The organism is Johnsonella ignava ATCC 51276 (assembly GCF_000235445.1).
Taxonomy (GTDB): Bacteria; Bacillota; Clostridia; order Lachnospirales; family Lachnospiraceae; genus Johnsonella; species Johnsonella ignava.
This window is the reverse complement of sequence record NZ_JH378834.1, coordinates 6,923-97,228: the sequence shown is the minus strand read 5'-3', so window position 1 is coordinate 97,228 and position 90,306 is coordinate 6,923. Positions and strand designations below refer to the sequence as shown.

Genomic DNA, 90,306 nt, shown 5'->3' with positions numbered 1-90,306 from the left:
ACAAACCGTTAACCCGGAGCAAAACAAACCGTCAAATCCGGAGCAGAACAAACCGTTAAACCCGGAGCAAAACAAACCGTTAAATCCGGAGCAGAACAAACCGTTAAACCCGGAGCAAAATAAACCGTCAAACCCGGAGCAAAACAAACCGTCAAACCCGGAGCAAAATAAACCGTCAAACCCGGAGCAAAACAAACCGTCAAACCCGGATAATGGAAAAGAAAATCCTTCAGTTCCGGATAATAAAGAAACACAGCTGCTTGACAAAAATGCGACAAAAGTTATTACAAGAGAGATTGGCTGGATAAGGTATGTGTCAATAGCTTTTACACAGGGGAAAGCTTCAGACTATAATATATATGTGGACGGTACCGATATAAGCTCGGCTGTTACAAATGTAGATACACAGGGTACTATAGTTAAGTGGCTTAGCACAGTAAAAGAACCCAAGAAAGTAAAAGTAGTCAGAAAATCTGACGGACTTGAAGATAATGCTGTTATAGGACAGGGTGAGGCAGCAGCTTTGCCTGAACCCGGAAATCCGAATAATGCACCTAAGTATGTATTTTCAAATGGTCCAATATCTACATTTGACTACAATCTTAACAATTATGATAAAAACGGAAAGATAAGGACTGCACCACTAAGGACAACATTTGAACTTGATACAAAAGAAGAAAAGGAAAATATGGGCGGTGAGGAGCTGCTGTACTATTCACCTGATATCAAAATTGACGCTCTTGGAAACGGTACAGGAGAGATAAAATTCTCGCTTAAGAATAATCAGCAGAAAGAATGGTTTAATAAGGTAAGCAATATAAAGGTACTTGATTATGAGTATAGACCATTAAATAATGAGCTGAATTTTTCAAAAACTATAACTTCAGATTATGGAACTACAGGGGTTATTAAAATAAGCTTACCTCAGAAAAATCTTGCTGTAAGGGGAAGGTTTTACCTCAACATAGAAGCTCAAGGTTTAGATACTACAGTAACTGTTCCTATGCATCTTGTAGACAGTGAAACCTATAATCTCCAGCTTTCGGGTTCTACATCAAGTCCAAGGACAGGTGAGGATATACTTTTTAATATAGTAAGCTCCAGCGGAAGGACTTTTGGAAATACTATAAAGAACCCTATAACAAGAGTTGTTCTTACAAAACCCTCAGGTGTAAAAAAAGACATTGAGAATATAAAGGAATGGTCTCTTATAGGAAATGTATTCCATATTTATGGTACTGACAAAAATACAAAAAAGGTTCTGCTTGATGAGGCTGGAAATTATAAGATAACAATATATGCAGACGGTTACAGTGTTATAGAAAAAGAAGTTGAGGTTACACAGGGAGATACTTCATCTGTTGGTTATAATGTAAATGATATCATAAAAAATGCAGGAGTTGATGCAGTTTCAGGTGCTACGGGGCGTGCAAGAACCAGAAAAAAAGGCAGCTCTGGAAATAGTCTGGATGCAGGTACTGAAGGTCTTGTAAATCCTGTAAACGGATACTATCTTTTTAACCATGATCTTCTTGTAAATGCACTTATTCTTAATGATATAAAACCGGGACTTCCGGATGCAACGGCTGTTGCAAGGAGATGGCTTATAAATCATAAACCTGCGGTACTTGCAGGTGAAAACCTTGATAAATTATATGATTTTGATAAGTATCTTAATTATGTACAGGATAACAGGCACCAAGGAGTTGAAGTTAAATTTTCAGATTATATTTCAGCTAATAACGGTTCAGACAGCAGCTATAATCCTGTAAGATATAAAACTGTACTTGAGGACGGACTGCTTGGTGAACTCAAAAACAGGGGAGATGCGATAGGTAAGGAAGCTCCTGCCCTTGAGGGAACTAATGTAAAAAAAGGTGAAAATTTTGTACTTAAATCAAGTGATCCTGATTATATAGCGGCAATAAAGTCTATAACAGTAGACGGAAACAGTGCTCCGCTCAGATCGGATGATTACCTTAAGCAGTACAGCATAAGTGATGATAAAAAGACCTTAACTATATATCCGGCAGCATTTAATTCATATAATACGCCGCTTATAGGCAAACATAAGGTGAGAATAGAGGCACAGGGTTATCAGGTAAATAATTTAGAGCTTACAATAACAAATGTTCTTGAGGATGTAAGATTTGAACTTAATCAAAATCCTAAAGCAAAGGCTTCTGATGATAAGTACAAATATTATATAGGACAGGATGTGTATATAAATGCTTCATCTGATACACAGGATGATAAAAAAGGTTCTTACTTAAAAGCTGTTTATGAAGTAACACTTGACGGTCCCGAATTTACTCAGAAAAGAGTACTTTCAGAAACTGAAGGTGCACTTGGCGGAAAAGATAATTATATTAAAAAGGACGGATCTCTTGTACTTCAGGGTGGATTGTTTAAAAAAGAAGGAAAATATACCGTTTATGTAAAAGCAGGTGAAGGCTATGCTCTTAAAACAGCAAGCTTTGATATAAGCAAGGACGGTGAAAAAGAGCCGCAAAAACCTGAGAATCCGCAAAATCCGGACCAGGAAACAAAGAAAGATGCTCCTGTATTTAAAAAAGCAACTAAGCGCTCAGATGTATTTGCAGCATATTACATTGCAGAATTTGAAGGCAGCGATGAGGATGTAGAAGCATATTTTAAAGCAAAAAATCTTAAAGTATTTGTAAATGATACTGAGTATATAAAAGGTAATTTCGGAAGTAATTTTTACAATATAGCTGAAGCAGAAGGTGGATATGCTATATACAGGAATCTTAAACTTGAAGCGGCTTCATTTACTAAGGCGGTAAATACCGTAAAAGTAACTGCTGACGGATATAAAGATCTTGTATTTAAAGTAGAAAATCCAAACGGAACTTCAGACAGTGAAACACCGGATACTCCTAAGCAGCCTGAGAAGAAAAAAGCTCCCGAGGTTAAACAGGTAAAACTGACAAGCAATATCTTAAGCCGTGAAAAGTATTATCTTGTAACATTTAACGGCGAAGATAATGAGGTAGTCAATTACTTTAAGACAAATAATAAAAAAGTATTTGTAAATGATACTGAGTATAAAGCGGGCTATTATGGAGATAATTATTATAAAATGGCTGAAGCACCCGGAGGCAGGGGAATAATGAGAGATCTTGTACTTGCGGATACTGCATTTACAAAACCTGTAAATACTGTAAAAATAGAGATTGAGGGTTATGAGGATCTTACATTCAGTATAGAAAATAAAAATGCACAGCCTGAGCAGCCTGCAAAGAAATCAGCTCCTGAGATAGAAAGTCTTAAGTTTTTAGCAAAGGATTATTATATGCCTGCTCCTGACAGATTTGAGGTTGCGTTTAAGGATGCTGCTTCTGATGATGTAGCAAATTATATAAAGGACGGAGATTTTACACTTAAAGTAAATGACGTAGAATATAATAAAGCAGAAAGATTTGGCAGAAATTCAACCAGGACCTATGTTATCGGTGAAGATAATAATATACAGAAACTTTATTTAAGTACGGACGGATTTAATCAGAGTGCAAATATTATATTAATAACAAAAGAAGGCTACGAGGACCTTAAATTTACATTTGAGAGAGGCTATGAGGTTAACAGCTTTAAAGTTGTAGGCTCCGGAAATAGTAAATATTTTGAGGTAGGTTTCGGCGATATTGAGAGAAAAGAGCTTGAGGCTTATTTGAAAGATAAGAGTAAGACAAAGATAACGGTAAACGGTGTATTATACAGTGCCGAGAGGTTTGATAGACTTGCTCCTATGAAAAATAAATTTAATTATATAACCGACAGCACTTACAACTCACCTAAAGCTATTAGAATATCAGCTGTGGATGTAGATCTTTCATCAGTTGAGATAACTATAAGTGTTGAAGGATACAAGGATATAATCTATCATTACAGTGGAAATGATACGGATTCCAACAATTCGGATACATTTGAAGATCTTACTATAGAGCCATAAACCTGACTATATAATTTTATAAAAATTTTACTAAAATCGCATGAAAATGATAAAAAGTGTATGCGATTTTAGCATGGAAACATTTAATCAGTGTTTCTTTAAATTAAATATCCCTGCAGGAGTAATGCTTTAAAGGGCATTATATCCTGCAGGGATATTTTTTTGTTTTTATTAATTTAAAGGCTGTATATCATGAGGGTTTTAACGTATTAAGTTTATCAATGTACAATATAGTTATATATACAATGTTTAGTTATAAGAAATATTAATATTAGACACTATAAAGTTTAATAATTGTAAAATTGAATGAATACAATTAAAAATATATTATATACATTGAAAATATAGTGATTTTCTAAAAACTATGTGGTATAATTAGTTTGCAATAACTTACAATATAGTAGAAAGGAGATATAACTATGAAAGGTTATGCTATGTTAAAGATTGGTCAGTCAGGATGGATTGAGAAGGAACGCCCTGTATGCGGACCTATGGATGCTATATGTAAACCACTTGCCATAGCTATATGTACATCAGATGTACATACTTTATGGGAAGGTGCTATAGGCGAGCGCCATAATATGATACTCGGTCATGAGGGTTGTGCTGAAGTAGTTGAAGTAGGTTCAATGGTAAAGGACTTTAAACCGGGAGATAGAGTTTTAGTGCCGGCAATCACACCTGACTGGAACTCACTTGAGGCTCAGGCAGGGTATTCCATGCATTCAGGCGGTATGCTTGCAGGCTGGAAATTTTCTAATTTTAAAGACGGAGTATTTTCAGAGTTTTTCCATGTAAATGATGCTGACGGAAATCTGGCACTTTTGCCTAAGAGTATAAATATAGTTGATGCATGTATGCTTTCCGATATGGTTCCGACAGGCTTCCATGGTGTTGAACTGGCTGATGTACAGTTCGGTGATACAGTTCTTGTAATAGGTATAGGTCCGGTAGGGCTTATGGCAGTGGCTGGCTGTGCACTTAGGGGAGCTTCAAGGATAATAGCGGTAGGTACAAGAAAAGTATGTGTTGATGCCGCAAAGAAGTACGGTGCAGGTGAATTTATAAGTTATAAGGACGGTCCTATTTACAAACAGGTACTTGATCTTACCGGTGGAAAGGGAGTTGATAAGATAGTTATAGCCGGAGGTGGAGTTGAAACCTTTGCCGAGGCTGTAAAATGCTTAAAGGCAGGCGGTAAGATAGGAAATGTAAATTATCTTGGTTCAGGTGAGATGGTTGAAATTCCTCGTGTTGAATGGGGAGTTGGAATGGGACATAAGATGATAAATGGCGGACTTATGCCGGGCGGCAGACTCCGCATGGAGAAGCTTTCATCACTTGTAACCGGCGGAAGGCTTGATCTTGCACCGTTAAGCACACATGTATTTGACGGCTGGGAGCATGTTGAAGAGGCTCTTTTCCTTATGAGAGATAAACCGGCTGACTTAATTAAACCTGTTGTAAAGATAGAAAAAGCATAATTTTAATATATAAAACTGTGAATTTTAAGCTTTATATACTGTCTGTCGATTATGTATGTGAAGGATTATCATGAAAATACTTATTATATCCGGCTTTCTTGGAGCAGGAAAAACTACTTTTATAAAAGAGATGGTAAAAAGATGCAAGGGGGAATTTGCAATCCTTGAAAATGAATACAGCAGTCTGGATATAGATTCTGCAAAACTTACTGATAATTCAGATAAGTCAAAAATTAATATATGGGAAATGACGGAAGGTTGTATATGCTGCTCAACAAAGGGAGATTTTGCTACTTCAGTACTCACCATAGCCAATGCACTGGATCCTGAATATCTTGTAGTAGAACCTAGCGGTGTAGGTATGCTTGGAAATGTGATTGATAATATAAAACAGATTGAATATGAGAGAATAGGACTGCTTGCTCCGATTACAATAGTTGACGGGTATAATTTCAGCAGCCGTTTTGATGAATTTAAGGATTTATATATAAATCAGATTAAATTTGCAAAGACCATAGTGGTTTCAAAGATGGAAAATACTGATTTATCTGAAAAATCAGATATAGAAACTTTCTTAAAAGGCATTAATGATAAAGCTGATATACTGGTACAACATTATAAAGATATGCCTGATTGCTGGTGGCAACAGCTGTTTTTAAAGGATTATGACGGAAATATTATACAATCAGTTAAAAAAAGTGAGGATTTTTTTGAAAATAGTGATTCTGCTGAAGATTTTGAAACCTTGTCAATAGAAAATATGGGTATGCTCAGTCCTGAAAAACTTATAATAATTCTTGAGATGATGCTCAGAGGAGAGTTTGGGGATATTGTAAGAGCAAAAGGCTTTTTACAGGCAGGTGGTCAAAATTTGCAGTTTGATCTTGCAGGAACAAAATACAGTGTACTTTTCCTTGAAAATGAGGTGAGCAGCAAGTCGGTTTTTATAGGGAAAAATATATTAAGGCAGAGGATAAGAAAGTATTTTTTTGAAAATTCGGAATATGTAAAGATTAGATCATACAGCAAATAATTTATGTTTAAACTAATGTATTAATGATAAGGTCTCATGTAGAGTCAAACTACAAGAGACCTTATTATTTTATGTAATATAGAAAATATATACAAAAAACAGTTAAAAACATAAGAATTTAATAAAAATACACAAAAGCAACAATTTATTACAGATGATATGAAATCAACAAAGTATGTGTTTATAAAGAATTTTTTAAGAATTTTAAGCTTTAATTTATTTAAACAGTTGAATAAAAGTCGATAAAATGTTATACTAATTACACGAATTTATCTAAAGGGGATATATTAAAATATGTAAATTTTACTAATGACTATTTGCCTGCGAATGATAAGCGATAGCTGTGTACATATTGACATATGGAGCCTTTGAAGATATTTTTGCCTGATGTAATGCAGTGGTGCAGGGATAAAGCTGTTTCTTGCAATGACGGCTGAGTATAAATTATATTTCAGAAGGAGGTAAATGCGATCAGAAAAGTAAAGCAGCCCGTTTTTTCCAAATATGGAGTTTTATATAATATTATATAAAACCGCTGTGTAAGGCAGGGTGTGTTTTATCAGCATACAGTCTGTTTTCAAGGGTAGGTTTTAAATTGCTTTGATGACATAAAAAGGCAAAATATTTTCCAAAAGGAGGAGTATACATTGAAGGGTTTAAATGATATTGTTTCACTGGTAAACAATTTTCTTACAAGTTATATATTAGTTGTTGCATTGGTTCTTGGAGGCATATGGTTCTCGTTTAATCTGAAATTTATACAGGTTAGAGGTTTTAAAGAGGGCATGAAAAGAACCTTTGGAGGACTTTTTAATAAAAAAGAAGCAGCGGGTGCTGACGGTATGTCTTCATTTCAGGCACTTGCCACTGCTATAGCGGCTCAGGTCGGTACAGGAAATATAGCAGGTGCGGCTACCGCTATAGCTACAGGCGGTGCCGGTGCGATATTCTGGATGTGGGTTGCAGCCTTTTTAGGTATGGGAACTATATATGCAGAGGCTATTATGGCACAAAAGTATAAACAAGTGGGTGTTGACGGTGAGGTTACAGGAGGACCTGTTTATTATATAAAAGCGGCATTTAAAGGAGAACTGGGAAAAGTTATGGCAGCTGTATTTGCCGTACTCATAGTATTTGCACTTGGTTTTATGGGAAACGGAGTGCAGTCGAATTCAATAGCGGATGCATTTTATACAGCTTTCGGTGTACCACAGTTTGTTATGGGTGCATTTGTTGCAGTTATTGCTTTATTTGTCTTTGTAGGTGGTATAAAGAGGATTGCGCAGGTGGCAGAGCTTGTAGTTCCGTTTATGGCAGCACTTTATATAGTAGGCTCACTTATAGTGATTATAGCACATGGAAATAGATTTCTTTATGCACTGCAGTCTATATTTGTAGGAGCATTTAACCCTCAGGCAGTAGTAGGAGGGGCAATAGGTGCGACAGTAAAACTGGCTGTTACAAAAGGTATTGCAAGAGGCTTGTTTTCAAATGAGGCAGGTATGGGTTCAACTCCGCATGCACATGCTGTTGCAAAAGTTAATCATCCGGTGGAACAGGGCTTTGTTGCTATGGTAGGTGTATTTATAGATACATTTGTCGTACTTAATATGACAGCATTTGTAATATTGACTTCATTGGATTTAAGCAAGGTTGTAGATGAAGCTACAGGACAAACGATCACAGGTGCAAAACTTACGCAGGCGGCTTATTCAACTGTGTTTGGAAAAGGAGGAGATATATTTATAGCGATATGTCTGTTTTTCTTTGCATTTTCAACAATTATAGGCTGGTATTTCTTTGGGCAGGCTAATATAAAATATTTGTTCGGTCCCAAGGCTGTTAAGATCTATGCAGGTATTGTTGCCGTATGTATCTTTTTAGGTTCACTTGCAAAGGTTGAAATAGTATGGAATCTTGCGGACTGCTTTAATTCTTTTATGGTAGTTCCAAACATAATTGCTCTGTTTGCACTTACGAATACAATTAAACAGGTGCACCGGGATTATTTTGATAATTTCAAGAAAAAGCAGAAGTAAAGGATATATCCGGATATAGAAAATTAACACCTGAAAACAAAGACTAAAAAAATAAAAGGTTCACAGAATATAAAAATTAATATATAATATATCTAGAATAAAATACAGGGATGAGGTTCTACGGGAGAGTTCCGGCAATGGACGCCGAAGAGGCAAGCTTTTATATGTCAGTGTGTATAAAAGTGAATCTTTCAGGCAAAAGAACTGTAGAGCGGACCGTATTCTGAATTATACAGTTATTTTGTAAAAGACAGAAAAGGACGAAAACACTCTTATATATGTGTTCGTCCTTTTTATTAACGGCTCAAGTGTTAATATAATAACGAAATGTTTGTGTTTTCAGTATTAGGGAACCGGATATGATATTAAACGCCTGCCATTTAAAGTAAGTAAGTTTTTGCTTATGCAGACGAAAGGAATTTATTTTTTATGAAAAGAGGATATGTAATTATTACAAACAACCCTATAGTAGGCGGGGCTTTAGGCGGTAAATGTGAGGTTATATATATCACATGCACATATGAAGATATACTTAAAAAGATAAGGGATAAGATACATTTAGGTTACAGGCTTATGTCGCATCCACTGTCAGGCAGCGTAAAACCCGGGGAAACGCCTTATAAATCGGTTATGCTCAGTGCTGATGCAAACAGGGTTGATATGAAATCTCTTTCAATGATAGAGTCGGCAATTCAAAGCTGTGCTAAATTTAATTTCAAACAAGACTGCTATGACGGCAAAATACTGGAGGATTTTCAACAGGTTGATTTATCATTAATCAAGAGCGGTATTGATTCTGCCGGGATTGGTTAATTATAATAAAATAACACAGTCGTAAGATATTCGGCTGCAGATAAAATTTATTTAAGGAGGTAAATGATAAGTGAGACTTGAGTTAGGAAGCATTTTTATCAAGGACATACAGTTTGCATCTGAATTAAAGATCGAATCAGGTACTCTGTATGTGTCAAAAGACGCACTTAGACAGGTAGTCCTTGAGGACGAAAAGATTAAAGGTGTTGAATTCGATATCGCAAAACCGGGCGAATCGGTAAGAATTACACCTGTAAAGGATGTTATAGAACCTAGAGTAAAGGTCGAAGGCAGGGGAGGCATCTTTCCGGGAGTTATAGCACCGGTTGATACAGTAGGAGAAGGCAAGACATATGCACTTAAGGGAATGGCTGTTGTAACAGCAGGAAAGATAGTGGGATTTCAGGAAGGTGTTATAGATATGACCGGAAAAGGTGCACAGTATACACCATTTTCACAGACCCTCAATCTTGTGATGGTATGCGAACCTGTTGATAATATAAAACAGCATGATTATGAGCAGGCGGTAAGACTTGCAGGCTTCAGAGTCGCAGTTAAACTTGGTGAACTTGCAAAGGATCTTACTCCTGATGAAACCAGGGTATATGAAACACCTACAATCAAAGAAGGCTTTACTATGTATCCGGGACTTCCCAGGGTTGCATATGTTCAAATGCTTCAGAGTCAGGGGCTCCTGCATGATACCTATGTATATGGAGTTGATGCTAAAAAGATAGTTCCTACAATACTTAATCCTACCGAGGTTATGGACGGTGCGATAATATCAGGCAACTGCGTATCAGCATGTGATAAGAATCCTACATATGTACATCTTAACAATCCTGTAGTACATGATTTATTTGATGAGCATGGAAAGACAATTAATTTTGTATGCCAGATAATTACAAATGAAAATGTATATCTTGCCGATAAACAGAGGTCTTCCGACTGGACGGCAAAGCTCTGCAAGATGCTTGATCTTGACGGTGTTATAGTATCACAGGAGGGCTTTGGAAATCCTGATACGGATCTTATAATGAACTGCAAAAAGATTGAGGCAGAGGGAGTTAAAACTGTTATAATAACAGATGAATATGCAGGAAGGGACGGAAAATCACAGTCTCTTGCCGATGCTGATGCAGCTGCTGATGCAGTGGTTACAGGCGGCAATGCTAATGAGGTAATTATACTGCCTAAACTTGATAAGGTTATAGGTACACTTGACTATATAACAAGGATTGCAGGTGCAAGTGATAAAACGGTGCTTGAAGACGGTTCATTAGAGGTTGAGCTTCAGGTAATCACAGGTGCGACTAATGAAACAGGCTTTACCAAGCTTAGTGCAAGATAGGAAAGGAGATTTGTAAAGTGATTAAAGTTGTTCATTATATAAACCAGTTCTTTGCACAAATAGGTGGAGAAGAAATGGCAAGCTATAAGGCTGAACTTAGAGTCGGTGAGGTTTTAGGTCCGGGTCTTGCACTGAAGGCCGGATTTAAAGGTGAAGCTGAGATTGTTGCAACCATAGTTTGCGGAGATTCATATTTTAACGAAAATCTTGAACAGGCAAAAGCTGATATACTTGAGATGGTTAAATCACAGAAACCGGATTTATTTATAGCCGGACCGGCATTTAATGCAGGACGCTATGGTGTTGCCTGTGGAACTATATGTGCCGAGGTACAGGAAAAACTCGGTATACCCGTAATAACAGGTATGTATGTTGAAAATCCGGGTGCTGACATGTTTAAAAAGGATGTTTATATGATATCCACAAAAAACAGTGCAGCAGGTATGAAGGCGGCAGTAGATAAAATGGTTCCGCTTGCACTTAAGCTTGTAAGAAAAGAACGTATAGGTACGGCTGCACAAGAAGGATATATACCTAACGGGGTACGTGTAAACTTCTTTGAAGAAGAAAGAGGATCAAAAAGAGCGGTTGATATGCTTCTTAAAAAGCTTGCAGGCAAGGAATTTGTAACTGAGTATCCTATGCCAAGCTTTGACAGGGTTGAACCGAATCCTCCTGTAAAGGATATTTCAAAGGCAAAGATAGCACTTGTAACATCAGGCGGTATATGCCCTAAAGGAAATCCTGATCATATTGAGAGTTCGAATGCAACACGTTATGGAGAATATGATATTACAGGTGTAACCGATCTTACAAGTGATACTTATGAAACTGCACACGGCGGTTATGATCCTGTGTATGCAAATGAGGATGCTGACAGAGTTCTTCCTGTTGACGTGCTTAGAGATATGGAAAAGGAAGGAAAGATAGGAAGTCTTTATCATTTCTTCTATACAACTACAGGAAACGGTACTGCAGTTGCATCTGCAAAGAAGTTTGCTGATGAATTTGCACCTAAACTTAAGGCTGACGGAGTTGATGCAGTTATACTTACATCAACATGAGGTACCTGTACACGTTGCGGTGCAACAATGGTAAAAGAAATCGAAAGAGCAGGCATACCGGTAGTACATGTATGTACTGTTACTCCAATTTCAATGACGGTAGGTGCAAACAGGATAGTTCCTGCGATTGCGATACCTCATCCGCTTGGAAATCCTGCACTTGACCATGATGAAGAAAAGGCTCTCCGCCGTAAGATAGTTGAAAAGGCTCTTAAGGCACTTTCTACTCCTGTTGACGGACAGACTATTTTCTAAAGGTCAGAATATATTTATTTGAGAAAGGCTTTTAAACAGCTTGTAATTTTTAGTTCTAATCGACTAAGTACTTAAAAAATATAAGCTTATTATTGTAATGTATATAGATCGCAGCAGTGAAAATATAATATATTTTTGCTGCTGCGGTATTTTTAATTAAGAGAAATATAATTTTTAAAACGGTTTTTTTATTGAAAGAAAAGCTTCTTTTTAGTATAATTAGGGCTTGTAATACAATGATTTTTTATAAATAACAGCCTTTACAACCGGACTGTATTATTATTTATAGTTATATTTTAAGGAGAAAAAGATGAAAAAAATATTAACAGGAGCTTTACTTGCAGGTGTAGTTATATCAAGTATATTTATAGCAGGGGCATGTTCAAGCCCTAAAGTAAAAACTGACAATGAGCGAAGCATTGAAGCAAGTGAAAGTGCAAAACGGGCATATGAGCTGTCATTAGGTGAAACAGGAAATAAGGATGATAAACAGCCTGATCCTACAACACCGCAGGTGGTGAAAGTGTCAATATATGTACCTGGAACTAACGGAATAACGCAAAATATGGATAATTCAATAGATATACTTGATCCCGACCTGCTTTTTGCAAAGCTTATAGAGTTAAATATAGTAGATAAAAATGCAAAGCTGAAATCATTTACAATTACAAATGACAAAGGAGTGTTATCACTGAGCGGTGTTGACATTAACAATAAGCAGCTTATGAAAGCAATTGCAAATACATATATAGACAATTTTGAGGAACTTCTTTATCTTACAATTGAAGTTGACGGAAAAAGCAGTGCAGATACAAAAGATATGAAGTTTGATAAAGACTTTAAAAAATCGGGAAATGTCAAGGTAAATAAAGTAAGTGCAGTAAATGAAAACAATACAGATAAAAACGGCAATTAATATAATTATAATGCCTAAAGTTCTGTAAATGTATGTTGCTTCATGCAGAATAAAAAACGGCAATTATTTATAGTGTTGAATTTGATAAATACAGATTAGATGTTTATATAAAAGAAAGGACCGGTAGAAGAATGGAAAAGAAAAAATTTTATATTACCACGGCAATAGCATATGCATCGGGGAAACCACATATAGGCAATACTTATGAGATTATACTTGCAGATGCCATAGCAAGATTTAAAAGATGTCAGGGGTATGATGTTTATTTTATGACCGGCTCTGACGAACATGGACAAAAGGTTGAATCAAAAGCCGTTGAGGCAGGAAAAACACCTAAGGAATATGTAGATGAAGCAGTTGGGCGTATAAAGACAATATGGGATCTTATGGATACGTCTTATGATAAGTTTATGAGAACAACCGACAGTGATCATGAGCTTCAGGTACAGAAGATATTTAAAAAACTTTATGAGCAGGGAGATATTTATAAGAGTAAATATGAGGGTATGTACTGTACCGCCTGTGAAAACTACTTTACAAAAAGTCAGCTTAAAGAGGGAAAATGCCCTGATTGCGGCAGTGAAGTACATAATGCTGAAGAAGAAGCATATTTCTTTAAGATGAGCAAGTATGCAGACAGACTTATAGAGCATATAAACAGCCATCCTGAGTTTATACAGCCTGTTTCAAGAAAAAATGAGATGATGAATAATTTTCTTCTTCCGGGACTTCAGGATCTATGTGTATCAAGGACAAGTTTTACATGGGGGATACCTGTAGTGTTTGATCCCGGGCATGTAACCTATGTATGGCTTGATGCACTTACAAATTATATAACAGGCATAGGTTATGACTGCGACGGCAATCATAGTGAATTATTTAAAAGGATGTGGCCTGCAGATCTGCACCTTATAGGTAAAGATATAGTACGCTTCCATACTATTTACTGGCCTATATTTTTGATGGCTCTTGATATAGAACTGCCAAAACAGGTTTTTGGTCATCCCTGGCTTTTGCAGGGTGAAAATAAGATGAGCAAGTCAAAGGGTAATGTACTTTATGCTGATACTCTTGTTGATTTCTTTGGAGTTGATGCAGTCAGATATTTTGTACTTCATGAGATGCCGTTTGACAATGATGGTACGATTGGTTGGGATCTGATGATAGAAAGGTATAATTCAGATCTGGCAAATGTACTTGGAAATCTTGTTTCACGCACGGTATCAATGACCAATAAATATTTAGGAGGTGTTCTTGTTGATACAAGGGATGACAGTGAACCCTCACATATTGAATATGACAGGGAATTAAAGGATGTTGTAATGCTTGCGGCTGAAAAAGCCAATGCAAAGATGGATGAACTCAGAGTTGCAGATGCATTAACTGAAATATGGGCTATATTTAAACGTTGTAATAAATATATAGATGAAACTACACCATGGATTTTAGCAAAGGATGAAAGTAAACATGCAAGACTTGAAAATATACTTTACAATATAGCTGAAGCTATAACCATAGGTGCATCACTGCTTGAAAGCTTTATGCCTGAAACTGCAAGGGATATACTATATGAACTTGGTGCTGAAAAAAGATGTTTTGAAGATATGGACAGATTTGGGCTTCTTCCCAACAAAACAAGGGTGGCACGTGAGGGAAGAATACTCTTTGCAAGGATGGATGCAAAAGAAGTAATGGCAAGAGTTGCGAAATTACAGGATTTAAGCATCACAGCATGCTCAGATGTGCCGGCTGAAGATGCGGTTAACAATAAAGATGAAAACCGGCAAAAAAGTGTAGATATAGAGCCTAAACCTATAATTGAATATGATGATTTTGTAAAGCTCCAGCTTCAGGTAGGAGAGATAATTAAATGTGAAGAAGTAAAGAAATCAAAAAAACTTCTGTGTTCTCAGATAAAAATAGGTTCAGCCACAAGACAAATAGTCAGCGGTATAAGGAAATGGTATAAGCCGGATGAGCTTGTAGGAAAAAAAGTGCTTGTGCTTGTAAATTTAAAGCCAAAAGAAATTGCGGGAATAATATCTGAAGGCATGATATTATGTGCTGAAGATGATGCCGGAGGTCTTTCCGTAATGAGCCCTTATAATGAAGTAAAATGCGGAGCTGAAGTTTTATAATATATATTTGTTTATATTTTTTACAGCAAGGATTTGCAGGATTATTATTTTGATATAAAGTGCTTATTGCAGTATATCATAAAATCTACACAATTTTTATTTAAAATAATGTACGGGGTATATAACTTGGATCATAAAGTATATAAAACATTAGATTCCGATAAGCTAAAAATAATAGCTGTTATAAGTATGCTTATAGATCATATAGGGGTTGTTATATTAAGAAGGCTAAAATTTATACATAGAAGCAGTGCATTTTTTTCAAACACATATATGCAGTGCAGAGTGGTAGGAAGGCTGGCTTTTCCAATATATTGTTTTATGCTGGTAGAAGGGAAGTTTTATACTAAAAATATAAAAAAATATATGCTAAGGCTTGGGATTTTTGCTTTAATCTCGGAAATTCCCTATGATCTTGCATTCAGCGGAAGATTTGTTGATACAAGCCGCCAGAATGTATTTTTTACTTTATTTATAGGGCTTGCAATGATAAGTCTTTTTGAACTTTATAAAAGCAGCTTATGGAAAATATCAGTATATGCGGTATGTGCAGGAATATCATATTTTATAAAATGTGATTATGATATATATGGAATTACACTTATACTTGTGTTTTATATATTAAGATCTGAAACTGTTTCAAAAAATATTATTGCCGGTGCTATGCTGCTAATTCAGCATCCGGCTGCACTGGCGGCACTTGTGCCTATAAATATGTATAATGGAGCCAAAGGCAAAAACAGTTTTAAATATCTATTTTATGCCTTTTATCCTGTACACTTGTTAATACTTTATTTTATAGCTAATATATTTATTCCTTTGAGGTAAAACATGATAATAGATACACATGTACATTATAATGATGAAGCTTTTGATAAGGATCGGGATGAAATTATAAAGGGACTTTATAATGCCGGCGTTGAAAAGGCTGTGAATATAGGTACAAATTTTAAAACGAGTATGGAATGTATTGAGCTTGCAAAAAAATATGATAATATCTATGCGGCTGTTGGAGTACATCCGTCGTATGTGGATCAAACTACAGAGCAGGTATTTGATGAAATTGAAAAAATGTGTATCTTTCCTAAGACGGTTGCAGTTGGAGAGATAGGGCTTGACTATCATTGGGACGATTCGCATCGTGAACTGCAAAAGGAGGTATTTAAAAGACAGCTTGAACTTGCAAAAAAAACGGGTTTGCCGGTAGTAATACATTCAAGAGATTCGGCAAAAGATACATTTGATATACTGAAGGAAAATAGAATTGATGAAATAGGCGGTGTGATGCATTGCTATTCATATGGAGTTGAACTTGCAAAGGAATATCTTAAGCTGGGGATGTTTTTTGGAATAGGCGGAGTTGCCACCTTTAAAAATGCAAAAAAATTAAAAGAGGTTATAGAGTTTCTGCCTTTAGAATCAATAGTGCTTGAAACAGATTGTCCATATCTTGCTCCTGAACCGTTTAGAGGAAAAAGAAATTCATCAATATACATTAAGTATGTTGCAGATGCGGTGGCGGATATAAAGGGGGTAAGCACAGAATATATCATAAAAAAAACGTCTGAAAATGCAAATCTCCTTTATAGGAAACTTATAAAATAAATTAATGAATATTTTAGGGAGGTTCAAATGCCGTGGATTTCAAATCCTAAAAATACGGTTGATATAATAAAAAAATATAATTTTACACTTTCAAAAAAATATGGGCAGAACTTTCTTATAGATTCAAATATACTTGATATGATAGTGGCTGCTGCGGATATAAAAGAGGATGATACAGTTCTTGAGATAGGGCCTGGATTGGGAAGCCTTACGCAGAGGCTTGCATCGAAAGCCAAAAAGGTTGTAGCAATTGAGATAGATAAGCTTTTAATTCCTATATTAAATGAAACTCTTTCAGAGTATAACAATATTGTTGTATTAAATGAAGATATATTAAAGACTGATATAGGTGAAATAATTGATAAGTATGCAGAAGCCGGAAGTATAAAGGTGGTGGCGAATCTTCCGTATTATATTACAACTCCTATAGTAATGAAATTGCTTGAGGGACATTATCCCGTGGAAAGTATAACAGTTATGGTACAAAAGGAGGTTGCCGAACGAATGCAGGCTGTTGCAGGCAGTAAAGATTATGGTGCACTCTCAATAGCAGTTGCATATTACTGTGCTGTATATATGGTAGGTGTTATATCGCCTAACTGTTTTATACCTAAGCCCAAGGTTGAATCTGCAGTTATAAAACTTGTATTAGGTGAAAAATGTCTTAAGGCAGTTGATGAAAAAATGCTCTTTAAGATTATAAGAGCTTCATTTAACCAGAGGAGGAAGACTCTTCAAAACGGTCTTCTTAATTCGCCTGAACTTAACCTTAATAAAGAGAGTATAGTACAGGTATTTAAAGAAATGGGGCTTGAGCGGAATATAAGAGGTGAAACCCTTGAACTTAGAGATTTTATAGAGCTTGCTGATAAGCTTTTAATTAAAGAATCAGGTGAGCTTTCTTTTGGAAAAAATAACAAAATTAATAAAAAAGAATAAAGTTTCTTCTCCGAATGCGAAAGGTTAAATACATTATGAAGAAAAGGAACAATAAAGAAAATAAAAAAGGCGATAAAAAAGGAATTGCTAAAAATATAGATGAGTTTTTTAGTTATATAAGACGGAATTTTATAAAAATAAAAAATTATCTTACAAACAGAGCAAACTTTAAAGTGGTAGCTGTACTTGCCACAGCAGCGGTTATAGTGTGTGTTTATGGTATAGTTGCCGTAAGCGGTGCCTTTTTAAATTCTCAGCATTATGCGACTCCTTCATCCGCACAGCTTGCAGATGAAGATACTGATAATAGTACAGCACAGATTATGGCACTTTCTCCCACCGGTGCACAGTTTCCTTCATTGGATATGGAGGTTCCGACTACGGCACCGGTACCTGAATTTATAAGAATAGGTGTACAACATCCTATAATAAAGGATTTGCAGGAGAGGCTTATGTATCTCGGCTTTATGGAAAATGATGAGCCGTCGGATTATTACGGTCCTGTAACTGAGGCTGCGGTAAAAATCTTTCAAAGACAAAATAATCTTTCTCAGGACGGTATAGTAGGAAAAAGTACCTATGAGATGATAATGTCAGATGATGCAAAGTTTTATGCTGCTAAAAGTGGAGATTCAGGCGATGATATTTATCGTATACAGTCAAGATTGTATGAGCTTGGTTATCTTGCTCAGGAAAGTCTTGTAAACGGTACATTTGGAGATAAAACCGAAGAGGCTGTAAAGAAACTTCAGGAAATTAATTCACTTGAACAGGACGGCAGAGTAGGCTTAAAAACTCTCAACCTTATATATTCAGATGAAGTGAAAGCTAATCTGCTTGCCTATGGAGAAAAAAGTGATGTAGTGCTTGCTCTCCAGAAAAGGCTGTTTGAACTTGGCTATATGACAAGTGTGCCTGACGGAAGTTATGGCAATGATACTATAATTGCGGTAAAGGCATTTCAGTCAAAAAATGATCAGGTGGTTGACGGGTATTTAGGACCTTCTACAAGAGCTTCAATCCTTTCAGGAAATGCGGTGCCAAATGGACTTTCACTTGGAGATCAGAGCGAACAGGTAAAAAATGTTCAGAAGATGTTGAATAAATGGGGCTATTTGGATGCCGACAACATAAGCGGCTATTTCGGTGAAGCGACTGAACAGGCGGTAAAGGCTTTCCAGTCGAGGAACAGTCTTTCATCAGACGGCTCAGTAGGTGCACTTACTATTGCTAAACTTATGTCGGATAATGCACGCAGACCGGCACCGGTAGTGCCTAAAACCACTGCTGCCGCAAGGGGAGGCGGAACCAAAAAAAGTAACGGGAAAAATAATAAAGGTGGAGGCGGAGGAGCACCTGCCTATACAGGAGGCGGAGGCGTTGGTACATTGCTGTCTGTTGCTTCCTCAAAGCTTGGAACACCCTATGTATGGGGAGCAAAAGGTCCGGGGGCATTTGACTGTTCAGGTTTTGTATATTGGTGTTTAAATAATTCAGGTGTAAAACAGAGTTATCTTACCAGTGCAGGTTGGCAAAGTGTAGGAAGGTATACCAGAATAAGTAACTTTTCCGACCTCAGGGCAGGTGATATAGTAGTAGTAAGCGGTCATGTAGGTATATGTGCCGGAGGAGGCACCGTAATAGATGCATCATCATCAAATGGAAGAGTGGTTACAAGATCACTTGGAGGGTGGTGGCAGAGAAACTTTATAGTTGGCTGGAGAATATTTTAAAATTGTAAAATAGAATTATAATATAATGTAGGTGGAGATAATAAATTCTCTGGTAAGCGAGCTTGCATCGAATTTTTATACTTTTGGCACTTGTATCATAATATAAAATGAGTTCCTGAAAAACATACCGGGGTTTTGTATGGTATATTTTTCAGGAACAATTTAATTCCGGATATATTGTAAGCTGATAACATTTTACAATTACCGAGTGTTTTACTTACTGTAAATACTGATAAAACTGTAATTCAGTATGGTTAATTTTATCCGGTAGGGTCAATTTTAAGATGCCGAATCAGATCTGTATAAGATTAAATTCTATATTGGAACTTTCAAGCAGCTCGGCTTCTCTGGTATGACAGGTGAATACAATTATTTGAGTATCATAAAACTCATTGAACCATTTGAGTGTTGAATATAGTCTATGTTCATCATAGTTCACAAAGCTGTCGTCGAATATAAGAGGAAGCGGACCTTGACCGCCCTGCAAAAGTTTTGCACTTGCAAGCCTCAGGGCAAGATAAATCTGATCCATGGTACCGCTGCTTACCTGCTCTATAGGAACCAGCTTATCTTTTGTATTCATAAATACATTAAGATTTTCGTCAACCGACATGGAATCGTATGCACCGTCAGTGATTTCCTTTATAAGCATTGATGCTTCCGTATTAAGGTGCATGCCGAAGGAATTTCTAATCGTATGTGAAAGATTCTGTATTGTATTATATGCCATATCTATTGCGGAAACTTCAGTTTGAAGCCTTTCATTTTCAGCTATAACACGTTTAAGAGCGGTATTTTCATCCTTTAAGTTGGAGAGGTGTTCAATCTGTTTTTCAAGTTCCCACTGATTTTTCTGTTGATTTTCAATCTCAATATTATATTTTTCTTCAATATCGTGTATTTGAGACAGTTCTTCATTTATATCATCAATCTTTTTTTCAAGATCACTTATTTTTAATGAAATATCTTTTAAATCATCAAGTTTTTTGTTGAGTATATTTATATCAGGAAGTGGTTCTTTAATGTCATCGGTTATTCCGTCAAAAAGTTCAAGAAGCTCGGAAGTGGCATTTTTTAAAATTCTCCTCTGTGATGAAAAGCTCTTTATCATAAATTCGGAAGCTATTAAAAAACCTAAGCACAGCAATGCACTTATCCCAAGAAAAATATTATGTTTTAAGATAGATGAACTGCTTGTCAGATTTTCAGGTCCCGACATAAAAAGATAAACTGTAACTGCTGCAAAAATGCCTGAAAGCAGTATACTTATAACTGCCGTAAATTTAAAATGCTGCTTTGAGACTTTATTCTTTGCAGAATCAAAATTTTTATAAACATAATCAAGGTCGCTTTTAAATTCCTCAATTTCATTTCTGTCATCAAAGCCGTTATCTTCAAGGATACGACGGTTTTGAGAAAGTTCTTCTATAAGCTCCTTCTTTGATTCAAGAAGTTTGGCTTCTTTTTGAGAGTTTGCCGCTCTGGCTTCTTTTAGCGCAGCGATTGTATTGGAATATATAGGGGAATTAATCTCCTTTTCAATATTTATAATCTCGGCAAGGTTTGATGAATAGGCGTTTGAGGCTTCAGGGCGTATCTGTGAGGCAAAGGTTTTTCTCTGTGATTTAAGAAATGTACTTGCTTTTGTAATATTTATTGAAAAATTACCTGTGCTGTTCATATTTGAAATATGGTGTTTTAATTCATTTACCATACCGCTGTCGGTTGCACTTTTAAGCTGACCTATACTTACAGTATTTATATAGGCAGTCTCAGTCAGACCGCACATAAGCTCGTTTAGAAATGCCTTTGGACTTTCAACGACCAATCCCCTGGTTTCGTTTACAACTGAAAGAGGTACAGAAGCATTTTTAGAAAAATTCCTTTCAATCCTGTAAACTTCACCGTCGTGCCATACTCTCATAACACCGGCATAAGGGATTTCAATATCCCATGGCTCATACCTTGACCATGTATCATGCCTGCCTGCACGTCCTCTTGCTCTTTCAAGACCGTAAAACATTGCTCTTATAAAGGTATGCATGGTTGATTTTCCGGTTTCATTATAGCCATATATTACATTAAGCTTATCATTAAACTCTATATGTCTGTCATGGAATTTACCGAAACCTTTTATATCAATTTCAAGAATTTTCATGCCTGTCCCCTTTCCTCTGTGGTATGTAAAAGTGCATTTACACCATAACACAGAGCTTTTTTGTCAATTATGCCTGATTCCGGTCTGTGGAGCTGTTGTATAAAAAAGCCTATCATATCGGAGGGGTGATCCGCACATAATCTGGCAAAATTATACTGAGGCTCCGAATCGTCTATAATTTGTGCTATTTTAAGCTTGCTTTGAAGCACACTCAGGTCAAATTCAATATCAGGATCACGCATTCCACGTATTTTTATCCTGTATATATTATTAACCCCTCTTCTGTTAATTTCCTCAGATACACTCATAAGAAGTTCCGAGTTGGTAGAAACGGTGCTTACATTTATTACAAGTGATATATACTGAACACTTGCAGAGGGTATAAAATCAAGATTTATGACATTGGCACTTATATCATCAATCTCAACATAATAAAAGCCATGTTTGCCGGTTTCAGTTACATCAAGCGGTTCGGGCGAGCCGCAGTATACAACATTATTATCAACAAGCACCTGAGGTTTATGTATATGTCCGAGTGCGACATAGGAAAATCCTGCATTGCCAAGTTCATTTTTGTCAAAAGGTACATGACTTAAATCTCCCCCGTGTGCAAGAAGGATATTTATACGTCCATTGTCGGGAGCTTTAATTCCGGCAAGTTTATTTTCACGGATTTCATAATTCTCATATGAAAAGCCGTAAACTTCAGTATTAATATCAGGTAGGAAAATACTGCTTATATCAGATGTTTTTATATAATGCACGTTGTTTGCCCAGGGAAATGAATGTATTGAAGAATTTTCGCTGATTCTGTCATGGTTTCCTGCTACTATAACTACATTTACATCAGGAATCGTTGAAAAAAGATAATTTACTTCCTTTATATCCCTCATTATAGGCTGCCTGTGGAATAAATCTCCTGATACGAGCAAGAGGTCAACCTCTCTTTTTCTGCATTCACTTACTATAACTGAAATTGAATTTTTTACATCGGCAGCTCTTTCTTTGCCCCAGGGCTTGTCAGCATCAGGGTTCATTCCGTAATGTATATCGCCTGTATGTATTAGTTTCATAATCTCACCCATATAATTTAAATTTATAGTATTGTTTATCTAAAAATCGTTTGCAGGCGGTTGCAAAAGCTTCTGTGCTTATATGCTACTGCATTTATTGAAGTATGTAAAAGCTGCCTGCAGGCAGCTTTGCTATATATCGCAGCTGCCTACTGTACGTGGGAATGGAAGAACATCCCTTATGTTTGAAATACCCGTAAGGTACATAACACATCTTTCAAATCCCAAGCCGAAGCCTGCGTGTCTTGCAGAACCGTATTTTCTCAGGTCAAGATAAAATTCATATAAAGAGGTATCCATACCGAGTTCTTCAATACGTTTTAAAAGTTTGTTATAATCATCCTCACGCTGGCTGCCTCCTATTATTTCGCCTATGCCGGGGACGAGGCAGTCCATAGCTGCAACTGTTTTATTATCAGGATTTAGTTTCATATAAAATGCCTTTATATCCTTAGGATAATCAGTTACAAATACAGGTTTTTTAAAAATCTTTTCAGTCAGATATCTTTCATGCTCAGTTTGAAGATCGCAGCCCCAACTCACCTTATATTCAAATGAGTCATTATGCTTTTCAAGCAGTTCTACTGCTTCAGTATAACTGATGCGACCGAAATCTGAATCAAGTACATTTTTAAGTCTGTCAAGCAAGCCTTTATCTATAAATTCATTAAAGAATTTCATTTCCTGAGGAGCATTTTCAAGAACATATTTTATAATATACTTAAGCATATCCTCAGCTATATCCATATTATCCGTGAGATCGGCAAAAGCCATCTCGGGTTCAATCATCCAAAACTCAGCTGCATGTCTTGCAGTATTTGAATTTTCAGCTCTAAAGGTAGGACCGAAAGTATATATATTTTTAAATGCCATTGCAAAGGTCTCACCGTTTAACTGACCGCTTACAGTAAGAGAGGTTTCTTTATTAAAAAAGTCCTGTAAAAAATCTACATTACCATCTTCTGTTTTAGGTATATTTTGAAGATCAAGAGCGGTAACTTTAAACATTTCACCTGCACCCTCCGCATCACTTCCTGTTATTATAGGTGTATGTACATATATAAAACCTCTTTCATTAAAGAAGCTGTGTATTGCAAAAGCTATAAGTGAACGCACTCTGAATACTGCCTGAAATGTATTGGTTCTTGGTCTAAGGTGTGATATACTGCGTAAAAATTCGAGAGAATGGCGTTTTTTCTGCAAAGGATAGTCCGGTGCCGATACACCTTCTATGCAGATCTCCGAAGCCTGTATTTCAAATGGCTGTTTAGCTTCAGGTGTTTCTATTAACTTACCTTTTATTATAAGTGCGGCACCGACATTAATCTTTTTTACAGCTTCAAAATTATCAAGAACATCATGATATACGATTTGAAGCTGGTCAAAATATGTACCGTCATTGAGCATTATAAATCCAAATGACTTAGAATCCCGGTTTGAGCGAACCCAGCCTCCAAGTTTGATTTCTTTATCTATATATTTTTTGGGATCCTTATAAATGTCCCTTATGCTTACTAAATTCATTTACCTACCTCTTTGTATTTATTTACAGTTTTAAACTCGATGCTGTATATTTATGTAAAAATACATACATATACAGCGAAAGTATAAACATATGTTATTATAACATAGATACAGTCAGGCAGCATAGTAGAAGGTAAGATGTTTTCTTATTTATTCTGGGAAGTAAGTTGTGCGGCATGATGTTTTGCCCTTTTTTTTCTCAGCTCCTCTTTTCTTCTTCTTATATCTTCCACACCTGCTTTATCTATCGGCTTTATAGTTTTTATTACAAAATATTGTCCGTCTAATGATGGCTTGATACGTATTTTTCCTTTTACATAACCGTGTTCAGGGCATGATGCAAGACAGTAGTAATGTCTCTGGTTTGAACTGAACCACTTAATCCTTTTAGGAAGCATGCGTCTGCATTTACTGCACACTATGTCGGTAACTGTTTTGTCTGTCATAGCTTCTTCTTTTGAAATAAAAGTTCTTGAAATATATTTTGAATAATCGGGAAAAATCATATAAACTTCATCTTCTTTGCATGTAGGAACATTAAAATAATCAATTGATATATATTCTTTCACGCAGTTAAAGTCCATAGCCTGCATAACCTTTACTGTATAGCGTGCATCATCAAGTGCACGGTGAAAAGGAAGCGTACTTTTGATCTGAAGCTCATAAACCGCTCTTTCAAGCGGAGGTCTGTCGGTTGTACCTTTACAGTAAAGTCGGTAATAAAGCTTTTGTATATCATAAAATAGAAGTGGAAATTTAAATTTAAAATCCATATTATGATACTTTATATTTTTTTGAAGTTCAGTAAGATCCATATCGCCCCAGGTGCACAGGGTATATTCTGAAACTGTTTTTGCTCCATGTTTATCTGTGCTGCACCAGTCAATGAACTTTGTAAAAGCCTCTTGAAACGGTTTGCCCTTTGAACGGAGTTCCTGTATGGATTTATTCGTTATTTCATAAACCTTTGAATGTAGTTTTTTATATACAACAGGCTTTATAATACAGGAAAATTCATCAATTAAATTTAATTTATGATCAAGCTTTACAGCACCTATTTCTATAATTTCAAACGGGAAACCTTCAATGGCATTTTCTCTGCCGTCAGGGTTTTGATTCCATTCTAAATCAAGAACTATATATGTATCTGTATCCGTTATATATTCATTACTGTTTGTCTGTATCATGTTTAGAAGCAAAACTGTTACCGGTATTTTTTTTGTTTTCAGGTAAAAGACTGTCCTTATGCGGTTCAGCCTTTTTATCAAGCTTTGCCCTCCTGTTTCTTAATATTTCTCGGCGTTTTCGCCTCATATCCTTTAGTTTTTCAAACTCCTGGCGATCTTTTATATTAAAATATAATGCAGTTAAGAAATAAGCAAGAGTCATAACTAAAATCACAACAATAATAATTAATATATTGCTTAAATGTTTTCCTATCCAGTTTTCCATACCTCCTTTTGCAGGAGATGAGGCATTATTGCTGCTATTGTAAGATGAAGCATTTGAATCTGTGGCAGAGGATTTTTCAGGAAGAGTGTTGCCTAGTGCGTCATGATCTTGTACAACTACGGCTCTTATAAAAGTATATCCAACCTGACGGCTGTCATAAGTATAGATTATTTTTGCAAGAGCTTCTTCTTTTTCCGATTCATTAAGATCATAACTTATCTCATAGCTTACATCTGAAATATCGGCACTTTTAGGAAGCGTTATAAAACTTCTTTTATCGGCGGCTATGTAGGAAAGTGTGGGATTACTGCCCAACAGATCTATATTGTCATATATATCTAAGTCAATCAGTCCACTTTTTAAAACATTTATATTTTTAAAATATTTAAATCCAAAGTCCATAAGTCTTTTTGTATCAGTATAATGTGTCTGATGACCGTTCAGTATTACAGTTATAAGTGCCTGATTACCACGTTTTGCATAGGTTACAAGTGTATTGCCGGCAAGGCTTGTATATCCGGTTTTGCCGCCTATTGCATTTTCATAGTAGTTTTCATGCTTTTTTTTAAGCATAGCGTGATGTGTGGTTATGTCCTGTCCGTCAGGATATTTTTTTGACGGAGGGAGATGGTAGCTTGAAGCCGAGTCAATTTCAAGAAGTATAGGATTTGAAAGTGCCGCTTTTGATATAAGTGCAAAATCATAGGCGGTAGTATAGTGATTTTCATCATTAAGACCGCTTGGATTTGCAAAATGTGAATCAAGGCATCCAAGAGCTTCGGCTTTACTGTTCATAAGAACACAGAAATCCTCTATACTTCCTGAACAGTGTTCGGCAAGTGCATTTGCTGCCTCGTTGGCGGATTTTAAAAGCATCGCATATAAAAGATCTCTTACAGTTGCCTTATCACCTACGTCATAACCGGCATTTGATGAACCTGATTCAACATTATATACTGCATTATGTGAGAATGTAACCTCATCATCCAGATCACATTCTTCTATAACTATAAGTGCAGTAAGGAGTTTTGTTATACTTGCAGGATAATATCGTTCATGTATATTTTTTCCATAAAGCACGGCACCGGAATCAGCATCAATAACTATACCACCATCAGATTCTATGGATACCGAGTCAGGCCATGAGTTTTCTGCCAAGGCTATAAACCTGAACGGCAGGGCAATGGAAACTGCCAATAATATGACCGATATTAAATATATTATTTTCTTCATTAATTATTCCTTTTATTTATGATATAAATACTTATTAACTTTCTTTAAATCATAGTTTATTTGGCACTGTGCCGGATTAAAACAGTTGAAAATACTATTATGCCAACAACAAAAATCAAATATATTGCTGCGATATTCCTTGCGGTATCAAGGAAAAAGCCTTCAGGTACTATATTTATAAGGTTGTCAGTTGCAGGGTCGAGAATCCATAAATCATTATTAAAAAATATATGATGAAATACAACAAAATATTTTGAAAAATTGCTTGCAATTATACCACCTACACATAGAAGCAGAGTTAAAAATATACATGAACCTGCCAGAAGGTTTTTCGGCATCACTTTTCTCAGGCTGCCTCTGGAAAATTTTATAATTGCAGGAATAAGTATACAAATAGCTAGTAATATTCGTCTAATGAAAATTGCGGCTATAAAAAGTTCTCTTACGTCTTTCATATGAGCTGCTTCTTTTTCATTAAAAAACAATACATCGGGCTGATTTTTTATTTTGGCTGAAATATCTGAAAGGCTTTCTCTTTTTCCTTTAAGATAAGCCATCATCTCACCGCTTACTCTTAAAAGCTCATCCATGTCCATCCCTACTCTGTCATGTGAAGAATATTTTGTATATTCATATCTGTAATAGCCCGGAATATGGTAGGCAACTATATCAACTGAACTTATTAAAAGTATAATCATAAGTGAAAAAGTAAAAATTATAGCCAGAATATTTCGTACAATACTCATATTTTCCTCTTGACGACAGTGAATTTTAAAGTTATATCACTTTCCAGGCTGCCGTCTTCGTTATCTCTAAAATGAAGAATATGCCCAAAAACCGGGATATCTTATAGATATTCGCAGTTTGAGCATATTTCAAGCCGTTTAAGCTTCTGCAAATCCATATACGGATATAGATTTGTGTAACTAACAGCCTTATTGAGCAGTAAGGTATCTGCTGGCGACATAAACCTGCCTGTTATTATAATTTATAACAGCCCACTCATTGTCGTGTGCCCTTACATATTCCACAGTAGTGCCGGCAGGAAGTACCGTAATTACTTCTCCGGTAGTGCTTGGAGTAGCACGAACACGCAGAGAGCTGTTTGTTTTATATACTCTTGTTGAAGGCGCACTTGAAGAAGCTGCAGGAGTTTGCGGTACTGTAGAAGGAGCAAGCGGTTCTGATACCGATGATTGGGCTGCATTGCTTGAAGTTGCAACGGTTACCGGAGTTGTTGAAGTTTCCTTGTGTTCTCCGCCTCCTCTTGTACAGGCTCTGACTATAAGTATAAGTATTATAAGCACAAGTACTGGAGCGGCTATTTTAATTATTTTATCCGTTGAGATACCTATACTTTCCGCTTTTTTAGAAAGGCTTGCAGCTGAAGAGGACTTGGAGGAATCCTGTGAGCCGGTTTTTAAAGCAGCGGAGCTTTTGGTATTTGCATTTCCTCTTGATATACTGCGCCCGGTTCTTCTTTTTGGGGTCTGGTCATTTGAAAAAGCAAATACTTCCTGACTTAATAATGTATGTGCGATATGTGCATTGTAAGCATTGTTATCATTATCACGTATCGCTTTATCTCCTATTATTCTTATTTTTTGATAATTATCGCAAGTATTTTTTGATATAACTTTTTGATGGTAGAGCTCATTAATTATTTCATTTAAATCGCTTGTTTCAAGGTTTTGGTTCGGTACAAGACACTGTAGCATAAAATCAAGTGTTTCGCGCGATTTTATCATTGACTGATTGTACTGTTTCTGTCCCATCAGGCGTTCAGCCTCTCGAACACCTGCCTGTATTTGAGTCCAGACATTCTTTGAATCCGAGTTTGACATATAAGCTTTCCTCCTAAAATAATAATAAAATTACTGCTATTATACTAAAGAATTAGTAATTTTGCACGTTTTTTTTATCTATGCCGTATAGGCAGCCTTCAATAAAATCGAAAACACAAGAAATACGGGTTTTGCAGGTGTTACAGGCTTTTTTTATATTGTGCGGACATCAGATTGATATATTTATATTTGTATTTTTATATTTAATATATCTATATTTGTTTTTGTAGCGGAACAGCTGTAAGCCTGCAAATCTTTTTTCCTGCTTTGCTGAATTTTTCTTCATATTCACTCATTACGTTATCTGTACACTGCTCTGAATTATGGAGATCGTAGGTTTTTGATATTATTTCCCACCCGTTTAAAACGGTCAAATTCAGCGAATAATCAAAAAGCATGCGGTTATCAGTTTTAAATTCAAGGCTGCCGGTATGTGCCAATATGCTGCTGTATATATTTAAAAAACAGGGTGATGTAAGCCTTCTGTCGGCATGTCTTGATTTTGGCCATGGGTCTGAAAAATTGAGATATATTTTTTCGACTTCATTTTCAGAAAATATTTCATTTAAAATATGCGCATCTGCACATATAAAAAGCAGATTTTTAAGTGATATATCATGTTCATTTTCATATTTTCTTTTTCTTTGTACAGCTTTCATGAGTACACTCATATATCTTTCAATACCTATAAAGCTGGTATCGGAATATTTTTGAGACATATTTATTGCAAATTGTCCCTTTCCGCAGCCTATTTCTATATGTACGGGTGCTTTAGTGGCAAATTTTTCATGCCAAAGTCCTTTGATTTCTTTTGCTTTATTCTCCGTTATACATTCAGGAGCCTGTTCTATAAAAGCTTCACATCCTTTAATATGTCTTAAACGCATAATATACCTCATATATAGTCTTTCAGGAAAAATTAATTAAGTGTTTCCTATGCGAAAATCACAGGCTTGTATAGTACTCCTATGTGATTTTCTTTATATCCATTGCAAAGTCATCTAAGCAAATGATGATTAAATCCCTGTTTGCTCAGATATTGCAGATTATATAACAATATGCCGGAGCATGCAATAAATAAAAGATTATGGATTTTTACTAAAATAAATTTTATAAGCTGTAAAATAAATTTTGCTGAAAACATGAAATAAATTTTGCTGAAAATTCTTGACATATCGTCAGTTTTAAGCTATTATACTTGACGTGCCTAATCAGGTGCGATTGCGGTATTATAGTTATATAAATGTAATGGGCATCTTTAGCTCAGTTGGTAGAGCAGTAGACTCTTAATCTATTTGTCCAGGGTTCGAGTCCCTGAAGATGCATTATAGCTTCTTTTTGCACAACAGTTGGTGCATGAAGGGCTTTTTTTATTTATAAATAATTTATATGACTATATTAAATTTATATTTAGACTGTTTTTATTATTTTTTAACAATTTTTATCATATTTTAACTCGGAATATCTTGACATTTATATATTGTCAGGCTATTATATTAACAGTTCTACATACACATATATACATATCAGCAATATTTCATTTTTTATTTTTCATTTGGTCTTGTTCAGACCGGTATACCATTTAGGTTTTATTTTAAATAATTAATAAGGAGGATAGTTTGGAAAAATACGGATGCTGTTTAAAAATGACCGACTTAAGAATATCTATTTTTATCACGAATTATTTATCTGTTAGGGAAGAGGCAGGGAGGAAAGTACTATGAGGCATATTTTAGCTGTTATAGATACAGATACGAGATATGCCGAAAAGCTTGCGGACTATATAAATAAAACAGGCAGATTACCTTTTAAAGCGGTAGTATATAGCGGGGTTGAGACATATGAAACGGAAGCTTCTTCGTTTATATGTGAAATATGTCTTATATCCGAAGAGCTTTATAAGGATTTTAACCCCGGGAAAAAACCGGGAAGTATTATTATATTAAGCGGAGAGGGACTTGTAAAAAAGTCTGATATCTTTGAAGACAGTAATCCGCCTCGTGCCATATTAAAATATATTGATGCTGATGAAATAATAAGTGAAATCCTCAGAATGTACACTCCGTCAAATGAAGCTCTTTTTCTAAGGCTTGCAGGCAGACAGAGCAAAATAATAGGTGTTTATTCACCTGTAAACAGGTGTGGAAAAACTGAACATGCCGCCGCTATAAGTATGATAAGTGAGGAAAGAAAAAAAACACTTTTTATAAGTTTTGATGAGTATAAAGGTATATTTTTAATGGAGGAAAAGAACTTTAATACTGATCTTTCGGATGTTCTTTATTGTTTTAAAAAAGGTAATTACTCATGGGATAAGCTCAGTAAGGCGGCATATACTCTGCAAGGACTTAATTTTATACCTCCTGCACGTTATATAGAGGATGTTGCAGAATTATCCGTAAATGAGCTTTCGGAAATTATAATTAAAATTGCAAAAGACAGTAATTATGAATTTTTGGTTATTGATTTCGGGATGCTTGGAAAAAGGGCACTTGAGCTTTTAGAACTCTGCGACAAAATATATATGCCTCTTATAGCCGACAAAGCTTCGGAAAGGAAAGTGGAAGAATTTTACAGTTATCTTTCAGTTACAGGAAGAGAATCTGTCAGAGAGAAGATAGAGAGTTTTTATTATCCTTATGAGGTTCATAAAAATATAGAAAGAGTACAGGATATACCTTATACACCGCTTGGCGAATATTGGAGGAATAAGCTTTCAGGAGGCTTGTCATGAGTATATTTGCACAGCTTTTTACGGCAATTATGCTGGGCGGTGCTGCATATACGGATGTAAGATATAAAAAAGTATATAATTTATGGCTTTTATTCTGGATGGCAGCGGGTATATATATATGCGGCATAAAATTTCTGCCGCCTATGGCAGTTACACTTGCAGTTTTATTTATATTTCATGTATTGGGAATGATAGGTGCAGGTGATATAAAACTGATTTCACTTGTATTTGCATATCTCGGTTTTAAAGACGGTTTCATTGTGGCAGCGGCAGGCATGATATTTGCTGCAGTATATGCATTTTATAAACTTTATACTTCAGGTATATTGTTTGACAGACTTATGTATTTCAAAAATTATCTCATATATACATTTAAAAATAATTCAATAAATAAATACTATGATATTAATAAAGATAATAAAAATCTTGCATTACCGTTATCGCCTTTTATTCTTACAGGATTTTTGATATGGAGGTTGTACAGCTTATGCAGTATGGGAATATAAAAAATAAAAAAAGTGATTTATTTGAAGAACTTAGGGAAAAACTTTCAGGGAATTTAAGTGATTTAAGAAATATATCCGATGAGGAATTATTTGAACTTATAGATGAAGTTATAGATAAGGAGGATGTAAAGCACTATTTGCCGCTTAAGGCAAAAATATCACTTAGAAATTCATTATTTGATTCATTTAGAAGGCTTGACATACTTCAAGAGCTTGTTGACTCCAAAGAAATTACGGAAATTATGGTAAATGGAAGAAATTGTATATTTGTTGAAAAAAACGGAAAGACTATAAAATGGGATAAGGTCTTTAAAAGCGATGAACAGCTTGAAGATATGATACAGCAGATAGTAAGCCGTGTAAACAGGATGGTTAATATATCATGTCCTATAGCCGATGCACGCCTTAAAGACGGCTCAAGAGTACATATAGTTCTGCCGCCTGTATCGCTTACAGGACCTGTGGTAACAATAAGAAAATTTCCTGAAATCATAAGTATGGATAAACTGGTTTCATTTGGTGCTGTAAGTCATGAAGCTGCGGTTTTTTTAAAAAAACTGGTAAGATCGGGCTATAATATTTTTATATCAGGAGGTACAAATTCAGGGAAAACTACATTTTTAAATGCACTTTCCGCTTTTATACCTGAAGATGAAAGAGTTATTACAATAGAGGATTCTGCGGAACTTCAACTTGGTCATATAAAAAATCTTGTCAGACTTGAAGCAAGGATGGCAAATTCACAGGGGGAGGGCATGGTAAGTATAGCTGATCTTATAAAGGCATCACTTAGAATGAATCCATCAAGGATAGTTGTGGGTGAAGTGCGTTCTGCTGAGGCACTTGATATGCTTCAGGCGATGAATACCGGTCATGACGGTTCATTAAGTACAGGTCATGGAAACAGCTCTAAAGACATGCTTTCCCGAATTGAAACCATGGTTTTAAGCGGTGCGGATCTTCCGTTAAATGCTATAAGAAATCAAATGGCAAGTGCGATTGATATAATGATACATCTTGCAAGGCTTCGGGATCGCTCAAGAAAGGTAATTTCAATAATGGAAGTAGGTGAATGTATAAATGGCAATATCGAACTTAATCCGCTTTTTGAATTTGAAGAAATACCGGGAAACACCGAAAAGGTCAGCGGAATCCTCAAAAAAACAGGAGAACTTAAAAACAAAGAAAAACTCAGTGCAGCAGGTGAAAGATTATAACATTTATAAATTTTCACTGTCTGAAAGATTTAAATATATATTGACGGCGGTTTTTGCATCAGCTGTAATATCATATATATTTTATAGAAGTATTGTGTTTTTTGTGGTTTTACTGCCATTTTCGTTTTTTTATCCTAAATTTATAACAGAAAAACTTATAAAAAAAAGAAAACAGAGACTTGAGGGTGAATTTAAAGAAGCACTTCTTATAATGACTTCACTTTTAAGTGCAGGTTATTCGCTTGAAAATACAGTAAAAGAAAGTATAAATGAGCTTAAACTTTTATATGTAAAACCCACCTATATAATACCGGAATTTGAATATATGAATCATTTGATTTTTATGAATATACCGGTTGAAAAGGTATTTGAAGATTTTGGAGAAAGAAGTGGAGTTGATGATATAAAAAATTTTGCTCGTGTGCTTAAAGCCGGAAAAAGAAGCGGCGGAGGACTTGTACCTATAATCAGTCATACAGCTTCTGTAATAAGCGATAAGATAAGGATAAAAGAGGAGATATATACTATGACAAGTGCAAAAAGATATGAACAGAAAATTATGAATTTATTCCCGATATTTATAGTATTATATATAGATTCAACATCTCCGGGTTTTTTTAATCTTATGTATTCTACACTAATTGGCAGAGCTGTAATGACTGTGTGTCTTATTATATATTTATTTGCATATTATCTTTCAGGAAAACTGCTTGATATAGAGCTTTAAAAGTATATTTATATCTTAAACGGTAAAATTTCAATATTATAAAATATACAGGAGGATTGTATTGAGATTTGAAAAATAAATTTTTTAAAAATATAGGTTCCTTTATAAACTTGTGGAAAGTACAGATAATATGTATAGCCGGAGGTTTTATACTTGCCGCATTTGCCAGGAGTGTTATGCAGGATGGAGATAATCTTGTAAATGGAAATTTTATAAAGAGGGAGAGCTACGGAGAATATGACAGGGAATACAGTCTATATGTAAAAGGTCTTGATGATGAAGGTGAGGTTGAGATAAGTGTACCGGTATCAAAAAGAGAATATAGCGATGAAGAAATAGAAAGTGTATTTGAAAAAAATATACAATATATTTCTATAAATATACTGGGAGATAATCCTTCATTGCAGGAGGTATCAAAGGATCTTAAGCTGGTAAATACTATAAGGGATGAGGGTATAAAAGTAAATTATATCTCGGAGAATCCTGACATAATTGATTCTTTAGGCAGTGTATATAACCAGGATTTAGATAGTCCTGTGGATGTGGCTATGAGAGTGGGTTTGAGTGATGGCATACATAGAGGTGAATATATACTTGATATAAGAGTAGTGCCAAAATCCTATACACAAAAGGAATTTATGATAAAACGTTTTGTTGATTCATTAAAGGATATAGACAGGGAAGGTGTCAGTGATGAAGGCTATTCACTTCCAAAGCAGTGGGAAGGAAAAAATCTTTCTTACAGAAGCAAAGACAGTCAGGATTATAATATTATATGGATGCTGGGTATAGTATCCGCCATACTTTTATATATAAAAAATATAACTGATGAAAAGGATAAAAAAGAGCTTAGAAAAAAGCAGATGGTTCTGGATTATCCGGAGATAGTATCAAAGCTTATGGTGTTTATAGGAGCAGGGCTTTCAATCAGAACTGCGTGGGAGAATATAGTTAATGACTATGAGAGTGAGGGTATTAAAAGATATGCCTATGAAGAAATGGCAGCAGCCCTTGCAGGGATGAAAACCGGGGTTCATGAAGCGAAGGTTTACAAGGATTTCGGCAGAAGATGCGGTATAAAACAGTATATGAAACTAGCAAGTCTTTTAGAACAAAACAGAAAAACAGGTATGGCAAATCTTAAAGGTCTTCTTGGAGTTGAAACGGCTACTGCATGGGATGAAAGAGTGAATATGGCAAGGCGTATGGGAGAGGAAGCGAGCACAAAGCTGCTTATGCCTTTGTTTTTAATGCTTGGAGTGGTTATGGCTATGGTAATGGTGCCGGCAATAATGGCATTTAAATAAAAAAGGGCATAATGTCTGCTAATTTTAGACTTAGTATAAAAGTTAATTTAATATATTTCGTAAATATGATTTAACAGAGGATTTTTAAAAATTGTCGCAATAATAATATAATAAAACAGGAGGAATTTTATGTTAAATGAATTAAAATCATTTTTAATTGATGAATCTGGAATAGGTGTTATAGAGATAGTACTTATACTTGTAGTATTAATAGGACTTGTAATTATATTTAAAAATCAGATAAGAAAATTGCTTGAGAATATTTTTAAAGAGATAAATAAACAGTCAAAAGAGGTATATTAAAAATATGAGAAAGTGCTGCTCAACTACTATATTTTTAAGTATTATATTTGTTCTGGTGAGTGCACTGATCTTTGGACTTTTGGAATCCGCACGGACTGCAGGTGTAAGATTTTACCTGCAGACTGCGGCGGATTCATCAATAGATTCATTATTTAGTGAATATCACCGTGATGTATGGGAAGATTACAGGCTTATTCTTTTAGAGTGTCGTAAAGAACAAAAGGCGGTAAAAAGTCTTGAGGCTTATCTAAAAACTTATGTTGAAAACTCAGGTATATATAGACTTAAAGAACCCTCTGTAAATATATCTGATATACAGTATATAACTGATAACGGAGGAAAGTGGTTTGAAAATGAGGTTCTGGATTATATGAAATACAATCTTATTGATTTTGAGCATACTCCTGAAACTACGCAGCAGCTTGCAAAAGACATAGAAGAGGCAGGTACTATGAAGGAGATTACTACCGCATATGGAGAACATTCAAAGGAGGCTGCCGGACTGGAAAAGTCGCTCTCAAAGATAAGCAGTAATTTTAATACGCAAAAAGAGCTTTATAATCAGGCTTTAGAGGATATAAAAAATAAAAACCGTGCCGGTTTTGAAGACAAAGTAGTACGTATAAAAGCAGAGATTGGAAAACTTGATAATTTGCTTTCCGACTATCAAAGAAAAGCTGATAAACTGTCGGAAAATCTTAGTGAGACCGAAGCGAAATATTCTGAAAAATGGGAAAGTCTTTCAGAAAATAATAAAGAACTGCTTTCAGGAAATATAAGTTCGTATCGCACTTATACTGATAATGACGGTGTAAGAAGAATGGAAATATTAAATAAAGTAGATGCAGCAAAGGAAAATACCCGTTATATAGACTGTACCGATGATATTTTAAGCCGTATAGAGGATAGAGAGGATGAGGAGGACTATGATGAAGATGAAGCTGATGAATTATGGGATGAATTAAAAAGTCAGTGGGAAACATTTAATATACCTGTTATAGAGAGCCGTCATGGGATCGCCGATGAAAAAAAAGAGGAGCTTATAGAGAATGCAGGCAAAAAATTTGGCGGTGAGATACTTGAACTCGTAATTCCACCTGACAGGACACTTTCACATACTTCAATAGATACCATTGCATTTCCTTCAAAAACTTCAGTTTCGGAAAGATTGGGAGAAAATACAGGTTTAATTGATGCGGTTATAATGGATGAATATGCTGTAAGATTTTTTACCGACTTTACAGATAAATCTGAAAAGGAAGTTCAATATGAGCTTGAATACATAATTGCAGGTCTTGATAATGATACATCAAATCTTCGAAGTGTACTGCTTAAAATACTTGCTATAAGGGAAGGGCTTAATTATATACATATTGTTACCGATAAAAACAAGATGGATCAGGTAAATACTCTTGCAAATATAATTTCAGGAGTATTCGGTGTACCGGCACTCTCTGTACTTATATCCTGTCTCATAATAGGAGTATGGGCACTTGCGGAGTCTATAATTGATATAAGGGCACTTCTTGCAGGCAAGAAAGTTCCTATTTATAAAACTGCATCAGATTGGAAATTAAGCCTTGATTCTCTTTTAGCATCAGGAGGTTCCGGAGGCAGCAGTGAGCCGCCTTTATTAAAAAAGCCTGAAAAAGGAGAAGAAGCTGAGGATGAAAGTGATGGGAAAGGCATTGATTATGAGGCGTATTTACGACTTATGCTTTTAGTTGAGGATGGAGTAGTACAGGATTACAGAATGATGGATATGATACAGCATAATATCGGTTATAAAAAGAAGGATTTTTTAATGAACAAGATGATATATGGAATGAATATCTCGGTACAGTGTACTTCTGAAAGAGCTTTTTGCAGGTTTGGACTTGTACGGGATGAACTGGCATCTATGGAAAGTTCTTATAAACTTGGAGTTAATACACTTAAGGTATATTAAAAAATTATGAAGGGAGGCTTTATATATGCCCTTTTACAAGAAAAAAGGATATGTTTTTAGTCATAGCGGCAATACATATAAATTTACTGAAGAAAATTTTAATAATAAATATTGTAATAATAAAAATAAGCCGGGCGAGGCTTATAAAATAATATATATCATAAAAAATAAAATCATAGCAGCTCTCCAAGTACGCTCAGATAATAAAAGATATAAGAAGAATTTAAACAGTAAGCTTAAATCCTGTAAAAGGGTATATATAAAAGCCTCCTTAACCATAGAAACTGCACTTTCGCTTTCGATTTTTATATTTGCAGCAGCTCTTATGATGCTTCCGTTCAGAATGATGGAGACATCAAGAAAGATGCAGGCATTATGTGAGGCGGTTAATGAAGATGCTGCAAAATATGCATATGCGGTTTACATTGCAGAAAATAAAGGAATATTAAAAGATGAACCGGAAATTATAAGGAGTGCACAGGATGAACAGGCTGATAATTCGGGGGACTTTAAGTCTTTGCTCAGTTCATCGGCATTGGGAGAATATACTAAAAGTAAAGCTGCCGCACAAATAAAGGACAGTCATATACAGAATATATCATGGACAGGTACTGAATGTATGGCAGAGAACGGCATTATAACTATAAGAATTACATATAATTATAAGCTGCCATTTGCCTTATTCGGACTTGGAGATATAAAACAGCAGGTACTAAGCAGCAGAAGAGCATGGATAGGCAGTGAAGGTGATAGCGAATATACTGAGGGAGAAACGGATAAAGAAGATGATGAGACGGTGTATGTAGGCAAGACATCAACAAGATATCACAGAGATAGGAGATGCCATTATCTTTATAATGACATAAAGGCGGTTCCCAAGACTGTAATTTCCGATCATAGAAATACTTCAGGAGGTAAATACAGTCCCTGTGCAAGATGCGGTGCAGCTGTATCAGATACAGTATATATAATGCCGTCAGGAAACAGCTATCACAGTACAAGAAATTGCAGTGCAATTAATGCCTATGTCAGAGCGGTAAAAAAATCCGAGGTTGAATATCTGGGAGAATGTTCATACTGTGGAAGAAGACATTGAGATTTTTATAAAGAGGATATTTATGATATGTAATTATACAATAGGAAAAATTATAATTATTATATTTATGGCATTGTGTGCTTTTGAAGATTACAAGCATAAAAGTGTAGATTTAAAAATATTTATTATTATGGGATTTATTGAATTTATATATTATATATACATGCTGGTTTTAGGAATAAATATAATGTGGAATGAAATACTTGCAGGAGCGGCAATAGGTATAGCAATATATCTTACAGCATTGTTTTCTAAATCAATAGGTGAGGGAGACGGACTGTTTTTTATCATTTCAGGTGCTGCACTCGGATTAAATAAAAATGTAAGTCTTTTTATAATAAGCAGTATTTTAATATCATGTGCGGGATTATATATTGCGGTAAAAAATTTTATAAATAATAAAAACAGTGCAAAAAAAGAAATTGCATTGCTTGTATTTACATTTCCGGCAGGACTTTTGATTTTAATTTAAAAGGGAAATATACAATCCTTACAAAAATACAGTAAAAAACAATTAAAAAACAATCAGAAATACAATAATTATGAAACGATATATATACAGAAAAACATATTTAAAAAAAACATATAGAGTAAATGCCTATATCACTATAGAGGCTTCATATGTGATAGCAATACTGCTGTTTTGTGTAGCAACACTTATAGTTAGGGCATATAAAGAAAGTGCAAGAATAAAAGCCGGATATGTAACACATACAGCGGCACTTGAAGCTTCACGGATTGAGGAGATTTATAAGAAAGATAATTTTGATATAGAGGCGGTGAAAAATTATGCCTGCTCAAGAGTAGGAAGTATAGGCGGACTTGATACGGGGAGCTTTGATATACATAACGGGAAAAATAATGCTGACGCCGTATTTAAGGCAGGCGCTATAGAATATTATATAGAGGACAGTATAAATGATCCTGAGAGATTTATGAGAAAAATAACAGTATTGGAGGGTGTTTATGAAAAATATAAAGACACAGTACAAGAGAGAACTGAAGAATAATTATTTAATAATAAGCTGTGCAAATGAACTTGAAAGCATAATTACAGAACATGATTACGAGTACAGAATGCTTGAAGGAAACTGTATAGAAGGACTTATGAGACTTTATATAAATAAAACGGACAATGTGGCAAAGCTGTATTATGACATAACTTCATTACAGCCGTTAAGCAGGATACTTGAAGCAAGGTATATAAGTTCAGAAGATATAAGAAATATAGCATTAAATATAGTAAAAATAATATTAAATATAAAAAGATATCTTTTGAATGAAGAAAGCTTATATATACAACCTGACTATATATATGCGGATCCTGAAACTCTAAGCCTCACTTTTTGTTGTATGCCAGGATTTGAATCGGATTTTTGCACGAATCTTTCACAACTTTTTTCCAATATACTCTCAAGAATGGATCATAATGACCATGACGGAGTGGTGCTTGCTTACAGTCTCTATCAGGAAAGTCTTAAAGAGGGTTATGCAGCAAAGGATCTGCTTATGCTTTTAAGCAGATATGGAAAGACGGTACCGGCGGAATATAAGGAAATATATGAAGAAAACAGTACTGATTATAATGAAACTAAAGTTTGTAATTCACCTGTTTTATTAAGTTCTGAGAATAAAGACTACACAGCAAAAAAACAGGTAAAAAAAGAATTATTTAATTTTAAGAAACTTTTTTCAAAAAAATTAAAAATAGCTGAAGATACAAAATCTTCGGAATATAAGACAGATACGGAAATTCCTGTACTTCGGGAAATAAAACAACCCGAATATTCTCATGACGATAACACTAAAAGCATGTATAAGGATAATACGGAACCGGAATTTAATAATATAGAGGATTCAGTAGAAGCGGCTGAAAAAGAAACATGGATGAACTGTTTCAGGCAAAAGGATAATATGAAGAATCCTGCAGGTGATATAGAGGAAATAAGCACTCGCACAATACTTTTATCAAAGCATGTATCCGACCGGACAGCCGGAGAAAAATTTAAACTTCGGTGCACTGATAAAACAGGTGATGATATAAATATCAATTATTTTCCATTTATTATAGGCAGTCAGGAAAGAGTATGTGATTACACACTTAATTCGGAAAAAATAAGCAGTCTGCATCTTAAACTGGATAAAACGAAGGAGAAGAAATACACCATTACTGATCTTAATTCACTTTATGGAACAAAATTAAACGGGAGAGTGCTTGAAAGTGATGAATGCAGCGACTTAAATATAGGCGACGAGATTGAATTTGCGGAAATTAAATATACTTTCGATATCTAAGGAAATTAAAAAATATAAGAGTGTATTGCTGAATTTAAATAAAAAAATAGTATTTTAACAATTACATCGGTTTCCGGCTTTGGGCTTAATCTAGTCAAAAGCGGCAAATAATGATATACTATCAGTGCCTGAGGGTTGCGGCATTATAGTATTTAATAAAAAAGCCAAAAACCTTCGGCAGATATGATAAGAAAGTGAAAAACTTTACAATTTAAAAGGAGGTAAAGCTGTCATATCGGCAGCAGGCTTAAATATGAAAGATAATAATTGTATTTTTTGTAAAATTGCAAATGGTGAAATACCTTCATCCACTCTTTATGAAGATGATGATTTCAGGGTAATACTTGATATAAGCCCCGCCTCAAAAGGGCACGCACTGATATTGCCGAAGGAACATTATAATAACATAGGTGTAGTACCAAATACTCTCTCATGCCGTATACCTGAACTTGCAGCAAAGATCGGCATAGCTTCCCAAAAAGCTCTGGGTGCTTCAGGATACAATATACTTGTAAATACAGGAGAAAGTGCAGGTCAGACAGTGTTTCACTGTCATATACATATAATACCCAGGTATGACAATGAAAAGGGAATACTGACATGGAGCCTCTCAGAAAAAGCAAAGGAAAATTTGGAAAATACATTAAACTCCATGAAAGAAGCACTGGTTAATGAATAAAAGAACCTCGGTAGTAAATTGGTGTTTAATTGCATTAAATATAGTATTTTTTTTATTTTTGGAAACTGTGGGCTCCAGTGAAGATGCGGATACCATGCTTAGATACGGTGCGGAGTTTACTCCGTATGTAATTGAGGGTAAGGAATACTGGAGACTGCTGACATCTATGTTTATGCACTTTGGTATAGATCATATAGCAAATAATATGATAGTATTATTTATGATAGGTGATAACCTTGAAAGAGCACTTGGTCATGTAAAATATTTAATTTTCTATCTTATATGCGGTATAGGTGCAAATATAGTATCATTATTTTTTGAAATGCTTACAGGCAATTATAGCGTAAGTGCAGGAGCAAGCGGTGCAGTATTTGGAGTAATGGGAGGACTTTTATGGGCAGTTATTGCAAACCGGGGCAGACTTGAGGAACTGACATCACAGAGGATGGCTATATTTATAGTATTAAGCCTTTATTACGGCTTTATCTCAACAGGTGTTGATAATGCTGCTCATGTAGGCGGTGCTGTAATAGGCTTTTGCCTGTCAATGCTTATATACAAAAAGAAAAACCGAAATAATTATTACAGACCATATAATAATGACATATATTGATGTAGGTGTCAAAAGTATTTGACACCTATTAATATAAAATCCCCCTGATTTGGATTAAAAACCGGCTCAGGGGGATTTTCTTGACAAAACATCAGGGTTCGCATAAACTAACTAAGTATTTTATTGTATATTTGGAGGTATTTATAATGAGAAAAAAACAAAAATCTATTCAAAAAGTATTGGCAGTTACAGTCCTGTCCCTAGGTATTTTACAGCTTGGTGCCTGTGGCAATGCACAGCATAAAGAGGCTTCCGGAACAACGGAAAACACTAATCACCAGAGTGAAGCGGCTTTGAACAACAAGGCTGAAGGTTCTTCCGATACAAAAGCCGATTCTATGAAATCCGGGTCTGTTACGCTAAATGTAATGGGGAAGGACATAGTTTATAACAAAGTGCCTGAAAAAGCTATTGCAGTCGGATATGACAATGCTGAAATAATGGCGGCACTGGATCTTCAGGATCATATTATCGGACTGACCGGCTGTATGAACCAACCTGAACATTGCTATCCCGATTTATACGAAAAATTAAAAAATATAGAAGTCTTGCCTGACGGTAAAGGTAAGGGAGTTCCTAGTTTTGAAACAGTGCTGTCATCGGGTTCGGATTTTGTATACTGTTTATCATATCATCTGACTTCCGATTATATAGCGCCTGAAAAAGACTTTGATGACAACAATATAAAATATTATATTACAAGCGGAACTTATGGCGATAAACATGATATAAATGCGGTATATGATGATATACGTAATATAGGTAAAATTTTTCATGTAGAAGATAAGTCTGAAAAATTAGTATCAGAATATAAAGCCAAGGTTGACGGTATAACTGAAAAGGTAAAAGATAAAAAGCCTGTAGATGTATTTATATTTGATTTTCAGGATAAAGCCGGCATTATGACTCCGGGTGGCAATGTATTTCAAAATGAGCTTTTAAAACTGGCAGGTGCAAGAAATGTATTTGAAGATTTTAAATCTGATTTTGATGTTGCTACAATTGAGCAGATAATTCAGAGAAATCCTGAGTATATAGTACTGGTTGAATATTGGGAGAAAGACGAGGCTCAGAAAAAAATTGAGTATCTTGAGTCGCTTCCGGAACTTGCCGAGGTTACAGCCATTAAAAATAAAAACTATATAGGAATAACAGGAATTGAATATTTTCCAAGTCTCCATAATATAGACAGCATAGAAAGGATTGCAAAAGCAATACACCCTGAAGCATTTAAGTAAAAATGAAAATATATAATGCAAAAATAAACTCAAGGCTGATAACGTCAGCCATATTTGTATTAATAGTAATCTTTGCCGTAATAACTGTGCTTATAGGTGTAAGCTGCGGTTCAAAGAATATAAATATGGCGGATTGCTTTCATATAATACTCAGTAAAATTTTTAATTTTGATTTGGATGAAAGTTTAAGCAGAGATGTTACAATTTTATGGAATATGAGAATGCCGAGGATGCTGCTTGCCCTTGCGGCAGGCGGAGGACTTGCCCTTGGCGGCTGCGCAATGCAGGCACTTACCCAGAATGTACTGGCAGACCCCTATGTTTTAGGAGTTTCAAGCGGAGCTTCCGCTATGGTAAGCCTATCATTTCTGATTTTTGGCGGAACCGCAGTTATATCCTATATTACCCCCGTGTTTGCCTTTACAGGGGCACTGCTTGCCATGTTTCTTGTCTACGGTATAGGTATGATAAGCGGCAACAGTTCAACCAATAATCTCATTCTTACCGGAATGGCAATCTCCGTCATATTAAATGCGGCAAGTAATTTTATAATTACCATGCTTCCAAATGCATTTATAATGGAAAGTGCCGCCATGTGGCTTTGGGGCTCACTCTCCGGTGCAAGATGGTATAATATTGGCTTCCCTATATTTGTATCACTTATCAGTCTTATTGCCTTAAGTGTTGCGGGAGACAGGTTCGATTTATTGTCTCTCGGTGAGGAAACAGCCATTACACTTGGAGTATCTACAAAGAAAATCCGCAGATTTACAATAATAACGGTTTCATTATTGATAGGTGCAATTATTTCCGCAAGCGGTTTGATCGGATTTGTAGGTTTTATAATTCCTCATACCTGCAGAATTATTTTCGGCTCAAAAAATAGGAAACTTATGATTTTTTCATATATTATAGGCGGTATTTTTCTTGCATGGATGGATATACTTTCAAGAACTCTGCTTGCACCTAAAGAAATTGCCGTAGGTATATTTTCGGCTTTTTGCGGCGGTCCGTTTTTTATATATCTGTTATACCGAAAGAATAAGACGGGAAGGATATAGCGTAAAATGTCTGATAAAATTGTAGTAAATAATCTTAATTATAGGGTACATGATAAAAATATCCTGCAATCGGTGAGTATAAAAGTTAAAGACGGACAATTTGTAGGAATTCTAGGACCTAACGGATCCGGTAAAACAACACTGCTTAAGCATATTTACAGAGTCTTGCCTGTAAATTCAAATGTCATATTTGTAAATGGAATTGATATAACCAAAACAAGCATAAGACAAAGCTCAAAATTTATGACAGTTATGAGGCAGGAAAACACTTCCGTATTTGATTATACTAATCTGGAAATGGTTCTTATGGGGCGTTCTCCGCATAAAAAAATATATGAAACTGCTAACTGTAAGGATTTGGATATTGCTCTTAGCTCTCTTAAGTATGTCGGTATGTTTGACTATAAAGACCGTCTGTTTAATACATTGTCAGGCGGTGAAAAACAAAGGGTTCTTATGGCAAGATCACTTGCCCAGGAAACTGATATTTTTATTTTAGATGAGCCTACAAACCACCTTGATGTATATTATCAGTGGAATCTTATGAAACTTATAAAAAGGCTTAATAAAACAGTGCTTGCCGTTTTTCATGATTTAAGTATAGCCCTTGAATACTGTGACTATATTTATGTTTTAAATGACGGTAAAAATATAATTGAAGGTGAAGCCGTTGAGGTATTGAGTAAGGAGATTTTAAGAGATGTATTCAGAGTTGACGGCGAAATAATAACTACTTCAAACAGCAATAAGCGTGTAGTTATATATAGCTCCGTTTAATATAGGAGGTCGGAAAGTGTTAATTAACGGTGCATTATTAAAATTAGCGAAAAATTTAAAAAAGCACATTATATCTGTCAGCCTGTTAAGCTGCTTTATCGGTGCAGTTACCGTATTTCAGGCTTTTTATTTGTCTAAGGTAATAAATGCGATTTTTGAACGACCGGATAAAATCATGTATTATTTTATCTGCTTTCTGTTTGCCGTATTTTTACAGATGGTACTGCGGTATCCTGCAAATATGCTGAGTATAAGCTCTGAAGCCTCAATCAAACTTGATATTAGAAATACTTTGTTGGATAGAATATATGGGCTTGGATTGGCTAAACTTACAGATGAACGGAGCGGAAAACTATGTACTCTGCTTTTAGATCGTATAGAGGCACTTGCCCCTTATTATTCGATCTACCTTCCCAATCTGATAACCGTGCTCTTTGTATCCATGGGCTGTATCATCTATATAGGAAGCATTAATTTAAATGTATGCCTAACTGCATTAATCGGTATACTGGGAATGCTTATCACTCCTGCATTTACCTATAAATATCTCTGGGGCAGCGGTACTGAAGTATGGAAAGAATATGATAAATTCGGTTCTGATTTTCTGGATAACATACAGGGTATGAAAACCCTTAAAAATCTGAAAGCCTGTAAAATCAGAAGACAGGAAATGCTTAGAATTTCAAAGGAAATTCATAAAAAAACTATGAATCATATGAAGATTACTACCATAGAGAATTTTCTATTTGAACTGTCTGCAAATATCGGGTCTGTACTTTCGGTAGTTTATGCTGTATATCTCTCTGCTTCGGGACATATAAATGCAGGAAGCGTAGTCTTTGTATTATTTATGATAAGGAATTGCTTTATCCCGGTATATTCTCTTATGTTAGCATGGCATGTGGGTTATAACGGTATTACAGCCTCCAGTGAAATTGAAAATATACTTAAAGAAGAAATTCCCGTATGGAAAGAAAACTTTGACTTTGCGGATACAAATACTCTTTCGACAAGACGGCTTTCTTTCAGTTATAATAACCATGATGTAATTTTAAATAATATTGATTTAGATCTGAAACCGGGCAAAACTTATGCTTTTGTAGGTAAATCCGGTGAGGGTAAGTCTACTTTGGTTTCTCTCCTTGCAGGATTGTATCCGTATACTTCCGGTGAAATCTGGTTTAAAAATCTTCCGCTTACATTAGATACGGTATCCAGATGGCGTGAGAATATAAGTGCGGTATGGCAGAATCCTTATGTGTTTAACGGCACTCTTAAGGATAATCTTCTCTTTGCAAAGCCTGATGCTACAGATACGGAGATTAATGCGGCAATAAAGGAAGCAAATTTGGAAGATATTCTGGCTAAACTTCCGTACGGCATAGATACTGAACTTGGAGAAAATGGAAGTATTTTATCGGGTGGAGAAAAACAAAGGCTTGCAGCGGCAAGATGCTTTTTAAAAAATACCGAAATACTTATTTTTGATGAGGCTACTTCAAGTCTTGATGAGAAAAATCAAGGTTTTATACAGGAAAGTATAGAGTTGTTAAAAAAAGGCAAGACCGCAATTATCATAGCTCACCGTTTGAGTACGGTCAAAAATGCCGACATCATATATATGATTGACGGCGGACGGATTATTGCCTCCGGTACACATGAGGAATTATACAATAATTGTCAAACTTACCATAATCTCGTTAAAAGTCAGGAGGATGGCAATGAAAAATAAAAGAATAAATATTATTTTTGAATTGCTTAAACATTCAAAAGGAATGAGGCTTTATATGCTTGCAAACTGTATTATATGCCTTGTTTATGAGCTTTTGCCTCTTGTAAATATGTTCCTTGTGTCCTATATGACAGGTGCGTTACTGAGCGGTATAGATATAAAATATGGATTTATTGCGGCTATGCTAATTATATCCGTACTTATACACAGTGTTTTCGGTTACCTTAATATGTGGACCGAACATGATATAGCGTACAGACTGCTTTATAAAATGCGTTATGAAACTTATCAGCGTCTTGAACAGGCAATACCGTCATTTTCAAATCAGATGATGAGCTCGGAAATGGTTTCGATAGCTTCGAGTGATATGAATCTGATAGAATGGTTTTATGCCCATACGATAAATATTTTTGTGGTTTCAGTATTTATTTGTACGGTGCTGATTGGAGTTTTTGCTTTCTTACATCCGTTTTTTGCTTTAAATGCATTTGTTTGGATTGTTTTATATCTATGTTCTCCACTGATTTTTAATAAAAAATCAAAGGAACAGGGAAAAGTTATCCGGGAGAGATATGGCAAAGTTGCCAATGCAGTTCTTGATGCAATTCAAGGCATGCGTGAAATTCTCAGCTTTAACATGTGGGAGAGTTACAAAAGGAAAATAAATGCAAGTATAGCGAATTATGAAAAAAGCAGAAAGGCGGATGCAGGAAGAAAGGCTTATGAAGTTGTTTATGCTATTTTTATAAGTACTATGATGACGGTTTCCACTTTATTTATATCATATTATTTATACAAAAGCGGCAGTCTTGAAAAACAATGGATTTTGGCAGTTATTATTACAGGTGGAAGCATATTTGCCATTCTTGCTAAATTTGTCAATATATCCACACAGTTTTCAAGCGTATTTGCAGCCTCTGAGCGTGTGCTTAAGCTGCTTAATCTGCCTATAACCGTCCGTGATTCAGGAACCGAAGAGTTTAATGAAATTGTAGATACTATAGAGTTTGAAAATGTATCTTTTAAATATCCGAACTCAAAAGAGTTTCAGATAAAAAATATGAGTTTTAAAATACACTCAGGAAAGATAATCGCCTTATCAGGCGAGTCGGGCTCAGGAAAGTCAACCATAGTGAATCTCCTGCAAAGGTATGCGGATCCTACCGAGGGTAAAATTCTTATAAATGGTAAAGACATCAGGAGTTTTACTTTGGAGTCATGGAGAGGTGCCATTTCCGTTGTAACTCAGGATACCTATCTGTTTAAGGGAACGGTCATTGAAAATATTAAAATGGGACAGCCGGAAGCCTCTGATAAAGAAGTAAGAAATGTTGCCGCTGCCGCCCAGGCTCACGATTTCATAATACAGCTTCCAAACGGCTATGAGTCTGAAATAGGAGAGAGGGCTTTAAAAATATCCGAAGGGCAGAAACAGCGTTTATCTATTGCAAGAGCACTCTTAAAAAACAGCTCAATTATGATATTTGATGAGGCACAGTCAAGTCTTGATTCCGAAAATGAAGTTAATCTGAATAAGGCTATTAAAAATTTATCAAATAATAAATTCATTATATCAATAGCTCATAGGATATCTTCTGTCAGGGCTGCTGACAAAGTGTTGTTTATAGATAATGGAAATTTTATCGCTTTTGACAGTTTTGACAATCTGAGTAAGAATTGTGATTTATTTATAAAAAAAGTGCTTGGAAAGGAAGAAGGGCGGGCTTCATAAGTAATGGTAAAGCGGCAAAAGCCTTCCGAATGCAATTATAATCAGGAAGGCTTTTTTACTTTAATACTGAGCGGCTCACAGAGATAATTCAAGGATAAGCTTTATAATATTTTCACTTCCGTTTACAGCAGGGGCATTAAGCATATTATTTATATAATTCTTTCTGTTGTTGTATACCTCAGATACGGCGGCTTTGAGGCTTTTGCCGCTAAGTGCATCTTCACTGAGTACATATGAAAATCCACGCTTTTCATATGAAGCTGCATTCAATATCTGATCCCCCCGGCTTGCGGCTGCAGAAAGAGGTATGAGTATATTCGGTTTTTTAAGTGCAAGCAGCTCGCATATTGTATTTGCACCTGCACGGCTTATAACTATATCAGCAAGTGCAAAAAGATCCTTCAATTCAGCTCCTGCATATTCGTACTGTATATAGCCGCAGATTTTTAAAAGGTCATTGTCAATATTGCCTTTGCCACATATATGTATTATATTATACAGTTTAATAAGATCATCCAATTCAGATCTTACAGCGGTATTTATCTTTACCGAACCCAGGCTTCCGCCTATGATAAGCAATACCGGTTTTATATTGTCAAACTGAGTTATCCTTAATGCATTACTACGACTGCCTGAGGTAAGGTCGCTCCGTATAGGTGAACCTGTAAAAACAGCCTTATGCTTAGGAAGGTAGTCAAGCGTTTCAGGGAAACTGCAGCATATTTTATCGGCAAAACGCATACATATTTTGTTGGCAAGTCCCGGGCTTATATCTGATTCATGTATTATAACAGGTATTTTATGTCTGCGTGCAGCTGCAACAACAGGAACTGACACAAAACCTCCTTTTGAAAACACTATGTCGGGTTTAAAATCTCTAATTATACTGCAGGCTTCAAAGTATCCCTTTATTACACGAAACGGATCGGTAAAATTCTTCAAATCAAAATAACGTCTGAGTTTGCCTGAGGATATTCCTTTGTATGTAATATTTTCAGCGGTAATAAGTTTTTTTTCTATACCGTTGTATGAGCCTATATAGAGTATATCGTATCTATGTGCTGTAAGCATTGGAAGGAGTGCAATATTAGGTGTTACATGCCCTGCTGTTCCGCCACCTGTAAGTATGATTTTTTTTGTCATATATAATCCTCCGTATCTATGTATAAAACTATAACAAATACTAAATATAAAATCAAGACTGTTGAAATTAACGTTTACTTGACGGTAACGTATGGGATTTGGTGGTATAAAAATGTCTTTAAAACAGTCTTATTTTATTAAATATTTAATGAGATAAATTTGAAGTCGGAGGTAAAATTACATTCTTTATTTTTATGGTAATAACTATAATGTTTATTGGCAGTTTACTTCCTAATCAAGGTTAGTAAAATGACAAAAAAAGGACTAAGTGTTATAAATTATTGATTTTCACTATAACTATGTGCTTGTATTAAAGGACTGCTACAACTTCCTCTCTGACTTTCTTCATATCGACAGTGGGCTCAAAGCGTGAGATGACATTGCCTTCACGATTAATTAGAAATTTAGAAAAATTCCATTTGATATTAAAAAATGAAAGGACCACCAAATCTTACATTTGTTAGATTCAGTGATCCTTAATTAATGACTTATTTTACAGTCCTTTTTAATATAATTTATAAGCAGTGATTACATTACTGTATCCATGCACCGTTTCCGTCAACTCTGTATCCGTCAGGAGTTGTTGTATTTGTAAGCATTGCACCGCTTGATCTATCACAGTAGTACCATTTTCCCTTAGTCTGAACCCATCCGGTTACCATGTATCCGCTTCCGTTGAAGTAATACCATTTATTATTTATGAATTCCCACTGTGATTTTGGCCATGACCTGTCTGAACGGCTGTACCACCATCCATTATTATCTTTAAGCCATGCTCCTCTTCCTGAAGAATTTCCGCCGGGATTTCCGCCGCCTCCGCCGAATCTTGGAAGCTCGTCATCGCCTACATACAGATCATCGGAAACATTCCATTCACCATGAGCACCCCACGCTGAAGCTCTTACTTTAAATGTATAATTTCCTTTTCCACGATTTCCTATCTCTGAAGAGAAATTGTAGCTTGTAGCTGAGGTTTCAACCTGTGTTACTAAAGAAGAACCACGATAAAGTTTTACAGTATATTTTTCAGCCGTATCTGCAGGAGACCAGCTTGCTTTTCCGCTGTATTCGTCCCAGTTGAGGTCATCAACTCCGAGATTTTCAGCATTACCCTTAAGTTTAGGCATCTTTACTGTAAGAGTGATTGAATTTGAGCCTCCTCTTGCCCTTACAAAGCTTACATTACCGCCGTTAAGTGTATAGTAATTGCTGTTTTTAAGTGCATTTGTGTCAAATTTAAAGCCCTCTTCAGCTTTTATTGTAATATTGAATTTCGGTGTAATACCGCTTTTCCATCTTTCACCGTCCATATTGGTAGCAGCTGCCTGTTCATTTGAAACAGTATAGGCATTGTCATTTCCTGAAGTTACCTCAATACGTTTTTCACTTGACCCTATTTCAATATTGCCTGTGTCAAATGATAATGTAATGTGGTCTATATTAGTTTTGTTTGAACCTGCATACGTAGGGAATGCGAAAGCTGCAAGTAAAAACGCCGAAAGGCCAAGTGCAGCTGTTTTCTGTAAAAATCCTAAGTTTTTCATAGTTTAAGTAATCTCCTTATATAATATTTTAATTATTTTTGTATTTTAGTTACACTTGATTTATCAGTTGTATCTATGTGCATATTCTAATATACAATAAAAAAAAAATCTAGGTGCTAAGGCATTACAGATTTTTTACAAAAAAAAACACCGTCTTAATAAAATCTTGAAGATTGTAAGTATAAATTATATTATTAATTTATTTCAAAAAAACGGCTTTGAATAAGCAATAAGCTTATCAAAAGCCGTTTTTTTTGTTTCTTTTTTAGGGCACCCATACCCCATCAGCATTTACATTGAAGCCGTCGGGAGTGGAAGCATTTGTAAGCATATCACCGTTCTGACTTAAATAATACCATAATTCCTTGTATTTAAGCCATCCTGTATGCATGAGACCGTCGGCATTAAAATAATACCACTTGTCATTAAGCAAAAGCCATGTGCCTTTTGCATAGTTACCGTCATCAAATTTCCACCACCACTGCTGTGTACCTGTTTGATTCCATCCTCTGTTTCCCAGAGCCGGATTAAAAGTGGTTTCAGGAGAGATAGGCTGTACACCGGGTCCTGAACGGGTATTGTCAGTATTACCGCCGCCGTTTTTATATTTTTCTTTTAACTTATTCAGGTAGTCCGATTCTACAAGCAGAGATTCTGATTTTACCATTAAGTTTCTGCCTCCTTTTGTGGGGTAGATAGTAAAATAATATGTTCCGGAACCATTATCCGCAATCTGTCTTGAAAAATTATACTTATCTGAACTTACAGTGTGGAGCGCACCTATCTTTTTATTACCTTTATAAAGCTGTATACGGTAGGATGTTTTATCAGCTGCTTCATCCCACATTGCTATAACATTGTCAAGGCTTTCATCCCAGTATGCGGAAGTAATTACATAGTCCTTTTCCTCAGCATAAACTGTGAATTTGCATAAACCTAAAACAAGTGCAAAAAGCATGAAAAATACAGCTGATTTCTTAAATCTGCTCAATTCCCCAAATCCTCCTTTAATTAAATTGATTTTTTGTGCAGTTGTCCAATTATCATGTAATTACAGATATATGACATAATGTCTGGACTACTTAAATAATAAGCCTTATAATAACATTTGTCAATAAAACCCGCCTAGTCGTTTAGCTTAAGAAGTGTTTACAAAAATATTACATATCATTCCTGAGGTTTTGCAGCAGCCGGAAGTGAAAAGATAAACTCAGTGCCGACATCTTTTGTACTGATTGTATCTATATTTTCACCATGTGCCTGTATTATATCTTTTACTATGGAAAGCCCAAGTCCTGTACCTTTTTTATCCTTTCCACGTGAAGAATCGGATTTATAAAATCTTTCAAATATTTTTACAACTTCTTTTTTATCAATGCCTATACCGGAATCATTTACAGATATAAAAATTTTTTCCTTTTTAGGATAGGTGCTTATATATATTTTTGAATTATTATGTGAGAATTTAACTGCATTATCAATCAGATTATAGAGCACCTGCTGTATTTTTCCCAGATCGGCATAGACCATGGCGGTTTCATCAGAAAAAATCAGCTCTAAGATGATATCTTTTTCATCACATTGAACTTCAAAGCTGGCAGCGGTATTTTTAATGACACGATTTATATCAAAGTTGCTTCGTATAAGCATTCCCTTTGCATCAATATCATTTAATGTAAGTATGCTGCCTGTAAGCTTTGTAAGTCTGTCAGCCTCATCAATGACTCGCTTTATGTATTTATCCTGTATATTTACGGATATAGTGCCGTCAAGTATCGCCTCAAGATAGCCTTTTATTGATGTAAGAGGGGAGCGGAAATCATGAGATATATTGGTTATAAAATTACGCTGATAGTCCTCAACTTTACCCATCTCATCCGACATAAAATTAAGGGTATCGGCAAGATAGCCCATCTCGTCATTTGTATCAATCTGAACTTTATAGTTGAGATTACCTGAAGCGTATTGTTTTGCAGCTTCAGTAATTTTTTTCAGAGGTGCATAAACTATCTTATGAAATACTATAAGTATGAGTGTTGAAAGTATAAAAACTATAAGTGAGGTTATATACACTATATTAAGTATTTCATTCTGATCAGAGATTACTGTTGATATAGGCATGTGGATTACAACATAGCCGTATATTTTGTAATTGCCGTTAATCGGTGCGGATACACTCAGCACATTATAATCAAAAGTGTTGAAGTAGTTTCCTATGGTATAAAATGTACTGCCGTCTACAAGTGTAGGATCAAAATCTTTGATTACATTTTTTTTTGAATTTATTTTCAGTGTCAACTATTATAGTGCCGTCTCTGCCTATTACCCAAATCTGTGAATGAAGAAATGATGCTGCCATTTGAATCTGGGGGTATGCATCTTCAAGTTCTATATCCTGACCTGAATATACTGATGAGTAGGTAGTTGCTATAAGTCCGGCTTCGTCTTTAAGTGTGCTGCTTTTTGCACGGATAAGGTAGTTATAGGTAAGACCTGATGAAAGGGTAGCTATGGTTATAAAACCGGCAGCTCCGAATATTATGTATGCCATCAGGAATTTAATATATAGTGGTATTTTCATAATTTGTTACAGTATATCCTTTAAATATAAAATAATTATTTTTTTAAATTTATAGAGCAAATGGAAGTCTTTATTTGTTTTTTTTCCTGAAATATAAAAAATAATTATTTTGTTTCAAATTTATAACCTATACCCCATACGGTTCCCAGAGACCATGAGCCGTGATCATGTATTTTGCTGCGGAGCCTTTTTATATGTACATCAACTGTACGGGTATCTCCGGCATATTCATATCCCCATATATGTTCAAGAAGCTGCTCTCTTGTAAAAACCTGATTAGGATGTGATGCAAGGAAATATAAAAGTTCAATTTCCTTAGGAGGCATATCTACGACAGCTTCCTTGTAAATTACCGAATAATTTACAAGGCTGATTTTTAAATCAGGATATTCAACATAATTTTCCGATTTTACGGGTTCTTTAAGTGCCGTTTTGTCCCGGTAACGCCTCATAACCGCTTTAATCCTTGCTACAAGTTCTTTTGTATCAAACGGTTTTGTCATATAGTCGTCAGCACCCAGCTCAAGCCCTAAAACTCTGTCAAAAATCTCCGCTTTTGCTGATACCATTATTATAGGAACCGATGATTTTGAGCGTATCTCACGACATACCTGATAGCCGTCCATACCCGGAAGCATAAGGTCAAGCACTACAATATCAGGTTTGAATTCATAAAATGTCTTTATGGCGGACTCTCCGTCAGCTGCCGTTCTAGTCTCATAAAGCTCATTATTATTAAGATAAATGGTTATAAGTTCTGATATATTTTGGTCGTCATCAACTACCAGAACCTTATGTCTTTCATTCATAGTTTAAACCTCGTATAGTATAAATTTGTAATATAAATCAATATATAATGATGTAGGTGGCAAAAGATAATAAATTCTCTTACAAGCAAGCTTGCATCGAATTTTTATACTTATTACACTTGTATAATATAATAAATATCTATAAATAATATAGGGTGGAAATCGCAGTTAAATTAAAAATTTACTATTGTTACCGCATTGCCGCCGTCATCGTATTCGGCAAGATGGTATGATTTTATATAAGGCTGTTTTTTTAAATATGCATGTATGCCCTTTTGGAGTGCACCTGTACCTCTGCCGTGGATTATACGCACATATTTAAGATGTGATAGTAGTGCATCATCAAGATATTTGTCAAGGGCAGAGCACGCCTCGTCTACATTCATGCCTATTACATTGATTTCAGGCGAGATATGGCTGGCTTTCATGAGAGAAGCTCCTTTACTGCCTGCATATACCTTTACATTATCTGCTGGTGTATCATCAATCAGTTCTATATCATCAAGACTTACCTGTGAACGAAGTATACCCATCTGCACATACAGTTTTCCTTTATCATTAGGCAGGCTGCTTACAGTACCTTTCAGATTCATGCTGTGCACATATACACTGTCTCCGCATCTTAGATGTTTCGGCTTTTTTGCTGAATTTTTTTTACTGATTTTAAGTGCAGGTTTTTTTTCAAGTTTTTTTAATGATTCTCTTAATTTTTCTCTCTCTTTTTCAAGTTCGGAGCCTATGCCCTTAGCCGAAGTCAGTTTATTTATATTATTTATAGTGGTATCAGCGGTTTCTTTAGCAAGGCTTAGTATGTTTTCCGCTTCAAGCCTTGCTTTTTCAAGTATATTTTCACGGATTTCCTGAATGCGTGAATTCTTTTTTTCATAGGTTTGCTTAAGTTTTTCAATCTCCGCTTTATAATTATTAATTTCTTTTTTTTCATTTTCTATTACAAATCTGTCATGTTCAATTTTAGTAAGAATTTCTTCAAATGACATATTTTCATCTTCTATATTTTTCTTGGCTTCATCAATTATATATTCAGGAAGTCCAAGCTTTCTTGAGATTGCAAAAGCATTTGATTTTCCGGGTATACCTATAATTATCCTGTATGTAGGTCTTAATGTTTCAACATTAAATTCACAGCATGCATTTTCTATCCCGGGTGTATTTAATGCAAATATCTTAAGTTCGCTGTAATGGCTTGTTGCAAGTACTGTTGCACCTTTTTTATGAAGGTGTGAAAGTAGTGCTATAGCAAGTGCCGCTCCCTCTGCCGGGTCTGTACCCGCTCCAAGCTCATCAAATAAACAAAGTGAGCTGCGATCGGCTTTTTTAATTATATCAACTATATTTTTCATATGCCCTGAAAATGTGGAAAGGCTTTGTTCAATGCTTTGTTCATCACCTATATCGGCATATACATTTTTAAAAACCGGCAGAGAACTTCCCTCAAAAGCAGGTATATGAAGCCCTGATTGCCCCATAAGAGTAAAAAGTCCGACAGTTTTAAGTGAAACGGTTTTTCCGCCGGTATTCGGACCTGTAATTACTAGAAGGCTGTAATCATCACCTATTGATATGTTGATCGGAACCACAATATTATCAGGGATTAAAGGGTGTCTGCCTTCTTTTATGTTTATGTAAAATCTGTCGTTGAATACAGGCATTGACGCTGACATGGCATCTGAAAGATGTGCCTTGGCATATACGAAATCAAGATGTGCCATATTTTTGATATTTTCATTAATATCATCAATATAAGGTCTTATAAGACTGCTTAAATCTTCAAGTATATTATCAATTTCCTGTTGTTTTTCAATTTCAATTTCACGCAGTTCATTATTAAAGCGTATAACTGCCATAGGTTCTATAAATATAGTAGAACCTGAAGCGGAATGGTCATGAACTATTCCGCTTACTTTATTTTTAAAATCCGCTCTTATAGGCAGACAGTATGCACCGTCTTTCATTGTTATAATTGAATCCATAAGATATTCTTTATGTGATTCAAGCAGACTCTGAAGTACCGTATGCATTTTTGACTGTACATTTTTGTGCTGTTTTACAAGCTCAAAAAGTCTGGGTGAAGCATTATCGGAAATTTCCGTTTCAGATAAAATGCATCTTGCAATTTCATTTTTAATCTGAGTCAGCGGTTTGAGTGAAGAAAAGTATATATCAATAGCATCAAATTCTTCAATATCATCTGTATTATCGGTATTATTAGTTTTATAATATCCTTTATCAGCTGTATCGCTGTTATAGTTATTACTTTTATTTGTTTTTTTCTCTTTTGTTTTAGAGATAGTTACATAGGTATCTTTTATAGTATCGTATGCATTTTTGTCATGACAGCCAGCCGGATGATTATCATTGTGCTTACCGTAATTATATGCTCGAGAGGTATTTTCAAGAAAAAGCCTTATATGCATAAGCTCAGGAATATTTAAAGGAGAACCCAGTGCAAGTCTTTTAAAGCTTTCACCAAAGTATCTTACATTACCAAAATTTAAACTGCCTTTTATGCGTATACGATCCAGTGCGGCATATGTTTCTTTCTGTGATTTTACAACCTCTCTAAAATCAGATGAGGGTTTAAGCTTTTCGCATAAGGTTTTTCCCGGCTCACAGGTTGCATATTTTTTTAAAAGTTCAAGTATTTTATTATATTCAAGTGCCTGTATAGTCTTATTATCCATTTTATTATCCATATCTATTGTGATGTATATTTTTATCTGCTGCTAACTGATATATGTATTTAAAGTCTTTAGTACTAAAGTCTTATCAGTTGCTGTTAATTTTAAGAAATTATACCACAAGTGTCTGGTAAATGCACATTACTGTAAAATGGAAAATGAAAGACTCTTTTAACTTTATAGAGTATATAGTATAATAAACATCGGTTGAGTCCAAGGTACTTGTTTACCACGACAGTGCTATTTGTATATATTATATAATAAAAGGACTTTGTTTTAAGCATAAAAACTTACATATAAGAGATCGAGGTTTCAGTATGTCTGAAAGTAATAATACAAAAAAAGACAGAAAAAAAGAATTTATACATGAAAACATAGTAAATAGGGGTGGTAAAAAAGGAAAAGGGAATGTTTTAAGGCATTTTGCGCTGATTGCATGCAGCGCTGTGGTATTTGGACTTATAGCTGCGGCAACATTTGTATTTTCAGAACCAATTGTACGGAATCATTTTAAACAAAAAGACTCAAGACAATATCAAAGTATAAGCATACCGAAAGATGATCCTGAAAATAACAGTACTTCAGAAAATGATGTCGCATCTGACTCTTCAGCACTTGACACTTTGCCGGAAAGCGGATCTGTAAAAGAAACTGAAGTTTCAAAAGAGGGAAAACCGGTAGAGGAGCTTGTTGAATCAGCGTTTGCCAGTCATGAATATACTTCAGATGATGTTAAAAGGATTTATTCAAGACTTGATGAGGTATGCAGAAAACTTGACAATTCTCTTGTAGCGGTTGATTCCGTTAAAAATACAAGGGATTGGTTTAATAACCCGGTAGAAAAGGAAGGGCATTATTCAGGAATAGTGTTTACAAAGACACAGACTGAAATAGGTATACTCTGTCCTGCAGAAGCTCTGGGAGAGGCGGATTTAATCAAAGTGTCATTTAATGATGCGGGTGAGAATAATGCAAGACTTAGAGCAGTTGATAAAATCAGCGGACTTGCAGTTATATATGTACCTGTTGAAGATATTGACAGTAAGGTACTTGAAACAATAGAGCCGGCAACTTTAGGCAATTCATATCTTACTGCAAGGGGAAATGTAGTTATGGCTATAGGAAGTCCGCTTGGGATATCACGTTCTACAAGCTATGGTTATATATCGCATATAGCAAAGGATATAAGTGTAACTGACGGTAATGCAAGGCTTTTTTACAGTGATTTAAAAACTGATGCCCAGGCAGGAAGCTTTCTGATAAATCTCGATGCCGAGGTAATAGCATGGGTTACGGATAAATATAAAGATCTTAACAGCGATAATATCTCGACAGCATATGCCATATCTGATTATAAGGAACTTATAGAAAAGATGGTAAATGGTAATCCTGTACAGTATATAGGTATAGAAGCCGTTAATGTAAGCAAAAAAATGAAGGATACGGGTATGCCTGAAGGTATATATGTAGGAGCCGTAACCCCCGGAAGTCCTGTATATGATTCAGGTATCCAACCCGGGGATATAATAAAGGCATTAAATGAGCAGGAAATTTCAAATATAAATACCTATCAGAAAATTCTGGGACAGCTTCAGATAGGCTCTGATGCCGTTATTACAGTAATGAGGAATAATGGAAAGGATGAATATAAGGAATTGAAATTTAATATTAAGGTTGGTGAGAGGCTGCTTAGAAAGGAAAATTGATGAAATTTTTGTCAACATTAAAAGAGGGTATGAGAATATCTGAGATATATCTGTGTAAAAGCCGTCAGATACTGCTTACAAAAGCAGGAAAGGAGTATGCAAGTCTTATACTTCAGGATAAAAGCGGTACTGTGGATGCGAAGATATGGGATTTAAAATCTCCGGGAATAAATGATATAAGTGCTATGGATTATATTGTGGTTGAAGCTGATGTAAATATGTTCAACAGCAGCCTTCAGCTTAATATAAGACGTGTAAGAAAAGCCGATGCCGGTGAATATATGATAGAAAACTATATACCGGTTTCAAAATACAGTATTGAGAGTATGTATAATGAACTTAAGGAAAAGGTATCTTCAATAAAAAATATACACCTAAACAGATTATTAAATGCTATATTTATAGAGGATACAGCATTTGCCTCTAAATTTAAATCTTCATCAGCAGCAAAAAATGTACACCACAGTTTTATGGGCGGACTGATGGAACACAGCCTGAGTGTTGTAAGGCTGTGTGAATTTTATTGTAAAAGCTATCCTATACTTAACCGTGATCTTTTGATTTCAGCAGCCTTATGTCATGATATAGGTAAAATTGAAGAACTTTCGCCATTTCCGGAAAATGATTACACTGATGAGGGACAGCTGCTTGGACATATAATTATAGGCTGTGAGATAATTTCAAAAAAAGCACAGAAGATAGAAGGCTTTCCTGAAAAACTCCTAAATGAGCTTAAGCATTGTATACTTTCGCATCACGGAGAGCTTGAGTACGGTTCACCTAAAAAGCCTGCTATTATCGAAGCACTTGCCCTTAATCTTGCAGATAATACCGATGCAAAGCTTGAGACTATGAAGGAAATTCTTGAATCTGCCGATGAAAATGTGCTATGGCTTGGGTACAATAGAATGTTTGAAAGCAATATAAAAAGGACAGGATTATGATGAAAAAAACAAATGATTCTATCTATAAAAAAGGGGATATAATTGAGTTTGATATAATAGATTTAAGTAATGATACGGAAGGCATCGGAAAAACCGATGCCTTTACTTGGTTTGTAAAGGATACTGTGATAGGCGACAGAATAAGGGCAGTAGTTATGAAATGTATGAAAAACTACGGTTATGCAAAGCTTGATAAAGTTATAATTCCTTCACCTGAGAGGAGAAAACCGAGATGCCCGGTATCAGGACCATGCGGCGGCTGCACTATGCAGGAAATGTCGTATAGTTTTCAACTCAAATATAAAGAAAACAAGGTTCTTAATAATCTTATAAGGATAGGCGGGTTTAAAAGAGAAGACTTTATCTGTATCGCTGAAAATGAAACTGCGAATAAAGATATTATGGATTCTGATTGTATGGCATCTGAAAATAGATGTATATTTTATCCTGTAATTGGTATGGAATATCCCTGGAGATATAGAAATAAAGCGGTAATTCCGGTAGGTGAAAGAGGACAAAAAATTGCAGCAGGTTTTTATGCAGGACGTACACATAGCATAGTTGAAGTAGATGACTGCCTTATAGGTATAGAAGAAAACTGCAAGATAAAAGATACCGTTCTGTCTTTTATGAAGCGATGTAATATAAAGCCATATAATGAGAAAAACGGTGATGGGGTTATAAGGCATATTCTTATAAGAAAAGGGTTTGCTACCGGCGAAATAATGGTATGCATAGTTATAAACACACAAAAGCTTCCGTATAAAGAGCAGCTGTGCACTGCCTTAAGTGCCATAAAAGGCGTAGAAAGTATTATGTTAAATATAAACCGCAGTAAAACCAATGTTATAATGGGACAAAAAACTGTGAATATATACGGGAAAAATTTTATAAGTGATTATATAGGCAATATCAGATTTAATATATCGGCTGAGTCATTCTATCAGGTAAATCCTGTACAGACCAATATACTTTATAATAAAGTGCTTGAATTTGCAGACCTTAAGGGTGATGAAACTGTATGGGACCTTTATTGCGGCATAGGTACCATATCTTTATTTCTTGCACAAAAGGCAGGGAGGGTATATGGTATAGAAACTGTACAAAAGGCGGTTGAGGATGCTGGAAACAATGCATTTATAAATAATATAAACAATGCATTTTTTATCACCGGGAATGCAGAGGATATACTGGAATTATGGAAAATGGAGATGATAAATAAAGGCGGTGAGATAGATAAAAATGATAAGATGGATAAAAATGATAAGAAAGATAAAAGATGCGGGAAAGATAATAAAAGCCCGGTAAATATAACAGATATAAGAGATATGAGAGATATAAAAAATATACTTGACTTTCCTGATATAGTCGTAGTAGATCCACCAAGGAAAGGCTGTGATATAAAATGCCTTGAAGCAGCGGCGGCAGCATCTCCCCGTAAGATAGTTTATGTAAGTTGCGACAGTGCTACTCTTGCAAGAGATTTAAAGTATCTGGCAGGGAAAGGGTATAAACCGGTGAAGGTGCAGGCTGTTGACATGTTTCCATGGAGCGGGCATGTGGAGACGGTAGCGTTATTGTCCAAACTTGATGTCGACAAACATATAGATGTTGAAATTAAGCTTGATGAGCTTGATTTGACAAGTGCTGAAAGTAAAGCGACTTATGCACAAATCAAGGAATATATATTGGAAAAATTTGATTTAAAGGTTTCGACACTCTATATTGCACAGATTAAAAAGAAATGTGGAATTGTACTGAGGGAGCATTATAATAAATCAAAAAAAGAGAAACAGGCTATTCCACAATGCACACTGGAAAAAGAGGAAGCTATTATGGATGCGTTAAAGCATTTTAAAATGATTTAGTAGAAATGGAGGGTATTTATGAGATGGATAATAAAAATAATCTTATTTCCAATCAGCTTGCTGCTGAGTATCCTTACTGCCTTTCTGACATTTATACTTGGCATAGGAACAACTATTCTGTATTTCTTAATGCTGATGTGTATAGTTGCTGCAATAGGATCATTTATGCAAAAAGATATATCACTTGGCATTGAGGCATTGGTATTAGGATTTTTGTTAAGTCCTTATGGAATACCGATGGTCGGAGCAGCTGTTATAGCATTCCTTCAGGGAATCAATGAAGCAATAAAATCAATCTAAAAAAATTCATACAAATGGTTACCAAAGGCGATAGAAGAAAAACTATCGTCTTTTTCTTTGCCAATTTTTTGGGGAGGAGGTGAAGCGATGGACTTTGACTATTTCTATAACAGAGAAGCAGAAAGATTTAACTTTCTAAAAGTACCTGAAATATTGGTAGACGGAGAAGAATTTAAGGGACTGTCTGCTGAAGCAATTATCCTTTATTCTATGCTTTTGAAACGAACAGGAATGTCCTTTAAGAATAATTGGGTGGACAAGGAAGGCAGAGTATTTATCTATTTCACAGTCGAAGAAATTATGAGAAGAAGAAATATCTCAAAGCCGACAGCTATAAAAACATTAGATGAACTCGATATGAAAAAAGGAATCGGACTGATTGAAAGAGTAAGGCTTGGGCTTGGTAAGCCGAATGTCATATATGTTAAAGACTTTATGAGCATATTAGCGGTAAAAGAAAATGACTTTCAGAAGTCAAAAAACTTAACTTCAGAAGTAAAAGATTTTAACCTCAGAAGTAAAGAAAATGAACTTCAGGAAGTTCAAAATCTTGACTCTAACTATATAGAGAATAATAAGAGTAAGTATAGTAAGAGAGAATATAGTTTTGGTGTAAACGGACTTGGAACATTTCAAAATGTATTTTTAGCTGCTGAAGATATATCCGATTTACAAATCATAATGAACTCACAGCTTGATAATTACATTGAAAGGCTATCTGCATATATCAAAAGCACCGGAAAGACATATAAAGACCATAAAGCAACAATCCTTTCTTGGTTCTATAAAGATCAGGGGAGAGGAAAAGAAGTGAAAACATCAAATATACCGACATGGGAAGAATATGATAAAGGAGAACACCTATGATGAAAGAATTGGAAAAAGTAATGATAGAGGATGTAGAGTACTCTTATGATCCTGAAAAAGAGTATATCAAAGATGGACACGCCTATTGCAAAGTCTGCCATGAAAGAAAAGACGGAAAAGTGATGGAGTTCTTTGATAACAAGATGATATTTAAGATTTCTTGTAAATGCGATAGAAATAGAGAAGCAAAAGAAAAAGAAAGACAAAAGCAGATGGAGATTGAACGATTAAAGAGTAGCTGCTTTAACTCGATTATTCAGTGGTCATACACATTTGAAAATTATCAGGGAGAAGAAAATCAAAGCCTTATCATTGCAAAGAACTTTGTAAAAAAATATGAGGAAATGAAAAAAGAAAACATCGGACTCCTTTTTTATGGCTCAGTAGGTAGCGGAAAGACCTATCTTGCCTGCTCCATTGCAAATAGCCTTATTGAACAGTATCGAATAAGCGTTAAAATAAGAAATTTTTCACAGATTATCAATGAACTGCAAAAGGGAGGATTTGATTTTGACAAGAACGCATATATAGAATCGCTTGTGAATACGTCTGTTCTTATCTTGGATGATTTAGGAATTGAAAGAGATACAAGCTATGCTAAAGAGCAGGTATATAACATTGTGAATAACAGGTATTTAAAACAGAAACCGACTATTTTCACCACAAACCTTTCTTACGACACAATTGTAAATTGTACAGAAAGTGTGGAGTATCAGAGGATTTATTCACGAATTATAGAGATGTGTATTCCTGTTATGGTTGTAGGAGAAGATTTTAGAAAGGCTATTCAAAAGGATAAGCTGGCTCGTAATAAAGAGAGGTTACTGAACGGAGGTGAGAGAACTTGATCAATGAAGAAATAGCAAGAAAAACGCTGAATATGGAAGTAAGAGCTGCTAAAGTAACAGGAAAGCTAATTCTGAACTTATTAAAGAAACTGATGAAAGAAGCAGAAAAGCTTGGAGGATTTGAAAAACTTGTAAATAGCAACGGAAATGAAGTAAAGCTAAAAGATATGGTTAAAAAGGGACAGCTTGAAGAAATTCCGGTTGAAGAAGCAGAGCTTAAGGAACTGAAAAAAGAACTTAATCGGTATGGCGTAAAGTTTTCAGTCATGAAAGATAAGGAGAGTGGGAAATATTCAGTATTCTTTCAAGCTAAAGATATGAAGGTTATGGAGAAAGCCTTTAAGCATGCCCTGTCAGAATCGGAAAAGAAAACGGAAAGAAAAGAATCTATTCATAAGAATATTGAAAAGTTCAAGGAAATGGCTAAAAACTCTGTTTCCAAAGATAAAATCAAGAATAAACAAAAGGAGCAGAGCCTATGATAGATAAGATATTAAAGGACATCAAAGGCTTATTTAAGGTGCAGGATAAGGTAAAGTTTCTAAAGCAGAATATTCCCTATCTTGCATTTTTCTATTTAGGAAACATCTTTTCAAATCATGTAAGAAGCTATGTTGGAGGAGATGTGATAGATAAAATATTTCAGGGGATATTGGAGCTTAACACAATGAGCTTTCTTCCGAGTATTCATCCGGCGGATATTTTAATAGGTATAGGAGTGGCTGCTTTAATCAAATTCATTGTCTATACAAAAGGGAAAAACGCTAAAAAGTTTAGGCAGGGAAAAGAGTATGGATCGGCAAGATGGGGAACTAAAAAAGATATAGAGCCATATATGGATGAAAAGTTTCAAAATAATATTTTGCTTACACAAACTGAGCGATTAACAATGAATGGTAGACCGGCTAATCCAAAGTATGCGAGAAATAAAAATGTGCTTGTTATCGGTGGTTCAGGAAGTGGAAAAACCCGATTTTATGTAAAACCAAACCTTATGCAAATGCACAGTAGTTATTGCGTAACCGATCCGAAAGGAACGATAGTCCTTGAGTGCGGCAAGATGCTTGAGAATAATGGCTATGAGATTAAAATCTTAAATACCATTAACTTCAAAAAGTCCATGAAATACAATCCCTTTGCCTATATCCGTTCTGAGAAAGACATTCTGAAATTGGTGCAGACAATCATAGCAAATACGAAAGGAGAGGGCGAAAAAGCAGGTGAAGATTTTTGGGTCAAAGCTGAAAAGCTCTACTATACAGCCCTTATCGGCTACATCTTCTATGAAGCTCCAAGAGAAGAAAAGAACTTTGCAACACTTCTCGATATGATAGACGCTTCAGAAGTTAGAGAAGATGATGAAACCTATATGAATCCGATAGACAGACTCTTTGAAGCACTGGAAAAGAAAGAGCCTACACACTTTGCAGTGAAGCAATATAAAAAGTACAAATTGGCTGCCGGAAAAACAGCAAAGTCTATTCTTATTTCATGTGGTGCAAGACTTGCTCCCTTTGATATTAGGGAACTTAGGGACTTGATGAAAGAAGATGAACTTGAGCTTGATACCCTCGGAGATAGAAAGTCAGCACTATTTGTTATCATCTCTGATACAGACGATACTTTTAACTTTGTAGTTTCCATTATGTACTCACAACTTTTTAATCTCTTATGTGATAAGGCAGATGATGTATATGGCGGACGATTACCTGTCCATGTGAGATGCTTGCTTGATGAATTTGCAAACATCGGCTTAATTCCAAAGTTTGAGAAACTTATAGCAACAATCCGTTCCAGAGAAATATCAGCAAGTATCATACTTCAAGCACAATCTCAGTTAAAGGCAATCTATAAGGATAATGCCGATACAATCGTAGGTAACTGTGATAGTACCTTGTTTCTTGGTGGCAAGGAGAAAACGACACTAAAAGAATTGTCTGAAACACTGGGAAAAGAAACGATAGATTTATATAACACATCGGAAACAAGGTCAAATCAAAAGAGCTTTGGTTTAAATTATCAAAAGACAGGTAAGGAACTGATGAGCCAAGATGAGATTACTGTAATGGACGGTAGTAAATGTATTTTTCAGCTTAGAGGTGTAAGACCTTTTCTTTCAGATAAATTCGACATCACAAAGCATAAGAACTATAAGTTCTTAGAAGATTATGACAAGAAGAATGTGTTTGATATTGAAGAATATATAAAGAGAAAAGGCAAGGTTAAGCTTAATAGAAATACGGTAATTACAAGATTGTAAGATTTACTGTTATAACTATATGGTCGAGGGTATATTTGATATAATAAAGCTAGATAAATTTGAATTTGTGGAGGTTTTCTATGAAGTATGAAGAAATTAAATTAAATATTTCAAATGATAAAATTAGCAATTACAAAGTATTTAAAGGGATGAAGCTGTATTCTGAAATATTTAAATCCGAAGATGAAAAGAAGTTAATAAATAAAAGAGTATTTGTAACTCCAAAGGGAAACTATGTTTATTATGAAAGGACAGATATAAATTGGAACTATTGGTCAGATAAAACAAGATATGATTCGAGTTTTGAATTAAGTGATATAAAACATAATATAGTATTTGAAGTATCAACAGAATTGACTAAGTTTACAAAATATTTAGGAGAAGAAGTGGTCAAAAAAATTATGTTTAAAGAAAAAAATGGAGAAATAGTAGAAGTACTGGATATTTAGTACATCTTGAACTCCCTATTTATTAGATTAAGTAAATTTGGAATTTTGGAGGTATCCGTTTATGAAATGGTATAATTATACGGCTAAACAAGAAAAAAGAAATTTTCAAAAAGTAATTGCTGTATGAGTAGTAGGTGCAATTTTAATTCTACTTATTCGTATAGTTTTTCATACTATTTTGTAAGTAAAATATAAATCCTAGTTTATTGAACTGAAAAATTGAATACTAAATGCGTAAGACGATAGAAAAGAAAAAAATCTATCGTCTTTTTTCATACCTATTTTCAATTTATATTGCGATCAATAAATAGGGGAAACTCGCTAATTAGCGGACTAGTTTTTCAAGTACCTTTCACTAATATATACACGACAAAATGCTAATTCCCTTAAATATGTTAAAGACAATAAAGGAGATAAGATGATAAGGATCAGAAGTCCCACTAAGAAAAAACTAAATAGTAAGAGTATCAGCGATTGGAAAAGTAATACTTCTGGTCGCTTTTTTTATTGAATTGAAAAGGAGAAATTTAAAAAGATGAAACAAGAAATGATTAACATCAACGCCAACTTAGTGGCGGAACCTACTTTCTCAAACTTTGAAAAAGACGGAGAAACGGTAGAAGTTGCAAATTTTACGCTTGTAAAAAAGTACGGAAAGGGAAAGGAGTACATCAACTGTGCAGCCTATGGAGAAAAAGCTGAGAAAGCAAAGGACTTTGAAAAAGGTGATTTAATCCACATCTTTGGTTACTTTAAGAAGCGTGAAAAAGAGGGAAAGACTTACAAAAACTTTGTAGTGAAGTCATATAACAAGATTGAAAAGAAAGAAGAAAACGAGGAGGAATAACTTATGGCATTTTTTACACAGGCAGTTAATGTATTAAAGATTTTGGTTATGGCAGTAGGTGCAGGACTTGGAGCATGGGGCGTTATCAACTTGATGGAAGGATATGGTAATGACAATCCCGGTGCTAATGCTCATGTACGGTAAGGAAGCAAGCAACCGAAAACAAGAGATAGACCGCCAGCACTACACTATTCCGAACCAAAGACCAAAAGATAAGCATTGTGGGAAAATCTAAACTTTTGGATTTTCCTACAATGCCAACTACGGCGGAATCCCTCCCACTCCTTATATCTTTCTGTATACATTGAATTTGTATTTAGTAAAATGCAGACAACACCACGGATCGGCTTTTGGTTGGACAATTCCAACCAAACACCACAGCAGACAGCAGAAAACATTCTGAACGCTAGGAAGCCGGTATGATTGTTACATATAAGGGGAAGAAAAATTTCTTTTAGGTACTTGCTTTCCTAAAACTGATGTGATACAATGATTTAATCCAGAAAAGGAGTAAAAAATATGCGGCAAGGTATTCTTAAATAAAACTATAATCAAATAGTGGGAACAAAGGATTATGATAGCTCCTTTTGTAGGGGCTTAGTTTTTTGTACCCAATTTAAGAATACTTTTGCCTTATCAATTTTGACATATCCCCAAAAACAGCAATCACAAACAGGTGTATGCTGTATATGTGTATGTCCGCAACTTATAATCCCCAGTGGTAAAAGTATTTTACTGCTGGGGATTTTTATGCCCTTTGGGGCTGTAAAGGGAGGACAATCACATGAAAATAATCAATATTGGAATTCTTGCCCATGTAGACGCTGGAAAGACGACCTTGACGGAGAGCCTGCTATATGCCAGCGGAGCCATTTCAGAACCGGGGAGCGTCGAAAAAGGGACAACGAGGACGGACACCATGTTTTTGGAGCGGCAGCGTGGGATTACCATTCAAGCGGCAGTCACTTCCTTCCAGTGGCACAGATGTAAAGTTAACATTGTGGATACGCCCGGCCACATGGATTTTTTGGCGGAGGTGTACCGCTCTTTGGCTGTTTTAGATGGGGCCATCTTGGTGATCTCCGCTAAAGATGGCGTGCAGGCCCAGACCCGTATTCTGTTCCATGCCCTGCGGAAAATGAACATTCCCACCGTTATCTTTATCAACAAGATCGACCAGGCTGGCGTTGATTTGCAGAGCGTGGTTCAGTCTGTTCGGGATAAGCTCTCCGCCGATATTATCATCAAGCAGACGGTGTCGCTGTCCCCGGAAATAGTCCTGGAGGAAAATACCGACATAGAAGCATGGGATGCGGTCATCGAAAATAACGATGAATTATTGGAAAAGTATATCGCAGGAGAACCAATCAGCCGGGAAAAACTTGCGCGGGAGGAACAGCAGCGGGTTCAAGACGCCTCCCTGTTCCCAGTCTATCATGGCAGCGCCAAAAATGGCCTTGGCATTCAACCGTTGATGGATGCGGTGACAGGGCTGTTCCAACCGATTGGGGAACAGGGGGGCGCCGCCCTATGCGGCAGCGTTTTCAAGGTTGAGTACACCGATTGCGGCCAGCGGCGTGTCTATCTACGGTTATACAGCGGAACGCTGCGCCTGCGGGATACGGTGGCCCTGGCCGGGAGAGAAAAGCTGAAAATCACAGAGATGCGTATTCCATCCAAAGGGGAAATTGTTCGGACAGACACCGCTTATCAGGGTGAAATTGTTATCCTTCCCAGCGACAGCGTGAGGTTAAACGATGTATTAGGGGACCAAACCCGGCTCCCTCGTAAAAGGTGGCGCGAGGACCCCCTCCCCATGCTGCGGACGACGATTGCGCCGAAAACGGCAGCGCAAAGAGAACGGCTGCTGGACGCTCTTACGCAACTTGCGGATACTGACCCGCTTTTGCGTTGCGAAGTGGATTCCATCACCCATGAGATCATTCTTTCTTTTTTGGGCCGGGTGCAGTTGGAGGTTGTTTCCGCTTTGCTGTCGGAAAAATACAAGCTTGAAACAGTGGTAAAGGAACCCTCCGTCATTTATATGGAGCGGCCGCTCAAAGCAGCCAGCCACACCATCCATATCGAGGTGCCGCCCAACCCGTTTTGGGCATCCATAGGACTGTCTGTTACACCACTCTCGCTTGGCTCCGGTGTACAATACGAGAGCCGGGTTTCGCTGGGATACTTGAACCAGAGTTTTCAAAACGCTGTCAGGGATGGTATCCGTTACGGGCTGGAGCAGGGCTTGTTCGGCTGGAACGTAACGGACTGTAAGATTTGCTTTGAATACGGGCTTTATTACAGTCCGGTCAGCACGCCGGCGGACTTCCGCTCATTGGCCCCGATTGTATTGGAACAGGCATTGAAGGAATCGGGGACGCAGCTGCTGGAACCTTATCTCTCCTTCATCCTCTATGCGCCCCAGGAATACCTTTCCAGGGCTTATCATGATGCACCGAAATACTGTGCCACCATCGAAACGGCCCAGGTAAAAAAGGATGAAGTTGTCTTTACTGGCGAGATTCCCGCCCGCTGTATACAGGCATACCGTACTGATCTGGCCTTTTACACCAACGGGCGGAGCGTATGCCTTACAGAGCTGAAAGGATATCAGGCCGCTGTCGGTCAGCCGGTCATCCAGCCCCGCCGTCCAAACAGCCGCCTGGACAAGGTGCGCCATATGTTTCAGAAGGTAATGTAAAGATACATAATCGTCAAGACGGCAACAATCAGAAGTTATGGAGGGTAACAATGGAATATAGTAAGGAAGATTTAATGGAAGCAAAAAAGCAAATTTGGGGAGTGGGAGAGAACATGGGAACAGAGGAAAGTAAAAAAATCTGGGAGGAGAACGCACAATTTTGGGATAATGCAATGGGTGACGAATCTAATGAATTTCACAGAGAGGTAGTGCGTCCCAAAGTAACGGAACTTCTATCTCCTAATCCTGCGGATTACATTTTGGATATTGCGTGTGGCAATGGAAATTATTCTTCGTATCTTGCACAAAGAGGCGCTTCGGTTGTCGCTTTTGATTACAGCAAAAAAATGATAGAATTGGCTAAAAGACGGCAATCACAATATGCAAAACAAATTGAATTTTGTGTGGCGGATGCGACCGATAGAAAAAGTATATTAGAATTAAAAAGAAATCGAGCCTTTACGAAAGCAGTTTCTAATATGGCAATTATGGATATTACGGATATTGAACCACTTCTTATGGCTGTTTATGAACTGTTGCAGGAAAGCGGAATTTTTGTCTTTGCAACGCAACACCCTTGTTTTGTCACGTTGACTGAAAAATATATGACACCGCACAGTTACTATGATATAGCGATTGAAGGGCAACCGAAAGAGCAGATTTATTATCATCGTTCCATACAAGATATTTTTAACCTTTGTTTTAGAGCTGGATTTGTCATTGATGGATTTTATGAAGAATGTTTTAAAACCAACAAAGAAATTCCTATGGTAATGATAGTAAGGCTTAAGAAGGTAAAACGTGATAGCTTAAAATAAATTCAAGTTTGTCGGGTAAATAGCAAACCCAGCCGAGCCAGTCAACGGTCAAGATGAACGGCGCATATGCGCAGCCGTTGACAGCCCCGCCCGCCTTTGCTGGTAGGCAATCAAGGGGCGACAGCAAGAAGTGCCACCGCCCCGCACTATTATTCAGAAAGGGGAATTTCCATGACCGACCAGATAGCCTATCAAGAATATATCCAGCGCAGGTACAACGCCTTTTGCAAGACTGTTATCCGCTGTGCCGCCTTGGACAAGATTTTGAAGCTTAAACGGCAATGGGAACGGCAAGTTTCCCTTGACTATCTGATGAACGAGAAGTTTGTCCAGTTTGCCGCGTCGGAGCCGGACGAGGAATACCCATTTACCGTCTGCGGTCAGACCGTCCTGCTCTGCAACGCCGCCCTTGCCGACGCGATCTCTGTTTTGCCGGAGCAGACGCGGGAAGAAATCCTGCGCTATTACTTTCTGCGCCAGCCGCAGCGCGTGATCGGCGCGTGTATTGGCCGGTCACGCAGCACAGCGGGGCGGCATATCCAGCTTGCCTTGCAGCGGCTACGCGAAGAAATGGGGGTGAGCCGGTATGAGTAGACTTCTCCCCTATGAAACAATCCTCAAAGCCCGTGAGGGCGACCCAGAAGCCGTGAACGCTGTCCTGCTCCACTACGCCGGATATATCCGCTATTTCTCAAAAGTGAACGGGCAGGTCAACGCCGAGGTGGAGGACTATGTAAAGCAGCGGTTAATTGACTGTCAATTCAAGTTCCGGCTTGACGAACCACCGGACAAGTCATAAAAACTGAATACCAGCCGCCACCGACGCGGCCAGCGAAAGCAGTAAGTCTTGAAAAAGATTTACTGCTTTTTTTGTTGTCCGGCTCCGCTCCCGGCCATTTTGCCCCCTGCCGGTTGTAGTAGTAAGCGAGGAGGGAATTTTTCTGCCCTGGTGTTTGGCATTTGGAGCATTTACCCGTAGTAGAGGGCAAAGAGAAAGGATTTCTCCAACACCGGGTAGAAACCACTGCGTCCGGTGTCATTTTAGCGAAAGCGGGCAGGAATGCCCTTTACAGGATTAGTAGTAGCAGAAAAAGAGAAACAAACTTTTGTGGTTGCAGTTTTCCAAAAAAGTGGCGGACGGAAGTGAGAGAAAGTTTGCAGTCACGGAGAGCAAGTTTCTACCACGGTGCCAAAATCCGCAATTCTGCGGTTTTGCCCCTCGCGGGAAACTTGTTGGGGAGTGCCTTCCCCAAACCCTGCTTTGCGGCTTGCGCCGCTTATCCCCGCCGCGCTCATGCGGCAAGAAAGGAGGTCACGACCATGCGAAAGAAATACAACACACCCCACCGCAGCCGCGTTGTGAAAACCCGGCTGTCCGAAGATGAATACGCCGACTTCACAGCGCGGCTTGCACCCTATGGTATCAGCCAGTCGGAATTTCTCCGGCAGGCGATACGGCGTACCACCATACGCCCCGTTATCCATGTGTCGGCAGTTAATGATGAACTGCTCTCCGCTGTCGGGAAGTTAGCCGCCGAATACGGCAGGATCGGCGGCAACCTCAATCAGATTGCCCGGTATCTGAACGAGTACGGCGCACCCTACAATGCGCTGTCCGGCGAGGTACGCGCCGCCATAGTCGACCTTGCCGCCCTCAAGTATGAAGTCTTACAGAAAGTAGGTGACGCGGTTGGCAACACTCAAGCATATCAACTCTAAAAATGCCGACTACGGAGCCGCCGAACAATACCTGCTTTTTGAGCATGACGAGTTTACCATGAAGCCCGTCCTTGATGAAACCGGCAGGCTTATCCCCCGCGAGGACTACCGGCTGTCCACGCTGAACTGCGGCGGGGAGGATTTTGCCGTTGCGTGTATGCGGGCAAATCTCCGCTATGGGAAGAACCAGCGGCGGGAAGATGTGAAAAGCCACCACTATATCATCAGCTTTGACCCACGGGACGGGCCGGACAACGGCTTGACCGTAGACCGGGCGCAGGAATTGGGCGAGAAGTTTTGCGCCGAGCATTTCCCCGGCCACCAAGCCCTTGTATGCACCCACCCGGACGGGCATAACCACAGCGGCAACATCCATGTGCATATCGTTATCAATTCGCTGCGGATAGAGGAAGTGCCGTTCCTGCCCTACATGGACAGGCCAGCCGATACGAAAGCCGGTTGCAAGCACCGCTGTACCGACGCTGCCATGCGCTACTTCAAGTCCGAAGTCATGGAGATGTGCCACCGGGAGGGGCTTTACCAAATCGACCTCTTGAACGGCAGCAAGAACCGCGTGACCGACCGGGAGTATTGGGCGCAGAAAAAGGGACAGGCCGCGCTGGACAAGCAGAACGCCCCCATGATTGCAGGCGGTATCACACCCCGGCAGACCAAGTTTGAAACGAACAAGGAGAAACTGCGGCAGACCATACGCGCCGCGCTGTCTGCGGCGGCCTCATTCGAGGACTTTTCCTCTCTGCTGCTGCGGGAGGGTGTGACCGTCAAGGAGAGCCGGGGGAGGCTTAGTTACCTCACGCCGGACAGGACGAAGCCCATTACCGCCCGGAAGCTGGGCGACGATTTTGACCGCGCCGCCGTCCTTGCCGTTTTGGAGCAGAGCGCCGCCAGAGCCGCAGAAAAGGCCGCAGCCATACCCGAATATCCCCGGCATGGGGAAACCGGCATACAGCCCACAAAAGCCCCACAAACCACCACGAAACAGGACGGTGTGCAGCGGCTTGTGGACATTGAGCAGAAAATGGCCGAGGGCAAAGGCCGGGGCTATGAACGCTGGGCGACCATGTACAATCTCAAACAAATGGCCGCGACGCTGAATGTGTATCAGGAATACGGCTTCACTTCCCCGGAGCAGTTAGAAGCCGCCGTTGATACCGCCTATCAGGAAATGCGCCAGACCAGCGGCAAGCTGAAAACGCTGGAAACAGAGCTACAAGGGAAAAAGGAGTTGCAGCAACAGGTACTTGCCTATGCCAAGACCAAGCCCGCTCGCGACGGACTGCGGGCGCAGAAATCTGAGAAAGCTCGCGCCGCATACCGGCAGGCAAACGAGAGCGATTTTATCATAGCCGAAGCCGCCGCCCGGTATTTCAAGGCGCATGGCATTACCAAGCTGCCCGCCCGGAAAGCTTTGCAGGTCGAGATCGAGCAGCTTATCTCCGAGAAAGACGGCCTGTATAACACCTATCACGAACAGAAACAGCGGTTCAAGGAATTGCAGACCGTCAAGCGGAACATCGACCAGATTTTGCGCCGGGAGGAACCCCACCGCAGAAAGGAGCAGAGCCATGAACGATAACCTGCCCCGCATGGACTACCGCCAGCACCGGCGGGCGCGGCGGTTGGTACATGAGTGCTGTAACTATGACGGGGGGAACTGCCTGCTGTTAGACGACGGGGAGCCTTGCGTGTGCGTCCAGAGCATTTCCCTTTCCCTCATGTGCCGCTGGTTCCGTGTGGCTGTCCTGCCCCTTGACGGGGAGCTGGCCGCAGCCCTCTTGTACCGGGGGAGCCGGAAACGGTGTGCGGTCTGCGGCGCGGCATTTGTCCCCAAATCCAACCGGGGGAAATACTGCCCCGACTGCGCCGGCCGCATGAAGAAACTCAAAGCCGCCAAGAGAAAGCGGAAACAAAGGCAGAGATGTCACGCTTTAGAGCCTTTCAAACCCGCATAAATCAAGGCTTTTTTCGTGGGTGTCAAAGGGTGTGCGATACATTTATCCTTTTCCCCCGGAAACGGCGTTCTAAATGCGTACAAACGCCCCAAATCCACCCAAAGGAGGAACCATGTCAGACAACCGAAAATACTACTACCTCAAGCTGAAAGAGAATTACTTTGACGAGGACGCTATCGTGCTGCTGGAAAGTATGCAGGACGGTATCCTCTATTCCAACATTCTCTTGAAACTGTACCTGAAATCGCTGAAAAACGGCGGGAAGTTGCAGCTTGATGAAAATATCCCCTACACCGCGCAGATGATTGCCACCATTACCCGCCAGCAAGTCGGCACCGTAGAGCGAGCCTTGCAGATTTTTATGAAGCTGGGGCTTGTGGAGCCGCTGCCAAGCGGCGCGCTGTATATGAGCAACATTGAACTGCTGATCGGCCAATCCTCTACCGAGGGGGAGCGAAAACGGCGGGCAAGGCTGGCTTTGCAGGAGCAAAAAGCCTTGCCAAAGGCCGGGGTGGACAAATGTCCACCATATCAAGCGGACATTTGTCCACCAGAGATAGAGATAGAGAAAGAGATAGAGATAGAAAAAGAGAGAGAGCGAGAGTTAGATACGGGACAGCCCACCCGCGCCGCCTATGGCCGGTATGAAAATGTCTTTCTTTCGCAATCAGAACTGGACGGGCTGAAAGCAGACCTGCCCGACAAATGGAACTACTACATTGACCGGCTATCCTGCCATATCGCGTCCAGCGGCAAGCGATACCGCAGCCATGCCGCCACAATCTACAAATGGGCGCAGGAGGACGCAGCCAAGAAAGCCCCGAAAAAGGGCATACCAGACTACTCATGCAAGGAGGGCGAGAGTTTATGAAGAACGAAATCAACGCTGTTTTGGAGAATATGACGACCACTACCCCGGAGCCGGAGGACTACACCGGCGAGGACGGTTTACTGTACTGCGGCAAGTGCCGCAAGCCGAAAGAAGCCTATTTTGCGCCGGATAAGGCCGCTATCTTCGGGCGCGACCGCCATCCGGCAGAGTGCGACTGCCAGAGAGCCGCCCGCGAGGAACGGGAGGCCGCCGAGAAGCGGCGCAGGCACCTTGACACCGTGGAAGAACTGAAGCGCCGGGGCTTTACCGACCCCACCATGCGGGACTGGACTTTTGAGAACGACAACGGCAGGAACCCGCAGGCCGGGATTGCCCGCCGGTATGTGGAGCATTGGGAGGATATGCGAGCCGACAATATCGGCTGCCTGTTCTGGGGCGGCGTAGGAACCGGGAAAAGCTACCTTGCGGGCTGTATCGCAAACGCCCTCATGGAGAAAGAAATCCCCGTCCACATGACGAATTTTGCCCTTATCCTCAACGACCTTGCCGCCAGCTTTGAGAACCGCAACGAGTACATTTCCCGCCTTTGCCGCTATCCGCTGCTTATCATTGACGACTTCGGCATGGAGCGCGGGACGGAATACGGGCTGGAACAGGTTTTCAATGTGATTGACAGCCGCTACCGCAGCGGCAAGCCGCTGATCGTCACGACCAACCTCACGCTGGACGACCTGCGGAACCCGGAGGACACCGCCCATTCCCGGATTTATGACCGGCTGCTTTCCATGTGCGTCCCGGTACGCTTTACCGGCGACAACTTCCGGCAGGAAGCCGCGCAGCGGAAAATGGAGAACATGAAGAAACTGATTACCGACTGAAAGGAGTATTGCCTATGACAGATAACAAGCAGCACGACACCCGCACCACCCGCCGCCCCGACTGCGTGACGGAAATCCGCATGGGCAATTCCGTCCTTGTCGTGTCCGGCTATTTCAAGAAAGATACCACGACCACCGCCGCCGACAAAATGGCGCGGGTACTGGAAGCGGAAGCCGCTGCTACACAAAAACCGGCAATTTGACAAATCATAAAGAAGCAGATTTTACACTTTTGCCGCTATACAGCCCCCGCTATTCCGTGGTACAATAAAGCTACGGAATAGTGGGGCTGGCTGTCGGAAACGGAGGATTTTATGTTAAGACAAGCCACCCAAAACCTCATTACCGCCCTTTATCCGAGATTGTCCCATGAGGACGAGTTGCAAGGCGAGAGCAATTCCATTTCCAACCAAAAGCGGATTTTGGAAACCTACGCCAAGCAGAACGGCTTTACCAATCTGCGCTGGTACACCGACGACGGCTTCTCCGGCGCAAACTTCCAGCGCCCCGGTTTTCAAGCCATGCTTGCAGACATTGAAGCCGGGAAAGTGGGTACGGTCATCGTCAAGGACATGAGCCGGTTAGGGAGAAACTACTTGCAGGTGGGATTTTACACGGAAATGCTGTTCCCTCAAAAGGGAGTGCGGTTTATCGCTGTCAACGACAATGTGGACAGCGCAAACGGCGGCATGGACAACGATTTTACCCCTCTGCGAAATCTGTTCAACGAATGGCTGGTGAGAGATACGAGCAAGAAAATCAAGGCAGTAAAACGAGCAAAAGGCATGAGTGGCAAACCTGTTACCAGCAAGCCGGTATATGGCTACCTCATGGACGAGGACGAGAACTATCTCGTTGACGAGGAAACCTCGCCGGTTGTCCAGCAGATATACCAGCTTTGCCTTGCCGGGAATGGCCCGACCAAGATTGCCCGTATGCTTACGGAGCAGCAAATCCCCACGCCGGGGACGCTGGAATACCGCAGGACGGGCAGCACACGCCGCTACCACCCCGGCTATGAGTGCAAGTGGGCGACGAACACCGTCGTTCATATCCTCGAAAACCGGGAGTACACCGGCTGTCTGGTAAACTTTAAGACGGAGAAGCCCTCTTACAAGGTCAAGCACAGTGTAGAGAACCCCGTGGAGAAGCAGGCCATTTTCCCCGACCACCATGAGCCGATTATCGACACGGAAACATGGGAGCGCGTGCAGGAGTTACGCAAGCAGCGCAAACGCCCGAACCGCTATGATGAAGTGGGGCTGTTCTCCGGTATGCTGTTCTGCGCCGACTGCGGCCATGTGATGTACCAGCAGCGGTATCAGAACAAAACCCGCAAGCAGGACTGTTACATCTGCGGCAGCTACAAGAAGCGCACCCGCGACTGTACGGCACACTTTATCCGCACAGACCTGTTGACCGCTGGCGTCCTCTCCAATCTCCGACAAGTGACGGAATACGCCGCCAAGCATGAGAGCCGCTTTGTGAAGCTGCTTATCCAGCAGAACGAGATCGGCGGCAAGAGAAAGACCGCCGCAGCCACCAAGCAGCTTGAACAGGCGCAGGAGCGTATTGCCGAAGTGAGCCGCATTATCAAGCGGCTGTATGAGGACAATGTGAACGGCAAAATCAGCGACGAGCGTTTCATGGAACTGTCGGCAGACTATGAGCAGGAACAGCGGGAACTGAAAGACCGCGCCGCCGCTTTACAGGAGGAACTTTCCAAGTCGCAGGCCGCCACCGTCAACGCGGAAAAGTTTATGGGGATTGTCCGAAAGCACCTTGCCTTTGAGGAACTTACCCCCACCCTCTTGCGGGAAATGATTGAGAAAATCGTCGTGCATGAGTGCAGCTATGACGAGAACGGCACCCGCAGGCAGGACATTGAGATTTATTACAGCTTTGTCGGCAAGATTGACTTGCCCGAAGCCTAACGCCCGACCTATCCGACACAATGGCCAAGTGCCGGATAGGAACGGCAAAATTTTTTACACTTCTATTACTTCTTTATCGCACATAAGCAAAGAGCCAAGGTATTAAGCAATTTATGGCAAAGTAAAGACGGAATGACACAACAAAATCTCTAAAACAAAAATGTATATCAAGTAAATATTGAACGCAACCAATATTAGTGGTATAATAATGGCAACTGTATTTACGAAGAAAAGAGGGTTAATATGGCACTAAACTATAAACCATTATGGATACAACTTGCAAAAAAAGGCTTAAAGAAAATTGTTGTTATAGCAATGGCGGATTTAACAACCAATGTTATGGCACAGATGGGGAAGAATAAGCCGATAACACTTAAAAATTTAGAGAGAATATGTAAAGCACTTGACTGTACACCTAATGATGTATTCTCTTTTGATGATGAATATGTTGAACGAAAAATAGATTAAATAAAGTATTTTTGTGAGGAGGAGAGGCAACTTGAAAGAATATATTGCGAGTTTAGAAAAAGAATTTTCTTTGATAGAAAATGGTTTCAAAGAGGAAGAGAAAAGAGCCTTAACTGATTATAAATCCAATGATAAAGAATATGCTAAGAATTTGGCATTTTTAGCATATAAATCTGGTACCTATCAAGTAAGAATGTACGGTGTATTTCTTTTCGGATATTTATCAGAACAAGATGATATTTTAGCATTTATGAGAGATGAAGTTTCCAAAGATGACAATTGGAGAGTTCAGGAAGTATTGGCAAAGGCATTTGATGAATTTTGCAAGAAAACAGGATATGAAAAAGCAATTCCAATAATTGATGAATGGTTAAAAAACAATAATCCTAATACAAGGAGAGCTGTTACGGAGGGACTAAGAATATGGACAAGTAGACCATATTTCAAGGAAAATCCGAATGAAGCTATTGAAAGGATTGCCAACTTAAAAGAAGATGCAAGCGAATATGTGAGAAAATCGGTTGGAAATGCTTTAAGGGATATTAGTAAGAAATTTCCAGAGCTGATTAAAATTGAGCTTGATAGCTGGAAATTAGAAAGTAAAGAGATACAACAGGTTTACAAGTTGGCAAGTAAATTGATTGTATGACAATTAGAATTCATAGGAGGTAACAATGAACAAGATTACTTGTATTTGTTTAGGTGTGAAAGATATGGAAAGGTCAATAAAGTTTTATAGAGATGGTTTAGGATATAAGACTGATTGCAGAGAAAATAATCCGTCAGTATGCTTTTTTGATACTCCGGGAACAAAGTTCGAACTATTTCCTTTGGAACAATTAGCAAAAGATATTGATGAAAATAATCCACCAAAAGGGAATGGATTTTCAGGAATTACATTAGCCTACAATGTTGAACATAAAGAAGATGTAGAGACTGTAATTGCATTAGTAAGAAAAGCAGGTGGAAAAATTGTAAAAGAGCCACAGGAAGTTTTCTGGGGTGGATATCATGCGTATTTTTCGGATTTAGATGGATACTACTGGGAAGTTTCATGGGGACCGAATTTTCAATTTGATGAAAATGGATTGCTGAAATTTTGAGGATAAATAGGGGAAGAGTATGGCTTCAAGTAAAGAATATTTAGATTTTATTTTAGAACAACTATCCGATTTGGAAGAAATATCATATAGGTCAATGATGGGTGAATATATAATTTATTATCGTGGAAAAATTGTTGGTGGAATTTATGATGATAGATTTTTAGTTAAGCCTGTTAAATCTGCAATAGCATATATGCCAAATGCAAAGTATGAGTTACCCTATGATGGAGCAAAGGAAATGCTGTTGGTAGATGATGTTGACAATAAAGATTTTTTAACTGGTTTATTCAATTCAATGTATGATGAATTACCTGTACCCAAACCAAAGAAAAAGAAATAATAAAATTTGAAGTTGGTGGTGTGATTGATGGAAGTAATCGAGGTTATTGAAAATAAAAAAGCTTATATTGAGTTACTGTTATTGGCAGATGAACAGGAAGATATGATAGATCGTTATCTTGATAAAGGTAAAATGTATGTGCTTGATGATAATGGTATCAAATGTGAGTGTATCGTAACTAATGAGGGAAATGGTGTACTTGAAATTAAAAACATTGCAACATTTTCGGAATATCAAGGCAAAGGTTATGCGAAATTTTTGATTGACTTTATTGCTAAGAAATACAAAGGAAAATACAACATTTTGCAAGTTGGGACAGGTGATGTTCCGATGTCAATTTCATTTTATGAAAAATGTGGTTTTGTTCGTTCTCATATCATACCAAATTTTTTTACTGACAATTATGCTAACCCAATATATGAGAATGGAGTACAATTAGTGGATATGGTGTATTTGAAAAGAGCGTTATAAATCAATTTTAAAGTTGTGGAGAAAAATAATAATGTTGAGATTAAAACCTTATAATATAAGCGAAGCAGATATAATTCTCTCCTGGAGTAAAGATGAAATAGATTTTTATAAATGGTCAGCGGGTATTTTGGGCGAATATCCGATAACAAAAGAGAAGTTTGATTTTGTGAATAATCTAATGGCTTTTACATCTATTGAAGATGATGAGACAGTAGGTTTTTTCACAATGAGAAGACCTTCAGAAAGCTTTGATGAGTTAAGGTTTGGCTTTGTAGTTGTTGATCCTTCAAAGCGTGGCAAAGGATACGGCAAGAGAATGCTTCAGTTAGGTTTAAAGTTTGCATTTGAAATTTATGGTGCAAAAAAAGTTTCGTTAAGTGTTTTTGAAAATAATGAATCTGCATATTTCTGTTACAAATCAATAGGCTTTGATGATGTCATTCTTGATAAGACAGAAATATATTATGTTTTGGGAGAAGAATGGAAATGTAAAGAATTGATGATTGAAAATCGATAGTTCCCAGTTTGTCGAGTTGAATAAAACTAAATATTGAAGATACAAGGCGATTAAGAAATAGAAATCTTAGTCGCTTTTTCTATGCTCAAAATTTGAAAGGAGATGAAATTTATGGACAATAAAACAGAATTGGAAAAGATGAAAGCAGAGATTGAAAGTAAACAAGAGGAGAAAGAAAAATACGAAAAGAAATTAGTCCAACTTCAAAACAGGGAAAAAGAATTAAGGAAAATGGCAAGTCTTAAAGAGAGAAAAAAGCGAAATCATAGATTGATAGAACGAGGGGCAATCCTTGAAAGTTTTATCGAGGGAGCAAGTGGAAAAAGCAATGAAGAAATTAAAGGAATATTGCGAAAAGCATTTCAAAAAGCTCACTGAACAAAGCGTTCTGTTAGGTAATAAAGATTAAAAAAAGCAAGGACAATAGTATAATCGCAAATCCCTTAGATTTTCTAAGGGCGCAATTATACACCCTGAAGAGTGTCCTTGCGACCTGCGGTGCTAATACCCTTGCAGGGAGCAAAGAAAAAAGCTAAAGCATTTTAACAATTGGTAGATAGATAAGTTGCACATCTATCTGTTTTTTTATGCCAACAAGAAAAAGGAGATGATACAAATGGCAGACAGTTTTCACTTTAGTATATCAATGATAAGCAGAGGAAAAAGTAAATCGGCAGTTGCAAGTGCAGCATATATATCCTGTGAGAAATTAACAAATGAATGGGACGGAGTAACTCACGACTACCATAATAAAAAAGGACTTTTACATTCACAAATTTACTTGCCGGAGAATATACCAAAAGAATTTCAAGACAGAAGTTTTTTATGGAACAGCGTGGAGCTAAATGAAAAAGCAAGCAATGCTCAGCTTGCAAGAAACTTCATTATAGCACTACCAAAAGAATTATCTTTTGAAGAAAACAAGAACCTCATTACAGACTTTATACAGAAAAATTTTGTATCAAAAGGAATGATAGCAGACCTTGCCATTCATCAAGGAAACGATGAGGGAAACGGAAATATTCACGCTCATATAATGACAACTGTTCGCCCCTTAAATCAAGATGGCACTTGGGGAGCAAAGAGCAAAAAAGAATATCTTCTTGATGAACAGGGGAACAAGATTTTAGGGAAAAACGGAAAACCTAAGACAAGGAAGATAGAACTTACTGACTGGAACAATAAGGGTAATGCAGAGAAATGGCGAGAAAGTTTTGCCGCTCTTTGTAATCAATATTTAGAGAAAAATAACTTTGAAAAAAGAGTAGACCATCGCTCTTTTGAAAGACAAGGTAAAGAGGAAATTCCAACAATTCATATGGGAGCAAGTGCCAGTGCCTTAGAAAGAAAAGGGATAGAAACCGATAAGGGTAACATCAATAGAGAAATCAAAAAACATAACTCTTTAGTCAAAGCCATCAGAGAAAAAATTGCAGAGCTAACATCTTGGATAAATGATTTTTCAAAAGCCTTATTTGAAAAATACGAGCAGTATAAGCAGACAAGGCAAGATGAAATATATAATAAAGCGGAGTTATTTAACCTCTATGAATATATCTCAATTTACAACGATATACAGGGAGAAAAAACAAAAAATCTATCCTATTACGGACAGATAAAAAAGGGAAATACAGACCTTAAAAGGTTTGTAAAAGCAATCTATTATCTGAAAGATAATAACCTTAAAACCATAGCTGACCTACAAGAGAAAATAAGTACCTTACAATCCAAGAATAAGAAAATCAGTCAAGACATTAAGACTAAAACCGCAAGGGTAGAAAGCTTAAATAAATGTTTTACCTATGCGGACATCATCAAAGATAACAAACAAGTCTTTGAAGAATGGAACAGTAAATCCCTATTCAAAGACAGCTTTTACAATTCTCATAAAGATGAGATAGATAAATACAAAAGAGCAAGGGCAATTCTTGAAAAAATAACAGGCTCATCGGCTATTAAGTCTAAGGATTGGCAAAAGGAAATACAAAAATTTGAAGGCGAAGTAGAACTATTAAACAATCAATCTCAATCTATCAAAGAAGAATACGAAAGTATCAATCATATCAAGTATGCCGTAAAAACAGTCAATGAGGATTATGGCATAGACCTATCCATTGAGATAGATAAGGCAATCAAGAGAGGAGAAAAAACAAGTGTCATTGCTCAGATTAAGAAGTATCAAGAGCAACAGGAAGCTTATGAAAAACGAAAGGAGAAAACAAAGGACTATTACAAGAACGAGGAAAGATGAAGCCCCGAAATGGGATAACATCGTAAATAGGATAAGCATACGCACTGTTTCGGTGCATAAGGTTTGCGTACCCATTTTGGGAACGCAGATATAAAGATGAGTCCCTGTTTCGGGGACGCATATAGCTGGTGTCGTGTTTCACGACTTCAGTTTTATAAGGACTTCTTATTTCAGTACGTGCTAACTATAAAGGGTGTCGTAAAGTACGACTTCCTTAAAATCTGAGAGGGGGTAACGATTTGTTATCCCCTTTTGACATGTAAATATAAGGAATATAATATTGAATACACTCAATATTTATGGTATAATAATTAAAATCGTAGCAGATAAAGAGGTGGTAGCTATATGAATAATGAAATAGATAAAATTCATAAAGATGTTTATAGCAGTATTAAAGAATTGATGGATAATGCAAGAAATAGTGTTGCAAGAGAAGTTAATAATATCCTCATTCAAACTTATTGGGAGATTGGGCGAATTATCGTAGAAGATGAACAGGGAAATTCTGATAGAGCCGAGTATGGAAAACAGTTAGTAACAGACTTATCAAAGAGGCTCACCAAAGAATATGGTAAGGGATTTTCAAGGTCTAATTTGCAAAATATGAGGAATTTTTATCTGTCATATCCAATTTGCCAGACACTGTCTGGCAAATTAAGTTGGTCGCACTATTGCGAATTGCTTTCCATAAGCGATGAGCAGAAAAGGAGCTTTTATGAAAAAGAAACTATTAATGCAAATTGGTCTGTAAGAGAGTTAAAAAGACAAATAAAAACCTCACTTTTTGAAAGACTTTTACTTTCATCAGGAGATGAAAATAAAGAAAAGGTATTGGAGTTAGCCTTAAAGGGAAATGAAATAAATAAGGCAAGTGATGTTGTAAAAGATCCTTATGTATTTGAATTTTTAGGAATACCAGAAGAAAAGCCAATTATGGAAAGTGATTTAGAAAAAGCCTTAATAGCTCATATTGAAAAATTCTTGCTTGAACTTGGCAAGGGTTTTATGTATGTAGGCTCACAACAAAGAGTAACACTTGGAAATACCCATTATTATGTTGATATGGTATTTTATAACAAGATACTTAAGAGCTATGTTTTGATTGAGCTAAAAACAGGAAAGCTAATGCCGGAAGCAGTCGGACAAATCAATATGTATCTTAACTACTACAAGACGGAAGTTAATGACGATACGGATAATGAACCGATTGGAATTATCCTTTGTACCGATAAGGACAGTATACAGGCAGAATATGCACTTGGCAGTTTGTCCAATAAGATATTTGCTTCTAAATACACTTTATATATTCCTGATAGAGAGCAATTAGAAGAACAGGTAGAAAGAGTTTTAAGAAATTACAAGAAAAAATAAAGTTAATTGAAAATTGTGCAACGCCCGTTGCACAATTATAGAAAACAAAATAATTTATGAATAATTAGAGAAGTGGAGAACTAATCTGCTTCTTTTTTTATTGCAAGGAGAAGAACATGAGTGATAACAAAAAATACTATTATCTCAAGCTAAAGGAAGATTTCTTTACAAGTGAAACCATAACCTTGCTTGAGAGTATGAAAGACGGAGTATTGTATTCCAACATTTTACTAAAACTGTATCTGATGAGCCTTAAAAATAATGGCAAGCTGATATTTAGAGATAACATTCCGTATACAACAGAAATGATTGCCACCATAACACGCCATCAAGTAGGTACTGTAGAGAGGGCAATAAAAATATTTTTAGAATTGGAACTGATAGACCAATTGCCGGATAACATTTTGTATATGGTAGATATAGAGCTTTTCATTGGAAAATCATCAACAGAGGGCGAAAGAAAGCGAAAAGCAAGGCTTGAAAATCAAGAAAAAATACGACTATTAGAGGACACTTGTCTAAATAATGGTGGACAAATGTCCGCCACTTGTCCACCAGAGAATAGAGATAAGAGATTAGATATTATAGATAAGAGAATAGAGGGGAAAGAAGAAACCCAAATGTCCACCCAAATCCTTTACGGAGAATATAAAAATATCCGCTTAACTGATGAAGAATGCCATAAGCTAAAGGATAAGCTGCAAGGTCATACCGATACAATGATTGAAAAATTATCAAGGTATATCAAAAGTTCTGGGAAAGACTATAAAGACCACTATGTAACAATCCTTAATTGGTATGAACAGGACAAAGAAAAACTAACACAGAAAAATATTCAAAATGGAAGTACTAAAACCTATTCAACCAACTATGAGGATAGCGACAGCCTGTAAATATCATATAACAAGGTGGAAAGGTGTTTTTAGAGCGTTAAAACTAAAAGAGATATCAGAATATACCTAAGCCAAAAACAAGCCTTAAAACGCATTCCACCATTTAAGACGAGAAAAGGAGAATTAAAGTTATGAATAACAAAGATAATCAAAATATGATAACTATAAAAATTCAAGGTACAGATTTTACCTATAATGGAGAAACTCATTATGAAAAAGATGGACACATCTATTGCAAGACTTGTAATGAGAGAATAGACGGGAAGGCTATTCCAATGTTAAATAAGCCGATGATTTTTAGAATATCTTGTAAGTGTGATAGAAATAGAGCAGAACAGGAAAAATTAAGAGAAAAACTTATGGCACAAGACAGGCTAAGAGATAATTGCTTTATATCAAGAAACCAAAAAGTATATACCTTTGAAAATGCTGATGAGTATACTGATAAGGATATCATTAGAAAAGCTAAGAACTATGTAAAACACTTTGAAGAAATGAGAAAAGATAATGTAGGCTTATTGCTATATGGCAGTGTGGGAAGTGGCAAGACTTATCTTGCTTGTGCTATTGTTAATTCAATCATCACAGAGTATTCCTATGCAGTCAAAATGAGAAACTTTGCCCAGATACTAAATGATTTACAAAAAGGTGGCTTTAACCTTGACAGAAATGAATATATTGAGCAAATAACAAATCCAATCCTACTAATACTTGATGATTTTGGAATAGAGAGAAACACAGAGTATGCCTTAGAGCAAATTTACAATGTGATAAATGCAAGGTATTTAAAGGCAAGACCGACCATTATAACCACAAACTTAAACTTTAAGGACATAGAAAAAGAGCAGGAAGATATAATGCTTGGCAGGATTTATTCAAGAATTATAGAGATGTGTTTACCTCTTAGGGTAATAGGACTTGATAGAAGAAAGATACAAAGCAAAGAAAAGCTGAAGAAAGCACAAAATTTAATAGATGAGTAAAGGCGGTTAGAAAGTAAAAAATTCTAATCGCTTTTTTATTGCAAGGAAAGGAGCAACCGATGAAAAAAGAACAGACAAGATATATTGTAAAGCGTAATTATAATGCCTCAAGAACAGGAGCGGACGCATTTATAAAACTGATAAAGAAAGATAAAAGCAAATATGAAAACATAGATATTGAATATACACAATATAATATTGAAAATTATAATAAAGTATGCTATACTAAAGATAGTTTTAGAGAGGATTGTGTCATTCCTACAAATCCAAAGGAGGAATAGGGAATGATACAAACAAATTCAAATCACTTTTCATATCGGACTGCAATTTATTGCAGACTGTCTAAAGATGATGAGCAGAAAGGAGAGAGTGCCAGCATACAAAACCAAAGGGATATGCTTGAACATTATGTCAAGGCAAGAGGTTGGAATATAGCTGATGTATATGTCGATGACGGATACACAGGCTTAAATACCAACCGCCCCTCATTTCAAAGACTGATAAAAGATGTTGAGGAAAGAAAAATTGATATAGTCATTACCAAAGACTTATCAAGACTTGGAAGAAACTATCTTCAGACAGGATATTATACCGAGAATTTCTTTCCGAAAAACGGAGTGAGATATATCGCAGTCAATGACGGAGTGGATACCTTACAGGACAATAATGAGATAGTACCCTTTAAGAATGTACTAAATGAGTTTTATTCAAGAGATGTTTCAAAGAAGATGAAATCGGCATATCTTACAAGAGCAAGACAAGGTAAATTTACAGGCTGCCTTGCACCATTCGGATATATGAAAAATCCTGATGATACTTACTCTCTTATGGTAGATGAAGAAACTTCGTGGATAGTGGAAAAGATTTATAACCTTGCTATCAGTGGATATGGAGTACAGGCAATAAGGCGAATACTCTTTGATGAAAAAATTCCTACACCTACTTGGTGGAACAGGAAAAAGGGAGTTAGAAATGTCTTTACCAAATTAGAAAAAACTGTAAAAGACGGTGAGTATTGGTGGGACTGTACCACAATTAAGGAGATAATTGAAAATCCTGTTTATCTTGGACACACAGCAAGTCAGAAAGCAAACTATCAATTCAAAATCGGTTGGATATCAGACAAACCAAAAGAGGACTGGATAGTTGTAGAAAATACCCACGAACCTATCGTTTCAGAAGATACCTACAAAATGGCAAATGAAAAGATAGAAAGTAGGAAGCGACCTTTTAAAACAGGGGAAGAAAGTATCTTCGCAGGGCTTGTTAAATGCCCTGATTGTGGTAAAGCCTTAAATCTTGGAAGAAACAACTCAAAGAAAAAAGAGAAAATACTTACTTGTAACACTTATCGCAGATACGGAAAAAACTTATGTACTCAGCATAGGATATACTTTGATACTCTTTATGAAATCGTACTTGCAGATATTAGAAAGAACGCAGACTTTGCTTTAAAAGATGAAAAGGAAGTCTTAAAGGCTCTTGAAAAATCAAGAGATACCGAAAATGAAGAAGAACAAATCTATATAGCAAGGAAGATTGAGGAAGATAGTAAAAGAGTGGCAGAGCTTGGTAACAAGATTGAGAAACTCTATGATGATTGGATAAATAAGAAAATCAGCGAGAACAATTTCCAAAGAATACTTGAAAAATCTCAAGCTGAGCAAGACCTCTTAACAAAGCGAATTGAGGAGATGGAAAGAAAAGTTGTTACAAGTAAGGTAGATGAAAATGGTGTCTACAAGTGGATAGAACTCATAAAAAAACACAAGAACATTAAGAAGCTGGACAAAGAAACCTTAAATGAACTCATCTCCAAAATCTATGTTCACGAAAAAGAAGTAGTGGACGGAGAAATCACCCAAATAATAGAAATACATTACAATTTCATAGGAAATACAGACAGCTTACAGGTCAGCTACAATCTCTAATTGGGAATAAAGCAGCTTATGGCTGGAGGAGGTATCGTTCTTATCGGACTTAAGCTCATTCCACTACTTGCGGGTGTACTCAATTAAGAAGAAAAGGAGAGCTTAGATGTTTGGAATATTCGACAAGATAGAAGAATTCTTTAAGGAGCTTCTACTGGGCGGTATTCAAGCAAACTTAGAGTCCATGTTTCTTGACATCAACGATAAAGTTGGTGCAGTTGCAACAGATGTAGGAAAAACTCCTATGGGATGGAACGGAGATGTATTTGCCTTTATCAAAAGCATTAACGATTCCGTTATCATTCCAATAGCGGGACTAATCATCACAGCAGTTCTTTGTATCGAGCTTATCAATATGGTAATGCAAAAGAACAATATGCACGATACAGATACCTTTGAATTTTTCAAGTACATCATCAAGATGTGGATTGCTGTATGGTTAGTATCCCATGCCTTTGAGTTTTCAATGGCAGTTTTTGATGTGGCACAGCACGTGGTAAATAAGGCGGCAGGGGTGATAAATACCTCTGCCACCGTTTCCGGAGATCAGATAGTGGCAATGATGGATACCCTAAAAGAAAAGGGACTTGGAGAACTTGTCATGATTCTCTTTGAAACCTCACTCATCAAGGTTGCTATACAGGTAATATCCGTTGTGATTATGCTTGTAGTTTACGGAAGAATGTTTGAGATTTATGTTTACTCATCTGTTTCAGCCATTCCATTTGCCACAATGGGAAACAAGGAGTGGGGACAGATTGGAACAAACTACATCAAAGGACTATTTGCACTTGGACTACAAGGACTCTTTTTAATGGTTTGTCTTGGAATTTACGCAGTTTTAGTTAAGACGATTAAGATAACAGATATACACACAAGTACCATGACGATACTTGGCTATGCGGTTTTGCTGGGGTTAATGATGCTAAAGAGCGGAACACTGGCCAAAAGCATATTAAATGCACACTAAAAGAAAGGAAAGATAGTATGGATAAAAGAAAAACAACATTTACAGTAGTAATAATAGTCGCAGGTATTATGGCGGTAATTGATAGGATCAGACTTCATAATAAGGTGGAAGAATTGGAAGAAAGGACACAGGACATTGGTTGCTGCCATAATGATTTTTGCTTAATGCAGCAAAGATATAACAAGAATACAGATGAACAACTTGCAATTATTCAGGATGAAATCGGCTCTGTATATGAACACTTTGAGGAGCTGTCAAAGGGTAAAGAAGATGGGAGGTAAGATATGGCATATGTACCAATCCCTAAAGACTTAAATAGGGTAAAGACAAAGGTTGCTTTTAACCTAACGAAAAGGCAGCTCATAGGCTTCACACTTGCAGGACTGGTTGGAATACCAGTCTATTTATTTATGAGGAAGTTTGTGCCAAATGACATAGCTGTCATATTCCTTATCGTGTCCACGCTTCCTATCTTTTTCATCACACTATTTGAAAAGGACGGACTGACCTTTGAGAAATATTTTTAAGCACATCTACCTTCATAAGTTTTATCAGCCAAAAAAGAGAGTGAGAAAGGAGGTTTACCTTGAACAAGAAAAGAAAAATTCAGCAAATAAAACTCATGCAAAACGAAAAGGTATTGAGAAGTCAAAAGCGAGACTTAAAGAAAAGTAATTGCAAGTCAAAAAAAGA

80 protein-coding genes, 1 tRNA gene, 5 pseudogenes and 1 riboswitch are annotated in these 90,306 nt (G+C 37.1%); of the genes and pseudogenes, 72 read left to right on the top strand and 14 right to left on the bottom strand.

Features of this window, described 5'->3' with window-relative positions:
* The 13 genes from HMPREF9333_RS08590 to HMPREF9333_RS08525 all read left to right on the top strand — a co-directional run.
* Positions 1 to 3,973: hemoblobin-interacting domain-containing protein (locus tag HMPREF9333_RS08590; RefSeq protein ID WP_005541437.1), on the top strand; the 3,973-nt coding region annotated here is incomplete at its 5' end.
* A gap of 419 nt (positions 3,974 to 4,392) precedes the next feature.
* Complete coding sequence (locus HMPREF9333_RS08585) at positions 4,393 to 5,457, top strand: NAD(P)-dependent alcohol dehydrogenase (RefSeq protein WP_005541436.1); 1,065 nt, start codon at positions 4,393 to 4,395, stop codon at positions 5,455 to 5,457.
* 70 nt (positions 5,458 to 5,527) lie between these two features.
* A complete protein-coding gene (locus tag HMPREF9333_RS08580; RefSeq protein WP_005541435.1) occupies positions 5,528 to 6,490 on the top strand; it encodes a CobW family GTP-binding protein in 963 nt (320 codons plus the stop codon).
* Between the two features lie 647 nt (positions 6,491 to 7,137).
* Positions 7,138 to 8,529, top strand: a complete 1,392-nt coding sequence (locus HMPREF9333_RS08575) for an alanine/glycine:cation symporter family protein (protein WP_005541434.1) — start codon at positions 7,138 to 7,140, stop codon at positions 8,527 to 8,529.
* 111 nt (positions 8,530 to 8,640) lie between these two features.
* Positions 8,641 to 8,746: riboswitch (glycine riboswitch) on the top strand.
* Between the two features lie 212 nt (positions 8,747 to 8,958).
* Positions 8,959 to 9,342, top strand: a complete 384-nt coding sequence (locus tag HMPREF9333_RS08570) for a GrdX family protein (protein ID WP_005541433.1) — start codon at positions 8,959 to 8,961, stop codon at positions 9,340 to 9,342.
* Between the two features lie 70 nt (positions 9,343 to 9,412).
* Positions 9,413 to 10,693 carry a glycine/sarcosine/betaine reductase component B subunit gene (locus tag HMPREF9333_RS08565; protein ID WP_005541431.1) on the top strand — a complete coding sequence of 427 codons (1,281 nt, stop codon included), beginning with the start codon at positions 9,413 to 9,415 and terminating at the stop codon, positions 10,691 to 10,693.
* Between the two features lie 17 nt (positions 10,694 to 10,710).
* Positions 10,711 to 12,012 carry a glycine reductase complex selenoprotein B gene (gene grdB, locus HMPREF9333_RS08560; protein WP_083816617.1) on the top strand — a complete coding sequence of 434 codons (1,302 nt, stop codon included), beginning with the start codon at positions 10,711 to 10,713 and terminating at the stop codon, positions 12,010 to 12,012.
* Between the two features lie 310 nt (positions 12,013 to 12,322).
* Complete coding sequence (locus tag HMPREF9333_RS08550) at positions 12,323 to 12,928, top strand: hypothetical protein (RefSeq protein ID WP_005541427.1); 606 nt, start codon at positions 12,323 to 12,325, stop codon at positions 12,926 to 12,928.
* A gap of 131 nt (positions 12,929 to 13,059) precedes the next feature.
* Positions 13,060 to 15,066 (top strand): methionine--tRNA ligase, encoded by a 2,007-nt coding sequence (gene metG, locus HMPREF9333_RS08545; protein WP_005541426.1) that lies wholly within the window; start codon positions 13,060 to 13,062, stop codon positions 15,064 to 15,066.
* Positions 15,067 to 15,192: 126 nt separating this feature from the next.
* Entirely contained in the window at positions 15,193 to 15,894 is a 702-nt protein-coding gene (locus HMPREF9333_RS08540) for a TraX family protein (RefSeq protein WP_050798134.1), read from the top strand.
* A 3-nt stretch (positions 15,895 to 15,897) separates the two neighbouring features.
* Complete coding sequence (locus HMPREF9333_RS08535) at positions 15,898 to 16,671, top strand: TatD family hydrolase (protein ID WP_005541423.1); 774 nt, start codon at positions 15,898 to 15,900, stop codon at positions 16,669 to 16,671.
* Positions 16,672 to 16,698: 27 nt separating this feature from the next.
* The gene (gene rsmA / locus HMPREF9333_RS08530) at positions 16,699 to 17,610 is read left to right on the top strand and encodes a 16S rRNA (adenine(1518)-N(6)/adenine(1519)-N(6))-dimethyltransferase RsmA (RefSeq protein ID WP_005541421.1); all 912 of its coding nucleotides are present in this window, start codon (positions 16,699 to 16,701) and stop codon (positions 17,608 to 17,610) included.
* A gap of 35 nt (positions 17,611 to 17,645) precedes the next feature.
* Positions 17,646 to 19,343, top strand: a complete 1,698-nt coding sequence (locus tag HMPREF9333_RS08525) for a C40 family peptidase (protein ID WP_005541420.1) — start codon at positions 17,646 to 17,648, stop codon at positions 19,341 to 19,343.
* A gap of 292 nt (positions 19,344 to 19,635) precedes the next feature.
* Here HMPREF9333_RS08525 and HMPREF9333_RS08520 read toward each other — a convergent pair whose 3' ends face one another.
* The 8 genes from HMPREF9333_RS08520 to trmB form a co-directional block, all read right to left on the bottom strand.
* Positions 19,636 to 21,501: an ATP-binding protein gene (locus HMPREF9333_RS08520; RefSeq protein ID WP_005541418.1), complete on the bottom strand. Its 1,866-nt coding sequence runs from the start codon at positions 21,499 to 21,501 to the stop codon at positions 19,636 to 19,638.
* Positions 21,498 to 22,574 carry a metallophosphoesterase family protein gene (locus tag HMPREF9333_RS08515; protein WP_040882702.1) on the bottom strand — a complete coding sequence of 359 codons (1,077 nt, stop codon included), beginning with the start codon at positions 22,572 to 22,574 and terminating at the stop codon, positions 21,498 to 21,500. Before HMPREF9333_RS08515 ends, HMPREF9333_RS08520 begins: the two co-directional genes overlap by 4 nt.
* A 132-nt stretch (positions 22,575 to 22,706) precedes the next feature.
* Complete coding sequence (gene asnS, locus HMPREF9333_RS08510; protein ID WP_005541415.1) at positions 22,707 to 24,098, bottom strand: asparagine--tRNA ligase; 1,392 nt, start codon at positions 24,096 to 24,098, stop codon at positions 22,707 to 22,709.
* 146 nt (positions 24,099 to 24,244) lie between these two features.
* Positions 24,245 to 25,285, bottom strand: a complete 1,041-nt coding sequence (locus HMPREF9333_RS08505) for a 3'-5' exonuclease (RefSeq protein ID WP_005541414.1) — start codon at positions 25,283 to 25,285, stop codon at positions 24,245 to 24,247.
* Positions 25,266 to 26,783, bottom strand: a complete 1,518-nt coding sequence (locus tag HMPREF9333_RS08500; RefSeq protein ID WP_005541413.1) for a D-alanyl-D-alanine carboxypeptidase family protein — start codon at positions 26,781 to 26,783, stop codon at positions 25,266 to 25,268. Before HMPREF9333_RS08500 ends, HMPREF9333_RS08505 begins: the two co-directional genes overlap by 20 nt.
* A gap of 56 nt (positions 26,784 to 26,839) precedes the next feature.
* The gene (locus HMPREF9333_RS08495; RefSeq protein ID WP_005541412.1) at positions 26,840 to 27,529 is read right to left on the bottom strand and encodes a TIGR01906 family membrane protein; all 690 of its coding nucleotides are present in this window, start codon (positions 27,527 to 27,529) and stop codon (positions 26,840 to 26,842) included.
* Between the two features lie 189 nt (positions 27,530 to 27,718).
* Positions 27,719 to 28,627, bottom strand: a complete 909-nt coding sequence (locus tag HMPREF9333_RS08490) for an SH3 domain-containing protein (protein ID WP_005541411.1) — start codon at positions 28,625 to 28,627, stop codon at positions 27,719 to 27,721.
* Between the two features lie 212 nt (positions 28,628 to 28,839).
* Positions 28,840 to 29,514: a tRNA (guanosine(46)-N7)-methyltransferase TrmB gene (gene trmB / locus HMPREF9333_RS08485; protein WP_005541410.1), complete on the bottom strand. Its 675-nt coding sequence runs from the start codon at positions 29,512 to 29,514 to the stop codon at positions 28,840 to 28,842.
* A 365-nt stretch (positions 29,515 to 29,879) separates the two neighbouring features.
* On the opposite strand from trmB, the gene HMPREF9333_RS08480 reads away from it, so the two are divergent.
* The 19 genes from HMPREF9333_RS08480 to HMPREF9333_RS08395 all read left to right on the top strand — a co-directional run bounded on the left by HMPREF9333_RS08480 (position 29,880) and on the right by HMPREF9333_RS08395 (position 48,592).
* Positions 29,880 to 29,952: transfer RNA gene (locus tag HMPREF9333_RS08480), tRNA-Lys, on the top strand.
* Between the two features lie 395 nt (positions 29,953 to 30,347).
* Positions 30,348 to 31,361, top strand: coding sequence for a P-loop NTPase family protein (locus tag HMPREF9333_RS08475; RefSeq protein ID WP_005541409.1), 1,014 nt, complete (start codon positions 30,348 to 30,350; stop codon positions 31,359 to 31,361).
* Entirely contained in the window at positions 31,358 to 31,867 is a 510-nt protein-coding gene (locus tag HMPREF9333_RS08470) for a prepilin peptidase (RefSeq protein ID WP_005541408.1), read from the top strand. The genes HMPREF9333_RS08475 and HMPREF9333_RS08470 overlap by 4 nt, the downstream gene beginning before the upstream one ends.
* Positions 31,849 to 33,084 (top strand): CpaF family protein, encoded by a 1,236-nt coding sequence (locus HMPREF9333_RS08465; RefSeq protein WP_005541407.1) that lies wholly within the window; start codon positions 31,849 to 31,851, stop codon positions 33,082 to 33,084. The genes HMPREF9333_RS08470 and HMPREF9333_RS08465 overlap by 19 nt, the downstream gene beginning before the upstream one ends.
* Positions 33,071 to 33,811, top strand: a complete 741-nt coding sequence (locus HMPREF9333_RS08460; protein ID WP_005541406.1) for a type II secretion system F family protein — start codon at positions 33,071 to 33,073, stop codon at positions 33,809 to 33,811. The genes HMPREF9333_RS08465 and HMPREF9333_RS08460 overlap by 14 nt, the downstream gene beginning before the upstream one ends.
* A gap of 68 nt (positions 33,812 to 33,879) precedes the next feature.
* Positions 33,880 to 35,118, top strand: coding sequence for a hypothetical protein (locus tag HMPREF9333_RS08455; protein ID WP_005541405.1), 1,239 nt, complete (start codon positions 33,880 to 33,882; stop codon positions 35,116 to 35,118).
* Between the two features lie 129 nt (positions 35,119 to 35,247).
* On the top strand, positions 35,248 to 35,421 hold the full coding sequence (locus HMPREF9333_RS12650) for a Flp1 family type IVb pilin (RefSeq protein WP_005541404.1): 174 nt from the start codon (positions 35,248 to 35,250) through the stop codon (positions 35,419 to 35,421).
* 4 nt (positions 35,422 to 35,425) lie between these two features.
* A complete protein-coding gene (locus HMPREF9333_RS08450; protein WP_005541403.1) occupies positions 35,426 to 37,369 on the top strand; it encodes a DUF5702 domain-containing protein in 1,944 nt (647 codons plus the stop codon).
* Positions 37,370 to 37,394: 25 nt separating this feature from the next.
* Positions 37,395 to 38,465, top strand: a complete 1,071-nt coding sequence (locus HMPREF9333_RS08445) for a hypothetical protein (protein WP_050798133.1) — start codon at positions 37,395 to 37,397, stop codon at positions 38,463 to 38,465.
* The gene (locus tag HMPREF9333_RS08440) at positions 38,449 to 38,937 is read left to right on the top strand and encodes a prepilin peptidase (RefSeq protein ID WP_005541401.1); all 489 of its coding nucleotides are present in this window, start codon (positions 38,449 to 38,451) and stop codon (positions 38,935 to 38,937) included. Before HMPREF9333_RS08445 ends, HMPREF9333_RS08440 begins: the two co-directional genes overlap by 17 nt.
* A gap of 70 nt (positions 38,938 to 39,007) precedes the next feature.
* Positions 39,008 to 39,475, top strand: coding sequence for a hypothetical protein (locus tag HMPREF9333_RS08435; RefSeq protein WP_005541400.1), 468 nt, complete (start codon positions 39,008 to 39,010; stop codon positions 39,473 to 39,475).
* Positions 39,432 to 40,760, top strand: coding sequence for a DUF6382 domain-containing protein (locus tag HMPREF9333_RS08430; protein WP_005541398.1), 1,329 nt, complete (start codon positions 39,432 to 39,434; stop codon positions 40,758 to 40,760). The genes HMPREF9333_RS08435 and HMPREF9333_RS08430 overlap by 44 nt, the downstream gene beginning before the upstream one ends.
* A 253-nt stretch (positions 40,761 to 41,013) precedes the next feature.
* Complete coding sequence (locus tag HMPREF9333_RS08425) at positions 41,014 to 41,439, top strand: HIT family protein (RefSeq protein ID WP_005541396.1); 426 nt, start codon at positions 41,014 to 41,016, stop codon at positions 41,437 to 41,439.
* Entirely contained in the window at positions 41,432 to 42,052 is a 621-nt protein-coding gene (locus HMPREF9333_RS08420) for a rhomboid family intramembrane serine protease (RefSeq protein ID WP_005541395.1), read from the top strand. Before HMPREF9333_RS08425 ends, HMPREF9333_RS08420 begins: the two co-directional genes overlap by 8 nt.
* A 146-nt stretch (positions 42,053 to 42,198) precedes the next feature.
* Positions 42,199 to 43,290 (top strand): ABC transporter substrate-binding protein, encoded by a 1,092-nt coding sequence (locus HMPREF9333_RS08415; protein WP_005541394.1) that lies wholly within the window; start codon positions 42,199 to 42,201, stop codon positions 43,288 to 43,290.
* A 2-nt stretch (positions 43,291 to 43,292) separates the two neighbouring features.
* A complete protein-coding gene (locus tag HMPREF9333_RS08410; RefSeq protein ID WP_005541393.1) occupies positions 43,293 to 44,351 on the top strand; it encodes a FecCD family ABC transporter permease in 1,059 nt (352 codons plus the stop codon).
* Between the two features lie 6 nt (positions 44,352 to 44,357).
* The gene (locus HMPREF9333_RS08405; protein WP_005541392.1) at positions 44,358 to 45,128 is read left to right on the top strand and encodes an ABC transporter ATP-binding protein; all 771 of its coding nucleotides are present in this window, start codon (positions 44,358 to 44,360) and stop codon (positions 45,126 to 45,128) included.
* Between the two features lie 16 nt (positions 45,129 to 45,144).
* On the top strand, positions 45,145 to 46,860 hold the full coding sequence (locus HMPREF9333_RS08400) for an ABC transporter ATP-binding protein/permease (RefSeq protein WP_005541391.1): 1,716 nt from the start codon (positions 45,145 to 45,147) through the stop codon (positions 46,858 to 46,860).
* On the top strand, positions 46,850 to 48,592 hold the full coding sequence (locus HMPREF9333_RS08395; RefSeq protein WP_005541390.1) for an ABC transporter ATP-binding protein: 1,743 nt from the start codon (positions 46,850 to 46,852) through the stop codon (positions 48,590 to 48,592). The genes HMPREF9333_RS08400 and HMPREF9333_RS08395 overlap by 11 nt, the downstream gene beginning before the upstream one ends.
* 75 nt (positions 48,593 to 48,667) lie before the next feature.
* Here HMPREF9333_RS08395 and HMPREF9333_RS08390 read toward each other — a convergent pair whose 3' ends face one another.
* The 6 genes and pseudogenes from HMPREF9333_RS08390 to HMPREF9333_RS08365 all read right to left on the bottom strand — a co-directional run bounded on the left by HMPREF9333_RS08390 (position 48,668) and on the right by HMPREF9333_RS08365 (position 57,371).
* Entirely contained in the window at positions 48,668 to 49,735 is a 1,068-nt protein-coding gene (locus HMPREF9333_RS08390) for an undecaprenyldiphospho-muramoylpentapeptide beta-N-acetylglucosaminyltransferase (RefSeq protein WP_005541389.1), read from the bottom strand.
* 533 nt (positions 49,736 to 50,268) lie between these two features.
* Positions 50,269 to 51,279 carry an N-acetylmuramoyl-L-alanine amidase family protein gene (locus HMPREF9333_RS08385; RefSeq protein WP_005541388.1) on the bottom strand — a complete coding sequence of 337 codons (1,011 nt, stop codon included), beginning with the start codon at positions 51,277 to 51,279 and terminating at the stop codon, positions 50,269 to 50,271.
* Positions 51,280 to 51,544: 265 nt separating this feature from the next.
* On the bottom strand, positions 51,545 to 52,270 hold the full coding sequence (locus tag HMPREF9333_RS13510; protein WP_005541387.1) for a hypothetical protein: 726 nt from the start codon (positions 52,268 to 52,270) through the stop codon (positions 51,545 to 51,547).
* A 176-nt stretch (positions 52,271 to 52,446) separates the two neighbouring features.
* A pseudogene (locus HMPREF9333_RS08375) lies at positions 52,447 to 53,860 on the bottom strand (HAMP domain-containing sensor histidine kinase).
* A 104-nt stretch (positions 53,861 to 53,964) separates the two neighbouring features.
* On the bottom strand, positions 53,965 to 54,669 hold the full coding sequence (locus HMPREF9333_RS08370; protein WP_005541384.1) for a response regulator transcription factor: 705 nt from the start codon (positions 54,667 to 54,669) through the stop codon (positions 53,965 to 53,967).
* Between the two features lie 173 nt (positions 54,670 to 54,842).
* Entirely contained in the window at positions 54,843 to 57,371 is a 2,529-nt protein-coding gene (locus tag HMPREF9333_RS08365) for an endonuclease MutS2 (RefSeq protein WP_040882719.1), read from the bottom strand.
* A 314-nt stretch (positions 57,372 to 57,685) separates the two neighbouring features.
* Here HMPREF9333_RS08365 and HMPREF9333_RS08360 point away from each other — a divergent pair, with 314 nt between their 5' ends.
* From HMPREF9333_RS08360 to HMPREF9333_RS08175, 40 genes and pseudogenes are all read left to right on the top strand, one after another.
* Positions 57,686 to 59,074 (top strand): S1C family serine protease, encoded by a 1,389-nt coding sequence (locus tag HMPREF9333_RS08360; RefSeq protein WP_005541382.1) that lies wholly within the window; start codon positions 57,686 to 57,688, stop codon positions 59,072 to 59,074.
* Positions 59,074 to 60,018 (top strand): 3'-5' exoribonuclease YhaM family protein, encoded by a 945-nt coding sequence (locus HMPREF9333_RS08355; protein ID WP_005541381.1) that lies wholly within the window; start codon positions 59,074 to 59,076, stop codon positions 60,016 to 60,018. Before HMPREF9333_RS08360 ends, HMPREF9333_RS08355 begins: the two co-directional genes overlap by 1 nt.
* A complete protein-coding gene (gene rlmD / locus HMPREF9333_RS08350) occupies positions 60,015 to 61,886 on the top strand; it encodes a 23S rRNA (uracil(1939)-C(5))-methyltransferase RlmD (RefSeq protein WP_005541380.1) in 1,872 nt (623 codons plus the stop codon). The genes HMPREF9333_RS08355 and rlmD overlap by 4 nt, the downstream gene beginning before the upstream one ends.
* An 18-nt stretch (positions 61,887 to 61,904) precedes the next feature.
* Positions 61,905 to 62,186: a CD1845 family protein gene (locus HMPREF9333_RS08345; RefSeq protein WP_005541379.1), complete on the top strand. Its 282-nt coding sequence runs from the start codon at positions 61,905 to 61,907 to the stop codon at positions 62,184 to 62,186.
* Between the two features lie 87 nt (positions 62,187 to 62,273).
* Positions 62,274 to 63,053, top strand: a complete 780-nt coding sequence (locus tag HMPREF9333_RS08340; protein ID WP_005541378.1) for a replication initiator protein A — start codon at positions 62,274 to 62,276, stop codon at positions 63,051 to 63,053.
* Entirely contained in the window at positions 63,050 to 63,901 is an 852-nt protein-coding gene (locus tag HMPREF9333_RS08335; protein WP_005541377.1) for an ATP-binding protein, read from the top strand. The genes HMPREF9333_RS08340 and HMPREF9333_RS08335 overlap by 4 nt, the downstream gene beginning before the upstream one ends.
* Positions 63,898 to 64,383 carry a PcfB family protein gene (locus HMPREF9333_RS08330; RefSeq protein ID WP_005541374.1) on the top strand — a complete coding sequence of 162 codons (486 nt, stop codon included), beginning with the start codon at positions 63,898 to 63,900 and terminating at the stop codon, positions 64,381 to 64,383. The genes HMPREF9333_RS08335 and HMPREF9333_RS08330 overlap by 4 nt, the downstream gene beginning before the upstream one ends.
* Positions 64,380 to 66,161 carry a VirD4-like conjugal transfer protein, CD1115 family gene (locus tag HMPREF9333_RS08325; protein WP_005541372.1) on the top strand — a complete coding sequence of 594 codons (1,782 nt, stop codon included), beginning with the start codon at positions 64,380 to 64,382 and terminating at the stop codon, positions 66,159 to 66,161. Before HMPREF9333_RS08330 ends, HMPREF9333_RS08325 begins: the two co-directional genes overlap by 4 nt.
* A gap of 80 nt (positions 66,162 to 66,241) precedes the next feature.
* Positions 66,242 to 66,610, top strand: a complete 369-nt coding sequence (locus tag HMPREF9333_RS08320) for an EXLDI protein (RefSeq protein ID WP_003042548.1) — start codon at positions 66,242 to 66,244, stop codon at positions 66,608 to 66,610.
* Between the two features lie 535 nt (positions 66,611 to 67,145).
* Positions 67,146 to 67,457 (top strand): single-strand DNA-binding protein, encoded by a 312-nt coding sequence (locus HMPREF9333_RS08315; RefSeq protein WP_005541371.1) that lies wholly within the window; start codon positions 67,146 to 67,148, stop codon positions 67,455 to 67,457.
* Between the two features lie 3 nt (positions 67,458 to 67,460).
* A pseudogene (locus HMPREF9333_RS12635) lies at positions 67,461 to 67,589 on the top strand (Maff2 family mobile element protein); the annotation flags it as partial.
* A 652-nt stretch (positions 67,590 to 68,241) separates the two neighbouring features.
* Positions 68,242 to 70,161, top strand: a complete 1,920-nt coding sequence (tet(W), locus tag HMPREF9333_RS08305; RefSeq protein ID WP_002586627.1) for a tetracycline resistance ribosomal protection protein Tet(W) — start codon at positions 68,242 to 68,244, stop codon at positions 70,159 to 70,161.
* A gap of 50 nt (positions 70,162 to 70,211) precedes the next feature.
* On the top strand, positions 70,212 to 70,979 hold the full coding sequence (locus HMPREF9333_RS08300; RefSeq protein WP_002586626.1) for a class I SAM-dependent methyltransferase: 768 nt from the start codon (positions 70,212 to 70,214) through the stop codon (positions 70,977 to 70,979).
* 171 nt (positions 70,980 to 71,150) lie between these two features.
* The gene (locus tag HMPREF9333_RS08295; protein WP_002586616.1) at positions 71,151 to 71,573 is read left to right on the top strand and encodes a sigma-70 RNA polymerase sigma factor region 4 domain-containing protein; all 423 of its coding nucleotides are present in this window, start codon (positions 71,151 to 71,153) and stop codon (positions 71,571 to 71,573) included.
* Positions 71,566 to 71,778 (top strand): helix-turn-helix domain-containing protein, encoded by a 213-nt coding sequence (locus HMPREF9333_RS08290; RefSeq protein WP_002586615.1) that lies wholly within the window; start codon positions 71,566 to 71,568, stop codon positions 71,776 to 71,778. The genes HMPREF9333_RS08295 and HMPREF9333_RS08290 overlap by 8 nt, the downstream gene beginning before the upstream one ends.
* Before the next feature lie 521 nt (positions 71,779 to 72,299).
* Positions 72,300 to 72,698 carry a plasmid mobilization protein gene (locus tag HMPREF9333_RS12615; protein WP_083816615.1) on the top strand — a complete coding sequence of 133 codons (399 nt, stop codon included), beginning with the start codon at positions 72,300 to 72,302 and terminating at the stop codon, positions 72,696 to 72,698.
* A complete protein-coding gene (locus HMPREF9333_RS08280; protein ID WP_040882696.1) occupies positions 72,670 to 74,295 on the top strand; it encodes a relaxase/mobilization nuclease domain-containing protein in 1,626 nt (541 codons plus the stop codon). The genes HMPREF9333_RS12615 and HMPREF9333_RS08280 overlap by 29 nt, the downstream gene beginning before the upstream one ends.
* A complete protein-coding gene (locus HMPREF9333_RS12610; protein ID WP_005541343.1) occupies positions 74,285 to 74,671 on the top strand; it encodes a cysteine-rich VLP domain-containing protein in 387 nt (128 codons plus the stop codon). The genes HMPREF9333_RS08280 and HMPREF9333_RS12610 overlap by 11 nt, the downstream gene beginning before the upstream one ends.
* A 112-nt stretch (positions 74,672 to 74,783) precedes the next feature.
* Positions 74,784 to 75,542 (top strand): phage replisome organizer N-terminal domain-containing protein, encoded by a 759-nt coding sequence (locus HMPREF9333_RS08270; protein WP_005541342.1) that lies wholly within the window; start codon positions 74,784 to 74,786, stop codon positions 75,540 to 75,542.
* Entirely contained in the window at positions 75,539 to 76,381 is an 843-nt protein-coding gene (locus HMPREF9333_RS12605) for an ATP-binding protein (protein ID WP_005541341.1), read from the top strand. Before HMPREF9333_RS08270 ends, HMPREF9333_RS12605 begins: the two co-directional genes overlap by 4 nt.
* A 14-nt stretch (positions 76,382 to 76,395) precedes the next feature.
* Positions 76,396 to 76,584: a transposon-encoded TnpW family protein gene (locus HMPREF9333_RS08260; RefSeq protein WP_005541340.1), complete on the top strand. Its 189-nt coding sequence runs from the start codon at positions 76,396 to 76,398 to the stop codon at positions 76,582 to 76,584.
* A 111-nt stretch (positions 76,585 to 76,695) separates the two neighbouring features.
* Positions 76,696 to 78,315, top strand: a complete 1,620-nt coding sequence (locus tag HMPREF9333_RS08255) for a recombinase family protein (protein ID WP_005541339.1) — start codon at positions 76,696 to 76,698, stop codon at positions 78,313 to 78,315.
* A gap of 20 nt (positions 78,316 to 78,335) precedes the next feature.
* Positions 78,336 to 78,398: pseudogene (locus HMPREF9333_RS13800) on the top strand (Maff2 family mobile element protein); the annotation flags it as partial.
* Positions 78,399 to 78,558: 160 nt separating this feature from the next.
* A complete protein-coding gene (locus HMPREF9333_RS08250; protein ID WP_005541338.1) occupies positions 78,559 to 78,783 on the top strand; it encodes a helix-turn-helix domain-containing protein in 225 nt (74 codons plus the stop codon).
* 31 nt (positions 78,784 to 78,814) lie between these two features.
* Positions 78,815 to 79,432: a DNA alkylation repair protein gene (locus HMPREF9333_RS08245; protein WP_005541337.1), complete on the top strand. Its 618-nt coding sequence runs from the start codon at positions 78,815 to 78,817 to the stop codon at positions 79,430 to 79,432.
* 25 nt (positions 79,433 to 79,457) lie between these two features.
* Complete coding sequence (locus tag HMPREF9333_RS08240) at positions 79,458 to 79,886, top strand: VOC family protein (RefSeq protein ID WP_001033924.1); 429 nt, start codon at positions 79,458 to 79,460, stop codon at positions 79,884 to 79,886.
* Between the two features lie 19 nt (positions 79,887 to 79,905).
* Positions 79,906 to 80,226, top strand: coding sequence for a TfoX/Sxy family protein (locus HMPREF9333_RS08235; protein WP_005541333.1), 321 nt, complete (start codon positions 79,906 to 79,908; stop codon positions 80,224 to 80,226).
* 27 nt (positions 80,227 to 80,253) lie between these two features.
* Positions 80,254 to 80,697, top strand: coding sequence for a GNAT family N-acetyltransferase (locus tag HMPREF9333_RS08230; RefSeq protein WP_005541332.1), 444 nt, complete (start codon positions 80,254 to 80,256; stop codon positions 80,695 to 80,697).
* Between the two features lie 31 nt (positions 80,698 to 80,728).
* The gene (locus HMPREF9333_RS08225) at positions 80,729 to 81,214 is read left to right on the top strand and encodes a GNAT family N-acetyltransferase (protein ID WP_005541331.1); all 486 of its coding nucleotides are present in this window, start codon (positions 80,729 to 80,731) and stop codon (positions 81,212 to 81,214) included.
* A 102-nt stretch (positions 81,215 to 81,316) separates the two neighbouring features.
* On the top strand, positions 81,317 to 81,592 hold the full coding sequence (locus tag HMPREF9333_RS08220) for a DUF3847 domain-containing protein (RefSeq protein WP_005541330.1): 276 nt from the start codon (positions 81,317 to 81,319) through the stop codon (positions 81,590 to 81,592).
* Positions 81,593 to 81,830: 238 nt separating this feature from the next.
* Positions 81,831 to 83,465: a MobQ family relaxase gene (mobQ, locus tag HMPREF9333_RS08215; protein ID WP_005541329.1), complete on the top strand. Its 1,635-nt coding sequence runs from the start codon at positions 81,831 to 81,833 to the stop codon at positions 83,463 to 83,465.
* A gap of 345 nt (positions 83,466 to 83,810) precedes the next feature.
* Positions 83,811 to 84,836 carry a PDDEXK nuclease domain-containing protein gene (locus tag HMPREF9333_RS08210; protein WP_005541328.1) on the top strand — a complete coding sequence of 342 codons (1,026 nt, stop codon included), beginning with the start codon at positions 83,811 to 83,813 and terminating at the stop codon, positions 84,834 to 84,836.
* A gap of 116 nt (positions 84,837 to 84,952) precedes the next feature.
* Complete coding sequence (locus HMPREF9333_RS08205; RefSeq protein WP_005541326.1) at positions 84,953 to 85,729, top strand: phage replisome organizer N-terminal domain-containing protein; 777 nt, start codon at positions 84,953 to 84,955, stop codon at positions 85,727 to 85,729.
* A 131-nt stretch (positions 85,730 to 85,860) separates the two neighbouring features.
* Positions 85,861 to 86,712 carry an ATP-binding protein gene (locus HMPREF9333_RS08200; protein ID WP_005541324.1) on the top strand — a complete coding sequence of 284 codons (852 nt, stop codon included), beginning with the start codon at positions 85,861 to 85,863 and terminating at the stop codon, positions 86,710 to 86,712.
* Between the two features lie 59 nt (positions 86,713 to 86,771).
* Entirely contained in the window at positions 86,772 to 86,993 is a 222-nt protein-coding gene (locus tag HMPREF9333_RS08195) for a hypothetical protein (protein ID WP_005541322.1), read from the top strand.
* A 3-nt stretch (positions 86,994 to 86,996) separates the two neighbouring features.
* On the top strand, positions 86,997 to 88,643 hold the full coding sequence (locus HMPREF9333_RS08190; protein ID WP_005541321.1) for a recombinase family protein: 1,647 nt from the start codon (positions 86,997 to 86,999) through the stop codon (positions 88,641 to 88,643).
* 3 nt (positions 88,644 to 88,646) lie between these two features.
* Positions 88,647 to 88,730 (top strand): annotated as a pseudogene (locus HMPREF9333_RS12600) (Maff2 family mobile element protein); the annotation flags it as partial.
* 19 nt (positions 88,731 to 88,749) lie between these two features.
* Positions 88,750 to 89,613, top strand: coding sequence for a VirB6/TrbL-like conjugal transfer protein, CD1112 family (locus HMPREF9333_RS08185; protein ID WP_005541320.1), 864 nt, complete (start codon positions 88,750 to 88,752; stop codon positions 89,611 to 89,613).
* Positions 89,614 to 89,630: 17 nt separating this feature from the next.
* Positions 89,631 to 89,894, top strand: coding sequence for a hypothetical protein (locus HMPREF9333_RS08180; RefSeq protein ID WP_005541319.1), 264 nt, complete (start codon positions 89,631 to 89,633; stop codon positions 89,892 to 89,894).
* Positions 89,895 to 89,897: 3 nt separating this feature from the next.
* Positions 89,898 to 90,288, top strand: a pseudogene (locus HMPREF9333_RS08175) (PrgI family protein).
* Positions 90,289 to 90,306: the final 18 nt, after the last annotated feature.

Coding starts and splice junctions, on each gene's coding strand:
- HMPREF9333_RS08585 (WP_005541436.1), top strand. CDS start 4,393: ATGAAAGGTTATGCTATGTTAAAGATTGGTCAGTCAGGATGGATTGAG.
- HMPREF9333_RS08580 (WP_005541435.1), top strand. CDS start 5,528: ATGAAAATACTTATTATATCCGGCTTTCTTGGAGCAGGAAAAACTACT.
- HMPREF9333_RS08570 (WP_005541433.1), top strand. CDS start 8,959: ATGAAAAGAGGATATGTAATTATTACAAACAACCCTATAGTAGGCGGG.
- HMPREF9333_RS08550 (WP_005541427.1), top strand. CDS start 12,323: ATGAAAAAAATATTAACAGGAGCTTTACTTGCAGGTGTAGTTATATCA.
- metG (WP_005541426.1), top strand. CDS start 13,060: ATGGAAAAGAAAAAATTTTATATTACCACGGCAATAGCATATGCATCG.
- HMPREF9333_RS08535 (WP_005541423.1), top strand. CDS start 15,898: ATGATAATAGATACACATGTACATTATAATGATGAAGCTTTTGATAAG.
- rsmA (WP_005541421.1), top strand. CDS start 16,699: ATGCCGTGGATTTCAAATCCTAAAAATACGGTTGATATAATAAAAAAA.
- HMPREF9333_RS08525 (WP_005541420.1), top strand. CDS start 17,646: ATGAAGAAAAGGAACAATAAAGAAAATAAAAAAGGCGATAAAAAAGGA.
- HMPREF9333_RS08520 (WP_005541418.1), bottom strand. CDS start 21,501: ATGAAAATTCTTGAAATTGATATAAAAGGTTTCGGTAAATTCCATGAC.
- HMPREF9333_RS08515 (WP_040882702.1), bottom strand. CDS start 22,574: ATGAAACTAATACATACAGGCGATATACATTACGGAATGAACCCTGAT.
- asnS (WP_005541415.1), bottom strand. CDS start 24,098: ATGAATTTAGTAAGCATAAGGGACATTTATAAGGATCCCAAAAAATAT.
- HMPREF9333_RS08505 (WP_005541414.1), bottom strand. CDS start 25,285: ATGATACAGACAAACAGTAATGAATATATAACGGATACAGATACATAT.
- HMPREF9333_RS08500 (WP_005541413.1), bottom strand. CDS start 26,783: ATGAAGAAAATAATATATTTAATATCGGTCATATTATTGGCAGTTTCC.
- HMPREF9333_RS08495 (WP_005541412.1), bottom strand. CDS start 27,529: ATGAGTATTGTACGAAATATTCTGGCTATAATTTTTACTTTTTCACTT.
- HMPREF9333_RS08490 (WP_005541411.1), bottom strand. CDS start 28,627: ATGTCAAACTCGGATTCAAAGAATGTCTGGACTCAAATACAGGCAGGT.
- trmB (WP_005541410.1), bottom strand. CDS start 29,514: ATGCGTTTAAGACATATTAAAGGATGTGAAGCTTTTATAGAACAGGCT.
- HMPREF9333_RS08475 (WP_005541409.1), top strand. CDS start 30,348: ATGAGGCATATTTTAGCTGTTATAGATACAGATACGAGATATGCCGAA.
- HMPREF9333_RS08470 (WP_005541408.1), top strand. CDS start 31,358: ATGAGTATATTTGCACAGCTTTTTACGGCAATTATGCTGGGCGGTGCT.
- HMPREF9333_RS08465 (WP_005541407.1), top strand. CDS start 31,849: ATGCAGTATGGGAATATAAAAAATAAAAAAAGTGATTTATTTGAAGAA.
- HMPREF9333_RS12650 (WP_005541404.1), top strand. CDS start 35,248: ATGTTAAATGAATTAAAATCATTTTTAATTGATGAATCTGGAATAGGT.
- HMPREF9333_RS08450 (WP_005541403.1), top strand. CDS start 35,426: ATGAGAAAGTGCTGCTCAACTACTATATTTTTAAGTATTATATTTGTT.
- HMPREF9333_RS08445 (WP_050798133.1), top strand. CDS start 37,395: ATGCCCTTTTACAAGAAAAAAGGATATGTTTTTAGTCATAGCGGCAAT.
- HMPREF9333_RS08435 (WP_005541400.1), top strand. CDS start 39,008: ATGAAACGATATATATACAGAAAAACATATTTAAAAAAAACATATAGA.
- HMPREF9333_RS08430 (WP_005541398.1), top strand. CDS start 39,432: ATGAAAAATATAAAGACACAGTACAAGAGAGAACTGAAGAATAATTAT.
- HMPREF9333_RS08425 (WP_005541396.1), top strand. CDS start 41,014: ATGAAAGATAATAATTGTATTTTTTGTAAAATTGCAAATGGTGAAATA.
- HMPREF9333_RS08420 (WP_005541395.1), top strand. CDS start 41,432: ATGAATAAAAGAACCTCGGTAGTAAATTGGTGTTTAATTGCATTAAAT.
- HMPREF9333_RS08415 (WP_005541394.1), top strand. CDS start 42,199: ATGAGAAAAAAACAAAAATCTATTCAAAAAGTATTGGCAGTTACAGTC.
- HMPREF9333_RS08410 (WP_005541393.1), top strand. CDS start 43,293: ATGAAAATATATAATGCAAAAATAAACTCAAGGCTGATAACGTCAGCC.
- HMPREF9333_RS08405 (WP_005541392.1), top strand. CDS start 44,358: ATGTCTGATAAAATTGTAGTAAATAATCTTAATTATAGGGTACATGAT.
- HMPREF9333_RS08395 (WP_005541390.1), top strand. CDS start 46,850: ATGAAAAATAAAAGAATAAATATTATTTTTGAATTGCTTAAACATTCA.
- HMPREF9333_RS08390 (WP_005541389.1), bottom strand. CDS start 49,735: ATGACAAAAAAAATCATACTTACAGGTGGCGGAACAGCAGGGCATGTA.
- HMPREF9333_RS08385 (WP_005541388.1), bottom strand. CDS start 51,279: ATGAAAAACTTAGGATTTTTACAGAAAACAGCTGCACTTGGCCTTTCG.
- HMPREF9333_RS08370 (WP_005541384.1), bottom strand. CDS start 54,669: ATGAATGAAAGACATAAGGTTCTGGTAGTTGATGACGACCAAAATATA.
- HMPREF9333_RS08365 (WP_040882719.1), bottom strand. CDS start 57,371: ATGGATAATAAGACTATACAGGCACTTGAATATAATAAAATACTTGAA.
- HMPREF9333_RS08360 (WP_005541382.1), top strand. CDS start 57,686: ATGTCTGAAAGTAATAATACAAAAAAAGACAGAAAAAAAGAATTTATA.
- HMPREF9333_RS08355 (WP_005541381.1), top strand. CDS start 59,074: ATGAAATTTTTGTCAACATTAAAAGAGGGTATGAGAATATCTGAGATA.
- rlmD (WP_005541380.1), top strand. CDS start 60,015: ATGATGAAAAAAACAAATGATTCTATCTATAAAAAAGGGGATATAATT.
- HMPREF9333_RS08345 (WP_005541379.1), top strand. CDS start 61,905: ATGAGATGGATAATAAAAATAATCTTATTTCCAATCAGCTTGCTGCTG.
- HMPREF9333_RS08340 (WP_005541378.1), top strand. CDS start 62,274: ATGGACTTTGACTATTTCTATAACAGAGAAGCAGAAAGATTTAACTTT.
- HMPREF9333_RS08335 (WP_005541377.1), top strand. CDS start 63,050: ATGATGAAAGAATTGGAAAAAGTAATGATAGAGGATGTAGAGTACTCT.
- HMPREF9333_RS08325 (WP_005541372.1), top strand. CDS start 64,380: ATGATAGATAAGATATTAAAGGACATCAAAGGCTTATTTAAGGTGCAG.
- HMPREF9333_RS08320 (WP_003042548.1), top strand. CDS start 66,242: ATGAAGTATGAAGAAATTAAATTAAATATTTCAAATGATAAAATTAGC.
- HMPREF9333_RS08315 (WP_005541371.1), top strand. CDS start 67,146: ATGAAACAAGAAATGATTAACATCAACGCCAACTTAGTGGCGGAACCT.
- HMPREF9333_RS08300 (WP_002586626.1), top strand. CDS start 70,212: ATGGAATATAGTAAGGAAGATTTAATGGAAGCAAAAAAGCAAATTTGG.
- HMPREF9333_RS08295 (WP_002586616.1), top strand. CDS start 71,151: ATGACCGACCAGATAGCCTATCAAGAATATATCCAGCGCAGGTACAAC.
- HMPREF9333_RS08290 (WP_002586615.1), top strand. CDS start 71,566: ATGAGTAGACTTCTCCCCTATGAAACAATCCTCAAAGCCCGTGAGGGC.
- HMPREF9333_RS12615 (WP_083816615.1), top strand. CDS start 72,300: ATGCGAAAGAAATACAACACACCCCACCGCAGCCGCGTTGTGAAAACC.
- HMPREF9333_RS12610 (WP_005541343.1), top strand. CDS start 74,285: ATGAACGATAACCTGCCCCGCATGGACTACCGCCAGCACCGGCGGGCG.
- HMPREF9333_RS08270 (WP_005541342.1), top strand. CDS start 74,784: ATGTCAGACAACCGAAAATACTACTACCTCAAGCTGAAAGAGAATTAC.
- HMPREF9333_RS12605 (WP_005541341.1), top strand. CDS start 75,539: ATGAAGAACGAAATCAACGCTGTTTTGGAGAATATGACGACCACTACC.
- HMPREF9333_RS08260 (WP_005541340.1), top strand. CDS start 76,396: ATGACAGATAACAAGCAGCACGACACCCGCACCACCCGCCGCCCCGAC.
- HMPREF9333_RS08255 (WP_005541339.1), top strand. CDS start 76,696: ATGTTAAGACAAGCCACCCAAAACCTCATTACCGCCCTTTATCCGAGA.
- HMPREF9333_RS08250 (WP_005541338.1), top strand. CDS start 78,559: ATGGCACTAAACTATAAACCATTATGGATACAACTTGCAAAAAAAGGC.
- HMPREF9333_RS08240 (WP_001033924.1), top strand. CDS start 79,458: ATGAACAAGATTACTTGTATTTGTTTAGGTGTGAAAGATATGGAAAGG.
- HMPREF9333_RS08235 (WP_005541333.1), top strand. CDS start 79,906: ATGGCTTCAAGTAAAGAATATTTAGATTTTATTTTAGAACAACTATCC.
- HMPREF9333_RS08230 (WP_005541332.1), top strand. CDS start 80,254: ATGGAAGTAATCGAGGTTATTGAAAATAAAAAAGCTTATATTGAGTTA.
- HMPREF9333_RS08225 (WP_005541331.1), top strand. CDS start 80,729: ATGTTGAGATTAAAACCTTATAATATAAGCGAAGCAGATATAATTCTC.
- HMPREF9333_RS08220 (WP_005541330.1), top strand. CDS start 81,317: ATGAAATTTATGGACAATAAAACAGAATTGGAAAAGATGAAAGCAGAG.
- mobQ (WP_005541329.1), top strand. CDS start 81,831: ATGGCAGACAGTTTTCACTTTAGTATATCAATGATAAGCAGAGGAAAA.
- HMPREF9333_RS08210 (WP_005541328.1), top strand. CDS start 83,811: ATGAATAATGAAATAGATAAAATTCATAAAGATGTTTATAGCAGTATT.
- HMPREF9333_RS08205 (WP_005541326.1), top strand. CDS start 84,953: ATGAGTGATAACAAAAAATACTATTATCTCAAGCTAAAGGAAGATTTC.
- HMPREF9333_RS08200 (WP_005541324.1), top strand. CDS start 85,861: ATGAATAACAAAGATAATCAAAATATGATAACTATAAAAATTCAAGGT.
- HMPREF9333_RS08195 (WP_005541322.1), top strand. CDS start 86,772: ATGAAAAAAGAACAGACAAGATATATTGTAAAGCGTAATTATAATGCC.
- HMPREF9333_RS08190 (WP_005541321.1), top strand. CDS start 86,997: ATGATACAAACAAATTCAAATCACTTTTCATATCGGACTGCAATTTAT.
- HMPREF9333_RS08185 (WP_005541320.1), top strand. CDS start 88,750: ATGTTTGGAATATTCGACAAGATAGAAGAATTCTTTAAGGAGCTTCTA.
- HMPREF9333_RS08180 (WP_005541319.1), top strand. CDS start 89,631: ATGGATAAAAGAAAAACAACATTTACAGTAGTAATAATAGTCGCAGGT.